Origin of the sequence: Paenibacillus sp. AN1007, assembly GCF_040702995.1 — a bacterium.
Taxonomy (GTDB): domain Bacteria; phylum Bacillota; class Bacilli; order Paenibacillales; family Paenibacillaceae; genus Paenibacillus.
On the sequence record NZ_CP159992.1, the window covers coordinates 2899015 to 3014357 of the forward strand.

Below are 115343 nucleotides of genomic sequence, written 5' to 3' on the forward strand. Positions count from 1 at the left end.
GATCTATTTGATGAATGCCGCAAATACGGTATTGAGCCGCTGGTCACGTTATCCCATTATGAAACACCGCTGCATCTTGCCAAAGAATACGACGGCTGGGTGAACCGGAAAATGATCGGCTTCTATGAACGCTATGCGACAACCGTCTTTAATCGGTACAAAAACAAAGTTAAATACTGGCTCACATTCAACGAGATCAACTCGATTCTTGAATTCCCGTTCATGAGCGGAGGTATCTTCACTCCTAAAGAGAAACTGAGCAAACAGGATCTGTACCAAGCCATCCATCATGAACTGGTGGCAAGTGCATCAGCCGTGAAATTGTGTCATGAGATCATCCCTGATGCTCAGATCGGATGTATGATTTTAAGCATGCCGACGTACCCGTTAACTCCAAACCCGGATGATGTCATCAAAGTGATGGAGTATGAACACAGCAACTACTTCTTCGGTGATATGCATGTACGCGGTCGTTACCCTGGATATATGAAACGTTACTTCCGCGAGAACGGAATTGAGATTCATATGGAAGACGGCGATCAGGAAATGCTGCTTAATACCGTAGATTTCATCTCCTTCAGTTATTACATGAGCACATGTCAGACGGCTGATCCAGCCAAACAAGTCGCTGGTGAAGGAAATCTGATCGGGGGTGTGCCTAACCCGTATTTGGCCGCAAGTGAGTGGGGCTGGCAGATTGACCCGCAAGGACTGCGTTATGTGCTGAATATGTTCTACGACCGCTACCAAAAACCGCTCTTTATCGTTGAGAATGGACTTGGGGCAGTAGACGAGTTAATTACAGGTCCTGACGGCGAGAAAACCGTTGAAGATGACTATCGCATCCAGTATTTGAATGACCATCTGGTTCAGGTTGGTGAAGCGTTGGAAGATGGAGTAGACATTATGGGATACACGTCTTGGGGCTGTATCGATGTCGTAAGTGCCTCCTCTGCGCAGCTGAAAAAACGGTACGGATTCATCTATGTAGACCGTCATGACGATGGTTCAGGAACGTTAGAGCGTTACCGCAAAAAATCGTTCCACTGGTACAAGGAGATTATTAGTACCAACGGCAGAAGCCTGAAACGCTAAGTTTCAACGCATGAAATTGAGATCTTCCTTACGGCAGAAGCGTCAAAAAAGCTGCGACAGTGCAGCTTTTTTGACGCTTCTGCCGAGGAAGGTCTTTTTTCAGTCCATACACGACTTTAATCTTCTATCTTCCTGATTATTTTTGCGGGATTCCCGCCTACGATCATGTTATCCGGCACATCCTTCGTCACCACCGCCCCGGATGCAATCACAACATTATCCCCAATCGTAACGCCCGGATTGATGACTGCCCTGCCGCCGATCCAAACATTGTTACCGATCGTTACAGCTTTGCCGTATTCCGCCCCGGTATTGCGTTCATGTGGTTTGAGTGGATGCGATGCTGTATAGATATGTACATCAGGTCCTAACAAGCAGTTTTCACCGATTCGAACTTCGCATACGTCGAGGATTGTACAGTTGAAATTAGCATAAAAATGATTGCCTACGTGGATGTTATACCCATAATCGACATGGATATTCGGTTCCATGCTCAGATGTTCTCCTGTCGTTCCAAATAATTCCTTAAGCAGTGTGACGCGTGTTTCATGTTCAGTCTCCGTTGTTTGATTATACAACCGTGTCATCTTCCTAGCATGTTCCCTGTCCTGAGACAGTTCCCCATCATTAGCCATATAGAGTTCGCCAAGCAGCATCTTCTGTTTCTCTGATTTCATTGTTATGCAATTCTCCTTTGTGCTGTAAAGAACATATTATTATACTTTTTAAAACTATTTTAATTATATAGACTGACTTCGAAAAATCAATACTCCAAGCGGGAATGCTCACCGATGCTGCTTATCAAAATGCAAAAATGCATCAAAAAACCTCTGCATTTCCCCAATAGCGGGAGCTGCAGAGGTTTATTCAGAATCTCATGCTGCCGCATGAACATGCTTTTCTTTGAGATTAACGGCAAGAACCGCGAAACCAAGTCCCCCAAACACTAGAATCGAGCCAACCCAGCCCGTATTCATAATCGATGAATGGTCAATGACAACCCCGCCGATATAAGTTCCCAGTGCGATACCCGCGTGGGTCACACCTGAGTTGGTACTAATCAGAATCTCGGATGTCTCAGGTGAGGTCCTGATAATCAGACTGTTCTGCACCGGTGTAACGGTCCAGCTAAGTGCTCCCCATAAACTGAGCAGCAGGAGAAACGCGATTAAAGGCAGTCCCGTGCTGAAAGGAATAACAGCCATACTGATCATGAACGGAACCAGCACGATCATAATGGCTTTGGCAGGATGAAGACGATCAGATAACATTCCGCCAATGCCCCCGCCGGCAACTGCCGCAAGCCCGAACATCATATATATCAAAGTGACTGCTGCCGCACTAGCGCCAATCGTCTCCTGCAGAAAAGGCGTAAAATAGGCATACAAGGTTAAATGCCCTGCAAGGACAAGCAGTGTTGTTGTATGAATCGCCAGCATCTTCGGATTCCAAAGTGCCTTCAACTGGTTTTTCAGACTCACGGCTGGAGAAGGCTGTACACGATCCATCGCCAAACCGATAGCCACCATTACCAGTACCGTCAGGATCGCGATCAGCATAAACACCTCACGCCATCCCAGCGCATTACCTATAAAGATACCGATGGGCACTCCGAGAATAAGTGAAGCACTTCCTCCCATCGTAATGATACCCACAGCACGCCCTTTGTACTCCGAAGATACGATGCGGGATGCCAGTGTCAGAGACAGCACAAAAATAAGTGAACCTGCTGCAGCTCCCAGCATGCGTCCTGCCATTAACATGTAAAAGTTCACACTAAAAGCAGAGATCAGATTACTGATAAAAAATACAAACAGCGTAACCATATATACTTTTTTACGCTCGAATCGGGCCGTTACATTTAACAGTATCGGCGCAGACACCGCATATACCAGCGAAAAGATGGAGATGAGATACCCGGCTTTCGCCAAAGACAAATGAAGATCGGCTGCTATAAGGTCCAGAATGCCGCCCAGAATCAGTTCAACGGTTCCCACAACAAAGGCCGCAATCGCCAAAACATATACTTTTTTATTCATGATTTCAAATCCCCCTTACAAGTTACAACTACGATAGTAACCCATAAGTGATAAAAGTTCAATGCATAGTTTAACTCTTATTTCCGTCCTATTTTCAAATTATATAAAAACAAAAAAACTATTCTCTGAAAGAATAGTTTTTAATAAATCAACCGAGTGAGCAGTCGTGCGACTTCTTCATCCTGCAGCAGCTGCTCTCCATATTTTTTGGTAATCTGTGTCAAAGCTACATCATGATAAAAATAGTCTGTCATCGCTTTCACAACCGGTTTGGACATCGTCTTGATCGCTTTCCACGATTCATTCTCCACGCCAGCGAACAGCAAATAGGCATGGTCTACAATCAGCAGCTGCGAAGGTTCGGGAGCATCCAGCAGTGGAATAAGTGAATATTTGCGAGTCAGCGAACTTTCCAGACCCCCAACTGCCAGCACTTCAACATACACACCCTGCTTCTCCTTCTGCTCCAGCAGCTCACGGTATCTTTCCATCCTTTCGTTCCAGGCGAGAAAAAGAATCGACGAATCCGCCTCCTCAATCAGCTGTTCAATATTAGAAGCGATTGAAGACTCATCCTTTAGGGTCCAGATGTGCTCATCGGTAAAGGTGCGTTTCATTTTGTATTGTTTCAAAGCCTCAAGATCGTTCTCGAAATCAAGCTTGATTTTGTGAATCACGGTCTGGAGATCAACGGCCATATACAGTTTTTTCTTGCCCTCCATCGTGGTTAGCACGATTCCTTTATCAATTAATCGATTGAGCACTTCATAAATTTTGGCCTTGGGTACATTGGAGGCACCTACAATCGTCGTCGCATCCAGCGGCTCATCCTGCGCAAGTACAGCCTCGTAAACCTGACTTTCATATTGGGTAAAACCGAATTTTTGCAGCATGTTTCGTCCAAAACACCCTTCTCTCTTATTGTATTGAACTTTAGGTGCAAAAATAGTTCAACTTGTATCCAGTTTAAATATATGTGCTGTGCCTGTCCAGCGAGCCTGTGATTCTAATAAAAACGCATGCTGGCGGGTATATTAAGCTTGATTTACAATAACCTATTCCCCGTTTGGAAAGGAGCATGGCCCAAGTGGAAAGCACAAAGGATTTTGTGAAAAAAGTTAACGAAAATGCCGAAAAGACACGTCATAACAAGAACAACGGTAAAGGTACGCCCGGTGACAAGCTTCCGAATAAGCAGCATTCCACAAACAAGTGAATTGAGGAGAACTTGTAAAAATGGTGCCTTCTCTTGAAGAGCACCGTTTTTACAATATCGTTTTATTTTGCTTTGAAACAGTCCTTGTTATGGAGGGCTTTCCATTTTAATTATTTTTTAGATAGATTTTTATGATCAAACCTATTTACTTCCCAGTTCTGCTGTTCTTCATCTGAAACTTATTATACAATGAAACGTAATATTTACCTGGTCATTTATGTAAATAATTCTATTAATCCTGATAACAAATGAGGGAAATCATGAAAAAACAGTTTATGGTTCTTGGACTCGGACGTTTCGGTTCAAGTTTAACACGCACACTAATCGAAAACGGACACGAGGTGCTTGCGGTAGACAAGAATGAGACTCTTGTGCAAGAAATATCATCGATTGCTACCCATGTGGTACAGGCGGATTGTACTGATAAATCAGTCCTCCAAGAACTTGGAGCCAGCAATTTTTCACATGCCATAGTAGCCATTGGTGAAGACCTTCAAGCCAGTATATTAGCAACACTCTTACTTAAGGAACTTAACGTTCCCAAAGTTACAGCAAAAGCTAAAAACGAAAACCACGGCAGTGTACTCGCCAAGATCGGGGCAGATCAGGTTGTGTACCCGGAACGGGATATGGCAACCAGATTGGGGAATCAGCTCAGTTCTGACAATATGATCGATTCCATTGAATTATCACCTGATTACAATTTAGTAGAGTTTAAAGCCCCGTTGAGTATGCACCAGCAAACGCTGCTCGAACTCAACATTAGAGCAAACTTCGGTTGTACAATCATTGCAATCAAAACGGGAAACGCGATCAATATCTCACCGCTGGCTGAGGATCGAGTGCACTCAGGAGACACACTTTTGTTGATTGGCAGTAACGAAAACATTCGAAATCTGGAGAGTGATTATGAACGGAATACATAAAAGAAACGCACAATCTACACTTTTATCCAAACTTGAATGGGTTGTAAATATTCTGAAAAATAAGACAAGTCCTCCTCAGCTTATTATGATGATTTTTTTCGCTTTAATCTGGGTGGGTGCTGTACTGCTTGCTTTACCGATCTCCTCGAAGAGCGGACACTCCATTGGAATGCTAGATGCCTTATTCACTGCAACTTCGGCGATATGTGTTAATGGATTGGTTGTGCTTGATACAGGAAGTGTATTTTCTACGTTTGGGCAGGTCATTATTATGATTTTAATACAAGTGGGCGGGTTGGGCTTTATGACTTTGGGTGTTATGGTCGCCATCATACTCGGTAAACGAATTGGCTTAAAGCAGCGGCTCCTTATACAACAAGCAGCGAACGCTTCATCTGCTCAAGGTTTGGTCAAACTCTCATTGTATATCGTTCTGATTGCCTTTGCTTTTGAAGCTCTTGCCACCATAATATTAACACTGCGCTGGCATAGTGAACTGGGATTCGGGCAGGGTCTTTATTATGCCCTGTTTCATTCAGTATCTGCATTCAACAATGCAGGGTTCTCCTTGTGGTCAGATAGTCTTTCACCGTTTGTAGGTGATCCGGTCGTCAATCTAACGGTTATCCTCCTCTTCATTATTGGAGGATTGGGTTACATGGTGGTTGTGGACATCTTCCGAAAACGATCATGGCGTAAGCTGTCCCTACACTCCAAAATTGTGTTGGTTGGCAGCTCCTTGTTATATATTATCGGGTTCATCATTATTTTTTTGCTGGAGAACTGGAATCCCGCTACGTTTGCGGACTTGTCGTGGGGTGAACGCGTCTGGGCTGCGTTGTTTCAAGGCACCGCACCACGCAGCTCCGGATTTAATACCATAGAGATCGGAAGCATGCTTGCAACTTCGCAGTTCTTTATCATTATCCTGATGTTTATCGGCGCTTCCTCTGGCGGAACAGGTGGCGGAATTAAAATCAACACCTTCGTCGTGCTTGTTCTGGCAACGATCCAAACCTTTCGGGGTGGTGGGCAAGTCCATGCATTTGAGCGGAAAATCGCAGAAGAAACCGTTATGCGGGCTCTCGCAGTTGTTATGAGTTCATTGGCGTTTGTATTAGGCATATCGATCATACTATCGATAACGGAAGGCATATTAGAGAATCATTTTCTTGATGTTCTGTTTGAAGCCACCTCAGCGTTTAGTACAACTGGACTTTCAATGGGCTTAACAAGCGAACTGAGCGCGCCAGGCAAATTGATTGTTATTTTCACAATGTTTGCTGGCCGATTAGGACCGTTAACGCTGGCATTCGCGTTAGCACAGAAAAAACATAAGTCCAAAATTGGTTATGCTGAAGATCATGTACTTATTGGTTAAAACTTCAAAAAAATCAGCTGCCGCCAGCATGGCTGCTATTTATGCAGACCAATGCTGGCGTTTGAATAATATACACATGTGAGTCAAGCTACACGTGTGAATAATATATCACCAAGCTGAATTTGTTACTGCCTGCTCCCGAATGATAATAAGCATGCGGTTGATCCGCCTTAAAACGAATTGAATCTCCCTGCCTCAACGTATATGAGGCTCCCCCTACCTTAATGGCAAGTTCACCTTCAACAACCGTTATAAATTCCTCAGACCCTTCAATATGGGGTTCAGCATGCAGGGATGACTGCTCATCCATCTCCATCATGTACATCTCGAAGTGACGCCCCTCTTCAAAAGAAAAATGTGGATAAATACGAATGCGTCCCCCATCCTCCAGCAGCACTTTGGTGTTCTCCCTCAGATGAATAGTCGTGTCTGACTTCGGTTCATGAATCAATGCGGTGAACGATATTTTTAAACCGTTCGCAATTTTCCATACGGTTGCAATAGACGGATTGGATTCTCCGCGTTCAATCTGGCCCAGCATCGTTTTACTAATCCCCGACATGTCCGCAACCTTGTCCAAACTAAGTTTTTTTTGTTCCCTTAACTGCTTCAGGTTCCGGGCCAGAATCAAATTAATATTTTCCATCCAAAATACACCTCGCTCCTTTACACCCCTATTGTGCGTTATACAGTACATGTTGTACAATCATAACAACCATACGTTATAGCGATCATTTTGTTCATTATAACACACATCATGCACATATATGGAGGACACATGAACATTCTTTCTTTAGTGGCTTATGCAGTGATTGCTTCTTTCACACCTGGACCCAACAATATTATCTCCATGACGCATGCAGGCAAGCAGGGATTCAGAAGCACGTTCCCTTTTATCAGCGGTGTTGCGGCCGGCTGTCTTCTAATCATGATGATGTCCGGTTACTTCAATCTTGTTCTCCACGAGTACATTCCGGTCATCACTCCAGCCTTAAACGTATTGGGATGTATTTATATGCTGTACCTGGCTTTTAAAATCATGAGAAGCACGTCTCACGCGAGCGAGGCTGAGGAAAATCCGAAGCATACCTATTCCTTTTGGTTCGGATTCACGCTGCAGCTGATTAATCCCAAGGTCATCCTGTATGGTCTTACTGCCATGTCGGTGTTCGTCCTGCCTCACACGCAGTCCCATCAACTGCTTCTGCTGTACTCGCTGCTGCTCACCTTGATCGGGATCAGTGCGAATCTGACCTGGGCATTTGGCGGAAGTCTATTTCAACCGTTCCTGCTGAAGTACGAACGCCCGTTTAATATCATCATGGGTATTTTGTTAATCTGCACCGCTATTTCTATGATCAAATAAAACAAAAGCGTCCACACTCCGCCGAGTCGAACGCTTGGATCTCAGCAGCATTACGGTTTTCACAAGTTATTCCTTCTCGCTTCTCCACCATGGCCGGAATGTATATTCCTCGTCTTTCAGCTTAACTGTCTCGCCTATCATGGGAGTAATGACCGGGACGTTCATAGTACGCGCGGCCCGGGTTACTCGCTCTGCCGGTTCGTTCCAGGCATGATAAGCGAGCGTAAATGCCCCCCAATGAATGGGGATTAATGCATATCCGCCTACATCCAGATGGGCCTGTACTGTCTCCTCAGGCATCATATGAATGTTGGACCAACGTTCGTCATATTGGCCGCATTCCATCAAAGTCAGATCAAAGGGACCATACCTGCTTCCTATCTCCTTGAAATGCGGACCATATCCGCTGTCACCGCTAAAAAACACTTTCGTTTCCCGGCCTGCAATAACCCATGAGCACCATAACGTGGAATTTCGATCCAATAGACCTCTGCCTGAAAAATGACGTGCAGGCGTACAGGCGAGTGTTAATCCCGCGAAAGAAAATTCATCGCCCCACCGATGCTCCGTGATCTGAGCGGCAGGTATCCCCCATTGGATTAATCGTTTACGTACACCTAGGGGCACGATGAAACGATTGGTTTTATGTTTTAATTTACGAATGGATGAAACATCAAGGTGATCATAATGGTCATGGGATATCACGATGGCATGCAGATCAGGGAGTTCTTCGGGCTGTACAGGCAGCTCTTTGCTGAACCGTTTCGTTCCAGCCCAGGATACAGGTGAAGGTCGATCGCCAAACATCGGATCAAAGAGCAGCCTGTGACCTTCAATTTCAAGCAAAAAAGCGGAGTGCCCGAACCACGTCACCTGTGGTTGATCAGACGCCTCCAACACTGAAGCCGTCTGATATCGCTTCATTGGTATGTTCTCTGACGGTCTTCGCTCCGCATGTCTGCGCATGGAATCCCTCAATATACTTGTCAAAGACTTTATGCCCATTCCGGCGGACGTTGGAATCTGATTTTCGTATTTCGTCATCGTTCACCCTTCTATTCTTCGCGTGCTATCTTTCTCAAGGCGAAGTTAATCTTTCTATTTTCATATTAATTCATCGTTTATCGATATTCAATTTTGCTGTAAATCAGAGGGCCTGCCGAGTCGTTAAGCTGGAATTAAGATCTCGTTTACACTCATATAAGACTGGGCATTTATGATATAGAAAAACAAATAGAGAGTGTGTGAGCATCCATGAGCAAAAAATGGCGCAAAAGACTTGTTAAATTTCTGATATTCGATCTGTCACTGATTATTATTCTGTTAAGTTCCGGTCTGATCTATCAGCAGATCAGTTCTTCACAAGATGAAAAAACATTTACACCTCCGGGCAAACTGTATGAAGTACATGGAGATAAAATGCACCTGTATACAGGGGGAGAAGGCGATGTGACAGTCGTTCTTGCCTCAGGCTGGGGAACAGCTGATCCTTATGTAGACTATTATCCTTTATATGAAAAGCTTGCCCCTTATACGAAATTCGCTGTATACGACCGCTTCGGCTATGGATACAGTGACAGAACCGATAAAAAACGGGATGTGGACACGGTCGCTGACGAACTGCATGAACTGCTTCAGGTATCTGGGCAAAAACCGCCTTACGTGCTCGTCGCTCACTCCCTTGGCTCATTAGAGACACTGCGGTTCGCACAGAAATATCCTGATCTGGTCAAAGGGATTGTGATGATTGATGGTGGAAGTCCTGAGTACTACGAGAAGGACGAGGATAACCTGGCGGACACCATTGCTGGTTTCGGGAATCAATTCCGCATCAAAACCGGACTTTTCCGGCTCAGTATGCAGGTCCCGGCAGTTGTTGATGCTTCTAATGCCAATCGCAATGCGTTAAAGCTGGTACCAGAGGATTTGAGAAAAGTAGATAAAACAGCCCTGCTTCTGAACTATGGCAATGCTAATACGATTGATGAGTTGCGTGAAATGCAAGCCAATGCCAAGGTAGTTGTTGATCACAAACAGCCTTTACCATTCCCGCTTACGATTCTGACCGCCGATTACTTTGGTAAGGCCGAGCCGGATTGGACAAAAACACAGAGTGAATTCCAATCCTGGTCAACTTTATCCAAACAAGTTACCGTCAAAGATACGGAGCATTACATTCATCAATACCACCCGGATATTGCAGCAGATGAAATCTTGAAGATCGTTAAGAAATAACCGATCTGCCGACACAACGGCATTGACTCGAAACGAGATGATTTATGAAACGAAGCAAAAGAGCGATGTACCCTTCAACAAAGGGTCATCGCTCTTCTTCCATTCTTCGTTTTAGTGCATCGAGCTTTTCTGTTTCTCGGCCGATCCAACCTTCACTCTTTTCACAAATAATGCAATGACGAAACCAACGAGGGCCAGAACAAGTGCAAAGACAAACGCATTCTGTACACCTGATGTGAATCCCGCGAGGATATTCTCAGGGTTTTGCGGATTATCTACGCTTTTCAGGAATCGAGTCTGTCCGGCACTCAGAATACTAACAGCAACAGCTGTACCAATGGCACCCGACACCTGCTGAAGTGTATTCATAATTGCCGTACCATGAGGGTAGTACTCACGCGGCAGTTGATTCAATCCGTTCGTCTGTGCAGGCATCATCACCATTGAAATTCCGATCATCATGAAGACATGAAGCATAATAATCTGGATCAGAGGTGTCGTCGCTTCGATGCCTGTGTATAGGAACAGCACAACTGCTACGACCGCCATTCCGATGATCACGAGCCACTTCGGTCCAAACTTGTCGAATAATCGGCCCATGACTGGAGACAAAAATCCATTGAGCAGGCTTCCTGGCAGCAGAACCAGTCCTGCGGTAAGTGCCGTAACCGCCATCCCCTGCTGCAGATACATAGGCAGAATGAGCATGGAGGATAGAATCATCATCATACAAATAAAGACGAGCAGCAGACCAATCGTAAACATCGGATATTTGAACGCTCTAAGATCCATTACAGGTTGTTTCATCCTTAACTGACGGATACTGAACAATAGCAGTGCGACGATACCGATGACAAGCGTGGCAATCACGATCGGGCTCGTCCAGCCTCCGCCAGACTCACCATGCCCACCTGCGCTGCTGAAGCCATACACGATCCCGCCAAAGCCGAGTGTAGACAAAACTATCGACAGCACATCGATTTTAGGCTTGGTCAGCTTGGAGATGTTCGGCAGGAACAGCAGTCCGCACACCAGGGAGATCAGGAAAAAGGGCAGCGAAATCCAGAAAATCCAGTGCCAGCTTAAGTTTGCCAGAATCAGACCGGAAATACTCGGACCGCTCGCTGGTGCAAACATAATGACAAGACCAATCAAACCCATTGCCGCTCCCCGCTTTTCAATGGGGAAGATGACCAAAATGGTGTTAAACATCAGCGGCAGCAGCAGTGCTGTGCCGACTGCTTGCAGCACACGCGCTGTCAACAAAATTTCAAAGCCCGGTGCAAGTGCAGCAACCAATGTTCCTGCAATAGAAAATATTAATGATGTGGTAAATAACTGTCTGGTCGTAAACCACTGCAGCAGCAGGCCTGAAACAGGCACCAGAACACCAAGTACAAGCAGATATCCTGTAGTTAACCATTGAATGGCTGTTGGTCCGACCTCAAGCAGACCCATTAGCGGTGTCAGAGCGACATTTAGCGCCGTTTCACCAAATAAACCTATAAACCCGCTCAGCAGCATGGCGAACAAAATCGGGAAAACCTTGTACTGCTGTGTTTCTTGCTGATCTTTTGCTGTATCAGCCTTCATGGAAGCCTCCACGATCCCATCCTCCTCAAACGTATCCTGCGATTTCTTTTTTCTCTCTCTCTTGGTACAACCTATTGATTCTGCTGGACATTCTTCGCTACAACTGACAAATAATCGGCAGCCGTCAGCAGGGGCTGTTTATCCTGATTGGTCAGAGTAATGATCAATGCGCCTTCCATCAGAGAAATAACCAGCAGCGCTGTCTCCCGAGCCTTCTCTTCACTCATACCATCCAGCATAAGATGCCTGGCTATGATTTCCTGCCATCCTGCAAACACGTTCTGTGATGCCGTACGCAGCTGTTGACTGATACAGGAAGTCTCCACCGCAGCCCAGAAACTGAATGGCAGAAATCCCGTGTAATCTGAGGCTTCGGCTTCATATGCCATATCATAAATGAATTGCCGGATTCCTTCTGCAGTCGTCTCATGGGCCGTGAAGGTTTCCTCAAACTTTTGCATAATGTGTGCATTAGCTGATTGAATGCATTCGAGAGCCAGTTCTTCTTTTCCCTGTGGAAAATAATGATATAACGAACCTTTCGGCGTGTTACTCTCCTTAATGATCTGATTCAGACCGGTCGCATGATACCCTTGTGAAAAAAACAGTCTCGCCGCTGTGCCAACGATAAGATCTCTGGCATTGGACTTTTCACTCAAAGAAAGCCACTTCCTTCAATAAATTATAACAATCGGTCTATATAATTAAAATCGCTCACAGGCATCATGTCAATGCTTTTATTTTAAATTTTACGAAAAAATGACACTTCCGAACAAAGTACGGCCAAAAGTAAAACCGCCTGCTCGTCGATATTTCCCTCCAACTTAAGCTGACGGTTTTGCTTTGTATGTTTACTTCATATGCTTACGTCCTATCTCCATCCCACGCTTCAAAATTCAACTCATTGTTAATACTTACGGCAGTTAATGCTCCTAATGAGGCTGCCGTGATCGCTTGATACAGTTCAGATGCCGCATCACCGGCACTAAACACACCAGGCACAGATGTTTTTCCTTGCGGATCTACAACGATGGTCCCCGTCTCCGTCACATCGCATCCAAGCATTTTGGGCAAATCGGAGCCTGTCTGGAGTTTGGGCTGAAAGAAGATTCCCGTACAAGGAATTCGGGTTCCATCCGTAAGTTCAACTGCGCTGACCATCCCCTCTTCAGATATAATGGTTTGTATCGGGCCTTCATATACTTGGATACCATGACGTGTCAGCTCCTGCAGTTGTTCTTCTTGTAACGAATCGTTTCCATTAAGACAAAGCGTATACTGACTTGTCCAACCGGAGATTACTTTGGCCATATGTAATGCATGGGCTGCACTGATAATGATAACAAGCTGCTGATCCCGTAGTTCCCAGCCATCACAATAAGGACATACAAAAGCACTTTTCCCATAAACTTCGGATAAACCCGTAATATCCAATGGCAGGTCTCTTTTACCTACGGCAAATAAAATCTTTTTGGCCTCATACTGCCTTCCCTCGGCTGTTACAATAACAAACTCACCGTCATGTCCTGTTATGTCCGTCACTGTATCTGATGCAAATTGCACCGTAGGATACGCAGAGATTTCTTCTTTCGCAATCCTGCGGAATTCGCGAGGGCTCACTCCATCCATGGTTAGAAAACCATGTGTTTCCTGCGTAACCCAGTTCCGGGGTTTCTGATTATCGATGACCATCACATGTTTTCTGGCTCTGCCAAGCACCAGAGAAGCATTAAGCCCCGCTGGCCCTCCCCCTATAATAACGACATCCAATTGATGCTGCTCTTTATGCATACATAACACCCTTTCCAGATATTTAATATCTCTAAATGTAAAAAAATTTTTCTCTTCCATATAGTAAGGAACATTAGAGAAGTGAACCTGTGAGATATCTAATAGCATCCGATTTAACATTTAATGAAGTACATTTATGATGCCGAATCATAATATCTATTAAGGATATCTTATATCTACAATACAGTTAAAGAATGAAATTTGCAATATTTTTATTTCATTTCTACAATGAAAGCATGACAATCTCATGAAAAATAACCTTGTAGCACAGAAGTGTCGTTTTAACAATTAAAAAAGTTCTTGTTTTTAAATTGTTCACAATCAAATGACATTATTATAAATACTCGAATGTTATCTAAATCACAGCGTGAATTGAATGATATAATAGGCTCATATTATATTAAGTATATATATAGGAAGTGAGCACTTGAAAACATTGAATAATGAATCACAACCCAATATCAGCCTGGAGTACAGCTCGATTCCAAAAGTATTTTTCGATACGATCAAAATTGGAATCATCAAGTCCAACTTGATCGCCATGTTCGCAGGTTTAAGTCTAGCTTTATATGTGTTTGATGCATCGGTTACCGCTAATATCATTCCGATTTTGCTTTCGTTCCTCGGCTCTTCTTTTATTATTGGAGCTGCCGGCGTGTTCAACAATCTGTATGATCGGGACATTGATGCGATTATGGAACGTACGAAGAAACGCCCTACAGTTACAGGTCGTGTGGACACCAAGGCAGGTCTGATTCTCGGGATCACGATTACGTTGATTGGTGCTGTCATGCTATACATTGCATCGCCGTCAGCTGCTGTTTTTGGCCTGCTTGGCCTGCTGCTCTATGTGTTCCCTTACACTATGTGGACCAAACGCACAACGATCTATAACACCGAGGTAGGCAGCCTGTCGGGTGCTGTTCCACCGCTGATTGGATGGGCAGCCATCTCACCGGAACTGGGCCATTTCGAAATCTGGGCATTGGTTGTAACGATGCTCTTATGGCAGATGCCCCACTTCTACGGTATCGCCATTCGTCGCTTTGACGAATACAAGGCGGCGGGTGTGCCTATGCTGCCTGTTGTTAAAGGGATTGGGCGCACATATGTACAGACCAACGTTTATCTGGTACTGCTGCTGCTTTCCAGCTTCCTCTTCTGGCCGATGAGTCCATTTATCGCTATTGTTGCCTTTTTGGTAAGTCTGGCTTGGCTCATTCTTAGTGTGGCTACTTTTGATAAAAAAGAAACAAAAAAATGGTCACAGCGCATGTTCATTTTTTCCATTAACCACATCACCATCATCTTCCTGGTCATCATTGCGTATTCATTGATTGCCCAAATGATGAGATAATCGTCTTTAAACTCAGTATGGAACAAAGCCCTGAAGAAAACTCGTCACGAGTTTTCTTCAGGGCTTTTTGGTCCGCTGAAATCCTTATTTTCTTTCTTGTCTTTATCCCATACAAATCATGTTATCCTACTTTCACAGGCATCTGCTCACCCTGCCATAACAGCTGCATCTCTTCATTCGTTTCCAGCAGATCCGCGAGTCTGCCTTCAGCTTCAATGCGCCCATCTTTCATGACAATAATGTGGTCTGCTTTGGTGAGCGCAGCCTTGCGGTGAGATACGGCAATACAGGTGACATCCTGCTCCTGAAACAGTCCGTCCCACACCTGCTGCTCTGTCTCCACATCGAGTGCGCTGGACAGATCATCAAAGATAAACAAATCAGCCTCGGTCATCAGCATTCGCGCGGTAGCCGACCGCTGGATCTGGCCGCCGGATAACATCACGCCTCTTGGGCCTACAGGCGTCTCAAGTCCTTGATCCAGCTGCTTGATGTCCTGATCCAGAACAGCAAGTCGAATTGCTTTTTCCAGCGCCTGATCTGCACGTATTTTCCTGCCCTGAACGATATTCTCTCGCAGCGTATCACTGAACAACCTTGGAACCTGCGGAGTATATGCGGCTCTAGGCGGCATAAGAAATGCTGCCGGATTCACCTTCTCTCCGTTCCAGAGAATTTCCCCCTGCTGCTTCGGCAGCAGTCCCAGAAGTGTACGAACAAGCGTTGATTTACCAGAGCCAATCCTGCCTGTAATGACAAGAAATTGGCCTCGCTTCAGTTTGAAACTTACATCATGTATGCCGTTAGAAGATTGCCCATACTGATAGCTGAGCCCTTTTACTTCCAGCTCATGCAGTTTCTCCTTCGAATCTCTATCCTCATGAGTCGGTTCTGGTGGATCTTCATATAGATAGATTTCCCTTTTCTCCATAATCTGATCCTCTTCACCGGGACGGAACAGCGTACGCATCCGGTCATAGGATACCTTGAGCCTTTTATGCTGAAACACCATATATCCGAATAGTGAAATGCTGAACCCGATATTGACGAGATAACTGGTAAACAAGGCGAAATCGCCAACAGTAAAGTGACCCGCCTTCATTTCGGCGGCGCACATCAACAGAATAAGTCCGGTGCATATACTCAATACATTCTGATTGAGTGACTTCATCCATTGTTTGAACATATTATCCCGCAGCGCTGCCTGCCTGCGTTCCTCATTCAGCCGATTAAAACGCGCAGAGACATGTTCCACCGCCTGCCCAAGCTTCAGTGCCTGCACAGCCCCGAATGTCTCTGCAATAAAACTGGTAATTCTTCCTGTCGCTTCACGATTAACCTGTGCATACTTTCGTGCACGATTACCCGACAAGTTATTCAGCAGTGTCACGATCAACAGCGGTAAAACGGCAACCAGCGTAATCTGCCAGTTAATGTTCGCCATAATAACAATCGATACCACCGCGAAAACCAGACGCCCCCAAAAATCAACCCAGGATTCTATATATTCGACCACTTCATCCACGTCATCCCGAAAACGGCTCATCGCTTCACCGGGTGAAGCGGGTAGATTACGCCCCGGCCAGCGCATGATACCAGCCAGCATATTGGTTCGCAAAATCGTTTGAATATGATACATGTACGTGACCCAGGCATGAAAAGCAGCAAAGAATGTACCGACCCGCGTCAGACGAAACAGCGCAATCACAATCAGCGGCACGGCAAGCCACATATAATCAGCATTTCCAGTCGCTGTCCGGTCAAAAAACCACTGCATCCCAAGCCCCATTGCCAGAGGGAGCGAATGAAATACACACCATAACACGCCGTTAATCAGAAACAGGTAGGGCTTAAAGCGAAATAACCGCCCTATAAATCCGGTTATATTCATGCCAATTCCTCCTCTCGTCCGGTAATCAGAAGTCGTGCATAATGGGAGGACGGATCACGTGCGAGTTCTTCTCTTGCTCCAAATTCCAGCAGTTTGCCCCCGCCCAAAACCATAATTTTATCTACCTTCTCCAGTGTGGCCAGCCGGTGTGCGATAATAATGCCTGTGGATCGCTTCATTAATTCATCAATGGCAGATTGAAGCATGCTTTCGGTTGCGGCATCAAGCCGCGAAGAAGGCTCATCCAGAATCACCAGACTGGGCTCTGTCAGAAACACACGGGTTAGTGCAAACAGCTGGGCTTCCCCCGCAGATAACGAAGCACCGCCGGCAGTCAGATGTGTATCCAGCCCTTCAGGCTGTGTTTCGATCCACTGATGCAGGCCCAGCCGTTCTGTCGTTTGATGGATCATCGCATCCGACACCTCCGGATTGAACAAGGTTAGATTATCACGCAGTGTACCATCAAACAGCTGCACATCCTGCGTAACCATACCCACTCTGCGATAGAGAGCCTGCATCGAAAGCTTCGTGATATCTGTGCCGCCTATGCGGATGGTACCGCGATCCAGATTGTACAGACGCAGGAGCACACGGCTAAGACTGGATTTACCGCTCCCCGTACGTCCGATGATCCCGAGACGTTCCCCCGGTTTCACCGCAAACGTGATGTCCTGCAGCACAGGTTTATCCTGATTGTAACTGAAGTGCACCTGATTAAACTCAAGTCCGAGCGGACCATCAGGCAGTTCCTCCTCTGTACCGTCCTGAATCTCGCTTTGTAAAGACAGCAGTTCACGGGAACGAAGCATACCGGATTTAGCCTTTTGAAATTCCTGCACCTGATCGCCAAGCAGTTCAATCGGTTCATTCAGCATCTGGCTGTATTGATAGATCAAAAACAAGGTTCCGATGCTGATCATGCCCTCAATATAGTAGTGCACACCAAGCAGCAGAACAACCGTCACGGAAATAATAAACATGACAACCGTGGTGTTCCAAGGAATCACTCGAAGCATCCACGCCTTCCGCCCTTTTTGAAAAACCTTACGCATCGTGCGATAGAAGCGGTTCATCACATAAGGTACATGTCCATTCGCCTGCACATCCTCAATTCCCGCAATTCGCTCCTCAATCAAGCTGAACAAAGATGCGCTGGCGGCTCGCTCATTTTTGGAAGACTCGACCCCAAGGTTGCGTATAATCACCATAAACAGAATGGATAACAGCGTAAATACCGTCATGACTAGAGCAATCGGGACATTAATCGAAAACATAAATCCCAGAATACCCGCCAGCAGGACAAAACTCCCGATCACCTGCACGATAAACATGGCGAAAAAATTGGAGATGCTGGTCACATCGCCATCTACCCGTTCGATCATCTCTCCCGGGGTTTTAACATTATGAAAACGCATATCCAGCCGCAGACAATGCTTCAGCAGATCTCCGCGCATCCGGTTCGTCGCGCGCCAGGCCACATCATTGCCAAGGTAACTGACAGCTATCGTAATAAGCTGATTGGTTACAGCCACCAGCAGGAAAAGCCCCGCCAGCCGCATCAAATCCATAAGTACACCGCCGCCTGCTGCTGTATCTATGAATCGTTGAATGATCTGTGGATTGAGAAGCTGCAGTCCTGTTGATGTCAGCAGCATAATCAGCAGCACAGCCAGCTTTCCTTTCACCGGCTTTAAATATCGCAGAAGCCAAGACATGGAGTGTTTCTCTATTTTGGACATCAGCCCCGCTCCTTTAACTTTTCGTTGGTTTTCTTTTTAAAGCAGCCCGGAAACCAGGTTACTGTATGTGTGAATGACTTGTCATCCGAGTTTATATGTTCGCTATGATGAATCGTGCAGCAGTTTGATGTAATTAAAAAAACCTCCAGATGAAACGTTTGCATTACGATGGTTAATCATGGTTCATTCTCCTTTTCTGTTTAAAATCATGTCATCAACACCAGCTAATCATTCCAACAGATTCGACTTCCCTTGCTCCTTTCCATGTGAACAGATGAACGGAATGAAAAAAAGCCATAGATGAATGAAGTTCATCTACAGCTTGATCGGATTGAAAAGCCAGCCAGAGAAAAATAATCCAGCTTCTTCTCTGATTCGCAGTATGAATGAGCGTCCAGACGGGGTTGCAGTAAGCTGGACTGTTCAAACGTGGTCAACACGCTACCAGAATAATGTCACTATGCTCATGCATATTCAATTATTGTTTTCGGTACCTGCATTGGCTGACCAATCATTTTTATCCCACCCGTTTCACATATTTGTTGTTTATTGTATTCGCTCATTCTTTATACGTCAACATAATTATTAACTGAATTGTTATTTACTTCATCCATCAGGCCCCAACATGAAGCGGATCGGCGGACTGTTTTTCCCGAAGGACGAGGCGTTTGTGTGCAGTATACAAGAAGGGAACGCCGAGTGCCGTTGTCAATGCAATCGGGATAAACACAGACGGTCCATTCGCTGCGCCAAACTGACTTAACAGAAGCCCACCAATCACCGGAGCTGCTACATTCCCGATATTATTAAAGCCGATGGTACCAAAGTACGTGCCTTTCCATTCGGGTTTTGCGATCCGGTCAATCAGCATATCCATCATGGTAAACAGCAGTACTTCGCCTACGGTAAACACAATGACACTGACCATCATCAGCAGGATGCCTTGGGCCAAACCAAAAAGCAGCAGACTCGCAGCAACGAGCAGATTTCCCAGAATAAGCGGCACCAGGGGCGGTGCGTTGCGGAAGGCACGAACCAGCGGATATTGAATCACAAGTACCGTAACCGCATTAAGCGAAAGCATATACGAGAACATCTGACTTCCATTTTCAAAAATGGGACTTCTCGCCAAATACTGCGCCAATGTAGAGCTAAAGTGTCCGTAACCCAGCACACAAAAGGTGGTACCAATCAATACGGGCAGGAATACCGGGTCTCGTCCGGTTGTCATGAACGCTTCTCGCAGCCGAGGTGCAGCCGTTTCAACACGTCCCGGCAGATTCGCGTGCTGCAGTCTGAACTGCACATACAAAATCAGGCCGTAAGCGATATAAACAAGCCCTGAAATGACAAAAGGGAATGTCGATTCGGATGATCCCAGCTGAAAACCGATGATCGGTCCGAACACAACCCCGAGATTAATAGCAGCATATCTCAGATTAAAAACCAGCAGCTTGTTCTGTGGTGAAGTAATATCCGACAAAAGAGCCCTTGAGGTTGGCTCGAATACAGCTCGGCATAAACCATTTAACGTATTCGCGACAAAGAAAACCCACAGATGCTCTGCTGCTGCGAAAATAAAAAATACGGCAGCCCAGCTGAACACCGAAACCATCATCACGATTTTCCGGCCAATCCGGTCCGATATATACCCCCCGTAAAAGCTGACCAGCACTCCTGCGAGCGAGCTTACAGCAACGGTGATCCCGGTTTGAGTCGGAGTCGCTTCAAGCACACGCGTCAGATAGATCGACAGAAACGGGATGCTCATCGAGGTCACGAGGCGTCCGAACATCGTTCCGATAATAATAGTCCATGCCAACGGGTGAATCTGTTTTAGATAATGGTTCATCTTTCATTTCTCCTATCATGCTGCTTTTCTCTATCTATCGCGCTGTATCAAAAATGGATGAATTCCGTCATCCTGATATGTATAATTGTATGGATAAAAGGGGGAAGTAAAAGTGTAATAATTCATTGTCCCTTTTCACCTTTTTAGAGGAGAGCCGCATATGGATACAATACACACCCATTTTCTAAGACTGGCAGACACGCCGCATCTCTCGCTTAAGTTGAATGAACCTGCGCGCGTCACGATCGACCACCTTTCTTCTATTCTCTGCTGCACCCCGCGGAATGTGAAATTCATTCTGCGCAAGCTGGAGGAACAGCACTTTATCCATTGGAAAGCTGGGCGGGGACGCGGACATCACTCGGAGCTGACGCTGCTGCGAAGTCTGAACGATGCCATGGAATTTCACTTCACGGACCTATTATCCAAAGGCAAAGTAAAAGAAGCCATCGAACTGATCGGAAGCGTCAGAATCGATGACGTGCTGCGGGAAAAACTCATGCTCTCTCTTCATCAGCAGATGGGATTCCGCAGTTACAACGAAACAGCTTCGGGCCAAGATACCCTCCGCATGCTGCGCTCTCGTCAGCTTGGTAATCTGGACCCGGCTTCCGTGTATACCGCCTTTGAAACGTATTTGCTGGGACAAGTATGCAGTACGCTGATTACCTATGATGCGCACGCGAATACCTTCCTGCCCTCACTCGCACATACATGGGAATGCAGCAGCGATCATCGGGAATGGATATTTTATTTACGTAAAGGAGTTCGGTTCCATGACGGCCGCATCATGACCTCGCACGATGTCCAGGCTTCTTTGAACCGGCTGTTTGCCACGAACTGTCCATCTCTTTGGCTGTACCGGGATATCGAGCGCACAGAAGTGAGTAGTGATTACTGCATCAAGTTTGTCCTGTATCGCGCCAACCGTTTCTTTCTGCATTTATTCAGCTGTATTCGGATGACGATCCTGCCCGCAGATCATGACTCCCATTCGATGTTAGTCGGCACAGGACCATTTCAGATCACGGAGATGAGCGAAGACGTCATTAAACTCGCCGCGTTTGATGCCTACTACGGCATCCGTCCTCATCTGGATCAGGTTCATATCTGGTTTCTGCCCGAGACAGCTTCGAATGACGGTTATTATCATCTGCCCGGCACGGATCGACTCAGCCTCTCTGGAAGCAGCCATGAACTTTCGCATTATATTGATTATCCTGCACTTGGATGTCAGTATATGCTTTTTAATTTTCATGTCCCCGGCTGTCATCATACACCGTCTTTTCGTGAGGCTGTGCGCATCATTTATGATCCGGTCACACTGGTGCATGATCTGGGTGAGAACCGGATTACACCTGCCAGCAGTTTTCTGCCATGGAAAAGCGCCGTTCAGAACTGGAAGGCGCTGCGCTGGATGAGGCTCGCACACTGCTTGAACAATCCGGTTATCAAGGGGAACCGTTCCGGCTGTCTTACAAAAAGAACAAAGACTCCGATGTGGCGGAATGGCTGCAGCAGCGTGCACGTAAGATCGGGCTGCAGATTGAACTGGAACCTTTTGATGACTATCTGGATGTGGTGAAGACCTCAGATGCACCTTTGATTTTGAGAGAAGAAATTCTGGAAGACGACTGGCAGTATGGCATGATTCATTTTTTTAAAAACGAAACCAACTGTCTGCATGATTACCTGACACCCGAACTTCAATCTGTATTAGACGACTTGCTGGACCCTTTCCCGCAGCTTGCTCATAACGGGCGTACTGAACTTCTGGAACAGGCCGAGAGTGTCCTTCGCCAAAATCGCTGGCTGCTGCATGGATGTCATATGAACAAAAAGGCCGAGCTGCATCAGAGCATCTACGGCATGCAGACTTCAGAGTTTGGCTTTCTGGATATCTCGAAGCTGTGGATCAAAAATACATCATTTTAGTGCAGCCTCGAACATCACATCATGATGTACAAACCGAAACGCGAAAGAACCCTCGCTCGTCTTCAAGCGGAGCGGAGGGTTCTTCATATTTATAAGTTCGGCTTTATAAGTTCAGCAGCAAACGGAAGTATTAACGCTCACGGCCAACCAGATAATCCAGCAGATGTTTCAAAAAAGGAATCGGTCTCGGCATCTGACGTAATGCATCTGAAGCAAGGCAGTAATGCTCCCACATCGCTTTGGCTGCATCTTTCTCCCCCAGAACGGATACAAAAGTCGAATTGTTATTTCGTTCGTCCTGACCGGCAGGTTTGCCAAGGGTACGGTCATCTCCTGCATAATCCAGCAGGTCATCCCTGATTTGAAAAGCAATGCCTGCATGATAAGCGAATGTCTTCAGCGTACCGATCTCCTCTTCCTTCACTTCTGCCAAAATAGCCGGCATGACCAGTGCTGCCTCGAAGGCAATGCCCGTTTTGTAAAAACATATCTCATTCAGTTCCTCCAGCGACAGCTTTTTTCCTTTGGAACCAAGATCCAAAGCCTGCCCCATGCACATGTCCTCTGCTTTTACAGCCGAATACTGCATCAGCTTCAGCACCGTCTGCGCATCAAAGCGATGCAGTGAAGACTGCTCCCGGATCGCTCGCTGAATCAGGAACAGTCCGGTTAACTCTGCTGTCGCGCTGTTGTGCAGCTGATGAAGCGTAGAACGTCCTCGCCTTGTTGAAGCATTATCCTGTGTAGGCAGGTCATCAAAAATAAGCGAGGCTGTATGCATATACTCCATGGATCGCAGCAGCGGCATAATGGCTGACTCCGCGAGACCATACTCTTGTACGCCCATTACCCAAGTCAGGATTGGACGCAGACGTTTGCCATCCCCCTGCAGGCTGTAATTCGCAGCGTCTGTAAGCGTGCCCTTCATCTTGGGTCCTTCGCCAGGTTTGCTGATCTGCAGCTCGACATTAATCTGTTCGCGAACAGTCCGAATCGTCTGCTGGAAAGATTCCTTTTCCTTTTTATCATTGCCGAGCTGCACGACAACCTGATCCCGCAGCAGTTTGTCTAGAAAATCTACGTCATCCGCTTTCCGCACCATCTGCTGCACGATACGATTAAGTTCAGGCTGCCCTGATGCAAATATGCTCATGACTTCGTCATACTTCGCTTGTCCAAGCCGTTCTCTACAGCGCTTCAGTCCGTTAATAGCACGATCCAGGATAACCTCCCGCGCCTTGGAGTTTGAACCGTAAACGTCATGGATCAGATACGAGATGACCGCCCAATATAACTCGTAAGGGTTAATCAGGTCAGGACGCAAGTCTCGATATTTCAGATAATAGGTGTAGGGTGTCACAGCCTCGTCCTGCATATCGTCAAACATATCTGCAAAATCATCTGCCAGCTGATTATAGATGCCGTAATAAAACGTGCGCAGATCAAACCCTTCATCTTCCGGAGCACTGAGAACGGAACGAACGATTAACCGGGATGATGCCGACTTGATAATGATCGGAATGTACAGCTGCTCATTCGTGTAATGAGCATTCGAACATTTTTTGTCACGATCCATCTCCTGGGAATGAAAGAACACATAGGATTGTTCAAAAAAAGTGCGCTGCATCTCTTCACGCTGATAATCCCGAATATACTCAAAGGCTTCTCGAAGCTCGGAATGAACATACCGGATGACTTCAAGCTGCGGCCCCTTCCACTCTCCAAGATCAGGCACGATGCCTGTAAGAAGTGCTTTTCGGATCATAGCTGCATATTGTTCCTTCTCTTGAGCGGTCAGCGCTTGAGAGTCCAGAAGATCGTCGACAAAAGGATAAGTCAAGCCGTAGGAATAGCCAAGCCGGATCGCAGCATCCAGTCTCTCTATTCGTTCTTGACGCGGGGTCTCATCCGTCAATTCGTCATATACGTGCAGCACGACACCCAAAATGATTTTGATCAGTTTTCGCTGAGCCTGCGCGGCATCGAGTTCTTCAGGAAGGTTTGCTGCCGTTTGCTTTAATTTGTGCATCACCCAGATGACAGCCTCTTCGATCTGTTCTCGCTGCCCCCAGCGGTATAACGCGGCCGGACTGATGTAATCGGGCTGACGCTGGTCTTCACCCGCAGCACGTGTAAAGTACTTTTTGGTGTCCTCGACTATACGCCGAACGCTGTCTATGGTTTTCGGGGTATCCAGAGCCTGCCCCAGATCCCGCATGTAAATATATGAGATGCTTCGGTCCAGATAATCATCCAGCTTGCCCGTCATATTCATCCAGTGCATATACTGCTGCATATCCTTGGAATCCGGTTTTCTTTTGCCAGCGAGCCATGACAGCCAGCCAAACCGATGAATGTGGTTTTTCCGCCATATGCTGAAATCTTCTTGAAGTGCATCTATATGTGTGTTGTTTATCAGCTGCTTAGATAGAGTTGTAAAATACTGAGATGCTTTTTGCTCGGCGAGACGGTATGCCAAGTCAGCATTAACTTCAGATGCAGTCTGGTCCATAAGTATGTTGTTCATCGGTTGGATCCCTCAACTTCGGTTAAAAGTTAAACATGTTCCGGTCATGTTCATATCCTATATACGGAGGTTCAGCCTTTTGGTTACGTTAATTGTTTCCCGAATCGGATTGATTGACAAGATGAATAACCTAAAACATCGAGCTCCAGACTTTCACGGCTGTTACAGCAACCAGGAGAAGCAGTGCGTATCGAAGAAACCGGACATTGATCATGGAACTTACTCTGGAGCCAAGGGACGCACCGATCAAACTTCCGAGCACCGTATAAATAATCGGCTCGACAGGAATGTGTCCAACAAAAATTTTACCGATAACACCACCAATCGCAGAGATGAACACAATCGCAAGCGAGGAGGCAATGGTTGTCCGGACAGGAATCTTCAGAATGGTAAGCATCACAGGAATGAGTACAAAAGCGCCTCCAGCCCCGACGATGCCCGACACAATGCCAACGGCAAGCGAGGTGCTTGAAGCAATTATTTTATTAAACGTTAGCGGTTCGGTTGTATCCAGCCGCCCCCTGCTTGGAATAAGCATGAGTACAATAGCAAGCACAGCAAGAATGCCGTATACCAGATGAATCATCCGTTCATCCAGCAGGCCCGAGATCAAACCGCCAATCAAACTGCCCACTAAAATGCTGCTTCCCATATACAGCACCAGTCCGGGGTCAATGACAGCACCTCCCGCCTTCCCGGCTTTCGCCCTGCTGCGGAATGCAAGAACCCCTGCAAGGGACGCAAAAAATACCTGAAACATACTGATAGCAGACACTTGATGAGCTGTAAAAGGCTGCAGCCCGGCCATTTCCGGGACATACAGCAGGAGCGGGAAATTAATAATAGCCCCGCCAATGCCGAGCAGCCCGGAGAAGAACGAACCGATTAGACCCAGTATAAACATGATGAAAAACAGGAGTAGATCCATCGGTTATACGCTTCCTTTCAGAGAATAATGAGACGAATAAAAATGTACTAATTGCTTCATGAAATGATCATAAAACCACATAAAAAGCGTATACAGAGGACATGATTTCGGTTATAATACTTTAAAACCAAGTAAATTAATCAGAAATGAGTGATTAAGCATGTTCAACGTGTTGAAGACGCTTTTTGTGAATACATGTCCTCGCTGTAACGAAAAATTACAAGCACATCACGATGCATTATGCTCCATCAAAACCTGCACTCATTGTCAATATAAAGAAGAAAGCTATGGTTCCCTTGGGGTTCGCATTGTGTACGACACCACAAATGGATAAAAAGAGACACATAGTGACATTGTATCACGAACCGGGAAATTTCGGGACGATTCGACATTTTCAGAGGCTTGTGATGTATTTCTTTTCTTGTATGTAATTAAGATTCAATACCGTTATATGGTCCACGCCGGGCACTCCTCCGTTCTGTACCACTCACTTGCAGACGTTTCTGAGGTTATCTCCTCTGGGCATTCGTTCTAGCAAGCGCTTCATCCTAGAGATGACACCCATGCTGGGGTACTAGAAAAAACGCCATCACAAGACGTGATGACGTTTTTCTTCATGGAGCCCAGGGGGATCGAACCCCCGACCTCATCGCTGTGAGCGATGCGCTCTGGCGAGATGGTCAGGGGTACTGCCCTAAGAATTCATTAACATTTTCAAGATCAAATCAACTGCATTCACTCATTTATTCACGAAAGGCATATTTTCAATAGAATAAGTAAGAACTACATCTCAAGGGAAGTATATTAGGTATAGCCCGAATTTTTTTCTTCATCTTAACTGCACCTAAAAGGATCTAAAGCCATGCCTCATGGATTAGCATATCCTCAAGAGGTCCTCCCGAAGCGGTGTAAAGGTATCGAGCAACGCTCCTTCTTCAAGAGCAATGGTACCGTGGACCACCCCACCCGGTATGTTGAGAGCTTCGCCCTGGCGGAGCCAATGCTTCTCTCCATTAATCCGAAACTCAAAGCTCCCTTTCAGACAATACGTCATTTGCTCGTGGGGATGGGAATGCTCATAACCCTGCGAGCCTTTTTCAAAATGTACTTCCATCATCATTAGCGATTGACCTGGTTTGAAAATACGACGCTTCACTCCAGGCTCGGCCTGTTCCCAAACCGTGTCATCCTTCGCCATATATTATACCTCCCCTTCTATTCATACGTTTCGTTTAACTGCTTTTCTTAAGACTTGGTCAGTTCTATGCCTTTTGACGCGTTCTACTTATTGTATGATTGCCAAAACGGGACAGGCAGAAGCCAACATCTGTTCCTTGGAGCCATAAACCACGTCTCCGTTGTTTCCTGTACTGGAAGGATTGTATACCGTGAGCGACAGCGAGTCGCCGGCTGTGATCGCAGCATTTACCTGCGCAGTCACATTAATCTCCACCGGAACACCCACAGCCATTCCGGTCCAATCGCCAATTACCGTGCCTGTAGAAGGCTTGTTATTCCAGACAATATCCGTCTCTGTCCAATTCCCGGTGGCTACAGCTATAGCATTTACATTACTGGCCGCCCCAACGTAGGTCGGCACCAGCCTGATCTTGGCCTCCGAGACTGGGGAGCTGAAAGCGGACACATCAAACTGTAAATACGATGTGCGCGTATATCCGCTGGAGCTGTTCTTGACCACCAGGGAATTCACTGTACCGTAATTGGTAGCAGCATACGTACCGTCGCGTACGTAAGCATCCGCAGCCGGCAGAGCACTTAACAGATGGACAGCTGCCGAAGGCTCGCCCTCTCCCACTGTATTATACGCGGCAACCACATAATAATAGGTTGTGCCATTCAACAGTTCTGTAACTGTACCTGTTGTGGCTGTTCCTACATCCAGCGTGGAGGAATAGACTCCCGGTGTAGTGCCATATTTAATGTGATATCCGCTCGCTCCGCTGACAGGTGCCCAGCTCAGAGTCGCCTGACCCTTCCCGCCAGACAGGGCGCTAATCACTGGCGCCGCCAGATCCCCGGCATTTCCGGGCGTAAGGCCAAACCTCACATGCAGAGAACCTCCCTTTTGGCCATTCACATTAACCGAGAGCTTAATCGTTGGGCTTAATTGAGTGACGGTAATCCCCGGATCGGCCGAGAGTACACCCGAAGCGCTGCTGTTGATCTCCAGCTGAATGCTTCCGGTATTGGCCTGGGTAGGATCGGATACCGTCACCTCCGCCTCTGCCTCAGACAGCTTTAACATCACAGAAGCTTTGCTGTCACTGGTAATACCGCCGACGGTTTTGCTAACCGAATTCCAGAAGTTCACCGCTGTCAGATTCAGATGGTTCTCTTTCACTGCTTGTGCCTCTGTTGAATTCTCAAGCACTGTGTAATCCGGATTGGCCGCGTAATCCGCCGTCTGCGATGTGCTTAGATTAGGAAGCAGGGCGTACTGATAGCCCGTGTCCCCGGATGCTGTCCCGTGGTCGAACCATATCGTCTGGAACCGGTTCGTCAGCGTATCAGTAGCCAGAGAGCTGGAGTGGATATCCGTCCACTTGCCGGTGCGCGTCTCGCGCAGCGTCTTCACCGTCGGTGCTTCGGGGAAATAGTACCCCATATCCGATCCGCTGGCCGTATTGCCTGTAAGGTGCATCCAATTCACACTGGTATTCGTCTGTGTTCCTTGCGTAAGGGAGGTGGATTGCGCCGTTCCATTCACCTCGAAGGCATTGCTTCCTGTCCCATTCAGCTTGCGGTTATCGACAATCGTCTCGATCTTTCTGCCCGAAGTGCTTGTAATTCCTGCTCCAAGGGCGACAATCTCATCGTCGAACATGAACCAGGACTTCTTGCCGGTCAGCGTTCCACCGTATGGATCGAGCTGCATGCCAGCAATGCCATACGTTCCATCACTTGCGCCGCCTACCCAATTCACCCTGGTCGTAGCACTCTGTCCGACCGCATTGGCGAGTGTTCCCGTATCCACCGTCGTGCCTGCCAGCCTGTACGGATTGACCGTTGGCCAGTAGTTATCATCGTACTGACTGAGATCCTGATTGTAGATATAGGTCATGCCGTCGCCCATATGCCAGCCATGCAGATTATCCCCGTTGATCGATTCGTACCGGGCAATCCGGCTGGAGGACATCGCAAGCCCAAAGCCAATACCCGGACGAAGGTGTATGAACCGATCGGACTCAGGGAAAGCAATATTTCCGATGAGTTCTCCCCGGGCGGCAGTCGAAGTATCACTCATCAGTTCCTTGGCCAGCTTGATGTAGAAAATCGAGTTACCTCCGCTGATAAAGCTTCGGTACGTATCCTTCTCAATCCATTCCTTAACCATACTCCGATAATCGTTAGCATTGGATGCAGGCACGAAGGAGCTTAAGAGTAGGATCGATTGCATTGCAGCAAAACCATAGTAGTGATCATCTGCGGTGGAATAGGCGATGGTTCGCCCACGCAGCATGGACATCAGCGAGCCGTTGTAGATCCCCGGTTCATAGGTGTCATATACCCACTCATACAGATTGTCGCTTTCCGGGTCTGTTATTTCCCAAATGGAGCCATTCAGCAGGTAGACGAAATTGACAATGTACTGTAAGTATGTCGTCCCATAATTGCCGAAGTAAGGATGCTTGGTATGCTGAATGAACGAGCCGTCAGTATGCATGCCGTCTCCTGTACTCACATAGGAAAATACGTTATTCACTCCACTTGTGGAGGTTGAGAGTGTGGTAGCGTCGCTGAGTCCATCTCTGCCAAGCGCGACCGCCGCGCTATCTTTGATCAGAATGCCACGAAGTGTAACCACCCAGCTTTTCTCCACACGATTTGCCCCGGTAGCGGTAGCGCTGTTTTGGGGAGCCCGGTTTGGATCAGGGGTGAATTTGTTGATTGCATTCATATAGTTGGTAATTCGCGCTTCGGTTAAGTCGTCATACATCAGCACGACAGCATCCAGCAGTCCCCTTGGACCGGACAGCTCCCAGTGATACCAGTTATTGTAGATGGTTAGATCGGGGTTGTAACGGTTCGCGTACATCCAGTCCAAGGCTCCAATGATATCGTCGCGCAGCGCGGTGTTCTCATAGAGCGGATTGTAGGCCGGTGAATCGGGATCACTGCTTCCGACTGTCGCATAGGCCAGCGCCATTGACCGGATCCGGTTATATTGATAGACGATTTCCGCAGAGACTGTTGTGCTGGTCAGATCCGTCCATAGACAACCGCAGCTCGTCTGGTTCGAGCCCGTTTGGAGCGTATCCCAGAAGCCGGTCCCTTCGTCATTTTGTACCACGCTAACAGTGAGTCCAATTTGGTTGGCAATGTCGGGATCCTCAATGTCTGCAAACGAATCGCCTGTGAGCACAGTCTTCCACTTTTCTCTGAGCGTATCGAATTCATCAGCGGCCATCACTCGGGGTAAAGCGCTTCCTATGGTACCGAACAGCGAAAAAATAAGAACAAACAAGCTTATATATGAAATCGTTCTTCTCACCTCACATCAGCCTCCCGGTTTCGAATTCTAACTAGCTGTACGTTTAGACTGCCATGGCCTGGCATAGCTTGCTTCCAGATTACAGAACCGCAGCATTGTCCGCCTGTGGACGCTCATACCAGTAACCCGGTATACCATTCCAGATCCGCATCAACGCTTCCAGATAATAATAGTCGCCCCATATCATATAGCCGTCGAGTCCCAGATCACCTCTTACATAATAGGAGCCGTGGTCGATCAGTCCTTCCGCCTCCGGATGTCCAATGGTCGAAAATGCTCCCGTCAGAGCTTCCATCGTCCGGTATAAAGCGGCTTGCAACTGTGGCCGCAGCTCGTCATCCGGTTCCAGTAGGGACAGCAGCTCCAGCAAGCCGCATGCCGCAATGGCCGAGGCGGAGCTGTCCCGGATGGTATCCTTGTCAACGGGGACGTCGAAATCCCAATAGACCACTCCATCTTCGGGGATGCGCTCGATAAAATAGCGGGCCATTCGCTTCGACGTTTCCAGATAATCCGGATCGCCGGTATAGCGATAGGAAAGAGCGAAACCATAGATACCCCATGCCTGACCCCGCGTCCATGTCGAGCCGTCCCGGAAGCCCTGATGGGTCCCCCCACGAATGGCCCCTCCGTCGTGTGGGTCAAAATAGAACGTATGATACGACGAATCATCCCCTCTTACGAGAAAACGGCGAGCCTTTTCCGCATGTGCCTTTGCAATAACCGCATATCTGTCATTCCCCGTCATGGACCCCGCCCAATACAGCAAGGGTAGGTTCATCAGACAATCGATGATGATCCGTCCTCCATTCTCCGGATCACCCTCCGGTCCCCAGGCCTGAATGACTCCCGCAGTCTCTCTCCATCTGCCAAGCAGATGATCGGCCGCACGCAGCGTGAGTGACTTGAAAGCCTCATTACCTGTAACTACCCAACCGGCAAAGGCGGAAGGACCATACAGGAATCCAATATCATGATGATCCAGCAGCACCTTCGCCTCAAGCCGTGCTGCAAAGTCGTTCACCTGCAGCTCGGCTTGCTGCCTGAAGTAAGGATCACCGTCATACTCATAACAGAGCCATACAAGTCCGGTGTAGAAACCTTCGATCCAGTCCTCATTCGAACCCCAGTCATACTCTTTATTCCTTCCCATTCCGATATGGGGAAAATCTCCGCCGTGCCGCTGCAAATTCGCCTTCACTTTGGCTACGGCGTCTTCGATAGCGCTTTTGATTCGCCGCTTGTCCGGCAGCGCCGGAATTGGTTCTGTGACCATGTAAAATCCATCCTTTCACGACATCGTCTTATAAGTCTGGAAATCAAGTAATGCATATCCTATTATCCTAATTCGTTAGCTCAACAACCGCTGCCTGGTCAGACCACAGCAGTCTCCATACCTGTTTCTTGCCCCTCGTGCCTAATCGAATCAGAAATTCTCCTGCGCCGCAGTCAGTTACCTCAAAGGACAACCTTTTCATCGTCCTTAAGCCCTCGTTTTCGGAAGATAGATTTAATTCGTCCTCCGTATGATATCTGAAAGCGCTCACAAATACGACCTCTCGAGCACCTCCGCTCTGCACCCGCTGGCAGAGCGTCTGGCGGCTGCCGCTCATTGGAATATCGGGCGTCCGGGCCAGAAATGGTTCGATCACCTCTGAGCACCAACTCGCCTGGAGCAGCTCTCCGTCTCCCACCTTCCAGCGATACGACGCTTCCGAATAGCGATCCCCGTGCTGCATATCATCCATCCATTCGGTTGACAATGCACAGAGCCTGCCAGGCCAGGATCGCCACTGCGCTCCGGACTCCTCCAGAGTCCCGCTGATATGGTACAGCAGGTCTATGTCCCGGCTTGCGGAAACGCTGACTTTCACAATATCCAGCAAGGTCTCTTCCGTGAGGATATTGATCCGCCGAATACAGGTGCCACGGTATGCGCCGGCATCCCATGTGCACATTTCTTTGGGAAGCAAGATGAAGTCCTTCATTCGGTAAGATACGGGTTCACCGATCCAACTAACCCGGCTCTCGATGAGGCTCCCCCAGGATTCCCGGAGGTATTGAACCCATTCTCCGTCAGCCGGAGGCTGATCCTGACCGTTCAACGCAACCGTATTATGCGCGTAAGTGTGTTTGAACCAGCCGTAGTGGGCAGGCACCCCGTAAGCCGTCGTTCCCGGATCAACAAACATCGGCACCCGGCCTGTGCCGAACGAGAGGCCAAGACGGTCCATATGGTCATGTTCCCCGCCGAACGTGCTGTGCTTGACCAGTACATGCCATCCTCTGCGGTTGACCAGTTTCGTCAACCCACTGGCTGCCGATGACCTGTCGGATACAAGCATTTGCGTCAGATCTCTCCCTCCCTTCGTTCTTATCAGCGACTGGCCGAACGCCAGTGCTTCGAACGAATCACGCCGGGTTTGGGCAAATGAAAGCCCAAGTGTCGTTTCATAACCATAGGCAAGCCGCAGTAGTTCGGCGTAACGCTCTGATCCATACCAGGCATATGCCACCTCGTAATAAGGAGCGAGATCCGCCAATTTTTTGTCAAAGCTGGCATCGTTGATATTGGGCAGTGTGCCGTCTGGGAGCAGATACCCCAGCGGAAAATCGAACAAACGCTTCATTGCAGGGTGCTTACACAGATCCCACTGGGTGCCTTCGACCAGAATGGCGTATTTCAGCAGCGAGTCGAAGGCGTAATAATGGTAGTGGAAATTCCCCTCATACCAAAGGCCGTCCTCCAGCACGCCGTAAGCCAATTGATCATATAAGCCAAAAGGATCGTACAAACTGCTGTTCAGAAGCACTTCATCTCCAAGCAGAAATCCCACAATGCCTATGGCCGAGGTAATCAGAATAGCATGATTGTGAATTTGCCGCTCCCTGTACATGGTGAGAAATTCGACGCATGGCCGCAGCAGTCTCTCCCGGATGGACTCACGATCTTCAGGCTCTAGCCTGTTATGAACGAAAGCATAGGCGTAGCTCAGATCGATGATCCAATGGGCCTCATCCAGTGTCTGTGCGAACAGCTTGCCCGGACCATTATAGGGGATGTTTCCGTGAATCTCGTAGCCCGTATAGTACCGGGCATACCGCAGCAGAACCTCCCTGACCTGGCTGAATGCGTCATCCTCTCCATGAATCAGACTGTGTAGTGCCACATCCCGCATCATCCTCCCGATCTTGGCATTCGCCAGCGTGACCCATGCACCATCATAAGGTTCGCCCTGCCATACTGTGCCGCAGGCCAGGCACTTATGGGCATCGGGAAGAGACCAATCAAAGCCAAGCTTCGTCCCGTCAAGGGGACAGTAGTAATAATGAGACCATTGCCCCCGTTCCCCAGCACTTATTTCATAACCGATCAGCCCTGCCTCCTTGACTCGTGCTCCAAGCTGTTCCATCGCGTCCCGGAAGGCGGGGTCCGCTGCGCTCTTGAGAAGCTGATTCAGCCGAATATGGTTCATCGTATTCTCCATCGGCCTCTAGCCCTTAATCGAGCCGGCCGTCATCTGCATGAACGACTTGTTTGCCACCACGTAAGCAACCAGCATAGGCAGCATAGACAGGACGGCCCCCGCCATCATGTAGTGGGTCTGGGAAGCTGCGGATATTCCGTAACGCAGGCTGGCCAGGCCGACAGTGAGCACTTGAAGATTCGGCTGGCTCATCGTGAAGACGAGCGGTAGGATATACTCGTTCCAGGCATGCCGGAAGGTGAACAACCCGGCTACCCCAAGACCCGGAGCCAGCAGAGGTAGGACAATCCGCGAATAGATCCACAGCCGGGAACAGCCGTCAATCATGGCCGCTTCATCCAATTCTCTCGGGATACCCCGCATGAAGCTGACCAGTATAAAGTAGGTTGAAGCGTGCCCGCTGACAAGGATGATGATTACTGCCCACAGCGACGTTTGTAAATTCAGGCCCACCATGAGCTCAAATTGCGGACGCAGTACCACGGCGCCGATGGAAATGAACATCGTGGAGGCTTGCAGGCCCACGTAGAACTTTTTGCCGATAAAATCCATTCGGTCAACCGCATAGGCCGAAAGCGATGCGACAAGAAGTGTGCCAATTGTTGCGAAGACCGAAACGAACACACTGTTCCAGGTATATCTGGAGAAGTTCGCCAGCTTCCAAACATCCGCATAGTTTGAGGGATGCCACGCCTTCGGCAGAAATGTCGCGCCAGCGGTTAATTCGGCATTCGATTTAAACGATCCAAGAAAGGCAATCACAATCGGAAACAGAATCAATACCGCCATGATTACCAGGAACCCCCATAATGCGACTTGGGCCAGTATCGAGACCAGGGAACGGGAAGTTACGGCAGACGTTTCCGATTGTCGAAGCTTTATGGTTTTAGTAGTCATTTGTATACCTCCAATTACACCGCGCACTGTTATAGTAGCTAGCAGCCAAATACATTAATGGACTCGATTCAAGCTTTTCGATAACCTGAAGTAAAACAGAGTTACTGCACCGACGATTAGAGCCGTTGTGAATCCTACCGCACTTCCGTAACCAAGCTGTTGCTCCACAGAATTGCTCGACGTAGAGATCGGGAAAAAGAGCTTGTAGACATACATGAACATAACCTCAGTTTTTCCGATCGGGCCACCTTCAGTAAGTACCATAATACTCTCATAGCCCTTCAAGGAGTTGATAATGGCAAGCATAATGACCATCTGAAGCACTGGACCCAGCATCGGAATCGTCATATAGATGAACTTCTGCCAAGCATTTGCACCATCCAGCGAAGCACTCTCATATATGTCATCCGGGATGCTCTGCAATCCGGCGATTAACAGCAGCATATAGTTGCCTATCGCGCCCCAGGCCGCAATCAGGATCACGGTCAGCATGGCTTTATCGACGCCGAGCCAATCGATATTCCGTTCCACAATTCCGAAACGTACGAGTAATTGATTAAGCACACCGTTGTACGAGTTGAAAACAGTAAAAAATACGACTGACATAACCGAAGCACTTATGATGGTTGGCAGAAAATAAACCGACCTCAAAAAGCCTTTACCTCGAATCCCCCGGTTCAAAATAACCGCCAGGATTAGCGCAAGCGGCAGCGTAATTACCAGTTTGCCGCCCGCATAGACGAATGTATTGACAACTGAGTTCCAATACGCTTCGTCCGACAACAGCCGGACGAAGTTATCGAGCCCGACGAAACGCTCCGTACCGTAACCTTTGTAATCGTAAAACATATATCGCATAGCCCAGACGATCGGATACACGCTAAATATCAACGTAAGCACCAGACTGGGCAGCGAGAACCAGAAACCCGGGAGCTTCTGCTGCAGCTTTCTCACAGGCTTTGCCTCCTAACACGATTCATTTTCGCCATGGCGTTAGCTTTGAACAAATTGGAGCCGCCTGCTTTCCCCCGACCGGCCCCGCATCAATTATTGAGCGAAAGCGCCACCAAGTTTCGCCGGATCAAAGTCCGGATCAGCTTCAATCTTCACGTCCCCAGTCTCGATCGCTTTATCTAGCGCCGCATTGTAGCGCTTATTCAAAGATTCGACGTCCTTGTCCAGATCGCCGCCCTGGAGCATGTACTTAAAGAATGTTTCCTGATAGCCAGATCCCTCTACATTTACCGTTGGCTTGATGGGCCATACGCCGTCATTCTTGTTAGGCAAGAAGCCTTCAATACCTTTGAGATCCGGCTGCTTCGCCTTGTCGATAATGCTGGACACCATCGAGATGCCATAGCCCTGTTCATGATAGTCCTGCAGGATCTGATCTCCGTACATATAATTGATAAATTTCCAGGCAGCGTCTTTTTTGTCGGAAGCCGCGCTAATCGCCAGCCACTGTCCGCCCAGGAAGCCCGAGGCCCCTTTCACTGTGCCGTCGATCGTCGGAGCAGGTGCCGCAGCCCAATCGATCTTGGCAGGGAATTGTGTCTTGTAAACGCCCGGTTCGGAAGAGTAGGATAGATACATGCCGATCTTGCCTTCCGCGAATTGTGCACGCAGCGGGTCAATATCCAGTGCTTCCATTCCCGGGATAGTGCTTCCGTCGTCGTACATCTGCTTGAAAGCCTTGGCGATTTCCTTAAAGCCGGCGAAATCGTAGCGGGCTGTCTTGAAGTCGAAACCGAAGCCGCCGAAGCCGCTCATTTCTGCGATCACTCTCGCCGAACGATCCCAGGCACTGTTTGGACTCTTAAAAGGCAGCGCAAAACCATATGCACCAATATCCTTCCCGGCTTCCGTCAGCAGCTTTGCGTCTTCTACCATCTCCGCGAGCGATGTCGGCGGGTTCTGAATACCCGCCTTTTCAAAGAGATCCTTGTTATAGATAAGGCGCATCGTATTTCCGTAGTTTGGAAGACTGTACATTTTGCCGTCAAATTGATTCAAGTCGGCCATGGCCATAAACTCCTGTTTCTGTTCTTCCGTCAAATACTTGTCGATCGGGGCCATGTAGCCTTTTTTGTAGTACATCTGAATCGTGCCTTCTTTGACCCGGAATACATCGGGAGCCTGATTAGCCGTAAAGGATAAATCGAGCGCTTGCGCGTAATCATCCGCTTTCACCACATACTCAACTTCGATATTGTCCTTATTGGTGGCATTGAATTCATCGATCTTTTGCTTGATATAATCCGAGTCATGACGATCAACTGTCCAATACGAAATCTTCGTCTTCTCCTCGGACCCAGCTCCCGCACTCTGAGATGGCTGATCTGAACTCGCCCCATTGGAAGCGCTGCTGCTGCAGGCGGTAAGGCCAACCAATAATACCAACCCCAGGAACATTGCCATACTTTTCTTCATATGAGATAACCTCCTCTTATTCTTGCGCCCCTATGTGATTTCTAGGTGTCTGCTATTATTGTAAATAAATAAAGGGACGCTCAACATGGGGCAAAACAAAGATAAAGGGCAGAAATTCGCCCTTTATCTCTGTCCCATGTAAACATCCCTAAATTCGGAGGGGGTCTGCCCCGTCACTCGTTTGAACACGTCGCTGAAGTAACGCCTATGCTCATAGCCAAGCGACAGCGCAATTTCCTGCACTTGATAATTCTCGATCAGCAGCAGCTTGGCCCGCTCAATCCGCTCATTCGTCACAAATTGGTTGAAGGTTAGACCTGTATGCTTTTTGAACTGACTGGCAAAGTAGCCCCCGCTCAGACTCACCTGTCTGGCGCAATACTCGACCGTAAGGTCCAGATGCAGATGGGCCCGGATATACTCCGTCGACCGATAGATCAGCCTCTCGGTATCGCTCGTCCGCTCCCGTTCGATCCAGTCGCAGCCTGCGCTGCACATGTCCTTAAGCAGCTGTTGAAAATACTTAATGGTTAACTCTCCCTGGCCGTCCCGGCCTCGAATCGCCTGATGGAATGGCTGCATGACTGTTTGCGGTACCCACTCGTACAGGGCACGCAGAACAACAAACGCCAGTTCAAAATACAAGCTTCTGAGGTACATGGGACCCGGCAGCGGGTGGATCCGGTGCATATCGTTAAAGATGTGCTCCAGCACACTCAAAGACTGCTCTATGTTTCCCGAGCGCAATGCAAGGAGCAGCTTCTGCTCCAGTTCTACCGCGTATCGCGGATAAACCTCCCCCTGCTGTGGGGTATTCAGATCATCAAAGACCGTGTTTCCCTCCTCATGAATATGACTAGCAAGCGCTCTCATCGCCGACTTGTATGACTCAGGAAGCTCATGAAGCTCGCTAACAGCCTTCCCGATACCAATCGAAATTGAGAACTTGGTGCCGGACGCGATGTTGGCACAGCATTCCTCGGCAAGCTGCCTTAGCTCCATCAGCTCCGCACAGCGTATAATACCTGCATAGCAGTTCGGGCCATCTCGGCAGACAAGTCCTTGATTTCCCTGGCCGATGGTATCCATGAGAATCTGCTGCAACGTATATCGGGAAACTTCGATATCATGGTGAGGCTGCGACAGGTACTGGAAGCTATCGCTCTCGATGAGGAAAACGGTGAGCAGTTCCGGCTTGTCTCCCGCCTGCATTTCCTCCCAATACCGCTTGGCATCCTCCGGCTTAGTCTCATGTCTGAGCAGTCTGCCCATATATTCCTGACGGAGCAGCGGTAGGCTCTCATCCACCTTGCGTTCCATACACTGAATCTGCAGCTTCCGTTCAATTTCTCGCTCAAGCAACGCCTTGGCGTCGAGCACAGCCTTCGTAATATCCTGAATGGAGAAAGGCTTCTTCACGAAGTCGAACGCCCCAAGCCGAATAGCCTGTTTGGCATATTCAAAGTCCGTATAAGCGCTCAGAATGATAATCTTGCAATGCGGGTGAATCTCCAGAATCCTGCGCGTCATCTCCAAGCCATCCATTTTGGGCATCCGGATATCGGTAATGATAATATCCGGACGTGTCTGTTCGATGAGCCTGATGCCTTCGTCCCCATTTTTCGCAGTACCTGTGACCTTAATGCTGTAACGATCCCATGGAATCTTTGCGGCGATCACCTCTACGGTACTTGGGATGTCATCAATCACACACAGCTCATACAGCGCGGGTACCGTCCGGTCCAATGTAGCCATCAGTCATCTCCTCCTTGTGCATCGAGATCATTAATTCCACTCTGCAGCCCTGGCCCTGCTTGCTGACGAATTGAACGGATGCAACCTGTCCATAATACAGCCGAAGCCTGTCCTTGATGTTGCGTAATGCGTACCCTTTATGAGACATCGGCGGCTCCGGCAGCAATGGCCTCTGTCTCTCCGAATCCATACCGACCCCATTGTCCTCTACCGCGATGCGCAGCATATCTCTATCACTAGAATGACCTAACTCGATCAGAATGAATCCACCCTCCTCGATATCCCGGAAGCCGTGCAGAATCGTGTTCTCCACTAACGGCTGCAGCGTCAGCTTCGGGATGGAGTACGACAGGATTGTCTCATCCTCCACATCAATCCGGAATTCAAAGCGTCCCTCGTAGCATTGTTGCTGCAGCATCAGATAGTAGCGGACATGAGACAATTCATCCTCTATCCGTACAATATCCCGGCCCTGGCTGAGTCCAAGCTGGAACATCGAGGACAACGCCAGAATCATCTCATTCACATCATCGTTATTTCCAAGAATCGACTTGCAGTAGATCGTATTTAGCGTATTGTACAGGAAATGCGGCTCCATCTGGGCTGACAAGGCCTTGATCTCTGCCCTACGCTTCTCCTCTTCGCGATCCTTGACTTCCTTGATCAGCTTTTTAATCTCGTCCAGCATGAAATTGAACCGCATGCCGACCTGCGACACCTCATCCTTGTATTTACTGTGAAACCTTACATTCAGATCGTTGTTCTCTACCCGTGCCATCAGCTTCTGCAGACGGCCGAGCGGACGCAACAGGAGCTTGGTGATTACATTTGAAGTTAAAAGAACGAGAAACATAGAACCAAGGATGAGGAAAAGCGTCGTCCACTTGATCCATTCAACCTGTTTTAGCACCTCCCGCTTCGATTGCATATCGTACAACAGCCAATTCTTGCCCATCTCAAGCCGGGCGTAATTGACCAAATATTCATCACGGTTCAACTCGCTGACGAAGTTCCCCTTCTTGTCAGCAGTGAATTGGGTAAGAAAATCCGAGGAATTCCCTGTAGAACCCGAGGTATATGAAGCGCTTCCAAATACCGAATTGCCCCTGTCATCAATTAAGGAGAATCCTGTAGGGCGGCTAATCTCGCTGACAATTAAATTCAGCAAATCCTTCACCTTGATATTGACCACGATGTACACGTTATCCAGCGGTGAAGAGCCGGAACCATCCAGCACCAAAGAAATGACCTGATCATTACCGTAAAATAAACGATCTTCATGTCCTGTAACCCAGATATCGCGATTGCTCGCCTGGATCTGCCTGTATATATCAGATTCATAAAAAGAGTATTCGCTATGCCGCATGTAATTAGTGGGATAAAAATCGCCGATTGGCGTAACCAGGAGGATCGACTGAATAAAGTTGTCATTGAACTTGAGTTGTGCCAAAATCGGCTGGAGGGCAGTAAGACGGGCATAGTAGCGTCTTGAATCATTGGAAGATACATCTCGAAGGATGGCTTGATAGGCATCGCTCATCTTTAGCGACAAGATCGACAGGACGATCTTCTTCAGTTTCTCGTCAAGAACCTGAGCCGACTTGTTGATCGTATCCTGGCGCAGCTGAAGCGCATTCTGTTCAACAACCCGGGAGGAAATAGTATACGAAATCCATCCGGTCGCGGCAATAGCCATAGTCATAAGTGTTACGAAAGAGTACCATATCCGTTGCTTGAAGGATAACCGATGAAGCAACCTGTTCATATCCCATTCCCCCGTATTTGATTTCTGATGTCGCTATGAACGAGCCAGCTTGTTACGAATTATAGCATTATTATAGTTGACATAAAAAAACCTGTATAGAACGAAATATTCAAGCGTCAGACCCGTGAAGTATATTAAAGAGACCGGTCAGTCGGTGGGGGTAGGTTGAGTTAAAACTTACCCTATTAAATCCATTAATCCCCCCCATTCATCGCCCCGCAAATCGGGCTGCAGGCCCGGTCTTCAATTGATACATCTTTGAATGCTGACTTGGCATGCACTCCCTCAGCTCGTCCTGTAACATTAAAACCGAAAAAACAATTAACACACCAGCATCAACTAAGTTCTGACGATATAATTATCTATAAGAGTGAGGGGTTGAGTTGTTGAATTATAGATGTGCGACGACTACTGAATACATAATCACCGTCTACAACTTTTTCATATGACGGATCGTCAAACGAAAGCGGAAGTTCCTCTACTCACTAACAGATAAAAAAGTTGACGAAAAAAGTTCTTCCGTCCAACTTGCAGCCAGTGCCCACTGAAAGCCACATGCACCAAGGCAAAAGGCGACCGGGAGATTGCGATCAGCCTGACCTGCATGCGGCAAAAAAAGGAGATGAGGGAACACCAGTGCAGTGAGGAAGGATATATGCTTTCCGTTCGGCGCATGATCGAGCCTGAAATCGTGTTTGGACAGATCAAAAAAATCGGGGATTTCGAAGATTCCTGATTCGTGGCTTGCAAAAAGTAAGCCTGGAGGTCGGGTGGCTTTGTCTTGCCCACAATCCGCTCAAAAAAGCAACAATGGCAGAAAAACGTAAACGGGACCAAGCAGGATAAACCTCTGCTTGGTCCCGTTTGGACGGATCGGTGTTAATTCTCTGCACCTATGTTCGTTTTTAAAGGCTTTTGAGACAGCCCCTTTTTATATTTTGACGCATTTATTTTGTTTTGAAGCTGAGAAAACCATCATCAACCGCCACCGTTGTGCCATTCATTGCGCTCGCAGCATCACTGAACAAAAACGTAACTACACTTGCCACTTTTTCCGGCTGGATCAACTCTCCGCGCATATGTTGAGTGGCCAATGCATCCTTCATGGCTTTGTCATTCCCCAGAATCGGAGTTTCAATGAAGCCAGGCGCAACCCCGAGAACACGAATGCCGTGCTCAGCCAATTCGAGTGCACCCGATTTGGACATCATCACTACTGCTGCTTTCGCCGCATTGTAGTTGAAGCTGCCGACAGCTGCCACGCTTCCATAGATCGAAGCTGTATTAACAATCGTGCCTTGCACGTTTAATTCAACCATTTTCTTCGCACCGTAATACATGCCGTAGTATACGCTATGTTGATCCACATCAATAACCTTGTGATAGGATTCCGGGTCCATTTCCAGAAACGGCTTTACAAGACCGATACCGGCATTGTTGAAAATACCGCTGAATGTTCCATATTTTTCGACAGTCCAGTCAATCAAAGCTTTAATCTCATCCCCTTTGGACACATCGACTTTATAAGCTCCGGCTTTGCCACCCGCTGCTTCAATCTCAGTCGCAACCTGGTTGGCTCCCTCTTCGTTAAAATCCGCGACAACGATCGCTGCTCCCTGTGCGGACAGCTGCAGTGCTGTTTCTTTTCCGATTCCGCTTGCTCCACCTGTGATAACAATGACTTTTCCCGCATGCTCGGACATAACGCAGATCTCCTTCGCTGAATATATTTGGTGCTAGGTAAATAAAAGTTAGTTACTATAATTTAAATACAACATAATCATACTAATCTGGTACTCTTTTGTCAAACCGGTGGGATTAGCAGATGTCTGCATGAAATGTTATTGAATCGTTACAGCAGCCTGCCATCCATTTGAGGAGTAAACTATTGAATGAATGAACGTAACAATTCAATTAAATGCGTGTAACGCACGATATGTAGTTTTTCTTATTTAGGATTAAATATGCAAAAAGACGAGCAGTCTTGTCAAAGAGTACCCGTCTTATGAATCCCTTGCTTTTTAATTCTTCAATTCTTCTCAAGGAAACGGAAGGCTGCACTTATTATATAAATTAAACGATTATTCCTGCTGCAAACCACTCAGCGGGTCCTTCAAACTGTTGATGTTGTTGATCAATTCAGGAATTCCGGTTTGCTCCCAATTCTCTGCAGTAATGCCCTGCTCAGCAATCGTTGTCTCGAATTGATTAACGACCTCTGTCAGCTGGTTGTTATAACCAACCAGATTCTCATGGATATTTTCTCCGATCGCAGGTGCACTCATCTCGGAAAACGCTGCAGCTTCCGCCTGAATCTGATCGATTTTCTCTTGAATCTGACCCGTCAGATCCGGGTTATTGACTGCGTCCGCTGCGAGCTGCTGCAGCTCGTTTCCAGCACTCGATACTTGTTCGATATAATCCGTCGCACCGCTTACGTAATTCAAACTTTGATTCGCCTGCTCTACAATAGAACAAGCCGACAACAGCAGCAGACTGGATGCCATCATTACTGGCAGCATAATCTTGTGAGTTCTTTTTCGCCTGGGCATGATCATCTCCCTTTCTTCATTCAGAATAATGATTCATTATTTTATGATACTTGTTCATAAAGCGAGATTGCAAATCAGCCTGCATGCCCGCGCATTACGATGTATAATAGGAGAATCACACAATAAGGGGATGTCACCATTATGCTTCAGGCCTTAAATCAACGCTTGAACCGCATTATGCCACTGATCACCCCCGTCAGTATTATCATTGGTGTTTTATGCGGCAGTTTTTTATCATCTTACACGTACTTGTCGCCTTGGCTATTTGCCTTCATGACTTTTGCGGGCAGTATTAGTCTGAGCGTACGAGACTTTGTTAATGTCTTAAAAAAGCCTTTTCCGCTGTTTGTTTGCCTTCTGATCTTACATTTGGCAATGCCTCTTATTGCGCTGGGCATGGGTCATCTCGTGTTTCCAACCGATTCTTATACCATCACAGGACTTGTTCTCGCTGCGGTGATTCCAACAGGCATTAGCAGTTTTATATGGGTAAGTATCTACCGGGGGAATATTGCGCTTACGCTTTCCATTATTTTAATCGATACCTTGCTGGCTCCTTTTGTTGTGCCAGGCGTGTTATCCCTGCTTGTTGGCACAAGCGTCACACTCGATACGGTAGCTATGATGAGCAGTCTGTTCTGGATGATTGTTTTCCCTTCTCTGCTGGGTATGCTCCTTAATGAATGGACTAAAGGCGGCATCGTGCCTGTATGGGGGCCTCGGCTTAATCCCTTGTCCAAACTGTTTATGGCTTCGGTTGTTGCCATTAATGGTTCAGTTGTCGCCCCTTATCTAGCCGATTTCAATTGGCGACTGGCTGGGCTGGCGGTCATTATTGTATTTCTGGCCTCCTTCGGCTACGCACTCAGTTATTTCATTGCAAAATGGCTAGGCTGGAATGAAGCCGATCAGGTGGCTCTTGTCTTTAACGGGGGCATGCGTAACATTAGCGCAGGTGCCGTTCTTGCGGTTACCTATTTTCCACCGCCTGTTGCGGTTCCGGTTGTCCTAGGTATGGTATTTCAGCAAATGCTCGCGTCCCTCTCAGGGTACTTGCTCGGCAAGCGTTCACAGCTCCTGCGTAATTCAGATAAAACATCGGCAGCATGACAACTGGGTGCAGATTTCCGAGCAGCTTGGCCACTTCCTGATCATCCAAGTTCATAAACAAACTCCCGCCCGTATCCAGTGCAGCCAACCCACTAACAGGCAAAAAACGCCGACAAAATGTCGGCGTTTCTCATGCTGATGCTTCACTGCAGCTGTAATATACGTTTAAATTTATTTCGGTTATTTCGGTTGAATGTACCCTTCGGCTTTGAGCAGTTCGGCAATCAGGACAGCTCCACCTGCTGCTCCGCGCAGTGTATTGTGGGACAGTCCCACGAATTTGTAGTCATACAGGGTGTCTTCACGCAAACGACCAGTGGATACGCCCATGCCGCGCTCGATATCACGATCCAGCTTCGTCTGTGGTCTGTTCTCTTCTTCAAAGTACGTAATAAACTGTTTCGGAGCACTAGGCAGCGCCAGCTCCTGCGGACGGCCTTTGAACTGCAGCCAGCGTTCAAGAATTTCATCTTTGCTCGGTTTTTTCTCAAAATTCACAAATACCGTTGCCAGATGTCCATCCGTAACCGGTACACGGATACATTGCGTCGTAATGAGTGGTGCGGATGCTTTAACGATCTGGTTGTTCTCTACACTCCCCCAGATGCGAAGCGGTTCCTGCTCACTTTTTTCTTCCTCTCCGCCAATGTACGGGATAACGTTATCGAGCATCTCTGGCCAGTCCGTGAAGTTTTTACCTGCTCCAGAGATCGCTTGATATGTTGAGGCAACAACCTGTGTCGGGTTAAACTCACGCAGAGCATGCAGTGCTGGCACATAACTCTGAATGGAGCAGTTTGGTTTGACAGCGATGAATCCTGTCGCTGTACCCAGACGTTTTCTCTGAGCTTCGATGACAGCCAAGTGACCCGGATTAATCTCAGGCACTACCATCGGCACGTCAGCGGTCCAGCGGTGAGCGGAGTTGTTCGATACGACAGGTGTACCCGTTTTGGCGTAAGCCTCTTCAAGTGCCTGAATTTCATTCTTTTTCATATCTACAGCACAGAAAATAAAATCAACCTGACTCGCAAAAGCTTCAACCTGAGATGCATCCTGCACTACAATGTTTTTCACCGGCTCAGGAATCGGAACTGCCAGCTTCCATCGTCCCTGCACGGATTCTTCGTACGTTTTGCCTGCCGAATTGGCACTTGCTGAAATTGCTGTTACTTCAAACCAAGGATGCTGATCCAGCAGGTCTACAAAGCGCTGACCCACCATTCCTGTTCCTCCGACAATACCGACTTTTAATTTTGCTGACATGGAATCATCATTTCCTTTCGATTTAAGTTAGATCATCTGTTTTGTGTCTTGGTTCTGTCTTTGTTTTGTCATCGTACATGGGATTCTGGAAGCTTACATTCCCCTTATCATTCACACTATTCAAGCTGTTTCAAAGCGTGTAAGTCACAGCTCTGAAAAAACCAAAAAATCCCATCCCCAAGACATTGTCTCAGGGACGAGATTGAACACTCGTGGTACCACCCAGATTCGCAAATATGTCACCATATTCACCTCTTCGAGTATGTGAAGGATGACCAAGCTGTCTTGTATAAGTTGAGATCATTATCATTTACACGAGTACTCCGTGGTTGTGTAAAATAAAAGTTCAACTAATCGAGATGCTGTCTTCATCCGTTTTATACTCCAGCTCTATAACAGGAGCTCCTGTCACAACATCCTCCAGCGTAGCCGGATTCCGATGTGCTGCTCAGAGTCTTTCTTCGATAAAAGTTTCTCTGCCCTTTTTCAGCTACCGGGGCTCTCTGATGAAAGAATGATTTTTATCTACTCGTCTCGTCAATGCATTTGATATTGCGACTATAATATCAAAATTTCGGTACGGAAGTAAACAACTTTTTTCAAAATTGCTGTGCCAGCGAACGCATTCATCCATTATTTGTCCATCCAATGATAACCAATACGCTTCAAAACTAAACAGCCCCTGTCCGAGAGGATCTCGTCAGAGGCTTTATTAAGGCGGAAGTAAAGAAACTTCATTACATTTTGCCAGGGTACTGGGGCTCGTGCACGTCATCGGGTATCGTTTCATCAAAGACATCCTGTCCAGGGTAGTCCCGAACCTCACCCTCATGCAGCTCATGATTTTCATAATCAAAACGGTGCGCAGTCCTCTGATCCACCCGCCACGGGGAGCTTTTCCCAAGTGACTCGGACAGCAAAGACGAACCGTAAGGGCCTTCCGGAAACTCTTCAAGCGTAATGTCATTTCGCTGCGACTCTACGGTGGACACGTCGGTATACTCCCGTCTGTCTTCCTGCAAAAACTTTTCCTCCATCACTCGTCCCTCCTGATCGTCATGAGATGATCAATGCATCATTAAGGTGAGCGTTTCAGGATGATTTTATGCATTTTCCTTGGAAAACACTGCGTTTCATCTGCCGATTCTTCCTTGAATCTGCACCTTTATCAGCGCGATCCCCACCAGCGCACCGATACAAGCAGAGCAAAAACAAATAGGCCCATGATGCCAATCCGGGTATCCCGCCTGCTCCATGCCAGAAGAGAGGAACGAACACCAAATGCGGCGTTCTCTCTTACTTTTCGCATCTCCATCGCAATCGTCATATCTTCCGCACGCTGGAACAGAGCCATGAGCAGCGGAATAACCATCGGTCCCAGATCGCGTATACGTACTGAATTAGGTTTCAAAGCCGCTTTTCCCCGAGCCCGGACGATCAGTGAGAATCGCTGCCATTCGCTCCAGAGCAGCGGGATAAACCGGAAAATGAGTGATACAGCAAGGGCAAACGAGGTGATCGGCAGCCTGATTTTCTGACCATAAGACAGCACCCAGTTCAGCCCTTCGACCATACGCCCGTATGGGGTCGTGAGCGAGAACCACAAACTTGCAAGAGTTACAATGAACAAGCGATAAAGGTTCAGTATAGTTCCCTCAGCCTGAGTCAGGGAAAATCCCAATTGGAAACCTGCTTCCCCCGTAGTTAAAGTACTGCCCGATAACAAGGTAGACAGAACAAAAAACAGGAGAAGTGGTTTCATCAGTTTGATACACCCCATCAGCTTCTGACGGGGAAGTACACCCAAAGCAATGGTCACCGGGATCAAAGTTAATGTTAAGCCGCCCCAATGCTGCTGCAGCATCGCCGCTGTAACGAGAAGCATATACAGAACCCATTTTAGACGAGGGTCCATTACACTTTCATTCGAACTTTTGTGTTTGCTGTCTTTACGTGCTTGCAGAGCAGGGTCTGATACTAATGGTAACGGGACATCTCCAAATGATGTTGTTGAAGCAGCGTTGGCGGGTCCTGATAATAATGACCTGTCTATTTCTGTAGTAATTGTATCTTTATCTTTATTTTTATTTTTTTCTGAATCATGATCTGCATCTGGCTTATTAACATCCTCCACTTCGGCGGGAACAAACGTCCGTTCCTCTCCGCAGCTTTGACTGCTTATAATAGCTTCTGCCATATCTTCCGGTGTCATTGCTGTAGAAATGAAGTTTATTCCCGCTCCCCGGAGCTGTTCGGCAAGCTGCATCGATGGAGGCAGACCAATCCCGGCCTGCATCAGCAGCTTCGGCTGGTTATGCAGCTGCTGCGGAGTAAGGTCGGCGGCGACACGACCCAGTCGTAACAGGAGTACCCGGTCTGCGTGCGGCAGAAATGTATCCAGATCATGCGCGGCAATAACCGCCCCGCCGCCCGCCTCACGATGGTCAAGCAGCGCATCCAGCAGCAGCCTGCCGCTCTGAGCCTCAAGACCTGCGCTGGGCTCATCCAGCAGCAGCCAGTTTGGCTGGGTGACAGTGCCAAGCGCAAGCCCCAGCCTGCGCTTTTCTCCGCCGCTGAGAGCAAAAGGTGAGCTGTCCAGTTGAAAACGCCGCTCTTTCCCCTCTCCCCGATCCGGGTCCCAATGTGCCAGGGTTTCTGCGATCTGCTGCTGCTGCTCAGCCTCATTCAAACGATAAGGACGAAGGGAATACAGCAGTTCCCTCCTGATATTACGTGCAAACAGCTGCTGCTCAGGAAACTGAAATACAAGTCCCGCCTGGAGCAGCATGGATTTAGGTACCCTGCCATTACGCCACATCGACTCGCCTGCAAGCCGGATATCACCGGAATCTGGCGGCCTGAGCCCGGCAATCGTCTGGAGCAGTGTCGTTTTGCCAGAACCGGTACAGCCCAGAAGCAGCGTAATCTCGCCGCGGTTCAGCGTTAGAGAAATGTCGTCAAGTAAAATCCGCTTGCTCTCATCTGAAGCCCGGATGCAGATGTTATTCAATTCAATCACCAGCGCGCAGCCTCCTTTGCAAGCTGTTCAGGCCGAAGCGGCATAACATGCTGCAGCTTCCCCCGCTGCTTCAGGATCCGGCTGGTCTGCACTGTAAAAGGAGGTTCCAGACCCAACTGCTCGCAAGAAGATTGAAGATGCTGTTCTTCTTCTGCATTTGAAGCTGCCTTTGTTCCAGCTGTCGACGGATAATAAAAAGACTGCGGTATTCCATCATATACACATCGTCCATGATTCATCGCCATAATACGATCACATAATGTGGCTTCCTCAAGATGATGGGTGATCCAGACCACTGCCGTACCCTTCCTTGTAACAGACTGAACAATATCTTCTATGCGCCCTCTCGCATCAGGGTCGAGCATCGCTGTAGGTTCGTCCATAATCAGAACATCCGGCTTCGCTGCAAGAGCTGTCGCAATGTTAAGCAGCTGCTTCTGTCCCCCGGATAACTGCGCAATCACAGTACCCGGAGAGTGATGAAGTCCCACAAGCTGCAGCGCCTCCTGAGTGCGCTTCTTTTTTTCAAGATTTGATATATGTAAATGCGACAGCGCAAAATGAAATTCTTCTTCAATGGTATCGCCCAGCACCTGAGCATCTGGCTGCTGCAGCACACCTCGAATGGTCAGATTCGCAGGGATATTCCGTTCTCCGCCGGATATAGGAATGAAGCCCAGCAGGACTCCGGCAAGAGTACTTTTACCGCTGCCGTTGGGACCTGCAACGCTTAACCACTCACCTGCCTGGAGTGTAAGTGACACGCCATTGACTGCTTTTTTCACTACGCTTCCTTCTCCAGCGTAGTGTACATGAATATCTGTTAAAGAAATGATAGGCAGCTTGTTTCGCATGATAAAAATAAGTCCTTTCACATTTTGCGATTATATGATAACATGCTAATCGTTAACCTAAATAATAAATATGGTTAACAATAATTCTACCAAAATCGAAAGGATTGTACAAACATGAAATTATCTCTACGCGGCATCGTGTTCAGTGCACTGATGGCTGCCATTCTCGTACTTTTTGGATACATAAGCATTCCTATTGGTTTCTCACCTGTGCCCATTACTTTGCAAACGTTAGCCGTGATGTTAGCTGGCGGATTGCTGGGTCCCCTCTACGGTTTCTTAAGTATTGCCCTTGTCGTTGTACTTACTGCGCTTGGTTTCCCACTGCTGCATGGTACTGGCGGCCTCGCCGTACTGCTTGGGCCTACCGGGGGGTACGTTATCATGTGGCCATTCGCCGCACTGCTCATGGGCCTGCTGCTCTCCAAAGTTAAAATTCGGGGCGTTAAAGGTTATGTTCTGGCTTTTATTGTTCTCGAAATATTCGGGTCTCTGTTAATCTATGTCACAGGGGTGCCCTGGCTCGCTTACCAATACAGCATGACTTTATCCAATGCGATGATTCAGGGATTCTATCCTTATATTATCGGAGATCTGATCAAAGCTGTGTTTGCCGCAATCATCATTGCCCCGGTCCGCGCAGTGTACCCGCCTCAGCGCCTGACGAGCAGTACGCATTCCAACGTAGTGAAGGCAGACATATAACAATGCATCTCAAAGAATCATCTAATGATGGTTCCTCTCAACAACAAACAACCGCCAAATCTTTCTTCGCGGTTGTTTGTTTTATTATGAAATGAATAATACCATGAATCCTATAACCTTAAGCTTTGCCTGCTTCAGTTCCTACAATTTTCAGCAGCATATCCTTACTGCTTACCTGACCTGCAGCTTGCGGAATGACATCCGTGTAGTCTGCTGAATTGGTTACGATAATTGGTGTTACCGTGTGATAACCCGCAGCTTTAATCTGCTCAATATCAAATTCCAGAAGCAGATCGCCTGCCTTCACTCTGTCCCCTTCCTCAATGTAAGAGATAAAATGCTGCCCATCCAGTTTGACTGTATCCACACCTACATGTACCAGAATCTCAGCACCTGAATCCGATACAACAGCAAGTGCATGCTTCTTTTTGAAGGCTACCGTTACTGTACCATCAAAAGGAGCCACTACCCGTCCTGTCGTTGGTTCAATCGCGATCCCTTTACCCATAGCACCGGAAGCAAATGCCGGATCGGGAACTTCAGCTAAATCGACAATTTTACCTTCGATCGGACTGTATACCTCTTGGCTGGCAGCAGCTGTAACATGAGCAGAAGGGTTAGATGAAGCATCTTTGCCTTTTGCATTAGCATTAGCAGCAGCTCCAGCAGACTGTTCTGCTTCCGTCTTGATCTGTTCATCTTCAACAGGATCTTTAAAGCCCATAATGTACGTTAATACTGCGGAAACAACAAACGATGCGGCAATACCCATGATCAATCCCGGGAAACCTTGACCACCTGGTCCATAGAAAATCGGCAGTGTCAGCAGGCCTGGTGCACCCGAAGCGAACGCCTGAGTTCCCGCTTGACCAATGATCGCTCCGCCAACTGCGCCGCCGATAACACCGGCGATAAATGGACGTTTGAGCGGGAGTGTTACGCCGTAAATGGCGGGTTCAGTAATCCCGAACAGCGCTGTAAGTGTAGATGATCCAGCAAGTGTTTTTAATTTTCTGTTTTTGGTTTTGAGCATGACACCGAATGCCGCACCCGTTTGAGCAAATACAGAAGCCGTTGCTGCCGGTTTCACACCGTCTTTGCCGTATACAGCAATGTTATTGATGAATACAGGCACCAAGCCCCAGTGTACACCGAATATAACGAGCAGCTGCCAGCTTGCGCCCATGACCGCTCCGGCAAGCAGCGGGCTGAATCCAAAGGCAGCAACCATCGCCGACGCAATACCATTACCAACGTATACACCGAATGGTCCAAAGACAAGCAGCGTAAGCGGAACCATAATAACAAGCAGAAATAGAGGTGTGACAAAGTTTTTGATACTTTCGTGAAGAAGCTTGTTGAACAATTTCTCCAGTTTGCTCATCACAATGACGGCTAGAATAATCGGAATTACAGTAGAGGAATAGTTCATCAGAACAACGGGAATACCGAAGAAATCTGCTTGAACGCCATCTGTTTTCAACTGAATAATGGTTGGATAGATTAGCGCTCCAGCAACCGTTAATGCAACAAACATATTTGCTTGGAATTTACGTGCTGTTGTAACCGCTAACAGCAGTGGCAGGAAATAGAACAGACTGTCGGCAGCTGCATACAGAATGATATATGTGGATTCTGTCTTTTCCAGCCAGCCCACATTGTTTGCAATGAGCAGCAAACCTTTTAAAATACCAGCCCCCGCCATAACGCCCAGTAGTGGTGCGAAAATACTGGAGATGACGTCAATGATACCGCCCAACCCTTTTATTTTTTTGCCGCTTTTTTCTTTGCTGGATGAATCGTCCAGAATACTGCTGATCTGACCGATGGCTTGATAGACCTCGGGAACCTTATTGCCCACAACAACCTGGAATTGGCCGCCGTTTTCCTTAACGGCAATAACACCTTCTGTTTTCTCCAGGGCCGTTTTGTCAGCCTTGGAATCATCCTTCAATACAAATCGTAACCGTGTTGCACAGTGAACCAGGGATTCTACGTTTTTCTCACCGCCGACCCGTTCTACGATCTCTCTGGCCAGTTTCTCTTGACTCATGATATGCCCTCCTACGTTTTGTCAATAAAATTGAATTAATAATCGTGTACACGGACACTCCGATGATAATTCAATTTATATAACAGGCTCTCTACCGATTTTTTTGCACACAAAAAACCTAAGCCTTGCGTAAGTGGACATAAATTCCGAAATACACATGACTTAGGTTTTGCCTGCATAACCAGTAACAATCCCAGTTAAATCGTATTTAATTCCTGTTACAAACATAATATTATAATATAACCATTTATGTCAATAATTAAATTTTAGCGATTAACGACACGTTCAATGTGAACGGTAAGATATAACTTTTCCTCATTGGTCAGCTCATGATCGTATTCCTTCTTCACAAACAAGGCGATCTTCTCAACGCACGCTGCCGCTTCGGGATGCTTCTCCTTAATCATGTCGTAGAAATGATCATAATTGTTATCATAGTGCGTCCCGCTCAGCACGCGCTGCGAGAAGAATTTCAGATGTGTAATGAAGCGGAAGTAACTGAGTGACTCCTCGTCAAACTCCATTTTAAAATGGTACTTGGCGATATTAATAATCTGCTGGATAAACTTCGTAATATTCATCGTTGTAATGACTTCTTCGTTCATTTCGGCATTCACAATATGCAGCGCAATAAACGCGGCTTCATCCGGTGGAAGCTCAATATTCATTCGGCTGTTAATCTGCTCCAGCGTGCGCAGTCCCAGCCCGAATTCAACTTTGTATAACTGCTTGATCTCCCACATTAAGGCGTTTTTGATCTCAATCCCCTCATGATAACGCTCGATGGCAAAATGAATATGATCTGTAAGCGAAACATAAATGTTCTCGTTCAGTTTACGTCCCAGATTGTCACGTGCATGAGCAATCATCTCCTCCACAATTTCAACAAGTTCCATCGGAACTTCACGCAGCAGTGTTTTGAAATTATCGGATGTCTGTTTGTTTTTCAAGGCAAATACTTTCTGGATGCGGGTCTCGTCTACTTTATCTCCCGGCTTTTTCTTAAAGGCAATCCCACGTCCCATCACCACAAGCTCTTCTCCGTCGGCCTGATAGATGCTGATCACGTTATTGTTGATAACCTTTGCTATTTTCACTTCAATCCCCCCGTCACGTTCCACTCTCTAGTCGCAGTGATATATCCAATTATGGGCATACAAAAAAAAACCTGGAGCATCACAAAATAAACGAGACGTGGCAGTCTGCTTTTTTGGTGCTCAGGTTTTGCCTACGTGTGATGTAGTAACAATCCCAGAAATGATATATTTGCGTCAAGTATAGCGTGAACTGCGTTATATGTCAACGCTTTCAAGGCGAAGACATTCGGAAGTTACATGAATTCATGCAGCTTCCGATGTTTGGAGGTGATTCGTTTTCAGCTTATCACGAAACTACTTGTCTCCCAGATCCGTTCCGCCGGATGCAATAACATTTTTATACCATTCGAAGCTTTTCTTTTTGATACGAGTCAATTCGCCTCTGCCTTCATTGTCCCGATCCACATAGATGTAACCGTAACGTTTTCTCATTTCGCCCGAGGATGCACTAACGATGTCGATCGGCCCCCAGCTGGTATAACCGATGATATTGCAGCCATCCTGGATGGCTTCACCCATCTCCGCCACATGGCGTTTCAAATAATCGATTCGGTACGAATCATCGATTTCACCCTCAGCGTTAACCTCATCGTGCGCACCAAAGCCGTTTTCCACCACAAACAGCGGTTTCTGATACCGGTCATGCAGCTGGTTGGCGGTAATGCGGAAACCTTTGGGATCAACGGTCCATCCCCATTCCGACTTCGCCAGATATGGATTGGCAATGGAGCCAAACACGTTACCACTCGTCATATTTTTGTTCACTTCAGGGTCTGTACTGGTTGTCCGACTGGAATAGTAGCTGAAGCCAATATAATCCACCGTGTGGTTACGCAAAATGTCTGCATCCTGCGGCTCCATTACAATGTTCAGGTTGTGATCCCTGAAGAAACGTTTGGCGTAACCCGGGTATTCCCCGCGTGACTGTACATCGATAAAGAAGTAGGATTCTCTGTCCTTCTCCATTCCCTGAAACACATCTTCCGGATTGCATGTGTACGGGTAGAAACTGCCCGCTGCCAGCATACAGCCAATCATGGCGTCAGGGATGATCTCATGGCAGGCTTTAACGGCAAGCGCACTTGCAACGAGTTGGTGATGTGCCGCTTGATATTGAATTTCTTTGACGTTGTCACCTTCGTTAAACGCCAGTCCTGCTCCGAGGAAAGGAAGATGAAGCAGCATGTTGATCTCGTTGAACGTCATCCAGTATTTCACTTTATCTTTGTAACGAGTAAATACCGTTTTGGCATAAGTCTCAAACAAATCAACAAGTTTGCGGCTTCTCCAGCTGCCATATTTCTCAATCAGATGTACAGGCACATCGAAGTGAGCCAGCGTAACCACCGGCTGGATGCCATGTTTCAAGAGTTCATCAAACAGATCATCATAAAACTGCAGCCCAGCTTCATTCGGCTCCGCGTCCTCTCCTGTTGGGAAGATGCGTGCCCAGGCAATCGAAACTCGCAGCGCTTTGAAACCCATTTCCGCAAAAAGGGCAATATCCTGCGGGTATCTATGATAGAAATCAATGGCTTCATGGGAAGGGTAAAACTCACTCGCGAGTGGTGTATATGCCGGGACATTTCCTTTCATAATGCTTCTCCGATTTTCTCCGGTTGGAAGTAAATCCACAATACTTAATCCTTTGCCATCTTCCAGATAAGCTCCCTCTGCCTGATTGGCAGCAATCGCTCCACCCCATAGAAAGTTTTCAGGAAATTTAAATGCTGTCATTCGTATTCTCCTTTCAAATATGCAGTTCAATGATCCGCCCCGTTTCTGCTTCCAGGCTTGCCGCGAGGCAAATAGAAAAAACCCGAACCAGCCTGTATACACAATAACGTGTATCCCAAGCCAGCTCAGGTTATGCCCTTATTCGGTAACATTCCCAGAAAACATTATGCGGATTAGATAAAAGATTACCAAGAAACAGGAAATATGTCAACGAGCGCGAGTCGTTGATATGCACCTCATGCAGATTTACAGGCCTTTGTTGTCCAGCGAAGCGCTAATTTACCAATGATCACAAGTTGTAAAATGCGGCACAGTTATCGCCAAAAATCAGCTGCTGTTCTGCTTCTGGTAAGCGCTTTACATGCGTTTGCAGCAAATTAATCACCTCGGCATATGTACCCGCTACGGTGCATACAGGCCAGTCCGAACCATACATCACCCGCTCTGATCCAAACGCTTGAAGCACCGTATCCAGATAAAAGGTGAAATCTTCCTGTTTCCAATGGTTCCAGTCTGCTTCGGTGACCATCCCAGACAATTTGCAATAAACATTGGGATATGCCGCAATCGCTTCCATTGTTTCCTTCCAGGGAGAACCGACTCCTGCCTTAATATCCGGTTTGGCCAGATGGTCAATGACAAAACGCTGCTTAGGAAACTTCTGAACCAACTCCACGGCATGAGGCAGCTGCTCCTTGGATACAAGCAAATCATAGGCCAGATTATACTGCTCCAGCAAAGCAATACCTCGTTGGAAGTCCTCCCGCAGCACAAACTTTACATCCGGTTCATCCTGTATGACATGACGGACACCTTTCAGCCATGGGTTAGCGGCATATCCCGCCAGTTGTGAGGCAGCTTCCTCAGAGCACAGATCTACCCAGCCAACAACGCCTTTGATGAATTCGTGCTTGTCCGCAAGTTCGAGCAGCCACTCGGTTTCTTCAAGGCTTTGCCGGGCCTGTACAGCTACACAGCCTGATATGCCGGAATCCGTGAGGATTGGCTGCAGGTCTTCCGGTAGAAAGGAACGCCGAATCACGCTCATCTCTTCACCGATCCATCCGTAATCACGGGTGTTATAATTCCAGAAATGTTGATGTGCATCGAGTTTCATAATAAGTGTCCCCCTGTGTTGTCCATGTTAAATCAATGTACTACGATTCATTTAAATATAAATCAAATCGATCAGATAAGCACTAGGCACTGACCACCAGTTTCACGCAAATGATTGAATAACGTACAAGTCAGCGTTCATACCTTTATTGTAATGAGAATCGAGGAGGAATTGACATGTTTAAACGTGTAGATCGTCTTGCCATTGAACTGCCCATGTCCAAAAATCCGGACCCCAATGGAGCCAGTGCGGTGCAGGAGCTGCTGGGCGGAAAATATGGCGAGATGTCCACGCTGAACAATTACATGTATCAGTCATTTAACTTTAGAGGCAAATCCAAGTTGCGTCCCTTCTATGATATTGTCGCCAGTATTACGGCTGAAGAATTTGGCCATGTGGAACTCGTCGCCAATACGATTAACCTGATGCTTGAAGGCACGACATCCCCGGGCGCACCTGACTCCACACCGCTTCGTGCAGGCAAGGATGCACGCATGACTTCACATTTTATTGAATCCGCGCAAACGGCACTGCCTTATGACTCCATGGGCAGGCCTTGGAACGGCTCGTATGTCTTCAGCAGCGGTAATCTGATATTGGATTTGCTGCATAACTTTTTTCTCGAATGCGGAGCAAGAACCCACAAGATGCGGGTTTACGAGATGACCGACAACAATACAGCTCGTGAGATGACAGGTTATCTGCTTGTACGGGGTGGTGTGCATATTCTCGCTTATGCCAAAGCGTTGGAGATTGCAACAGGCGTGGATGTGACCAAGCTGATTCCGATCCCTTCTCTGGATAACAAAGCGTTTGAAACCACACGCAAATGGGAAGCCATGGGTGAGCAGCGCCGCTTGTACACGTTCAGTGACAAGGATTATCAGCAGATTGCCCAGATCTGGAAAGGCGTACACCCGGACGGCGGCAAACTGGAAGCCTTTGCGGGTTTGCCGGGATACGGAGGGCCGATCCCCGAACTTCCCGACCTGCCGGAGGAATTCGCTCCAGGAATATCCCCGGAAGACTTTTTACAGATTGCTGAACGGCTGAAACGCAATGCCGGATTATAACAGAAGAAAATGATGACAAAAAAATCATGACAAAGAAAAAGGAAAGCGGATGGGCAGTATTCCCGTCCGTTTTCCTATATTTTTTGATGATGTTTTATTTATATTGGTTTTATTTCGATGCATTCCTGTGTTCTTATTGTTTGATTGAATTTCTCGTGATGATCGTGATGATCTGAATCGCTCCGATATTGCTGGCGTATGCTCTTATGCATGGGTTACTGAGGCTGCGTAAACTCTATTCTCAGCACCTTTTCCGCATTCGCCTGCACATGTCCGCGTTCTATCGTTTTTACAGAAGCAATTGTTTCGTTACCGCTTGGGATCAGTACAGGTGTAATTACCGGTAAACCAGCGGCCTCAATTGTATTCCTATCAAATTCAATGAGCAGCTGTCCGGCACGCACGGTATCTCCGCTTTTGACATGAGTGACAAAACCACTGCCTTTCAAGCCGACCGTATTAATACCGATATGAACGAGCAGTTGAAGCCCTGTTTCATGCTCCAAAATGACAGCATGTTTACTCTTATCCATCACATGAGCAGCGACACCGTCAAATGGAGCATACACTTTACCCTCGGAAGGCTCAATCGCGATGCCCTCACCCATATGTTTTCCCGAAAACGCCGGGTCAGGCACCTGGTCCAGTTCAACAACTGTACCCTGGATCGGAGATGCGATCTCAAGCAGCTTCACTTGTGGACGAGCCGCTGCGCTGCCCGATGCCGAAACCGAAACGGCTGTTTTCGAACCGGATGTCGTATTCGCTGTATCCACAGACGAATCGCTGCCGGATACGACTTCAAAAGGCTGATCTTTATAACCAAAGAACCAGGTCAGCGCAAAGGCAATGGCCATGGCCGTTACGTTGGACAGGATATACAATGGCAGCTGACTATTCAGATACAGAAGCGTTCCCGGGATAACCGTAACTGCCATTCCAGTACCCTGCAGGTGGAAGAGCGATGCGATGAAACCTCCAACTGCACCCCCGATCAGCCCCATAACAAACGGCTTCATGTAACGCAGGTTCACACCAAAGATCGCTGGTTCAGTAATACCCAGGAATGCGGACAGAGATGAAGGAAGCGCGAGTGCTTTGAGCTTCATATTTTTGGTTTTCAATCCAACGGCAAGACAGGCCGCACCCTGTGCAGCCATTGCACATGTAATGATAGCGTTAAACGGATTAAATCCGGTTTTCTCCAGCAGTTGAATCTCCAGAAAGTTGAAGATGTGATGCACACCCGTAACCACAATAATCTGATGAAAGAACCCGATAATCATACCTGCGATACCAAAAGGCAGATCCAGCACAGCTGTAGTTCCGTGCAGTACCCACTCTTCAAGCGAGTGAAATACCGGACCGATGGCGAATAGTCCAAGCGTGATCATAACCGTTAGCGTAATAAATGGAGTGAGAATCAAATCCAGCGCTTCTGGCACACGTCTGCGCAGCACTTTTTCAAATTTGGCACCGATTAAACCTACAAAAAACGCGGGTAACACCGAGCCCTGATAACCCACAACCGGAATAAAACCAAACATATGCAGAGGCTGCGCCGATCCATCCGCTACAGCGTAAGCATTCGGCAGTGCTGGATTCACCAGCATCAGCCCGAGCACAATCCCGAGAACCGGACTGCCGCCAAATACGCGGAATGCCGACCAGGCTACAAGAGCAGGCAGGAATGCAAAAGCCGTATCCGTTAGAATTTGTGTGAACAGCAAGAAGTTTGGCGATATGTCGTCAGGCGCCGCACCGAACCATGCCAGAATTTCATTTTGTGTAAGCAGTCCGCGCAGCCCCATGAACAGCCCTGTTGCCACAAGCACAGGAATAATGGGAACAAAGACGTCACCAAACGTGCGAACAGCCCGCTGGAATGCATTGCCTTCCTTTTTTCCCTGATTTTTCACATCTTCCTTCGATGATCCTTCAATGCCAAGCTTCTCGACCTCTTCAAAAATTCGATTAACCGTACCTGTGCCGAAAATGATCTGATACTGACCTGAGTTAAAAAAGGCACCTTTGACTTTGTCGATACTCTCGACCTGCTTCTGATCAATCTGCTCCTTATCCTTGACCATAATGCGAAGTCGTGTTGCACAGTGTGCAAAAGAGGTGATATTGTCTTTTCCCCCAATGGCCCGAATAACCTCTTGAGCGATACGCTGATTGTCGGACATGCTGTCTCATTCCTCTCTCATTCAATCTAATAGTTCCACAGCACTGCTTGGAAATCTGCCCTGCCTCCATGTGCAAAAAAACGGATATCTATACTGTCACGGCTTGGGAATATACGGCTGGTGAACACTTCCAGCCCCTCATTGACAAAAATCTCAACAGACGACGAATCCACAAACATCCGTAATTGGATTACATCCGTATCCAGACTGCACTGACGGATTGTGCCATTGATTTCTGGTAATGCCGCACCCGATTGGCTGCGATCCAGTATCAGTTTGCGCTGCAGCCGATCATACTGAATGACCGTTTTCTCTGTATCATTCGCACGGAATTCAATGCCTGCAAAGTGTGCATCATCCAGGCTGATTTCACATTCCAATTCGTAAGCAGTGCCTTGGAAACCGGCAAAAGATCGGCATTCGCTGCTCAGCGTACCCTGAGCCCGGAGTCCTTTTTCTACCCGGCGCAGCTGTGCCATTTCCGAAACTGGCTGCTGTATAACTCTGCTGCCTTGAATCGATAATTGCCTTGGAATCGTTAAACAATGAGCCCAGCCGCTGTCATCTGTGGGATACGCCAAGTCAGGAAGTCCCATCCACGCAACCAGTATTCTTCTTCCGTCCGGTGAATCCATCGTCTGCGGCGCATAGAAATCAAAGCCCCGATCCAGTTCATGAAAGCCGCCATGGTCGAACTGCCTCGTTTCCAGATCCAGAAGCTTACCCAAGAGATAACCACATTGAAAGATGTTTTGATACCGATCTTCCTCAGCCTGAATTCCTTGCGGTGAGAACATCAGCACACCCTGACCATCCAGTTCGAAATAGTCCGGGCATTCCCACATATAACCAAACGTGGGCAAGCCAGTCCCGATCTCACCTAGAAACTGCCAGTGCAGGAGGTCGCTCGACTGGTACAGCACTGCACATCCGGTCTCATCCGTGCGTTGGGCTCCAATGACACAATAATACAGTTCCTGATGCTTCCACACCTTGGGGTCCCGAAAATGCTCGGTATATCCTGGGGGTACATCCGAAATAACAGGATGTTCGTACTTCGTTACTTTATGATGCTTATCCATAACCGCCAGGCACTGATAAGGATGTCTGATCCAGTTCTCGTCCCGCGTATTTCCCGTGTAGATCAGGTATAACTGCCCTTCCTTCTCCAGCGCACTTCCTGAATAAGCTCCATGCGAGTCATACGGGCTTCCGGGTTCAATCGCTATGCCAACATTCTCCCAATCCACGAGATTGTCCGAGCGAGTGTGGTACCAGTACTTCATACCATGCTCTGTCCCCAGAGGAAACCATTGATAAAACAGATGATAATAGCCTTGATAAAAGGAAAAACCGTTCGGATCATTAAGCAGTCCGGTTACGGGTTGAATATGATAAGTTTGTCTCCATGGACACACCGTAATTTTTGCTTCCAGCTTGGCCATCTCGCCAGGTTCAGCCTGCTGAATCCGCCGATAGAGCTGTTCTCTTGTCATTTTCATAGCTGTCTCCATCTCCATTCTGCTGCAGCAATCAGAAACTCCCTCTAAGAGGAACCGGTTCCATTCCAAGCAAAAAAATAATTCCATACAGCCATACGCTGCCTGACTGCCTTCCCATTTCCAAAAAAGACCTCGGAATGGAACCGGTTCGATGGAATTATCATAAAGGAACAGTTTATATTTTGTCAACGCTTTCTCGGGGAATTAATTCGACATCAAGGATCGTCTGCTGCTTCACTTTTTGTCCTTCGACCAGTCGGCTAATGTGATTTGCCGCAAGCCTTCCTGCCTGCAGATAATGATATTTCACTGTCGTCAGCGTGGGGTGAATCATCTCTGTAATATCGTAACCGCCGAATCCCGATACCGATAAATCCTGTGGAATCTGAATCTTTTGAGAAAAAGCCGTTTTCATCACTCCCATCGCAATATTATCTGTTGCTGCTACAATAAGCGATGGGCTGTGTTCTTCCAGAATTGCTTTGGCGGTAACCACTGCCTCAGACATCTTGAAGCTGGTCTCATAATACTTGACATGACAATCGCTGCATTCGGCAGCCGCGCGTCTAAATCCTTGTTTGCGCTGTATCCCTACAGCCCGGTCCTTCTCGTTAACTCCCAAGTAAACGATGTTTCGATGTCCCTGTTCCACAACGTATTTACCCATGATATATCCAGCCTGATCGTCGTTGTGAATCAGACTGTGAAGCTGCTCATGCTGCTGTCCCACCAGCAGCACAGGAATCCGAATTTCTTCAATGGCTTTCAGATGGGCATCCGTAACCTCAGCAGCCAGCAGAATGATCCCCGACACCTTTTGTCTCGCGAAGTCGTATATCGCATCGATCTCGCGCTGCAGATCCTGACTCGTATTGGCAATCAGCATCTGATAGTGAAGCCCTCTTAACTCTTCGTCGATACCGATTAGCGTCTGTGATGACGCATAGGAATCCAGCCGTGGAACAACCGTGCCGATAATACTCGTTTTTTTCGCTTTCAAACTCTGTGCAAAGGTATTCGGAACATAATTATATTGTTTAATAATACGCTCAATTTTCTGACGCGTATCCTCACTGACCGAACCGCCGTTCAGGTAACGGGACACGGTGCTCTTCGCTACACCTGCCATTTGAGCAATATCTGCAATGGTTTTATTCATAAAGAAACTCCTTCTGGTCTGTATGTAACGGATTAGTCCAACATATCTGTAAAATTGTCATTATATTATTATAACGCGATTTGCTGGGCTCAGCGAATACAAACCAGAATGACATATCAAAAAGCCCGATGCACGCAGCGACTCACACCGAAGTGTGTGTCCTATCAGCACCGAGCCGGTTTGATTATTTCAGGAAAGGATATGTCCATTAAGGACTCAGACATAGTTGGTCATGAGCGCATTATGCTTTCATACCATGTGTTTACACCTCAATTATGATTGGCAAAATCATCGGTCTGCGCTTGGTCTGGGCATAGATATAGTGACCGATCTCGTCTTTCAGCTTACGTTTGATTACATTCCACTGATTCACACCGGCCCCTGTCAGTTCATCCATCCGGCTGACAACCCGTTCATGAAGTTCCTTCATAAATTGTTCTGAATCCTTCACAAAGACAAAACCTCTCGAAATAATTTCCGGGGAAGCCGCCAATTGTTTCTCGGTTTTACTTAGTGTTGTCACAATGACCAGCATACCATCAGAAGACAGCTGCCTGCGATCACGCAGTACAATGTTACCCACATCTCCGACAATCAATCCATCCACAAGGCTGTTGCCCGAAGCAATTTTAGGCCCTAATGATGCAGCTCCGTCCTTATATTCCACCATATCGCCGTTATTTACGATGAACACATGACTCTGTTCAATGCCAACCGATTCGGCAAGCAGCCTGTGCTGATACAGCATACGAAATTCCCCGTGAATCGGGATCAAGTAATCGGGTTTCATCAGCGTGAGCATCAGTTTCAGTTCTTCCTGACTGCCGTGCCCGGATACATGCATACCCGCTGCCCCGCTGGAACCGTAAATCACACGCGCACCCAGAACATACAGATTATCAATCACATGGGCCAGATTTCTTTCGTTCCCAGGTATCGCACCGGCTGCGATGATCACGGTATCACCGGATTCTATGCTGACTTGAGGATGTTTACCCGAAGCAAGGCGGGATAACGCGGCCATCGCTTCCCCTTGGCTTCCTGTACATAACACCACGATCTGCTCGCGCGGGAACTGTCCTGAATCCGCTGCCTCGATCAGCAGCCCGTCTGGGATATCAAGATATCCAAGTTCGCTTGCAACGTTCACCACGTTGATCATGCTTCGGCCAAGCAGGGCCAGTTTACGTCCGGTCTGAAACGCAGCATTCACAATCTGCTGTACTCTGCTGATATTGGATGCAAAGGTCGAGATGAACACTTTTTGTTTAGCCCGAATAAAAGCATCAAGAATGTGATCCCCAACCACACGTTCCGAAGGAGTGAATCCGGGTCTTTCGGCATTGGTACTCTCGGAGAGAAGTACGTGAACCCCCTGCTTGCCGATCTCTGCCATACGATGTAAGTCAGGGAACGGACCATTCACAGGAGACATGTCAAATTTGAAATCTCCCGTATGTACAACATTGCCGGCTGGTGTTTGAAAAAAAATCCCCAGACAGTCTGGAATACTGTGACTCGTTGCAAAAAAAGAGACTTCAATACTTCCCAGCGTGATTCGGGAATTTGCATCAATCGTGTGGAGATCGGATTGGCGCAGCAGTTGGTGCTCTCTCAGTTTCAATTCAATCAGTCCGCGTGTCAGACGGGAAGCGTAGACAGGAATGTTCATCTGTTTAAGAAGATAAGGTATGCCGCCAATATGATCTTCATGTCCGTGCGTGACAACCAAAGCTTTAACAAGATCGAGATTGTCGAGCAGATACGTTACATCCGGAACAATAAGATCGATACCCGGCATAGTCTCATCCGGGAACTTGGAACCACAATCAATGACAACGATATCCTGATCATATTGAATAAAATACATGTTCTTCCCGATTTCGTTCACGCCGCCAAGTGCAGCAATGTACAGTTTGTTATGGGCCAGCTTCAAAATGCATCCATCCTCCTCGGCACTTTCATCCTTTGTGCTTCTTCTAGTCCTAGTATGGAATGAATCGCCTTGGTTATGCATACATGAGGTTGTACGCCAAAAAACCACATACGGAACTTTCATTCCGCAGTGGTTTACCGACACTCCAATATAACAGAATAACCTTCCAATCGGCTGTTATCCTTAGATTTTTTGGATTTACCTTTTCCAAAGGGGAAGATCCCGTGATAAAGGCGAAGCCTATGCTTCCGATGCAGCTTTCTTTCAGAAAGCTTTTAGCTCCGCTTTTTCAGGTTTTTTCAACCTATAACAATATCTATGATCGCTGCAGAAGAACGTCTTGTTCATAGGACTTGACTTCCTTAATCCACTGTTCACGGACAGGCACACCCTGCTGGGCACAATAGTAATCCCAGACCGCACCAAACGGATAGGATTTGAACTCCTCCGTCAGCGCAAGGCGTGTCGTATAATCGCCTTCCAGTTCTGCCTGCTTTAATGCATCCACCGGCTCAAGCATCGCTCGCAGAAGGGCTTTAATCGTGTTACGTGTCCCAACAACCCATGCTGCAACCCGATTAATGCTGGCATCGAAGAAATCCAGTCCGATATGTGTTGTGCCGAGCAGCTCATGACGCACCAATTCGCGGGCAATCTCAAGCAGTTCATCGTCCATAATCACGACGTGATCACTGTCCCAGCGCATTGGACGGCTGACATGAAGCAGAATACCGCTTGTGAACAAGGCCAGGGAGGACAGCTTGCCCGAAATCACTTCCGTAGGATGAAAATGCCCTGCATCCAGGCAGATGAGCGTATCGTTTTGCAAACCATACCCCATATAGAATTCATGTGAACCTACGACGTATGCCTCCGAACCCAGACCAAACAGCTTGCTCTCTACTGCATCAAGGTTATGCAGGGGATTCAGCGGTTCCGCAAATACTTCATCCAGCGACTCCTTCAGACGTTTGCGCGGGGACATCCGGTCCACCGGGTTATCCTTGAATCCGTCCGGGATCCATACATTGGTTACGCAGGTTTGCCCGAGCTGTTCACCGAAGTAAGCACCAATTCGCCGTGAGGCTTTGCAGTGATCGATCCAGAACTTGCGTATCTCCGGGTCTGGATGACTGAGAGTGAAGCCATCGCTTGATTTTTCATGGGAAAAACAAGTCGGATTGAAGTCCAGTCCAAGTCCCTGCTCTCTGGCCCACTTCACCCAATTTTCGTAATGCCTTGGTTCTAGCTGATCCAGTTCTACCTGTTCGTCTGTATCGGTGTAAATCGCGTGCAGATTGACTTTGTGTTTGCCCGGAATCAGCGCAAAAGCCTGTTCCAGATCCGCTCGAAGCTCCGCAGGTGTTGAGGCTGCTCCAGGATATTGACCTGTAACGGATATACCGCCTGTCAGCTCGCCTTCTTGGTTCAGGAAACCTCTCACATCGTCTCCCTGCCAGCAGTGCACGGAGACTTTAATATCAGCCAGCTTGGTCAGTACTTCATCTGTATCCAGACCATGCTGCGCGTATAAAACCTTCGCTGCCTCATATGCTTGTTTTACCTGATTCTCCATTCGCTAAACCTCCCTTAACGTGTGAATGCGGCAGGTACACCACCATCAATGGTCATCATGCAGCCCGTCGTTTTTTCTGATTTCGATGAAGCGAAAAAAGCGATCCCTTCCGCAATATCTTTGGGATAGATATTGACAAGCAGCGTTGTACGTTTGCGATAATGTTCTTCCAGCTGATCCGGCTCAATACCATATGCCGCGGCACGTTCATTTCTCCACGAACCGTTCCAGATCGCAGAACCCTGCAGAATCGCATCCGGCAGAATCGTATTGACACGAATACCGAATTCTCCACCTTCTGCTGCAATGCAACGGGCCAGATGTGCTTCGAGCGCCTTGGCGGAACTGTACGCAGAAGCACTTTTACCGGCATACACCGAATTTTTGGAACCGATGAAGACCATGCTTCCACCGATGCCCTGTTCTTTCATTAATTTGAATGCTTCACGTGCAACGAGGAAATAACCTGTGCCAAGCACGCTGATGTTCAGATTCCATTCTTTCAATGATGTTTCGTCAAACGGACTGGAAGTTGCCAGCCCCGCATTGTTCACGATGATGTCCACGCCGCCGTATTGCAAAGCTGACTCTGCATAGGCTGCCTGTACCGCTTCTTCATCTGTTACGTCCATCTTAAGTGCATACGCACGATTAGCACCATATTGATCGTTAATCTCCTGTGCGACCTTCTGCGCACCCTCCAGATTAAGATCTGCAAGCACGACATGTGCACCTTCCGATACCAGTCTGCGTGCCGTTTCACTGCCGATCCCGCCTGCGCCGCCTGTAATAAACGCCACTTTGCGGGAAAATTCGGTTTCCGCAGGCGCCAGCGACAATTTGTACAGCTCCAGCGGCCAGTATTCAACATTGTAAGATTCATTCGCACTAAGCGAAACAAATTGACCAAGGCTCGTCGCTCCGCGCATGACAGCAATGGCCCGGTGATACAAAGCACCGCTTACTTGGGACAGCGCCCAGCTTTTTCCGGTATTGATCATCCCTACGCCTGGAATAAGAATAACGCGAGGAGCCGCTTCGAACATGACATCGCCTTCGTTTTTATTGTCCTCAAAATACTGTTTATACTGGTCTTTATACGCAGCAATGCCTTCCGTCAGCTTTGCCTTTAGTCCATCCAAATCATCCGCATTTGGCGTCCAGTCAATAAACAGCGGCACTACTTTGGTATGCACCAGATGGTCTGGGCAAGCCGCTCCAACCTGGGACAGCTGCTTGGAATCTGCTCCGCCTGCAAAAGTAAGTACATCGTCCTGATCGTCAAAGGACAAAATCATTTTTTTGCTGTCCGACACCGCCCCGCGAATGACAGGCATCACGCGAGATGCGATCTGACGACGAACTTCAGGAGGAAGTGCAGCATGTTTAACACCACCGAACAGCTCGGCTTCATTTACCCGTGCTTCAATGAAGGCTTCGGCTTCATTAATAATTTTGATTGTCTGTGCGTAACATTCCTCGGAGGTTTCACCCCAAGTAACCAGACCATGCTTCTCCATAAGCACGAGTTCGGCGTTCGGATTCGCGAATACGCTTTCAGCAATCATTTTGGAGAGTGTAAAACCCGGACGCACATAAGGAACCCATACGAAACGATCGCCATATATTTCACGAGCGAGCTCTTTCCCATTATCCGCGCAGCAGAGGCTGATGATGGCATCCGGATGAGTGTGATCCACGTGTTTGTACGGAAGGAAAGCGTGCAGCAGCGTTTCAATGGAAGCACGCGGATGTCTGGCATCAATCATACAGTGTCCCAAGTATTCCACCATTTCTTCATCGGACATGGTGTCACGTTCCATAAGAGGTCCAATCGGCTCAAGTGCCAAACCCGTAAAATGTTTTGCTTCCATCGATCCTAGATCCGAACCGCTTCCCTTCACATACATCACTTCGATATCACGCCCGCGAAAATCCTTTACAATAGTTTTGGCTGACGTATTGCCGCCGTAAATATTGCATACCCGGCGATCGGTTCCGATCAGATTGGAGCGGTAAACCAACTGCTCAAGTCCTGTTGTTTTCTCTGATGCCTGCGCTGCATTCCATAAACTCTGTACCATTCGTTTCCCTCCGATAATGTTTGTTTTCTTCCTTATTCGAGTTTAACATCTTTGTTTTGTTTTGAAAACAAAAATTTTTAAAAACAAACAAATAAATTCAAAAGAAGAATATACCCGTTAAACAACATGACAAAAAGAGCACCTGATCACTTCTGAATTCAGTGACCTGATACTCTTTTGGTTGGCCCGCTTCATTTCAATATTTCACTTATTTACGTCTTGCAAAATCCACAAATATAAACTTGTCCGGTCGATGGCGAGATTCCGTATACTGGAACTGGCTGGTGTCCTCCAGATATACCTGGCTTCTTACAACCACGACATTGTGAAAACCTTCAAGGTCCAGCAGCTCGCGATCCTCTGCCGTAGGCTCTTCCACCAAAATTTCTTTTCTCGCATAGGAAATGGACAGCCCCAATGACTGTTCAACATACTCATAGATGGAGTCGTTACAAATTTCCTTGGTTAGCCCCGGAATCAACCGCCGACTGATATAGTCTTTATCGAGAATGACATGCTCCTCATCCACTTTACGGACACGATTGATCTGCCAGACTTCTTCATTCAACGCAAAGCTGGTTTTTTGGCTTAATGCCTGATCCACCACACGTTCCTCAAACCGTTTAACTACGGTTTGTGCACGATGTCCCATTTTTTGTGCCAATTCTTTAAAGCTGACCAATCCCGAGACAGGGAAGTCAATTTTGCGTATATCCAGCACAATGGAACCTTTGCCTTGAATTTTCTGGATATAACCTTCTTCATACAGCATCTTCAGTGCTTTTCGTATCGTTTCTCTGGATGTTTGATACCGTTCCGACAGATCCAGTTCAGATTGAAGCATCGTGCCTGCCTCAATGTTCCCATTCCGAATACGCCCAGCAATATCTTCATATATTCGGATAAACTTATTGTTCATTTTTCATCACCATAGCTCATTACCCTTTTTGTCATATTGGCAACCTGTTATTATCTAACTCATAATACCATCAAAGCAATTCAGAGGGAATCTCACAGATGGACCTGTCTTTTTTCCAGCAAAAAAAGAGGCCCCGAACCAAGGCAAGCTGTCCTAGGTTGGAACCTTCAGATGAAAATTTAAATTCTTCGTCATGCCTTACTTTTCATCTCTGACTTTGACTAACGCTTCGTCCAAAACACGTATAACTTTGTCACACCACTGATCAAATTCGGGGTCTTCGATCTGTAATTCGGGATGCTTCAGGATGTGCTCAATGGTGATGCGAATTCCCTGATCCGCCCGGGTCACCGCTGTAAATTCAGGCACCAGCCGCTTTACCTTGCTGTTATCAAAGACAACCGTATTGGCTTTATCTCCAAGCAGACCTCCCCGCAAATCCAGATCACTGCTGGCTGCCAGAAAATCCGAAGGTACATGAACCGCTTTAAGCTGAACCCCAAGCACACCTGCAATAATCTCATGAATCTGGTTCCATGTGACAGATTCATCCGAGGTGATATGTACGGCTTCACCAATCGCATGAATATTGCCCATTAATCCAATAAAACCTTTGGCAAAATCACTATTGTGCGTGATTGTCCATAACGAAGTTCCGTCACCGTGAATGATTACCGGTTTATTTTCTATCATACGCTTCAGAACCTGCCAGCTTCCTTTCGCACCGTGCACACCAAGGGGTACCGATTTATGACCATAGGTATGACTTGGCCTAACGATCGTTACAGGGAAACCTTCGTCCCGATATAATTTCATCAGATAGTCTTCACATGCAATTTTGTTACGGGAATACTCCCAAAATGGATTGGATAAAGGCGTTCCTTCCGTAATTCTGTAGTCGGACAGTGGTGTCTGATATGCGGATGCAGAACTGATGAAGATGAACTGCTTGGTTTTCCCTTTAAATAAACGATAATCTCTCTCCAGCTGGGATGGGACAAAAGCAATAAAGTCTGCCACAACATCAAATTCCAGATCGGCAATCAGCTCAGCAACCCGCTTCTCATCATTAATGTCAGCTTGAAGCACCTGTACTTCTGCAGGCAGTTCATCGTTATGGTTCCCTCGATTAATCAAGTAGAGTTCACAGCCCTGTTTCGCAAGCATCTCGGTAATCGCCGTACTAATCGTGCCTGTCCCTCCAATAAATAGCGCTTTCATGACTACACCTCCAGATCGATTTGCTTCCCCGTTCATGATATCATGCAGCTGAAAAAGGAGCAAAGTTCGAATAATCGAACCCTGCCCCTTCCACGTATGTCTCCAAGTTAAAATTGTATATTAACGCTTCGCGGAACGATCAGACCACCTTGATGGTACCGTAGATCATGTACATACCGCAGTGAATTTCGTATTCACCCGGTGCCAGGTCTTGATCAACCGTGTAATAGTTGTCTCCCTTTTGCATATACAGATCCATGCCGAGCTGCTGAGAACCGACCGATTTAACGTGTGTCACGCTCCGGGTCAAGATAAAATTAATTTTCGTTGGAACCCCCGCTTTCACTTCAATGACATTAGGCTCGAATCCGTCATTGCTCACGTTGACATCAACGACCTCATATCCTTTCAAATCCTCCGGTGTCTGGGCTTGAGCAGTTGCTGCACTTTCTGATCCCGGGGATACGTCTTTGCCCATGAAATATACATAAAATCCTCCAAGCAGTGCAATCACGGCCACACCAAGCGTTAAGAAAGGCCATGCTTTTTTAAACCAGCTATTCATGTGAACACTCCTTATTCCGTTGTCCCATCATCATATTGTTGTGGATGGATGTACTTTACAAGCATACCCGATTCTAAGTCCTATGAAAATGACCCCTCTGGGCTATTCCTGACTAACCTGTGAACGCTATGAAAAAAAGCCTGATTTCTCAGGCTTAATATGATTCCAATTAGAATACATCACGGGTAATACATAAGTTCAAAATCATTCAGGAATATAAAGGTCCGCTCTGACTTCGCCGCACCCGCATTTTATACAGTTCCGGCAGGGCGACACCAATCAATACGATGATTACGCCTATCCACTGTAAACCGCTAACATGCTCATGCAGTACGATGGAGGATAGCAGTACGGCAACCGGCAGCTCCACCGCACCCAGAATACCTGCCATATCTCCACCGATATGAGGCACTCCGATTGCAAACAGCACCGGAGGGATAAATGCACCGAAGAATCCAAGCAGCAGTCCAAACACAAGCAGCTGACTCCAGATCAGTCCGTTAAACAGGAATGTCGGCGGAAACAGAATGCAGAGCAGAATCAGTCCGCCTGTAACCATCCATGCACTGCGAAAGGCCGGATGCGCGGAAGGAACCGCTTTGCCGCTGAATAGTACAAACAAGGAATAACTGACCGCTGCCATCAAACCAAAAGCAATGCCCAGACCGCTGATTTCACTAAGCCCCTGTTCCAGGAAACCCGCTGCAAGCAGTGTGCCGCCAAAAAGAATAATAAGCGTCAGGAACGTAACTTTATTCGGACGCTGGCGTTTGCTGATCGCCTGAATCAGCACACTGATCCACGTGAATTGAAAGAGCAGAATAATGGCAAGTGATGCCGGAATGTAGCGCAGCGATTGATAATAAACAAGCCCCGTAATGACAGTTGGCGTTCCAGCCGCCATCAGCAGCAGACGTTGTTTCCAGCTTAAACGTGAGAACACCTTGGAAGCCGCTGCGGTTACCTGTTTTCCATTAGGCTGCATTCTCCGTTTAGATCTGAAACGAGTGTATAATGCCAGCATCCAGGTCAGGATAAAGCCGGTAATCAGCTGTGTTCCTACAACCTCGCCAAGCTGATATCCCTGACCATATGCCAATACAACAATGGTGGATAGAATACCGTAACTCATCGCTCCTGCAAGGACAGATAGATAATATTTCATGTAATAAACCTCCTGTTGATCCATATGCGCCCCTGATTCGGGTCCGTGTAAGGTCACAACCGCGTATTTAAATGCAAAAAATCCTAACTCCGAGCAGAGAATACGTTGATTCCCTGGCATCGTAGTTAGGAAGTATAGGCTTCCCGTAGAGACCCTCGCCCTGTGTACACTTTCGGCCTGCGAGGTTATACGAATTAAAGTATGCATTTTAAAATATCGCTCATGTGTGACGACTTTTCATATATTACATCGGGGGTGAGGTGGTGTCAACCCATTTTATTTTTTAAGTTAAATTTTAAGTTTTTCACTTCGTTACGTTGTCCCACTCCAGCGTTTGCTCGCAACCCGGATTTCAACCCTTCCAGATCCAGTCCGTCCATGGCAAAGGCTTCCCGAATTAAAGGCGGCGCCACGAATTCATCGTATTTACCGAGATAGGGCGCTTCATCTTCTGCAAGCAGTGCAGATGCATCCTGTGCCATCCGACATTCACTCATCATCTCGGCTAACAGTGTCCGTTCATCGACTTTGCCTGAAACTACAAAATAATACGGCTCCATCGGCACGACAGAACGTAAAGCCAGCCTTTTGGACAGATTGTGTTTCATCAACCGCTCCAGCGTACGAAAAGCTTTGCTTCCCACCCAGGGCAGTACGTACATGGAATCCCCTCCAGCAGGAATAACAACCTGCTTCAGCAGCCCACTCTCACGGGCCAGCCGGCGTGCACGCTCCAGACGGTTAACGGCTTGGGGTGACAAATACGGGTAGATGACCGATTCGGACAGAACCTCGCGCATCTTCTGCACTACAGCGGTATGGATATCCCCGCCTGCTCCAAGCCATAATGTATCGACTTTGCCTTTTGCCGACTTCACGTATACGGCCTTGTGTTTGTGATCGACCTCTTCCACTTTCCACAGCTTGCCTGCGAGCGAGAAACAATAACCCGGCGGCGGCACGGTTGTTATAGATCCGATCTCTTCCGAGCCATGCAGCACTTTATGCTCTTCATCGTCCTTGAACACAGCATAGAAGCGATAGTTATTCACAATTTTCTCACCCGTAAGTCCGATCAGCAGCGTCTGCTCTTCGGTCCACTGCAGATGATCCGTCTCGATCAGATAATTGAGAAAGGTTTGATACTGATCTGGTGTAATCTCTGAAAAAGGCGCCAGTGAGAGAATTGCGGCGGCAAGCTCTCTCGGCTCCGCCTCCCCCATACTTTTCAGCATGCTCATCGTCTGATGATAAAGTACACCGATAGGCATTTTACGGGCCTCCAGCGGTTCCACCCATTTGGTTCTGACATACAGCTCAATAACGGCTATAGCGCGCATTAACGTCCACGGCATTCGGGCTGGCAGTTGAGCTTCTTCATCCTCTTCCTCTGGACATACAAAAAGCATCTCTGATGCCATGTCATCCCGGCGCCCTGAGCGGCCGAGCCGCTGCACAAAGCTTGAAGCGCTGTATGGCGCTCCAAGCTGAACGACCCTCTCCAACTCTCCCAGGTCAATGCCAAGTTCAAGAGTAACCGTGGCCGCCGCCACAGCAGGTCCTGTACCTGTTCGGAGGGCAGCTTCTGTCTCCTCTCTAAGCATGGCCGAGATGCTTCCATGATGCACATGGAACACATCGCGCTCCTCTCTGCGCGCCGCGACACGGCGCATCTCCAGAATCGTAACTTCCGCATCCGTGCGGCTGTTGGTGAAGATGAGCGCTTTTTTGCGATGTGTGCTTTCGTAAATAAAGTCGTAATAGGCTTTACGCGCATGATGGAGCTGCTCGGCCTGCTCTTCGTTCTGTGCATCTGGAAACGAAAAATGCTCCACTCGAAGCCGCAGCTTGCGCCCGCCCGGGGAAGATACCACATCTACTCCTTGCCGTGTTCCCGCAGCAAGCCAGGCTGTAGCTGCATCATAATCACTGAGTGTAGCTGATAACCCGACTCTTCGAGGAATACAGCCTGCCATCCGTTCAATACGAGCCAGCTGACTCAGTACTTGAATCCCCCGGTCTGCACCCATAAATGCATGCACCTCATCAATAATGATGTAACGCAGATCGTGGAACAGAGCAGGGATGGCATTCGGTCGATTCATCAGCAGACCTTCCAGCGACTCTGGTGTAATCTGCAGCACGCCTGAAGGGTTTTTCATCAGCTTGGTTTTCTCCGCCTGCGGTACATCTCCGTGCCAATGCCAAACGGGAATATGACCTTCGGACAGCAGGTCTTTGAGGCGTTCAAACTGGTCGTTAATCAGTGCTTTTAAAGGTCCTATATAGAGAATGCCTACCGATTTGGAAGGCTGGTCGTACAGCTCGGTCAGTGCAGGGAAAAGGCAGCCTCCGTCTTGCCAGAGGCTGTCCCTGCCGCAATCAGCATGTGATGTGACGTGTTAAAACAGATACTGCATGCTTCAATCTGCGCTGGTCGTAGCGATTCCCATCTTTTTTTGTAGATAAATTCCTGTACAAACGGAGCCAGCTTGTAGAAAGGATTGTCACTCATAGCTCTAACTCCGCCAGGAAATCATCCAGCTCATCGGCCTCCGTTGATCCAGCCGTACCCTGGACCGCTGCTTTCGCTTGTGCAGCACGGTCACCAAGCAGCTGCTCAAAAGTCACTTCGGGATTCTGATGCAGCGTATGCAGCACATCCATAAAATCGCGCACTACCTCCCGTGTGGTCAGCAGCTCATCAGCACCAAGCCGGTTCACCGCCATTTGCATAAAATCAACTAATTGTTCATCCGTTAACTTCACTGTATATGCGAAATGAAGGGCATGAATCTGACGCAGCTTCTGCAGTAAGATTAGAATTTCTTCATGTGACAGCATCGCCAGCTTCAGAATAGGCCCCGTGTAATTCGCATACGCTCTTGCAGCGTATCGACCGTCAATTAGCCTGGAGCGCAGCGCTTCATAGCTGTATAGTCCACGACGTTCATCCTCCAGAAACTGCGGGGTTCCTCCCACAAAAATACCCAGGTGCTCTGCCTTGCCCTGCATCGTATCATTGAACATGGTCAGCAGCTTTTCGTAATTGCTTTGGCGAGAGATGCTGTTTGTAATTTTATACAGATTCACCGCCTCATCAATAAAAAGCAGCAGCCCTTTGTAACCGATACGAGCCATAAATTCAGACCACAATTTGAAATAATCATACCAGTTATCATCGTCAATAATTACGCCAACGGACAGCTCCTTCTTCGCCTCCGTTTTGGTGGCATATTCTCCTCGAAGCCATCGTAATGCGGCCTGCTTCCGGTCATCATCCGCATGTTTATATCCATTCCAGTAGGCTGCCAGTACTTTCGCAAAATCAAACCCGTGAACCAGATTCTGCATCTCTCCTGTCACCATGTAGATCTGATTCTCTACTTCCAGCGGCAGTGCAGGATCATCCGGGCGAATATTCAGATTATTCATCGCCGTTTGCTGCAGCCCTGCGATCCATTTTTGCAAAATAGGTTCCAATGCACCGCCATCCGGGCGTGTACGTGTAGACAGTCGTGTCATGAGTTCACGATATGCCGCCAGCCCTTGTCCTTTCGTACCGACAAGTCTGCGCTCGGGGGATAAATCCGCATCGGCAGTAACAAAGTCACGATCCATCGCATAATTACGAATCATCTGCAGGAGAAAGCTTTTACCACTGCCATACCGGCCCGTAATCAGCTTGAATGCGGCCCCCCCTTCAGCAATGTTGTCCAGATCTCGCAGGATGGCCTCTACTTCCGGCTTCCGTCCTACGGCAATCTGCTCCAGACCAATGCGCGGAACAACTCCTGCCGTTAAAGAATTCACAAGTGCGGTCGTTAAACGTTTTGGAATTTTAAGCTCATTTCTTTTAGATTCACTTGGTTTCTGTTCCGTCATGCTATCACCTCTTCACATGTTCAAATATATCGATATAATCTGGAGAGATTCGGTCCCCGTCAATCAGCAGGTCTCCGATAGTCTCCACAGCAGCATCATTAATCTCATCCAGCAAAAGTGCAGGCATCGTGCCCGTCTCTTCCGCCAGACGCATGAGTTCATCATCCGGATGATCTCCAAGCAGGGCATAAATGGCACTTACGTGCCTGGATTCCAGACGCTCGGCGAACTCGTACCATTCCTCCTGCACATCGGCTGCCGCAGCCTCGTCCCACTGTAATTTCACTTCAGCTGGGACACATTCTTCCCGTATCGAATCAACCAGCGCCGGTTCTTCATGCTCGTCCTTTTCTTCAACATTATGTCCGCATGTCACATTGCTCTGAGAGCGTTCCAGCGGACTAAAAACAGCCGTATCAGCTGGAGATTGTCCATTCTCATCAATAGTCAGTGCTTGGCGCACATACTCGCTGTCCTTCTGCAGGGAAGCCAGTTTGGACGCATCAATATGAATGACTGGCGCAGTTACGGCCTCCTCTTGTTCAAGAGCATAAGCTTTGTCTACATACCGCTCAATCACACGGGCAAGCTCAGGCTCCAGCATTTTGCCGCGCAGACGGCCTCGGAAACCTAATCGTTCTCGAAGCTTATTTTCCGTACAGCGATATATTCGGGTTAACCTCTGTACAAACTCCGCCTGCATGCCAATAGGAAAATACGTAAAGGAAACGGACCGCCCATAGATGGATTCGTCGTAAACCGCTTTGTGAAACAGCGTGCGTTCCACGGTCTGCTCAGCGTCCGGTCCGAGCTCTGGCAGCAGACCCGTTCCATGGGTCCGCTTGAGATATGAATCTGCCACAGCCATCACTTTAGGAATGTACCGTTCCAGCATTTCTTTGCCGCCATCCCGGTAAAAAGTATTCAGCGTAACATCATAGTCATAATATCTTCGCAGCATATCCAAGGTAAGTTCAGCAGGATTTTCCTGCAGTATCCGCTTTAGTTCCCTGTCCATCAAAGGCGCAGGCAGATAACCACCAGACAGCATCATGACTTCAGGCAGACATGAATGCAGTTCATGAACAAGGGTGTAATCAACCATCCACTCCTGCATATATACATGAAGTTGAGGCAGCCTCTCCCCGTAGTTCAACCATAATTGTTTTAATTGATTGTACCCTTCCTCGGCACTCTTCCAGCCAATGCCATTAATCAATTCATAGATATGGACGAACAGATACGAGAGATCGACATCCAGGTATCTCCCCTGCCGCGCCTCCGTTCTCCAGTACAGATACCACTTCAGCTGCGCGTCATTCATCACGCCATACGTTGGCCAGTAGCTCATAAATGGAACAGGGGATACTTCTTCCCCGGTCATTGCTGTAAGCCTTTCGGCCTCCTCCACAAATCGCTTCTCTGAAGACAATACTGCTCCCTGCTGCATATGCCGGTGCCGATTCTGGTTCATCACAGATGAACGATCGGGTATTTCAATTGAAGCCGTCTCTGTATCTTCACTCATATCAATCTCCATAAATTCCAGCTGTTCGGAATGATCCCTCATCGTAATGGACCCCCTCTTCCCAAACAAAATACGAACACGTGTATCCATACGCACCATTATAACACTTGTACAGCCTCTGTGGGCGGCAAAATAACACTTTCTTTGAACACAAAAAAGAAGGCATGATTGCCCTCTTTTCCGTTGTATATTCGATCTCTGATTATACAGTCCATCAATCTGCTTTTCTTGATATTCCGTGCGGACCTGCCTTCCCATTAAATGACCCGCGTGCGGTTTCTGCCTTCCTCCTTAGCCTGGAACAGAGCTTGAGTGGCCAGTTCAATCAAATCACCGGCAGCCGATTGTTCATCAGGCGTCAGAACCGCGCCACCGACGCTTACCGTAACGACACCGCTCTGACCCGTGAGCTCACGCTGAATCTGGAGAGCCAGCACATGCTGCCTGATCTCTTCAGCCAATGCCGATAAATATGCCGACGTCGTTCCTTTTAATTTCAGCATGAACGTACCGCCCCGCAGACGGGAAATAACAGCATCATGCTGTCCGCTGACCACTGTCAGCACCTCGCCAATCCACTGCAGACACAAGTCGCCACCCTGCAGTCCATAAGCTGTGTTGTAAGAACGAAAATCATCAATATCGATGATGAGAAGCCCCAGGCTGCATTTTTCCTCTAGGCAATCATTCCAGTTCCCTTCCAGCTGCTGCTTAAACACCGTTTGAATCGGCATATCTGTCAACGGATCAGTGGTCAGGTAATTGTGAAGCTGGGTTGTTGTCTCACTGTAGTCATCCTGCTCCTGATGGGATGTTCTGCTGCGAAGCAGCAGCATGACCGAAGGTTTGCCTGCATGGATGACAGAAGCCATCGTAATTTCAAGCAGCAGAGACATGCCCGAAGCAGTTGTAAAGTATAACTGATTGTTCATCAAACTTGTCGTATCCAGCCGCAGTTTTTCGAATTCCAGCTGCAGCACATCCCTTGTATTGTCGGGCATGAATTCTCTAAAATTTTTCCCGATGAGACTGCCCGCGTTCTCGTACCCAAGCAGTGCTGCAGCCATCGTATTACAATAGATGATTCGACCTTCAGTGAGTGTAAAGAAGGCAACGGGTGAGAAATCCATCAACTGTAAATAACGCTGCTCGTTCCGCTTCAAAATGCGAGCGTTCTGGAAAGCATGCTCCTCCGCCTGAGCGAGTTGATTTTCAGTCTGACTGCGTACAATAGACTTTAGCAAAGGCAGAATGCTCAGCTCTCTCGTTGTCCAAGGATACGAAGTGGACTGTACAACTTCTCTCCATTTTTCGAATGATTTTCGCGGAGACAGCCGCATACCATCATCCGTCTTCAGCACAGCTTTCGCCGGATCCCCAGCCCAATCCACAACCTGAATCACCTCCGGACGAAACCACAGCATATAGTTATGATGACCCGGTGAGATCGCAACATAAATTACTCCGGAAGCGGTGTCCTTATAACGTTTGGCTGTTTCATATTCGAGACTCAGCCTGGACGTATGATAACTGTGATCCTCCGCTTGACCGGCGAGCCACCCCGCCAGTTCACGAATCTGCCCATTCGTTGGAGTATCCCCGAACAGCAGCAGCTTGTCCTGATAACAAACAGCCGCGCCGGATGCATTCATCAGCCGGAGAACAGTCTCCTGCTCCCCCTGCAGCTCTTCCATCACCCGTGCCGGACTTGTATTCCCGATAAAAATGTTAACAATGCGGGCAGCAGCCTCGCGCGACTTAATCTCGGCCTGATATTCATCAAGCTGCTGACGCTGGAACAATTCATTGGAGAAAAAGGCACCCAAAAAATTGCACAGATTACGCACACGATGAGGAACATATCTCGCAGCATAATGATGGCATGTGATTAGTCCCCATAACTGATTATCGTGGATCAGTGAGATCGTAACCGTCGCTCCAACCCCCATGTTTTGCAGATATTCAATATGAAGTGGAGACACACTCCGAAGCACAGACAGACTTAGATTCAGCGGTTTGCCTGTCAGAGGCTGCAGGAGAGGTACAATTTCAACAGGAGTATAATCAACGTTTACAATGGTTCGCAGCCAGTTGCGAAGATAAAGCTCTCTGGCCTGCTTGGGAATGTCCGAGGCCGGGTAGTGGTGCCCGAGAAAAGGTTCAAGCCCGGGTTCACACGCTTCTGCGATTACCTTTCCGTTCCACTGCTCGTCAAATTCATAGATCATGACTCTGTCATATCCAAGCATCTCTTTCACCTGTTCAGCGGCGATCTGGCTTGCCTCCACGCGGCTGTCCGTGCTCTTGATTCTTCCGAAGAAACGGGATATCCATTCAAAATCGTTGGATTCGATGTTCTCTTTTTCATAATAAGGCTCCATTTCGAGAATAAGCAGACCTTCACTCTCGTGCAGGACTGACGAAAATACTTTCTCTTGCCCTCCGACAGATAGAATCAAATCCATGTAATGTAAATCGGATGTCACCGCTGCGTTCGAACGGTGGTTCAGGAGCTTGTCTGCATCTTGTTCTGTTATCAGCTCATGCAAAGGCATACCTAAAATATCTGAACAGTGGATGCCCAGATGATCATACGTATTCTGACTGCACTGTACGATCGTTGGTGCACCTGCCGGATCAATGGCCAGAAGCACACCATGCGGCTGGATAAAACCCGGAATATGAATGGGCTCCTTATCACAGTTATTCAGGTCGACAGGATCATTCGTGTAACTACCTTGCGGGAGCAAAGTACGGTTAAGCATACTCAATTCTTGCCTCGACCTAGGTTCAGCCATGGACCTTAATATCCCCTTCCAGCGGGTATCGTTTTTCTTAGCAGCATTTACGTCGGGAAACGAATCGTGCTTATATTATTCGACTGTATTTATTAGCAATAGCGTCTTATGATTGTATTTATCAGATCGTTTAACAGGCACCCTTTTTACGCATTGATCCATTGATCCAGCAGCCTGAAGGTCTCCGAGGCCGTATACACGATGATATCATGATCTTCCGATGTATGGATGGACTCCTGCAGCAGCTGCATAAACTCGCTCCATCTTGTTCGCGTCTCCGTGCCATAGGCATTGAAATACTGCAGTCCATGGTCCGCATCAATGGGCAAAAATTGTGACAAACGTTTAGTGATCATCTGCCCGCCATTAGTCGAGCCCTCAATAACATAGAGATATCCGAACAACCGCGCCGGTGTAGAAATATCCGGAAGCGCCGTGCAGCGGGGAATTTGTTTCATCTGTTCTTGGGTCATACCCAGATTTTTCAAATCCTGCTCCAGCAAGTCGGCCTTGCCTCTTACACCCATATCCAGTCCTGTAGTTTCCCAGAAAGGCAGTTCTACAGCTTGATCTTCCAGCGGCTTCAGGAATCCATAAAATTTCTCCAAGTACGCTCTGTATTGGTCCATCGTAACGGTCTTATCCATGATTGCTTTGGCGTAGGGATTCTGTTCTACTTGTCTGTGGTAATGTGCTGTCTCACTCTTCAGGCGTTCCATAATATTTACTGCCGTCATGTAGATAACCCCTTTCATCTGATGATGTTTATATTTGTTCCTCTATCGTGTCTGTCCATGAAATATACCTCAAGGGAACGTGAACCGAAGTTCGGAAGCAGCATCCGAATCTATATTGAATATAGAAAATGTTCCTAACTCAGAAAAGACCCTATGTAAGTATACTTTTTCTTGTACCAGAAAACTACTTGATTTCAATGAGCCTGATCATGGGTTATCGAGTTTCGTTGTTAAGATAACTAGAGGGCCTCCCGTACTCGTCATCTTAGGTAGGTTCATAACTTCTGTCTTTCAGTTGATACCCATATCGTGTATTTATTTAGGACAAGCCGTGTGATGAACTTTGTCCAGGTTTGCTGCATTCTTATATAGAACCAGCGGTGATAGAGTATAGGGTGCATGGCTGGTTTTTAAACTTAAAGATGGTACACTAACACTATATCCTTATACTGGGGGAATGAATCCGATGGAACTTACAGACTTGACGAAACTAAAAGAACTGAAGGTACAAGATATCGTGCACCATCTTAGCCATGGTATAGAACTGCCGGACAACACTGTGGATCAGCTGATTACCGGATCAATGGACCAGACCGTCACGGGCATTGTCGTTTCTTTCATGCCTACACAGCAGGTCATTGAACAGGCTGTCCAGCTGGGAGCGAGCATGATCATTGCCCATGAATCTCCTTTTTACAACCATCATAGTACCACCGATTGGCTTAAAAACGACTCCGTCTATACATACAAAAGAAACTTGATTGATCAATCTGGCATTGCCTTATTTCGCTGCCATGATATTATTCATCGCTTTGAGCCGGATGGTATAACCGACGGACTCATCCAGGATCTCGCATGGGACACATACGTCAGTCACCAAACAGCTGAATTCGATATCATTACATTTCCGGAGGGTGTTACGGTTCGTTCCATTACCCAGCAGTTGAAAGAGCGCCTTGGTATGGAATATGTCCGTATTGCGGGAGACACAGAAACTCTTTGCAGACGCGCTGCCATTCTGGTTGGATTCCGTGGTAACGGTCATACGACGATTCCTCTTGTGCAGAACGAGCAGGTTGATCTGATTATCGCCGGGGAAGGATTTGAATGGGAGACACCTGAATACATCCGTGACGCGGTGCAGCAGGGTAAATCCAAAGCGCTCATTATGATTGGACATGCCGAGAGTGAGGCTCCAGGCATGAAACTTTTGACGCACAAGCTGGCCGAGTCCTTTCCACAGATTCAAGTTACTTATGTGAAGGAGCAGCCCGTGTTTAAAATATTCTGAGGCTTCATATGATGGCTGTCTTCAAACTTCAGGAGTATATAAGTATACGTGTGTGATGTATGGTTTAGTTTGGATAGTGAGTCAGAGTTACGGGGCGAGATTGCTGGAATTAAAGAGATAATCAAATAGAAAAACTAAATTGATCATAAGTGTATTGTATGTTTGGCAATCTCGGTCTCCGCAACTAAAACACGCACTCTTTCGGCTAACGATCTCCAGAGACGCTATTTTACAAGTTTTGAAGCCTTCAAAACTGTAACGATCCCCACAAAGCTTATTTTGGTAAAAACACAAGCTTAACGCCCATTTTCACATCGATTACCCTGAATAAGGTTTCCTGAGATCGTTAGGAATTAAAAACATGAAATCTGGGCCAAATAGCGTTTCTGGGGATCGTTTGAGAAATATCCAGTCAAATTAGGATGCTTTGCAGTTAAAACTACTGCACTGCTGTCTCTTTCAGTCCACTCCCCTCACTTTTTCTCATATGTATCCTCTCTTCACTCCGTTCTACACTCGCCTACTGCCTAATTGCCACTTGCTCACATACATACATTCCTGATCCCTTGTTCACTTACTTACTTACTTACTTACTTACTTACACACATAGCCGCCTGCTTACCTCCTCACTTACTTACTGATTCACACACACTTACGTCCGTACTTTACATGCCTATCGACTTCCCTACTTAGCTGCCTGCTTAATCACTACTCACTTACTATTTCCACATTCACTCACTAATTCCATACTTACTCACGACTTACTTGCCCACTACTCGCTCGCTTGCTTCAATTCTATTTACAGTTCCCCCTCCTCTCTCTTGCAATCTGTTCATCACTTTCCCACATCTTTTTTGCTTATTCAAATTCCTTTTCCTGCCCTCGTTCTGGCTCTTACTATGCCGCCCCTGCCATGTTTTACCTTCTTATCTCGCCATTCTCTACCTATCAATGTGAAAAGCGGTCATCTTGTGCTTATATATGAAGCTGATTAACTTCTCTCGATGCAGGATACTGTGTGCTGAAATCCACCTGCAGGAACTGCATGTGGTACAATACCACGCTCCATATCTGGATTTAGCCGAGCCTGTGTTATACACTAAATGCTGTGAATTTCAGGCTCAGGACATTTGTCCTTGGCGAAAATGATCCATTTATCATTTAATAGAAGTCGAAGTCATGCAGTAAAGGAGCTATGAAGAAAGATGAGAGGAATTATTTTTGCTCTGCTGGGCGGAGCCTGCATTACCCTGCAGGGGGTTGCCAATGCCCGAATCAGTACGGATATGGGCACATGGCAGGCCGCTGCGATCACGCAATTGACGGGATTTATACTCGCGGCGCTTATTCTCGCGTTTGTACGGGATGCGAATCTTCAGGGGATTAAACAAGTAAAACCGATGTATCTTGCTGGAGGGGCATTTGGTGCAGTTATTATTTTCAGCGAAGTTACAGCGATTCAACAGATCGGTATAACTTTTACGATCTCGGCTCTTCTGATTGCACAATTGTTTTTAACCTTTTTGATCGACAGCAATGGTTGGTTTGGCGTGCTGAAACAAAAAATGAAACTACCGCAGTTTTTAGGCATTGCCATAATGATCAGCGGCGTTATCATTATGAAGCTGTAACTTCGTTATCTACTACAGCAGCAATATCCAGCTGATTAATATCTGAAATGATTAGATTTTCCGAAATCCGAATGAACGCAGGGGTGGGAACCATATGGAAGAAATTCATAATGCACAGCAAATGATGAACTATTTGGAGCAGTATCAATTGGAAACGATCTTTCACGAGCACCTGCGTCCACATATGACCCTATGTCAATTCGAAAAATGTGAGCTGATCTGCCGCGAAGGCGAGGCTTCTGAATACTTATACGTACTGGTTGAGGGAAAGATCAAAATCTTTACCACCTCCCCGCAGGACAAAACACTGGTGCTGTGCTTCAAAACTCCGCTCGAAGTGGTTGGAGACATCGAATATGTTCGTGAGAGTAAAACCGTAAATACCGTTCAAGCGGTATCTTCGGTTGTGATGATTCGTGTCCATTACCGCTGGCTTAAGGAGCTTGCCAGTGATTACGCACCTTTACTGAAGTTTTTGCTGAAAATTATCTCACACAAATTCTACATTGATTCGAACTTTTCCAATTTTAATCTGATGTATCCCGTAGAGGTCCGTTTAGCCAGTTATCTGCTCTCCATCTCTACGGATGAAGGCGGTACCGTTATGCATGAGGAACTCGACGCATTTAATCTCACCGACATAGCTAACCTGATCGGTACAAGTTATCGCCATTTGAATCGGGTTATTCAGAAGCTTTGTGCCGACGGTTTCATTGAACGACATCAAGGATTAATCCGAATTACGAATCGTGTCGGCCTGCGAAATATTGCCGGTCATAACATTTATGAATAAGGAGTCAGGATACGCATGATAATTACAGGTGTTTTGCTTGCGCTGCTGGCCGGTTCACTGGTGAGCCTGCAGACGATTTTTAACAGTAAAGTGAATGAACGCACCGGTTCATGGTCTACAACAACGATGGTGCTTTTTACCGGATTTATCGCTTCATTTCTAATCTCCCTGCTTGTTGAAGGTCAAAATACATTCAGCTTCCAGCATATGCAGCCGTGGTATTGGCTGAGCGGTGCGATTGGCGTTGGTGTGGTCTTCTGTCTTGTCCAGGGGATGAAGCTGCTTGGCCCCACCTATGCGATTTCGATCGTGCTGACCTCTCAGCTGAGCTTTGCTTTATTATTCGATTCCATGGGCTGGCTTGGTCTGGAGCAGATTCCGTTCTCATGGAACCAGCTGATTGGTGTGCTGGTCATTGTAGGCGGAATTGTGGTGTTTAAGTTTGGCGGATTGAATAAAGAGACGTCCGACTCATCGGATAAATCGCCTAGCACCGCGCCGAACAATTCTTAACGATAACAAAAAGAGTGTCCATTCCATCCTTTCGGATGGGATCGACACTCTTTTTCTATTCAAACTCTTTCAAACATACATACGTAAGTTAATGAAACTGCTTGAAATACGTTCTGATATTCAAAGTACAGCTTGAATTCATATCTGCTCGCTTACACAAACTCCACGTTATGATATACCTGCTGCACATCTTCCAAGTCTTCGAGCGCGTCGATCAGCTTCTCGAACTGAACTTGGGCATCCGCAGGCAGTTCAATGTGGTTTTGCGCCAGCATCGTCAGCTCGGCTACCGTGAACTCGGTAACACCAGCGGCTTTGAATGCTTCCTGTACCGCGTGGAATTGATCCGGTTCTGCGTATACGATAACAGCTTCGTCTTCATCCACGATATCCCGTACGTCTACATCTGCTTCCAGCATAATCTCCAGCACTTCTTCCGCATTTTTGCCTTCTACGCCAATGACTGCTGTTGGATCAAACATATACGCAACGGAACCGCTGACACCCATATTGCCGCCGTTTTTGTTAAACGCCGAACGCACTTCAGGTGCTGTACGGTTTACGTTATTCGTGAGCGCGTCTACAATCACCATTGCACCGTTCGGCCCGAAGCCTTCGTAACGCAGCTCTTCGTAGTTCTCGTCCCCGCTGCCTTTGGCTTTTTCCATCGCACGGTCAATAATGGCTTTGGGTACGTTATACGTTTTAGCACGTTCCAAAACAACCTTCAACGCACGGTTCGCTTCCGGGTCCGGTTCGCCCTTCTTCGCTGCTACATAGATCTCAACGCCGAATTTGGCATAGACCCGGCTTGTATTTGCGTCTTTTGAAGCTTTCTTTTCCTTAATATTATTCCATTTACGACCCATATCGTTTCCGCTCACTTTCAACATGTAATCTGCATTCTACTAAGTCATTATATCGTGTTGCGTCTGGTTCAACAAGTTTATAACCACGAAATAATAGGCGCCGTCACTATAATTCCCTCGTCCTTTACGCGTTCTGTCGAGACAAAAAGCACTCCTTAAAGGAATGCTTTTAGAAAATTTCGAATTATGCGTGGAATTGTCTTCCGTCCAGCACTTCAGGTACGTAACCCGCACGGATTACGAAGTCTCCGAAATGCTCGCCTTCATTACGTTCTTTTGCATATTGGTTAATCATCGGTGTCAGTGTATTCAAAATCTCATCTTCCCCGATATTTTCACGGTACAGCTTGTTCAGACGATGTCCTGTGAAGCTGCCGCCGAGGTAGAAATTGTACTTGCCTGGAGCTTTCCCGATAAAAGCAATCTCTGCCAGCATCGGTCTGGCACATCCATTTGGACAGCCCGTCATGCGAATGACGATCTCTTCATCCCTCAACCCGGCTTCATCCAATACAGGCTCCAGTTTGTCAATCAAGGATGGCAGGTAGCGTTCAGACTCGGCCATAGCCAGACCACAGGTTGGGAGTGCAACACAAGCCATGGAGCTTCTGCGGAGAGCAGAATAATGAGCCCCATCCGTCAGATTATACTGCTGCATCAATGCTTCAATCTTTTTCTTTTTCTGACTGCTGATATTACCAATAATCAGGTTTTGGTTCGCCGTCAGGCGGAAATCTCCGGTATGAACTTTGGCAATTTCACGAAGCCCTGTCATCAGCGGATAACCGTCTACATCCTTTACCCGTCCGTTCTGAATAAACAGCGTGTAATGCCATTTCCCGTTACTGCCTTTCACCCAGCCATAACGATCTCCGTTATGATCGAAATGATAAGAACGCGCTGCTTCCAGGCTCCAGCCAAGACGCTGGGTCAGCTCATTTACGAACCATTCCAGACCGTGATCATCGATCGTGTATTTAAAACGCGCATGTTTACGAACCGCACGATCTCCATAGTCACGCTGAATCATGACCGTTTTTTCTGCCACATCAATCATCTGCTCCGGCGTACAGAAACCAATCACTTTGGACACTTGAGGATACGTCTTCGAATCTCCGTGAGACATCCCCATACCTCCGCCGACAGATACGTTAAAACCCTGCAGTTTGCCATTCTCAACGATTGCGATAAAGCCCAAATCCTGTGAAAATACATCTACATCATTGGATGGAGGCACCGCAATACCGATTTTGAACTTACGCGGCAAGTAAACCTTGCCATAGATTGGTTCAACCTCTTCATCCGATTCCTGGGAGTCAATCACTTTCTCCCCATCCAGCCACAGCTCATGGTAAGCACGAGTGCGCGGGTCCAGATGATTACTCACCTGACAAGCCCACTCATATACTTCTGCATGTACTTCAGACTGATTCGGATTCGGGTTGCACATCACGTTGCGGTTAACGTCCCCACATGCAGCCAAGGTGCTGAGCAAAGAGTCATTGACTTCACGGATCGTATTTTTGAGATCCCATTTCAATACTCCGTGCAGCTGAAACGATTGGCGAGTCGTCAGACGGATCGTCTGATTCGCATATTTATGAGCAACACGGTCCATCATCAGCCACTGCTCCGGCGTTACAATCCCCCCGGAGGCACGTACGCGCAGCATGAACTGATATGCAGGCTCCAACTTGGATTTGTTACGCTCGTTGCGCAGGTCACGGTCATCCTGCATGTAGCTGCCGTGATGTTTCATTAGACGGTTGTCGTCTTCAGGAATAGCACCAGTAATCCGATCTGCCAGTGTCTCGGTGAGACTTCCGCGTAAATAATTGCTCTTGATCTTGATATCTTCCACATCACTGTTGGTGCGCTGCGGATTAAGTAAATTGTTATAAGCCATGCCGCTTTCTCCTCTCGTCTCTGCGGAATATAACCCTTCGGCTCAGCCTTGGATTAATACACATCCCGCTGATAACGTTTCTCCTGCTGCAGCCGTGTCATATATTCTGCAGCCTGTTCAGGCGACAAGCCGCCTTCCTGCTGTAGAATGGTAATCAGCGCAGCATGCACATCATGAGCCATTTTTTTCTCATCGCCGCAGATATATACGCTTGCTCCCTCCTGGAGCCATTGGTACAATTCCTTACTGTGTTCCAGCATACGATGCTGCACGTAAACTTTCTGTTCCGTATCCCGGGAGAAGGCAACATCCATCTTCGTAAGGACTCCGTCTTTGAGCCAACGCTGCCACTCGGTCTGGTATAAAAAGTCTGTAGAGAAGTGCTGATCTCCGTAGAAAAGCCATGTTTTGCCTTCCGCACCCGTTTCTTCCCGTTCGCCAAGGAATGAGCGGAATGGGGCCACCCCCGTTCCAGGTCCAACCATAATGATCGGTGTATCCGGATTTTCGGGTAATTTGAAATTGGGATTATGCTGAATATATATTGGCAAAGCGTCACCCGGCTCGATTCGTTCGGCGAGATGTACAGAACATACACCGTAACGCTGTCTGCCGCGTGCTTCATAACGCACCGTTCGAACCGTCAGATGAACCTCGTCCGGGTAAGACTTGGAACTGCTCGCAATGGAATACAGACGTGCCGGTATTTTACGAAGAACCGTCAGAAATTGCGCTGCCGGAATACCTTTCAGTCCATAGTCCTGAACCAGATCCAGCAGATCGCAGCTGTTCATAACGTTCCGAAATTCAGAGCCGTCTGCCAGCAGTGCCGCTAACCCGCTCCCTTCATTTAGCTTCGCAAGCTGTTCCACCACGGGTTTCGTTACCGCTGTAATTTCGTAATGACGCAGCAGTGCTTCATAAACGGATACCTGATCTCCATTCTTGTTCACCGTAACTTGTTCGTCCGCATTCCAACCCATCGCAGCAATCAGCTCATCGACAAGACGCGGGTGATTCTCTGGAAAAACACCCAGGCTGTCACCCGGCTCATAATCTAGATTGGAACCTTCCAAAGACAGCTCAATATGACGTGTCTCACGGTCTGATCCGCGACCATTCAGATTGAGATTTTCGAGGACCTCTGCCTTGAAAGGATTGGTGCGGTTGAATTCGGATTCTCCGCTGCTAACTGCAGCCGTGATCGCTTCACTAGTTACTGTACCCGCATGAGCGGTACTGCTGCTGAGCGAAGTCAGAACATCGTTCATCCACGCTGCGGCCGGTTCATCAAAATCAACATCACAGTCTACGCGTGGAACCAGCACTGTGCCGCCTAATTCCTGAAGCCTTTTGTCAAAATCTTTACCGGTCTGACAGAAGAACTCATAAGAGGTATCGCCCAGAGCCAATACGGAATAACGAAGTCCGTCCAGCTTAGGAGCTCGTTTACTGTTCAGAAACTCATGGAACGGAATGGCATTATCCGGCGGTTCACCTTCTCCATGTGTGCTGACCACGATCAGGAGATTTTCAATTTTTTTCAGCCCGTTCGGTTTAAAATCTCCCATGGATGACAAGGTTACCTGCAGTCCCTGCTCTTCCAGCTTTTTAGCAAGTTTTTTGGACAATCCAATCGAATTGCCTGTCTGTGAACCGTACAGTACCGTGACCTCACGAGACACAGGAGCAGCACTTACGGGTAACGCAGCCGCATTTTGTCCATTCTGTTGGGTCACCCCCGGCTGAACTGCCTGCGCAGTCCCCGCCTGAAACGCTGTAATATATCCGCTGAGCCAAAGTCTCTGTCCGTCTGTTAATGTAGGAATAAGACGATTGAGCAAATCTACCTGCTCTTGATTAAAAGGACTATTTGTCACTTGAAGTTCCACCATCTGCCACCTCACGCATTGCTTCGATTTTAATTCCTACTAAAGTGATCATATTAATTTCTTCTCTCTAGAACCTAACACACCGCGGGTTGAGGGTCAATTTCAATGATTTTATACCATTTATCAGTTTCTCTAATAAAGGAATAAAACGTCCCAATATGTAGATTTTCAAGCATCGCTATTTTCTGATAATTGAAGCATCACAGAACACAGCAAAAAAGCCTGCTTAACCTGAAGTTCAGGTCAAACAAGCCTTTTTTTAGAAATGGATCAGCGTTCTTGTTATGCAAAAGAGAGGCAAGATGTATCACTTTTCCCAGACAGTCTAACTCGTCACAGCCTAGGTCACGATAGCAGATTCAGCACGATTGGCCTAAACCGCAGGTTTCACTTTAGCATTACAGCGGCTGTACAAGCTTAGCTTACAAACTGTAACGGGTTACTTGTCACGGAGCAATCTCCCATTGCCGTGCACAGGAGACGTTTCACTTGATTTTACAATCATAATCCAGCTGATTAACGGGTCCTGAGATGCCGTATTACGTACCGTAAGATCCAGCTTACCACTCGAAACCTCTACGCCTTTATGGGCCCTGATACTTGCTGGTGTATACGTAACCGCCCCCGTATTCGTGCCGTTAATTAGAAAATCGGCACGGCGTGAAGTATTTGTCCACGGATCATGGAATCCAGCATACACATCGTACTCACCGTTTGGCACATCAAAGCTGTACGTCAGATCCCTGCCTTTGGGTGAGCCGCTGATATTTCCGGCATTCAGATATCGCACGGTTGAGAATATATCTCCGCCGTCCGTACCGGAAGGCAGTGCATCCGCGCTGACATATCCCCATGAACGCCCTGCAGCCGGAGCGTACATCTGATCCACGACTCCCGGATGCAGCAGCGAATCCTGCATATAATTACTCATCAGCTCGTAATCCGCCGTCTGGTATCCACCGCTGTTCACAAAATATAATGTATTCTCGGGAATGACAAACACACGTACTGCTTGTGTTTTATTGTGATACTCCGGTGTCGTGACCTGCAGCGTGAGCGGCCCGGGTTTGGCAAAATCAGCTGCGGTCAGCGCCCGATGATCAATCGTCCACACCGCTGTCGTAGATACCAGCTGATCACCATCACGCACGCTCACTGTCGAAGGCAGCGCTGGCACTTCTCCCAGCTTCACCGCTTCCGGCAGCTGATCCGCTATATCTACCCTGCCCATCGAATCCAGCAGATCAGGTGTCCAGCTGTTATACCACTTGATCGCAATATCTGATCCTATGCCAAATTCGATCGGCAAAAACACGTACTTGGCCCCATCGTTAGCAAAGTTTCCTCCGTTCCAGGTATCGCCCACGTATATAAACTTGCCCTTTTCCGGATCAACCGGAATAACTGCAGTCGTCTGTGTACCAAAAGCTTTGCCAGGATCAGGATCACTCGGCAGCGTGCGCACAAACGGATTCGTCATGGTCGACCAAGGCCCAAAAATATGGTCCGCAACCGTAACTTTATTCTCGTTGGGAGCCCAGCCAGAAGCCCCTGAAGTTAAGATGTAGTATTTACCCTGGTATTTGAACATGGCCGGTGCTTCACGCTGTCCACCTGGAAATACCCGAACATAGTCTACACCGTATTCTGCCTGATACACCGTATCACGAACCGGGTTTCCTTTATCGTCCGTACGCCCTTCCTTGTGCCAGCCTGTAACGTCACTGTAATCCTCGGTGAGCCTCGAAATGTACAGCGTCAGATTTTCCTCGCTGGAGTAGATCAGATAAGCGGTTCCGTCTTCGTCCTTGAATAGTGTCATGTCACGGGCCATACCCCGGTCATTCGGGAAATAATCCTTCTCCCCTTCGGGGGCCAGGTCCATCCGATAACTTTTCTGATACACAAATGGTCCTGTTGGTGAGTCACTGATGGCATAACCTGCCTTGGCTTTACCATAGTTGGCATTATTGTTATAAGGGTCTTTATCTCCGTCCATATGGGCCCACATGACATACTTTTTTGTTATGTCGTTGTAGATGACCTTCGGGCGCTCGATGATCCGTCCTTTGCGAATATCTGCCCAGATGTCCACACGATCCTCACGTCCAGCATACAGCTCTTGAATGAGCGGATCATGATCAAAATCGTCCATCGACTGCAGCATCGTCAGTGCCATGCCTTCGTCCGTCCAGTTGAGCAGGTCTTTGGAAGAATACACGCGTATGCCGACCGCAGGCCAGCCGCCTGTATGATGCTCCCCGTACCAGTAGTACTTTTCTGTCTGTTCATCGTAAAAGAAACCTGCGCCATGAGCATCAATCGGTTTGCCGTTCTGATCCGGCCACAACTGTCCAGGCGTAAAGCTTGTGCGCACCGTGGATACCCCCAGCGGTGCGGAGACAGGGGTATCCTTTCCGTCTACGCTGGCCTGAATGGTATAAAAATATCCCGTGCCCATCGTCAGCCCCGTGTCGTCTAAGGCAGCTGCACTTCCTGTGTAGATCTGCTGATAAGTACCTGAGGTACCTGCTGCCCTTGACACCTTATAGGTGACATCCGATCCGGGCAGCGCATCCCATTTCAAGGAAATCGTGGTATCCATCACAGCGGCAGCTGTAAATCCGGAGGGGGCGTCTGCGTCATACGTCTGTACTTCCGCCGTACGATATGGGGATTCCCCGGCGGCATTGTACGCGGTCACTCGATAGCTGTAGCTCTTCCCAGGTTCAAGTGACTGATCCGTGAAAGATACATCGCTGCCGTCGTAAACTAATTCATAGTCTTCTGTGCCTTGTTCGGCACGAACAATACGATAACCGCTCGCCTTATCTACTGCTTTCCAGGACAATTGAACACTTTTCGATGTTAGTGCCGCTGCCTGAACATCACCCGGAGCTTCCGGAGCTTGTGCTGTCGTTCTTGCTTCCAGCGGTATAGACCACTGGGACTCGGTTAATCCTCCATAGGCATAGGCAAGTCTGTAATAATAAACGGTGTCCGAGCTTAATCCTTCGTCCACATAATGGGCTGATGTCGGTTGACTAACAAGAGAGTAACCTCCTTCAAGCGTACTTGATCGATACAGATGATACCCCGCTGCCCCTTCGATATCAGGCCACTGCAGTGATATTGAAGATGACGTCTCCCCGTCAGCTGTAAGCAAAACTTCATTCGTCCGCGGTGGTTCCGCAATCACGACATCATCAATATGTACGGTCTGCCATTTGTTCCGAATGCCGACTTTACCTGTGGGAATCGAAGAATCGCTCAGATCAAAAACCAGCCGATTCATTCCATTCTCCACAATGTAACCGCGAATTGAAGTGCCAGAAAGCACCACTTTAAGCGTATACCACGTATTTTCGCTAAACGAATAGTCCACCGTTTTCAGTGCTGTATCTACGCCATTGACCTTTTTGCTGAAAACCAGTTTGTTATTGGGCACATGCATTTGAAAATAGTAGTAGTTATTTCGGTCCTGGAATCGCGGTAAAATGCCTGGAAACCCCTCACCCGCTCCTGTGTAAAAACGCATGGATACTGTCTTGTCTGCGGCAGGTTCTCCCGTCGTTATGAAACCCTCATCTGTATTGCTTTGGAAAAGAACCTGATTGCCTCCATCCGCAGGATCGGGTACTACCTCCCAAGTCCCTGAGATGACCTGCCATCCAGGTGAGGACGTATAATCGCCATCGGAAAAGTCATCTTGTATCCACGAGCCGGGCACAAGAGCTTCATCTGCGTGAACCTTGTCTTGATACATGAGTGGTCCTGAAGAGAATACAAGCACAGCGGATAACAGAATTGCAATCGGTTTTCTCAGTTTATCCAATATCGATTCGCTCCTTTACACTAAGAAATACATCATACCAATGAACCTTAAAAATACGATTCCAATGAAATCGGTTTCATTTTTGGATAAAAAAGAACCTGTCTTCTCTGCCAAGTGCAAACATCAACGTCACGAAGTACCGTTCTTAGCTGCCCATGTCATATAACAGGTTTTCTGGATAAAATATGTAACCGCTTTCTAAAATAGAATATCGTTTGTCTATCAGACTGTCAACCATCCTTTTGTCCTATTTCCCGCTTTCGCAATTTTGTGGCAAAAAACGCGTATCCAACCGCTAATGCAGGTCAAATACGCGTCATATCAACATTCGAACGGTCTCTCGAGTTTATACAAACAATCTGTTTTGCGGGCGTGTCTTGAAACACGCTGAAGTGCATCTTTTACCCCTTTTTCGCCCCCTGCAGCGTTACTTTCCCTTGACGTGCCCCTGCACGCCTGCGGTAACTTCCTGGCGTGGAACAAAAATTCGGTAAAATTGGCTTCCTTCAGCGTTTAAGGCATACATTAGAATACTTTGGTTGTCCAGGATTCACAGTTCCATGTCTCCGTCACAACATCACGGTAGAATTCCGGTTCGTGCGAGATCAGCAGAATGCTGCCTTTGTACGCTTGAAGCGCACGTTTCAGTTCGTCCTTTGCATCCACATCCAAGTGGTTCGTCGGCTCGTCGAGTACAAGCAGATTGGTTTCGTTGTTAATCAGCTTGCAAAGACGCACTTTTGCTTTTTCCCCACCGCTGAGGACAGCGACTTTACTCTCAATGTGTTTGGTCGTAAGTCCGCACTTCGCAAGGGCTGCGCGTACTTCAAACTGGGTGTAGGAAGGGAACTCCTGCCAAATTTCTTCGATACATGTATTGTAATTGGCATCCTTCATTTCCTGCTGGAAATAACCGATTTCCAGATGTTCTCCGCGCTGAACGTTTCCTTCCAAAGGCTGAATCTCTCCCAGAATACTGCGCATCAGCGTCGTTTTACCGATACCGTTAGCACCGACAAGCGCAATTTTCTGGCCGCGCTCCATACGAAGGTCAAGGGGTCTCGACAACGGTTCGTTGTACCCGATCACAAGCCCTTTTGTTTCAAAAATAAGCTTGCCGGACGTTCTTGCATCACGGAAATTGAACTGCGGCTTCGGTTTTTCCTTGGCCAGTTCGATCACGTCCATTTTGTCGAGCTTTTTCTGTCTGGACATCGCCATGTTCCGTGTAGCTACACTGGCTTTGTTACGCGCTACGAAGTCTTTCAGGTCCGCGATCTCCTGCTGCTGACGCTTGTACGCCGACTCCAGCTGCTGTTTCTTCATCTCGTAAACTTCCTGGAAGTGATCGTAGTCACCCACATAACGAGTCAGGTCCTGATTTTCCATATGGTAAATGAGGTTAATTACGCTGTTTAAGAACGGAATATCGTGTGAGATCAGAATGAAGGCATTCTCGTATTCCTGCAAATAACGCTTCAACCATTCAATATGCTGCTCATCCAGATAGTTTGTCGGCTCGTCAAGGAGCAGAATGTCCGGTTTTTCAAGCAAAAGCTTGGCAAGCAGCACTTTTGTCCGCTGTCCTCCGCTCAAGTCGTTAACGTCTTTGTCCAGACCGATATCGGTCAAACCCAAACCACGCGCGGTTTCATCTACCTTGGCATCAATCATGTAAAAATCCTGGTTCGTGAGCGTATCCTGAATTGTACCTACATCCTCAAGCAGCTGCTCGAGTTCTTCAGGTGTAACGTCACCCATCTTGCCATACATTTCGTTCATTTCCTGCTCCATGTCGAACAGGTACTGGAATGCGCTCGCAGCACGTCGCGGATCGATTGTCCCTTGCTCAGCACCGCATGCTGGTCGAGGTAACCTACACGCATCCGTTTGGACCATTCAACTTTACCTTCGTCCGGCTGCAGCTTGCCTGTAATAATGTTCATGAAGGTTGATTTACCTTCCCCATTCGCCCCGATCAGACCAATGTGCTCGCCCTTAAGCAGGCGGAATGAAACGTCGTTAAAGATAGCACGGTCACCAAAACCGTGACTTAATTTTTCTACATTTAATATACTCATTCATGGCACCTTTTCTATATAGACTTAATTCTTTGTATATTATAAGCGTTATCTTCCCTACAACTCAACGTCCTATTTTAAAATTAATGCATATTCACCTGTGTGTCTTCAAACTCATGCTCTAATATGCTGCAGCTGCATACGGCAGGCGAATGAAAGTGATGTTATAGTTGCCTTATCGCTGCGTATGAGTTAAAATTTTGCCTTAAACGAAATATAACCATTATATAGAACGGAGCTCTCCGAGAGAGCATCAGGTGAATGTCATGATTGAAGTAAAACAGTCCAAACTGGGTGATGGCGGCGAGTTTAATCGCGGAGTATTTGCATCAGTGGATATTGCCAAAGGTCAACTGATCCATCAGGCGCCCGTTGTGCCTTATCCGAATGAGGACCACGAACACATTGAAAAAACGATTCTGGAAGATTACGTCTTCGAATACGGAGCTAATCATACCGCCATCCTGCTGGGATACGGCAGTCTGATTAATCATTCTTATGAACCCAACGCCACATACGATATTAACTTTGAGAATCACACCTTTGATTTCTACGCATACAAAGACATCAAAGCTGGCGAGGAAATCCTCATTAACTATAATGGCGAGGAAGACAACATGGACCCGCTGTGGTTCCTCGATGATTATGAAGAGCGGATGCGCGAGATGCAGGAGAATGAAGAGAACCGGACCGAAGAGACAACCGATAAAGAAGATACCAAGACTAAATGACAGGCTGCAGTGAAAATGGTATTCGAAGGTTCATTCATTTAGATGCTGAACAGAAGCCAAACTAATAACATCTTCATAGTTAGTTACCCCGATCACGCTGCAGGTTGGAATTACACATAATACTTTCACGCGTTAGATAGTGAATATCCATGGAAACGCACGTAAATATCTATGGTCTCGCAAGCAAATATCTATGAAAATGAACTTGTGAGCTTAAAAGATTGTTTCTGATGTTGATACTTACGAGCAGCTTATACGAAGAAGAAAAAAACAGAAGAAGCAGATTCCTCTTAGGAAGTCTGCTTCTTCTGTTATACATACCGTTAAGTTTTCAAACATGGTGTATACCTATCTGCTGATATTCTTCAAAATCAAGAATGCTCGTCCAGTCTTTAATCGTTAATGGGTGGATCGGTATGCAGGTCCACATCCGGAGCGGTATAGGCCCATTTTGTAAAAGCAACCTCAAACCCTGACCGCTTGGGAGCACACAGGAACGGGCCTGCGTGTTTGTCGGAAGGATAAGCGAATCTGGCTACCCGGATGGTCCGCCATGGATGCTCGTCAGTACGCGCACGAATGACAACGGACTCTTCATGGTATGACGCACGAATTGTAACCATTCGTCCTCCCCACTCCGGCACAGGTGAAAGCGACCAATCCGAGTACTGATCGGTTACAACAGCACCGACATGTACAACGCCATCATTGACTTCAACCCCGGCTTTGATCCACTGATTCTCTCCATGCCACAGCATTAACCCTGCTTGATCGTACAATTCCGTAAATGAACTCAGATCAAACGACACTTCAACCGCTTCCCTACCGTCCCAAGGAGCAAGCATGGCATGTCCATTTCGATGGCAGAAGCCATAGAACGTTTCCTCCCAGAAATCGCTGCCCTCCTGCGCTTGTACAATGAATCGTTCCCCGTCAAGCTTGGTATGAACAGGCTCAGTTGTCCATTTTCCTTCGTGAAGCTGCACGAAATTCGATGACATGGTGTTCTTCAACCCTTTCTTCTATAGCATAATTACCTATTCGACATCTGCTGTATATTTACCTCGTGTCTTTTAACTGCGGCTCCTTACCGGAATCATCCCTTGTTCAAGCATCCTGATAAGCATCAATCGAGAATCGTGAAGCCTATGTATATGTACATTCATAAGTATAAGACATGATTTAATTTTCGACAAAGTGGTATAATGGCATAAGAAGCACAGTACATTTTTTTCATTCGCCAAGAGTTTATTTAATAGAGGAGTGTAGCCCTATGCATATTCAAATTACTGATCTGGCAGCACAACGTTTGACGAAAAGTCTGAACGATCAGCCCGGTTATTTCAAAGTATTTTATGATATGGAAGGCTGCGGCTGTAACGGTGTTGTCGTGTTACTCATTGCAGACGAACCTGCCGCGCTCGATGAACAGATTGAAACCAACCTTGTTCCATTCTATGTAGATCCCAAACACCAGCTCAATCTGGAACCCAACATGAAGCTCGACGCACAAGAAAACTACCCTGCTTTCGTGCTGAGCAGTGATTCCGGTGTAATCAGCAGCAACCTCCGCCTCCGTGATGCACGCAAGGCAGCCGTCGGGACCCCGAGTGCATCCAACGCTTGTAACTTGTAAGCCCTTTGTAAGTCCACTCTTGTCATGAAACAGGCACCGCGTGCCGGGAGCTGCACGCGGTGAGAAATTACACTGCGACTTTACTCTTTGTGCTTCACTCCCACTTTCTTTTTGGCTTCTACTCCGGCCCAGTTGAACAGCGCCGCTATATGAGAAAAAGAGATTCTCGCTAACTTTGTTTACAAGTCGGAAACATTTGGAGAACCTATGGATATATTCCTCAAGTATACTTGGTTTATAGATTCATATATTCCAAGGAGGAACTTCCATAATGCCATCCTTTACTCGCAAATCGATTATATCAACACTTCTTCTCAGTTCGGTGCTTGCAGGCACAGCCTTTACTGGGCTGCCTATTAGCCAAGTGCTCAACCCACCCGCTTCTGCGGCAAGCTCAAGTTTCTCCCGTTTCCTGCAGGATAATGCACCAAGCCGTACCATAACGACCCCGAGCAAAGGCTTAGCGACGGTGACAAATCTCTTCAGCACGGTTGTGCTCGTCAATAAAAAGCGGAACCTGCCATCCACATATGAACCGAAAGATCTGGTTGTTCCTAACATCCCGTTCAGCTTCTCCGGCTCCAGCCCGAAAAAGCAAATTCGCAAAGTGGCAGCATCCGCCATTGAGAAATTGTTTGCTGCAGCCAAAAAAGACGGTATCGATATCAAAGCCGTCTCCGGCTATCGTTCGTACGCAACCCAAAAATCGATCTTTGACCGGAATGCGAGCATCAAAGGCGAAGCAGCTGCTAACAAAACGAGTGCCCGCCCGGGACAGAGCGAACATCAGACCGGACTTGCTATGGATATTTCCAGCGCTTCGGCTGGTTATGATCTGCAGCAAAGCTTTGGAAACACCAAGGAAGGCAAATGGCTGAAAGCCAATGCCCACAAATACGGTTTTATTATCCGTTACGGCAAAGACCAGGAGAAACTAACCGGCTATTCTTATGAACCGTGGCATGTTCGTTACGTGGGTGTATATATTGCTGGTGAGATCACCAACCAGAAGCTCACCTTAGAACAATATCTGGAGCGTGCTAAATAAACATTTAACGGTATTGATGCTTTGTTCAAATCTATGTTTTTTCTGTAAGCCATTTGGGCTGCACTTGAAGCTGATGCACTTTGTATCGGTAAAAGGAACCACGAGAAGGGGCATGTTTTGCTCCTTCTCATATCAAGTGCTTCAATGACTCCGCGAGTCTACTCGATATAAAGTCTGTTTGCACTCTTACGCTGCAAATGTATTCCAGACATGTCTTTCCTGGATCGCAGTTGAAAGCTTATACACCGTTACTCTACTCAAACTCCCACAATACGCCGAAACAAAAGCGGCAGCCGTTTCACACCTTCAGTACCTGCCCAAGAGCTTGCTCCTGCCAATAAATCATTGTGACACAGATAAAGGGCTATTTCGTATACAAGATACCCCAGTATGATTTCCACCACTACAAACCGTTTGAGCGAAGAGGATTCAAAGACATATACTCGAAATTCATGATGGTGGCGTGCTGATTTTAATCTGCGGATGAATGATATCATAGCTCACCTCTGCTGTTTTCTACTAGCGTATGGCGAGCATATCTTGTCTTATTCAAAAATAATACTTACATAAAGTAACCAAGTATGCTATATTCACTTTATAAGCAGGCAAACTATACATAAGTGAGGTACACATCCATGAGCGAATTAGACCATTTGATTAAGAACCGCAGATCGGCTGTTATTTTTGAAGAAGGAATTGAAATTTCGGAATCAGAACTGGAAGAGATGTTTGCCTTAAACAAATTTGCCCCGTCCGCATTTAATCTGCAGCATACCCATTATCTTGTTTTAACCGATGACACGCAAAAAGAGAAGATATATGAAGCTTCGCAGCAGTATAAAGTGAAAACAGCATCCGCAGTCATCGTAGTGCTGGGTGATGTTCACGCACACCATCATATTCGGACCATTAACGAGGGACTGCTTAACCTGGGAGCACTGACGCCTTTTCAATATGAGCAGGAATCACAGAGTGTTGCTGAATTTTACGAAACTCGCGGCCGCTTTTTCCAACGCGAGGATGCGATTCGTAACGCCAGCCTGTCAGCGATGCAGTTCATGCTGATTGCACAGGACCGCGGCTGGGATACGTGCCCGATGATCGGATTTGATGCGGAAGAGCTGGAGCAGAGCCTCAACATTCCAGACCACTACGTACCTGCCATGCTGATTACAATCGGCAAAAAGTCTGAATCCAAACAGCGCCCTCGCGGATATCGCAAGCCTATTCACGAATATGTCAGCTTTAATAAAATGAACGCCGAATAATTTATTATCGCATCATCTTCAATAAGACAGCTCTTAAAAAGCCACGAATCCGTGGCTTTTTGTCATTAACAGCAGCAGGTTGCCCACGGAATGGTCCCGAATGCTCTTCATGAATAAACCGTCTGCATAATTCGGTTTATTTATCATGAATTCTCTCTGCGCATTCTCAGCTGCTTAATCACGTCTTCTCAATCATGCATCACTGCATGCACTTCAATACATTTCATAGATCAATTCATCCGAAATGTGAAGATTGTTATCAAATGCAGCGTAGATATAGAGCTGTCCGGCTGGCGTGTCCCCTGCATCAAACCCGAGCTTTAGGCTGCCATCGGCTTCAAATGCCGCATCAGCCAAGAGCAATTCACTTACATCCTCCTCAGGATTAGCCTCGGCAATAACATGAAGTGCACGTTCACATAAATGGTCCCACTGTGTCCAGGCAGCTTCAAGGTAAGGAGATACAGCCTGCATGCCTGACTTCGTTGAGATCTGAACGTTGATCCGCAGCTCTCTCTTCTCATGCTGCAGGTTCATGTTCATGTAATAAAGTGTCGTTTCACTGTCATATTCAAACGTTCCCATACCCGGAACTTCATGAGCGGGTTCAACGATTAGATTATCTCCATACTGGATGTGCTTCAGCTTGGCATTCCGGCTTACATCCAGCGACTTCAGTTTATTTTCGGAACAATACAGCTCCACCAGCTCCGTAAGGGGATGAAGATGCAGTTCACGGATATGATTATGGAAACAGCGCACACTCTCCAGCCTAATATTGGACTGAAGGTCCAAGCTTTTGAGATGGTTGTGATGACAGCGAAGTTCGATCAGAGCCGGGCAGCCTGTCACATCCAGCTGGATAAGGTCATTGTTGGCACAGTCCAGATGAAACAGCTGGTTATGATCAGCCGTATCCAGCGAGAAAAGCGTATTGTAACTGCAGGCAAGTTTCTCTAAATAGGTTAGATGACCGACTTTCAGTTCGGATAACAGATTCCACTGGCATTCAATCGATACAAGCCTGTGATTATGGGATACGTCAAGTTTGCGCAGGCGATTGAAGCTGCAATCAAGTGTCTCCAGCTCCGTATTCGCATGAAGCTGCAGCTCAAGAAGCTGATTTTCTCTGCATAATAACGTTCTCAACTTCAGATTATGTTCAATCTGCAGGTTGGTCAGCGCGTTATATGCACAATCCAGCAGCCGAAGCTCCCTGAAATATTCAATCCCTTGAAGGCTCTTTATGCCGATTTTTGGGAGCTGCAGTGTCTCTACTCCACCTACATCCTGTTCCAGAATATATCCTCGTTGATCACAAAAATGCTCTACTATGTATTGTCTGAAAAGTTCGTCCGTAAAAGCATTCGTTATATCTATACTCATGTCCGAATCTCCTCTCTTAATGCTTACTTGTGAGTTTCCAGCATATGCAATCTATCCATATTATTCTATGAGTTCCAGCGAAGCTTTTCAATGAGACCGCGCTATCATTTCGGTGCTGCGACTGCATAATGCAGCGGGGTTACCACCTTTTCAAGAAAAAGATTATGCAATTTTTTTTATAACATGTTAGCATGCTTGAGGTAGGCATTATACTTGAAAAGGATGATGATCATGGATAAGAAAAATGTATATCTGGAGCAGATTCAACCCGCTAGAATGGCTTATGTTCGCCAAACTGGACCTTATGGACCCTCCAACATTCAGACCATGGAAAAGCTGAAACAATGGGCGGACCAGAACAAGCTGCTGAATGAAGATGCTGTTTTGTTCGGTATTCCTCAGGATCATCCAGCAGCAGTCCTGCCCCAGCTCTGCAGATACGATGCGTGTATCGTGATTGAGGATCATTTTCATCTAGATAAGGATAACAGCAAGGATACTGGCTTTGAGATTAACGTCGGCAGGTTTCCGGGAGGAAGCTATCTCATTTTCACAGTTCCGCATACGGCCGAGGGCATACAAAATGCCTGGAACGATATGATTCCGCGATTACAGGCAGAAGGCTATCGCATGGATGATAAACCGGTTATTGAAAGATATCGTCCGCGGCTCCTGAATCAGCATTTATGCGAGCTTTGTGTTCCTGTAACAACCAAATAAAGCGATTTTTCAAACTCTGAAAATGGCCTTTATCCCCAAAAACAGAATGATCTCATCCAATGCCCCTGCTTCTGGATTGAGAAAAAAAGTGACTTCGAGATCGAAGTCACTTTTCGTCGGTTCAAATCATAGGTTCATATCATACCTTTTTAACAGGTACCATTCAACTTTATAATTTATCGTTCGTGTCTTTCTTACCAACTTCAATTTCTTCATAAACTCAATTAAAATGCCCAGTTTCCTTTACGGAATACAGGTTCAATCGTACCGTCCTGCAACTCTCCGTCGATGTCCAATTCAGCGGAACCGATCATAAAATCAACATGTGTAAGACTGACATTGCATTCATGTTTCAACAGCTCTTCATTCGACATCGTTGTGCCATTTTTCATATTGAACGGATATGCACTTCCAACCGCCAGATGGCAGGATGCATTTTCATCAATGCCGGTATTGTAGAAAATACGGTTCAGATTCGAGATTGGGGAATTATGGGGTACAAGCGCCACTTCTCCCAGATAACGAGCACCTTCATCTGTCGCAAAAAGATTTTTCAAGTGCTCCTCGCCAGAAGCCGCTGTATACGCAACAACCTGACCCTCTTTAAATGTGATACGCATCTGGTCTACCAACTGTCCATTCAGGTTCAGCGGCATCGTACTGCTCACATACCCGTTCACACCGCTGCGCTTAGGCATCGTGAACACTTCTTCTGTCGGCATATTGGCTACGGTGTAGACCCCTTGTTTGTTTTCGCTGCCACCGCCGCCCCAGATATGATCATTAACCAGTTCAATCTTCAGATCGGTACCAGGTGCACGATAGTGCAGGCTCTTGTAATTTTTCTCATTCAGCACTTCACTCATCTTATTCAGCGTCTCAAGATGATCTCTCCAGTTCTGTACGGCATCGCCGCCATCCACACGATTCATCTTGAAGATCGTATCCCACATAACGTTAATACGATCCTTCTCAGGAATATCGGCAAATACTTTATTTGCCCATGCTTTCGTTGGGGCCTTGATCAGACACCAGCTAATTTCATGGTTACGGGTGTACTTGGAATATCCTTTACGCGCTTCCGCCGCTGCTTTCGTTGCACGCGATACCTTAGCCGCTTCAATCCCGTTATACAGATCCGGGTCTGGTACTTTAATGGTCAGTGTCGCTCCCCCGGCTTCAGCGAACCGTTCCATCATGTCCCCTTTCCATGCCGGATAATAGTCAAAACTATCGTCCGATCCATGCTCAAACCGGCTGCGTGTAATGTGATCGTCCTCGAAATCCACTTGTACATAATGGGCCCCGGCTGCATAAGCTTTTTCAACGATCAGACGGGTAAACTCCAGCGTTTCGATTGGGGCTGTCACCAGCAGGTCTTGTCCCTTTTGAATGTTTACTCCGACTTTAACTACCAGTTCAGCATATTGTTCCAACGATTTTGCAAAAGACTGCTCAAATGAACTCATGTGAATATCAACTCCTGCTTCGATTAGATTTAGTTTGGCTGTACTCCAGAGATCCACACGATGTGAACTACCTGCTGCGTTTTTCCTGCTCACGCAGTTCGATCCGGCGAATTTTGCCCGAATTCGTTTTTGGCAGATCCGTCACAAATTCAATTTTGCGCGGGTATTTATAAGGGGCTGTCCATTCCTTTACATGTCTCTGCAGCTCATGCGCCAGTTCGGTGGAAGCCTGCGATGCATCTCGCAGCACCACAAACGCTTTGACCACATTACCCCGAATTTCATCCGGGCTTGCAACGACAGCACATTCCTTCACACTGGCATGTTTCATGAGTGCTTCCTCTACCTCAAACGGACCAATTGTATATCCCGAGCTGATGATGATATCGTCACTCCGCCCTTCAAACCAGAAGTAACCTTCCTCATCTTTGCTCGCCCGGTCACCTGTGACAAAATATTCTCCACGCTGATTCGCTTCCTTACGTCCTTCATCTTCATAATACGCACGGAACAAGGCCGGCATATCCTGATGCACAGCAATGTCACCCACTTCGCCGGCAGGCAGCGGTTGTCCATTTTCACCGATGATCTCGATGAGTCCCGGAGTAATGGACTGTCCCATGGAACCAATGCGTACAGGTGCATCCTTCAAACTGCCGATCAGCAGTGTGCTTTCCGTCTGACCGTATCCATCCCGGATGGTCAGATCGAAATGGCGCTGGAAGATCTCGATGACTTCCTGATTCAGCGGTTCGCCGGCAGATACTGCGCTGCGCAGACGGGATAAATCATAGCGGCCAAGATCATCCGTTTTGGCCATCAGGCGGTATTCGGTTGGCGTGCAGCAGAGCACGTTAATGTGATGCTCCTGCATCAACTCCAGATAACGTCTAGGCTGGAATGAGCCGTTGTATACGAGGCCTGTTGCGCCTCTTCCGAGTACGGACAGGAACGGACTCCAGATCCATTTTTGCCACCCAGGCGCTGCGGTTGCCCAAACCGTATCCGAAGGCTGAATATCCAGCCATAACGACGATGCAATGCGCAGATGAGCATAGCCCCAGCCGTGGCTGTGTACGACTCCTTTGGGATTTCCCGTTGTTCCGGAGGTATAAGCCAAAATCGCCATATCATCGCGATGCGTCTGTACGGCGGCCATTTCTTCCGGCTGATTCTGCATCAATTGATGTACGTTAACCCAGCCTTCACCCGGCACGGTATGGTCACCGTCAGGTGATGCCACGATACGATAAGCAAGCGCTGGTAAGTCGGCATTCATTTTTTCCACTTCGGATGTTGTCTCGGACCATACGATTACAGCCTTTGCTGAGGAATGCCGCAGACGATACTCCAAATCTTTTGCACGCAGCATCTCCGAAGATGGGATCACCGAGATGCCAAGTTTCAGACAAGCAATGTATATGACATAGGCAATAATTCGGCGTGGTACCATGACCAGCACCCGATCACCTTTCACCAGTCCAAGCTCACGCAGGCCTCCGGCCAGACGGTTGGCCTGCTTCAATAAATCACCATACGTAATCTCTTCCACTTCCTGTTGATCGCTGAGCCATCTAAGTGCAATCCGATCTGACGGGTGATTCTCCATCTCGGATGTCAAGTTATAGGTTTCAGGCGCAATCCACTGTTCAAAATTCACATGGAGCCTCTCCTTTATCATTCAAATATATACAAATTGAACCAAAGATGGTTTACACGGACACTTCGCTTTTTTTAGAAAGCTTTCAGGCGAACGCTTTGCTTTTTCAGCTTTTTTCTGTCCTCGTCGTTTCTTTGTCTAAAAATAGTTCAACTTATACAGCGTCATTATATTATACATCAAATCCTAGGACCAGGTACTATGAACAGCGCACTTTTTTGTAAAGAATATAAGAGAACGCTTTATTCACACACCGCTTCTCCGTTTTGGTCATTCACGTCTTTTTAGAAGTATCCTCCAAAATCGAACACCAAAACCCTCCGCTCATTCAGAAATTGGTTCTCTCACAGGCATGTGTACCGCAGGCGTTAATTCATCGCTCTCTATCACAATCGCCGTCAAGCCAGCTGCCGTTTTGGTTTCATGCCATTCTTCTTTTGCCCAGAAAACAGCCTCTCCCGCTTTCACACGAACCTCATTTCCGTTCCCGCTTCTGACTTGACCCTCCCCTGACATAATGATCATGAGCTGCGGTGAAACTGCCTGATGATACCCGACAACACCATTAGCCGGTAAATGCATGCAGCCTATATGTGCATCTTTGCTGGTTTGAATGAGGCGGGACATCACAAAGTTGGAGTCAAATTTCGTAATCTGCATGCCAACCTCTTGATCAAATCGATAAAATTCCATAAGACATTCCCCTTTCTTTTCCTGCTGCTCCCATAACGAATTATTCCAGTATAAACGTTAGACTGACGCTTATGCCAGTTTCCTCCCCCCGCACCATACAAAAAGCACCTCTTCTCCATAGAGAAAAGGTACTCGTTATACTTGTTATGACATTCACCAAGGATAATTTCCAATTCCATCCAAGATGGAATCGATCTCACTCAGCTCTGCCGCTGTGAGTTCAGGAGCTTTAAGCGCAGCAGCATTCTCTTCGATCTGGGATACCCTGCTGGCTCCGATTAATGCAGACGTAACCCGGTTACCGCGTAATACCCAGTTGAGTGCAAGCTGGGAAAGGGTCTGGTTTCTCCGCTCCGCTATCGCTTGCAGCGCTTCAAATTTAGCAATGCGTTCATCGGTATAAGACTCTTTTTTCAGCGTTCCGGTTGGATTGCTGCGTTCCGCTTTAATTTTGTCCACATATTTATTGGTTAATTGACCGCGACCGAGTGGGCAAAAGGCGATGGAGCCTACACCCTGCTCATCCAGTACATCCTGCAGCCCATCCTCAATCCAGCGGTTTAACATCGAGTAGTTTGGCTGATGAACCAGACAAGGTGTTCCGAGTCGACGCAAAATAGTCACTGCTTCCTGGGTCTGTTGTGCATTATAGTTGGACAAGCCCACATAGAGCGCTTTTCCTTGACGTACGATGTGATCAAGCGCCATCATCGTCTCTTCCAGCGGTGTATCGGGGTCTGGGCGGTGATGATAGAAAATGTCCACATAGTCCAGTCCCATTCGGCGCAGGCTTTGATCAAGACTGGCGATCAGGTTTTTGCGGGAACCCCACTCCCCGTATGGACCGTTCCACATATGATATCCCGCCTTGGAGGAGATCAGCAGCTCATCCCGGTAGGGACGCAGATGTTTGTGATAGATCACACCAAAGTTCTCTTCTGCCGATCCCGGGGGTGGTCCGTAATTATTGGCAAGATCAAAATGGGTGATTCCAAGATCGAACGCACGTAAAATCATCTCTTCCTGTACATCCTGCGTCCGGTTGCCGCCAAAATTCTGCCATAACCCGAGTGCAATCTGCGGCAGTTTAATGCCGGATTTACCGGAACGTACATAGTTCATGTCATCATATCGTTGTTCATTCGCAATATAAGGCATTCTTATTCACTCTTTTCTGTAAGGTTGGTCAAGCCATAACTCCCTTTCATCTTAGTCATTATCCTGTAAGAACGGTATGGTTTATCACTATAATGATATGGAACAATGATTGTTATGATCTCATTCACATTTGAAATAAAGTACCATTTCAAACCTTAGATATGTTAAAATGCAAGAATTGACCAACTCACACAGAGGTGAACGCCGTGATTACGTATATGTTCAAAAACAATCATTCTCAGGAGCTGCAGCTCCTTCATTATGGCACAGAGGCCTGTACACCTGGACACCATTTTGGCCCGGCGATGAGAGACTACTATAAAATTCATTATGTGCTGCAGGGCAAGGGTACTTTTGAAGTTTCGGGCAGGACGTATCATCTGCACAAAGGTCAAGGCTTCCTCATCGTTCCTCACTCCGTTGTACATTACAAAGCAGATCTGCATGATCCCTGGGAATACAGCTGGGTTGCATTTCAGGGTACCCACAGTGCTTCCTTTTTACAGCAGGCCGGTATGTCTGAGCTGCATCCTGTCTTTGATCTCGGTGATGAAGACGATGAGATGCGCTCATGTCTGCACCGGATTGTTCATTCCCGAACTGCACACAAAGGCTGGGAGATCAGTATGACGGGGTGGCTGTATCAATTTTTCGCGATTCTGATTGATCATGCTCATGCCGAGAACCTGCAGCCTGCCGTAGATTATGGTAAAGAAACGTATGTTACGCAGGTCATTGATTTTATCGAAATGAATTATGCTAACGCCGTTACCGTTCAGTCCATTGCTTCCCATGTCGGGCTGCAGACGCAGCTATCTGTGCTCACTCTTCAAAGAGCAGATCGGAAGCAGCATCCAATCTTATCTCGTCCATTACCGTATGCGCAGGGCAGCCGAACTGACGATGGATCTTAACCTGAGCATCGGCGATATCGCGCGTTCCGTCGGTTATTCAGACCAGCTTCTTTTCTCCAAAATGTTCAAAAAAGTAATGGGTGAGGCTCCAACCTATTATCGTAAAAACAAAACAGCACCTTCTCCGTAAACGCTATACAGGAAGATGCTGTCTATCATGATATGAAATTGGATAGAATCTCGGTAAAAATTACACGTTTTCAGGCATGGCAATGCCTACAACCTGCACTTTAACTTCTTTTACGATTACGCCTGCCATCTGCTCCACCGCCTGCTGTACATTATGCTGCAGTTCCTGGCAGACCTCGTGCATTTTGCGTCCGTACTGCACATTAATGCGCAGCTGAATCGACGCTTCATCATTTTGAATATGAACGTCGATTCCTTTTTGCAGACTTTTGCCGCTAATGCTCTTGGCAAGCCCTTCCGTCAATCCGACCGACATGGACGACACACCTGGAGTCGTTTGTGCTGCCATACCTACAAGTTTAGACACGACGTCATTGGAAATATGGATTGTCCCTAACTGAACCGCTGGAGGTGCAATATATTCTGCTTCCGGTACTTTTTTCTCAATCATTTCAGACATAAGTTCCTCTCCTTATGATCTTTTTTTGGGGATGTTCTAAGTATGGATGTTATCCCTTCTATTCTACCACGGTTTACGCACAGTTACATTTCTGCACTCTAAGTGCGTTAGCGAAGGGTGTTAGGCGTTCTGCCACTTCTCTTTGAAGAACATCTGATAGATTCGAACCAGCAATATTTTTACAATCATATACACTGGAATAATAACGAGAATACCGATAATTCCGCCCAGATCCCCGGCACCGAGGACAAGTATAATGGTCGTCAGCGGGTGGATATCCAGCTTTTTTCCGAATACGTACGGCGCAACGAGATTATCTTGAATCTGCTGGGATACGAGAATGATAACCAGTGACCAGATGGCAACCGATGGTGATACGACCAGCCCCATAATCACGATAGGAATGGAAGACACAATGGCTCCGATGAAAGGTACAAAGTTCATGATCACCGCCACCACGGTCAACAGCAGCGCATACGGAAGGCCAATGAGCAGAAAACCAATATACATCAGCACTCCAAGAGCAAGATTGACTAATACTCTACCTACAATAAATCCACTTAAAGCCTGATCGATCTCAAGCACCACTTCACGGCTGTCCTTCTGGAAACGTTTAGGGGCAATGTTCACCAGTTTACGTCCAAACAGCTTGTCCTGTTTCAGCATATAAAAGAGAATGATCGGAAATGTAAACAGGATGATTGCAAAACCGGAAATGAGCGAGATCAGTCCGCTCACATAATTGGTTACAAACGTAAAACCTTTATTGATGTACTCTGTAACCTGTGATAATGGTGTCGTATCGTTCGGGAACAGCGCCTGAATCGCTCCGTTCTGCTCCAGTTCTCTTAGCTGCAGACTGAGTGAGTTCAGCAGATTGGGGGCATTCTCTACCAGATTAACCAGCTGCTCACGCAGCGATGGCCACAACCCTACAATAAACAGGACGCCCAGTGCAAGAGCCACGACGTAAATCAGCAAAATGCTCAGTGTGCGATTCAAATATTTTAACTGCTCCATCGTTTTCACGAGCGGCCGCAGCAGGTAATAAAAGAATACGGACAGCATCATCGGCACGGTAATCACCGTAACCATTGTGACAAGCGGCTGAAAGATAAAGCTCACACGTGATAATAAATAGATATTAACCAAAATTAGGGCCAGTGCAATACTAAACCGGACAAACGAGCTGCCTTTAAACAATAATTTCCCCTCCACATCGCCATTCTTTATTCTGCTTCTATCTTGTGTCTATTTATTATTACTATATAACAACTCCCTTCATTCCTACTATTCCTTCTATCTTATGTGCTGCTTATATCTTCCTTATTTCGATCTTACCTAAAAAAGAAAAAGCCCTGACCTCCCGGCCAAGGCTGATAAAAGCGGTGAAGTATATTATGTGCACTGCTCATTTACACCAGCTTTGAATACATATGACGCAGATAACGCCAACGTACCAGTGCAAAGAATACAATCTGCATCGAGACAAACACCATGAAGATACGAAGGCTGTGCTCCAGAACGGAGAACTGAACCAACTGATAGAGCGCCGTAAATGCCACCGTGCTGTGAATTAATGCTACCAGAAGCGGCAGGAAAAACATAAGCAGCAGCTGTCTTGTTACGATTTTGCGAAGTTCCGGGCGGCTGAGTCCCATTTTCCCAATCATGCGATACTGTGCCTCATCTCGCTCCAAATCTGCATACAGCCTGAAATAGGTGAAACTCGCCGCGAAGGTGAAGAATACGATACCGATCAATCCACTTACGATGAGAATAATGCCATTGGTTTGTTTATTATTCAGCCAGTCCACGACAAGAGAATTGAACTGAACATATCCCTTCTCCGGGCGGTCTTTCTCAATCGTCTCCAGCAATTCCGGAGCAAAACTGCGCGTCGACATCCAGTCTTTTACCACAAAAAACGTCGTCTGATCGGAGTAAAAATCAATATCCATCTTAATCTCTGCAATGTATGCTTCTCGAATCTTGGAATACAGGTCATCAGAAACAACGTAGACGCCCGCCTCACCATCCATCGGAAACACGATATCGGCTGCCGGTGGCAGCATCTGCACTTGTATATGCTGCTGTTCACCAACATACAAGTCAGCGGAGTATGGGTAACTGTCCTCTTTCGTATCTAACAGTTTATTGCGTGCTGTAATATTGGGTGCTGTATTAAACGCCAGATCATTGCGATCCAGTACCCGTTCTTCATAACCAAGTGCTTTGGCGAGTCGGTTATATTCACTGAGTTTTACGATATAGTTGTTATTGTTCTCATAGAGTGGCTGATAACTACCTTTCACATATGGAACTTCGCGATTAACCAGGGTCTCTTCAATTTTTCGGATCTGACGATCAATGACCGCTGAATCCGTAAAGCCTGAGTTCGTATAAGTAAAAGCATATGGATTCGTCATGGAAGACAGCCTTGGATCACCTATAGTCAGCATGCTGCCAATGCCTGTAAACGCGGAAGCAGAGATAACACTGACCATAAAAAACATCACGGCATTATCTTTCATGCGATAGGTAAGCTCGGACAGGAAGAGCAGATTGGTTTTACGTAAAAATAACCCTTCATTCTTTTTCAGTGCCCGAATGACATACACGCTAAGCTGCGTAAACAGTAGATACGTACCTGCAATAACACTAAGCACACTGCCAAAAAGCAAAGGGAAAATATACGAACCCCAAGCAAAAATAAATACGCCGGTATATCCTCCACCAATCAACACAATTGAGAGCAGCGCAAGCAAGCTTGATGCTTTAGGTTCAGGCTTTGGTTTTTCCTCCGACTTCACCAGATCAATCAGCGTTCCCTTACGGATCAACAATGACGATGATAGAGCAATGACCACAAAGAGCAGCAGAAACGCTCCAGCTGTTAAGAGGATTCCTTTGAGAGGAAAATAAAATTTCAGACTATTCTCCACCGCAAGCATGGAACCGCAAATGAGCAAAACTAATTTACCAAATATGAGTCCAAGTCCGATACCTGCCACGATGGAGGCTAAGCCAATACACATATTTTCCATAAACAAAAGCCGGTTCATCTGTTTCCGAGTCATGCCGAGGATCAGGAAGATACCAAATTCCTTCTTCCGAGTCTTCAGAAATGAACCGACCGAATACAGCAGAAACAGGAAAGAGAATATGAAAATAATGATTTCGGCAATCATCAGTCCCTGGTTGGCAAGCACCGTCACCGTCTGTGACGAACCTTTCAAACCATCTTTTAAGTCTGGATGAAACAGCAGCAGGGCATAGATAAAAAAGATCATGACCGAGAATGTGCTGCTTAGAAAATGAGCCAGATAAATCCGTTTGTTTCGAACAACGTTATTAATGGCGAACTGGCGAAAATTCATGTCCGGAGCCTCCCATCAGGGATAATACATTAATAATTTTCTGATAGAAGGCCGCCCGATTATCACCGTAATGAATTTCGTTATATAACTGACCATCCTTAATGAAGACCACTCGGCTGCAGAAACTGGCTGCCACAGCATCATGGGTTACGAGCAGCATCGTCGCTTGATCCTCTCGATTGCGCTTTTCGAGAATCTCCATCACATCCTTGGCTGCCTTGGAATCCAGATTGCCTGTCGGCTCATCCGCTAGAATCAGCTTGGGAGAATGGATCAAAGCCCGGGCAATCGCTGTTCGCTGCGCCTGACCTCCCGAAATTTCATACGTGCGTTTGTTCAGAATACTTTCAATGCCCAGCTTGCCTGCCAGATCTGCTGCTCGTTCGTTCATCTCTTGAACTGAAACGCCATCCAGAGTCAAAGGCAGCACAATATTTTCCTTTACCGTCAATGTATTGAGCAGGTTGAACGATTGAAAGACAAAGCCCAGCTCTCTGCGACGGAACAAAGCCAGCTGATCCGAATCCAGCTCAAACGGGTTCTGACCTGCGATTTGCAGTTCCCCTGAAGTGGGATGATCAATCGTTGAAATCATGTTCAGCAGCGTTGTTTTGCCGCTGCCGGATGGCCCCATGATACCGACAAATTCTCCTTTTTGAATACTGAGGTCAATGCCTGATAAGGCTTCATAGGATACAATCCCTTTATAAATTTTGCTGATCTGTTTGACGGAACATATCTCCATACGTACAACTCCTTTAACGATTAACGTCTCATTTTAACTACTTCGTATTTATCTTCTAGCTAACCTTCTGACTTCAGTCTACCTGAAACCCCACTCATTCTCCTATGGGTTAACCTTTCACCAACGTGACAATATTGTAAGGTTCCGCACCTCTCAGAAATCACGAGAAAAAGACGCCTTCCTCGCATCTAGGCAAAAGGCGTCGTGATCATTCACATGCAGCTCATATTCAACTCATTTATAATTCTTCAGGATGACATTCATGATTTCTTCCGTTCATGTCGGAAATGTGATTCGCACGGTTGTTCCTTCCCCATACACCGATTCAAGCTCAATCTGATGATTCATACGTGTCAGCACTTCTTTCGCGATGTACAGCCCCATGCCTGTAGATTCCTTAAAATGCCTTCCGTTCTCCCCGGTGAAAAAAGGTCTGAACACCCGATTGAGGTCCGATTTGGGGATGCCAATCCCATGATCCTGAACTTCCAGTACAATGTTGTACTCCGCTCTGTAGGCGCGAAGATGCACTTTCTGTTCACTGCCTGCTGCATATTTAATAGCATTGGATAACACTTGTACCAGCACAAATCGAAGCCATTTTGCATCAGACTGCACCGCCAGCGAAGCATCAATCTGCATCTCGGGATACACATGGTTGCGAATGAAAAATCGTTTCAACTCATGGATCGCTTCTTCACCTACCGCCCGGAGTTCAACCGGCTCAACGCTGAAGTCCTGCTCGAAGGTATCCAGCCTTGCGACATATAGAACCGTTTCCAATCCCCGGCGCATCTGATCTGCTTCCTCACGAATACTGCGAAAACGAGCATCATCGTCCTCCTGCTCTTCCACCGTCAGCTCAATGACCGATAACGGTGTTTTCATCTGGTGTACCCACTGGTTCATAAACGTAAGATATTCCTGCTGCTTCTGTTCCAGACGGCTCAAATGTGCGTGATACTGCCCATACTGGGAATCCAGCAGTTTCTCCAAGGAGGCTGATAGCGGCGCTGTTTCATGTAACGCTACCAATTCATTTAGCGAATTCACCGGCTGTGTCATCCGGCTGTAAAAAGCTCGGTGTGACATGTAGCGATACACCAGATACCCGGCATACAGAAACAATCCTAGTCCCACAGCGTACAGGGCCGTCTTCCAATGATCGTATCCATCGTACCAGAAGACCGCTACCACAGTCAGCATCATCGCTACCACCCAGCACGTCAAAGCGAGATGTTCTCGGATAAACAGCTTCATAACGATGATGCTGCTTTCCAGTTATTAATCAGCCTGTATCCGGAGCCTCTCACCGTTTCCAGCGCATCGGTAATACCCAGTTCGGCAAGACGTTTGCGTACCCGAGTAATATTGACGCTAAGTGTATTATCATCCACAAACGAGTCATCCCAGAGCTTCTCCAGGATCGTTTCCCGACTGACCAGCTTTGGACTGCGGCGCATCAGCGTCTCTAGTAAAATCGTTTCCTTCTTGGTTAGCTGCACTTTCTGATCGCCGAGTTCAATTTCGAGCCTCTCCAAATACACCACAAGTCCGTTCAGTTCGACCTTACGCTCTTCATCATGGACAGCATAATCTCCATACACCCGGCGCAGCTGACTGCGAATTTTAGCCATAACAATCTCATGTTCGAACGGCTTGGTAATATAATCATCGGCCCCGTTCTCCAGTGCCATAACCTGATCCATCTTGCCGCTCCTTGCAGAAATAAACAAAATGGGACATGTCGATATCGTGCGGATCTGTCTGCACCAGTAAAACCCGTCATAGCTCGGTAAGTTGATATCCAGTAAAACGACATGAGGCTGGATCTGCTTGAATTGTTCCGCCACCTGCTCAAAGTCCTCAACTAATACAGCTCGGTCACCGTAACGTTCAATATGTGATTTTAGTAGTCCCGCGATCTTGGGATCATCCTCGATAATCATAATGGTATACATGAAAAACTCTCTCCTCTAACCTGTTATGATAGCACATTCCCCTCTACTCATAGCCAAATCATAACACAGGATAGATCAGCGGGCATCGACCTGCTTGCGCCAGCTTCGAATATCTGCGTTTAACTGTTTCACATCTCCGGCGGCCTGTTGATCGTCCGATAACTTGTAATGCTGCTTCAATGCCAAAATACGATATACACTCTGATCAATACGGGATTCCTTAATTTCGCCTGACTTCACGGCACTGATTAATGTGTCGAAAATCGTTCTGGCACTTTCATAACTGTGAGCCACCAGCAAAATATCACTTCCCGCTTGAACGGTTGCAACTGCAGCCTTGTTCAATGGGTAGTTTTTGGAGATCGCTCCCATGCTTAAGTCGTCTGTGATCACTACACCATCATACTTAAGCTTTTCGCGCAGATGATCCCCAATAATTATTTTAGATAAGGAAGCCGGATATTCCGAATCCAGCTTGGGAAATAAAATATGGGCAACCATTACCGCCTCGGCATTCTCTTTCACCGCCGCCTGAAATGGAATCCACTCCAGTTCCGCAAGCTGCTTTTCCGATTTATTCACCACGGGCAGGTCCAGATGGGAGT

At 47.3% G+C, this 115343-nt stretch carries 88 protein-coding genes, 2 pseudogenes and 1 other annotated feature (2 of these 91 only partly in view); of the genes and pseudogenes, 24 read left to right on the plus strand and 66 right to left on the minus strand.

Translation table 11 applies throughout. From position 1 onward, the window contains the following. Positions 1 to 1095, plus strand: partial view of a glycoside hydrolase family 1 protein gene (locus ABXS70_RS12770; protein ID WP_366296172.1) — the 3' portion only. It extends 339 nt beyond the left edge of the window; the window shows 1095 of its 1434 coding nt (coding positions 340–1434); its start codon lies off the left edge, out of view; the stop codon is at positions 1093 to 1095. Between the two features lie 116 nt (positions 1096 to 1211). Here ABXS70_RS12770 and ABXS70_RS12775 read toward each other — a convergent pair whose 3' ends face one another. The 3 genes from ABXS70_RS12775 to ABXS70_RS12785 form a co-directional block, all read right to left on the minus strand. Next, positions 1212 to 1772 (minus strand): sugar O-acetyltransferase, encoded by a 561-nt coding sequence (locus ABXS70_RS12775; protein ID WP_342555884.1) that lies wholly within the window; start codon positions 1770 to 1772, stop codon positions 1212 to 1214. A gap of 198 nt (positions 1773 to 1970) precedes the next feature. Continuing rightward, positions 1971 to 3134 carry an MFS transporter gene (locus ABXS70_RS12780; protein WP_342555883.1) on the minus strand — a complete coding sequence of 388 codons (1164 nt, stop codon included), beginning with the start codon at positions 3132 to 3134 and terminating at the stop codon, positions 1971 to 1973. 140 nt (positions 3135 to 3274) lie between these two features. Then, entirely contained in the window at positions 3275 to 4027 is a 753-nt protein-coding gene (locus ABXS70_RS12785; RefSeq protein WP_342555882.1) for a helix-turn-helix domain-containing protein, read from the minus strand. Between the two features lie 194 nt (positions 4028 to 4221). On the opposite strand from ABXS70_RS12785, the gene ABXS70_RS12790 reads away from it, so the two are divergent. The 3 genes from ABXS70_RS12790 to ABXS70_RS12800 all read left to right on the plus strand — a co-directional run bounded on the left by ABXS70_RS12790 (position 4222) and on the right by ABXS70_RS12800 (position 6657). Then, positions 4222 to 4350 carry a DUF4023 family protein gene (locus tag ABXS70_RS12790; RefSeq protein ID WP_342555881.1) on the plus strand — a complete coding sequence of 43 codons (129 nt, stop codon included), beginning with the start codon at positions 4222 to 4224 and terminating at the stop codon, positions 4348 to 4350. A gap of 260 nt (positions 4351 to 4610) precedes the next feature. Next, the gene (locus ABXS70_RS12795; RefSeq protein WP_366296176.1) at positions 4611 to 5276 is read left to right on the plus strand and encodes a TrkA family potassium uptake protein; all 666 of its coding nucleotides are present in this window, start codon (positions 4611 to 4613) and stop codon (positions 5274 to 5276) included. After that, positions 5260 to 6657 (plus strand): TrkH family potassium uptake protein, encoded by a 1398-nt coding sequence (locus tag ABXS70_RS12800; RefSeq protein WP_366296178.1) that lies wholly within the window; start codon positions 5260 to 5262, stop codon positions 6655 to 6657. The genes ABXS70_RS12795 and ABXS70_RS12800 overlap by 17 nt, the downstream gene beginning before the upstream one ends. Positions 6658 to 6745: 88 nt before the next feature. Here ABXS70_RS12800 and ABXS70_RS12805 read toward each other — a convergent pair whose 3' ends face one another. Continuing rightward, positions 6746 to 7303 carry an XRE family transcriptional regulator gene (locus tag ABXS70_RS12805; RefSeq protein WP_366296180.1) on the minus strand — a complete coding sequence of 186 codons (558 nt, stop codon included), beginning with the start codon at positions 7301 to 7303 and terminating at the stop codon, positions 6746 to 6748. A gap of 132 nt (positions 7304 to 7435) precedes the next feature. On the opposite strand from ABXS70_RS12805, the gene ABXS70_RS12810 reads away from it, so the two are divergent. Next, positions 7436 to 8023: a LysE family transporter gene (locus ABXS70_RS12810; RefSeq protein ID WP_366296182.1), complete on the plus strand. Its 588-nt coding sequence runs from the start codon at positions 7436 to 7438 to the stop codon at positions 8021 to 8023. A 66-nt stretch (positions 8024 to 8089) separates the two neighbouring features. Here ABXS70_RS12810 and ABXS70_RS12815 read toward each other — a convergent pair whose 3' ends face one another. Then, positions 8090 to 9067 carry an MBL fold metallo-hydrolase gene (locus tag ABXS70_RS12815; protein ID WP_366296184.1) on the minus strand — a complete coding sequence of 326 codons (978 nt, stop codon included), beginning with the start codon at positions 9065 to 9067 and terminating at the stop codon, positions 8090 to 8092. A gap of 210 nt (positions 9068 to 9277) precedes the next feature. Here ABXS70_RS12815 and ABXS70_RS12820 point away from each other — a divergent pair, with 210 nt between their 5' ends. Next, positions 9278 to 10258: an alpha/beta hydrolase gene (locus ABXS70_RS12820; RefSeq protein WP_366296186.1), complete on the plus strand. Its 981-nt coding sequence runs from the start codon at positions 9278 to 9280 to the stop codon at positions 10256 to 10258. Between the two features lie 111 nt (positions 10259 to 10369). Here the strand turns inward: ABXS70_RS12820 and ABXS70_RS12825 are convergent, their stop codons facing one another. From ABXS70_RS12825 to ABXS70_RS12835, 3 genes are all read right to left on the minus strand, one after another. After that, positions 10370 to 11851, minus strand: coding sequence for a DHA2 family efflux MFS transporter permease subunit (locus tag ABXS70_RS12825; protein ID WP_366296636.1), 1482 nt, complete (start codon positions 11849 to 11851; stop codon positions 10370 to 10372). Positions 11852 to 11922: 71 nt separating this feature from the next. Beyond that, positions 11923 to 12510, minus strand: coding sequence for a TetR/AcrR family transcriptional regulator (locus ABXS70_RS12830; RefSeq protein WP_342555874.1), 588 nt, complete (start codon positions 12508 to 12510; stop codon positions 11923 to 11925). A 205-nt stretch (positions 12511 to 12715) separates the two neighbouring features. Next, positions 12716 to 13642, minus strand: a complete 927-nt coding sequence (locus ABXS70_RS12835) for an NAD(P)/FAD-dependent oxidoreductase (RefSeq protein WP_366296188.1) — start codon at positions 13640 to 13642, stop codon at positions 12716 to 12718. Between the two features lie 427 nt (positions 13643 to 14069). Between ABXS70_RS12835 and cyoE the strand changes: the two genes are divergently transcribed. Further along, entirely contained in the window at positions 14070 to 14999 is a 930-nt protein-coding gene (gene cyoE / locus ABXS70_RS12840; protein ID WP_366296190.1) for a heme o synthase, read from the plus strand. 121 nt (positions 15000 to 15120) lie between these two features. Here the strand turns inward: cyoE and ABXS70_RS12845 are convergent, their stop codons facing one another. The 3 genes from ABXS70_RS12845 to ABXS70_RS12855 all read right to left on the minus strand — a co-directional run bounded on the left by ABXS70_RS12845 (position 15121) and on the right by ABXS70_RS12855 (position 20484). Continuing rightward, entirely contained in the window at positions 15121 to 16890 is a 1770-nt protein-coding gene (locus ABXS70_RS12845) for an ABC transporter ATP-binding protein (RefSeq protein WP_342555871.1), read from the minus strand. Then, a complete protein-coding gene (locus ABXS70_RS12850) occupies positions 16887 to 18632 on the minus strand; it encodes an ABC transporter ATP-binding protein (RefSeq protein ID WP_342555870.1) in 1746 nt (581 codons plus the stop codon). The genes ABXS70_RS12845 and ABXS70_RS12850 overlap by 4 nt, the downstream gene beginning before the upstream one ends. Before the next feature lie 613 nt (positions 18633 to 19245). Further along, positions 19246 to 20484, minus strand: coding sequence for an MFS transporter (locus tag ABXS70_RS12855; protein WP_366296193.1), 1239 nt, complete (start codon positions 20482 to 20484; stop codon positions 19246 to 19248). A gap of 160 nt (positions 20485 to 20644) precedes the next feature. On the opposite strand from ABXS70_RS12855, the gene ABXS70_RS12860 reads away from it, so the two are divergent. Both ABXS70_RS12860 and ABXS70_RS12865 read left to right on the plus strand, forming a co-directional pair. Then, a complete protein-coding gene (locus tag ABXS70_RS12860) occupies positions 20645 to 22069 on the plus strand; it encodes an ABC transporter substrate-binding protein (RefSeq protein WP_366296195.1) in 1425 nt (474 codons plus the stop codon). Next, positions 21985 to 22419, plus strand: coding sequence for a hypothetical protein (locus ABXS70_RS12865; RefSeq protein WP_366296197.1), 435 nt, complete (start codon positions 21985 to 21987; stop codon positions 22417 to 22419). The genes ABXS70_RS12860 and ABXS70_RS12865 overlap by 85 nt, the downstream gene beginning before the upstream one ends. A 130-nt stretch (positions 22420 to 22549) precedes the next feature. Here ABXS70_RS12865 and ABXS70_RS12870 read toward each other — a convergent pair whose 3' ends face one another. From ABXS70_RS12870 to ABXS70_RS12920, 11 genes are all read right to left on the minus strand, one after another. Then, positions 22550 to 24946: a polyprenyl synthetase family protein gene (locus ABXS70_RS12870; protein WP_366296199.1), complete on the minus strand. Its 2397-nt coding sequence runs from the start codon at positions 24944 to 24946 to the stop codon at positions 22550 to 22552. A gap of 130 nt (positions 24947 to 25076) precedes the next feature. After that, the gene (locus ABXS70_RS12875; RefSeq protein WP_342555866.1) at positions 25077 to 25874 is read right to left on the minus strand and encodes a sulfite exporter TauE/SafE family protein; all 798 of its coding nucleotides are present in this window, start codon (positions 25872 to 25874) and stop codon (positions 25077 to 25079) included. Between the two features lie 874 nt (positions 25875 to 26748). Further along, complete coding sequence (locus tag ABXS70_RS12880) at positions 26749 to 27072, minus strand: cupin domain-containing protein (RefSeq protein WP_342555865.1); 324 nt, start codon at positions 27070 to 27072, stop codon at positions 26749 to 26751. 87 nt (positions 27073 to 27159) lie between these two features. Continuing rightward, on the minus strand, positions 27160 to 30387 hold the full coding sequence (locus ABXS70_RS12885) for a polysaccharide lyase family 8 super-sandwich domain-containing protein (protein ID WP_342555864.1): 3228 nt from the start codon (positions 30385 to 30387) through the stop codon (positions 27160 to 27162). 79 nt (positions 30388 to 30466) lie between these two features. Continuing rightward, positions 30467 to 31663 carry a glycoside hydrolase family 88 protein gene (locus tag ABXS70_RS12890; protein WP_342555863.1) on the minus strand — a complete coding sequence of 399 codons (1197 nt, stop codon included), beginning with the start codon at positions 31661 to 31663 and terminating at the stop codon, positions 30467 to 30469. Positions 31664 to 31730: 67 nt separating this feature from the next. Beyond that, complete coding sequence (locus tag ABXS70_RS12895) at positions 31731 to 33863, minus strand: heparinase II/III family protein (RefSeq protein ID WP_366296202.1); 2133 nt, start codon at positions 33861 to 33863, stop codon at positions 31731 to 31733. An 18-nt stretch (positions 33864 to 33881) separates the two neighbouring features. Further along, positions 33882 to 34664, minus strand: a complete 783-nt coding sequence (locus ABXS70_RS12900) for a carbohydrate ABC transporter permease (RefSeq protein WP_342555861.1) — start codon at positions 34662 to 34664, stop codon at positions 33882 to 33884. Between the two features lie 162 nt (positions 34665 to 34826). Next, positions 34827 to 35726, minus strand: a complete 900-nt coding sequence (locus ABXS70_RS12905; RefSeq protein WP_342555860.1) for a sugar ABC transporter permease — start codon at positions 35724 to 35726, stop codon at positions 34827 to 34829. 93 nt (positions 35727 to 35819) lie between these two features. Then, on the minus strand, positions 35820 to 37202 hold the full coding sequence (locus ABXS70_RS12910; protein WP_342555859.1) for an extracellular solute-binding protein: 1383 nt from the start codon (positions 37200 to 37202) through the stop codon (positions 35820 to 35822). A gap of 123 nt (positions 37203 to 37325) precedes the next feature. Continuing rightward, positions 37326 to 38957, minus strand: a complete 1632-nt coding sequence (locus ABXS70_RS12915; protein ID WP_342555858.1) for a response regulator — start codon at positions 38955 to 38957, stop codon at positions 37326 to 37328. Further along, the gene (locus ABXS70_RS12920; RefSeq protein ID WP_366296205.1) at positions 38920 to 40722 is read right to left on the minus strand and encodes a sensor histidine kinase; all 1803 of its coding nucleotides are present in this window, start codon (positions 40720 to 40722) and stop codon (positions 38920 to 38922) included. The genes ABXS70_RS12915 and ABXS70_RS12920 overlap by 38 nt, the downstream gene beginning before the upstream one ends. A 544-nt stretch (positions 40723 to 41266) precedes the next feature. On the opposite strand from ABXS70_RS12920, the gene ABXS70_RS12925 reads away from it, so the two are divergent. After that, positions 41267 to 41458: a transposase gene (locus ABXS70_RS12925; RefSeq protein ID WP_342556321.1), complete on the plus strand. Its 192-nt coding sequence runs from the start codon at positions 41267 to 41269 to the stop codon at positions 41456 to 41458. Between the two features lie 211 nt (positions 41459 to 41669). Here ABXS70_RS12925 and ABXS70_RS12930 read toward each other — a convergent pair whose 3' ends face one another. Then, the gene (locus tag ABXS70_RS12930) at positions 41670 to 42425 is read right to left on the minus strand and encodes an SDR family NAD(P)-dependent oxidoreductase (RefSeq protein WP_342555856.1); all 756 of its coding nucleotides are present in this window, start codon (positions 42423 to 42425) and stop codon (positions 41670 to 41672) included. Positions 42426 to 42803: 378 nt separating this feature from the next. Further along, positions 42804 to 43274 carry a DUF6376 family protein gene (locus ABXS70_RS12935; RefSeq protein ID WP_342555855.1) on the minus strand — a complete coding sequence of 157 codons (471 nt, stop codon included), beginning with the start codon at positions 43272 to 43274 and terminating at the stop codon, positions 42804 to 42806. 141 nt (positions 43275 to 43415) lie between these two features. On the opposite strand from ABXS70_RS12935, the gene ABXS70_RS12940 reads away from it, so the two are divergent. Further along, positions 43416 to 44384, plus strand: coding sequence for a bile acid:sodium symporter family protein (locus ABXS70_RS12940; RefSeq protein WP_366296208.1), 969 nt, complete (start codon positions 43416 to 43418; stop codon positions 44382 to 44384). Between the two features lie 180 nt (positions 44385 to 44564). Here the strand turns inward: ABXS70_RS12940 and asd are convergent, their stop codons facing one another. From asd to ABXS70_RS12960, 4 genes are all read right to left on the minus strand, one after another. Then, entirely contained in the window at positions 44565 to 45650 is a 1086-nt protein-coding gene (gene asd / locus ABXS70_RS12945) for an aspartate-semialdehyde dehydrogenase (RefSeq protein WP_342555853.1), read from the minus strand. A gap of 189 nt (positions 45651 to 45839) precedes the next feature. Beyond that, positions 45840 to 46200, minus strand: a binding site (T-box leader). Between the two features lie 187 nt (positions 46201 to 46387). Then, complete coding sequence (locus tag ABXS70_RS12950; protein WP_342555852.1) at positions 46388 to 46687, minus strand: hypothetical protein; 300 nt, start codon at positions 46685 to 46687, stop codon at positions 46388 to 46390. Between the two features lie 131 nt (positions 46688 to 46818). Further along, the gene (locus ABXS70_RS12955; protein ID WP_366296210.1) at positions 46819 to 48669 is read right to left on the minus strand and encodes an ATP-binding cassette domain-containing protein; all 1851 of its coding nucleotides are present in this window, start codon (positions 48667 to 48669) and stop codon (positions 46819 to 46821) included. After that, positions 48666 to 49454 (minus strand): ATP-binding cassette domain-containing protein, encoded by a 789-nt coding sequence (locus ABXS70_RS12960; protein WP_366296212.1) that lies wholly within the window; start codon positions 49452 to 49454, stop codon positions 48666 to 48668. Before ABXS70_RS12960 ends, ABXS70_RS12955 begins: the two co-directional genes overlap by 4 nt. 183 nt (positions 49455 to 49637) lie before the next feature. Between ABXS70_RS12960 and ABXS70_RS12965 the strand changes: the two genes are divergently transcribed. After that, on the plus strand, positions 49638 to 50228 hold the full coding sequence (locus ABXS70_RS12965; protein ID WP_342555849.1) for a biotin transporter BioY: 591 nt from the start codon (positions 49638 to 49640) through the stop codon (positions 50226 to 50228). A 118-nt stretch (positions 50229 to 50346) separates the two neighbouring features. Here the strand turns inward: ABXS70_RS12965 and ABXS70_RS12970 are convergent, their stop codons facing one another. The 4 genes from ABXS70_RS12970 to ABXS70_RS12985 form a co-directional block, all read right to left on the minus strand. Then, complete coding sequence (locus ABXS70_RS12970; protein WP_342555848.1) at positions 50347 to 52281, minus strand: beta-glucoside-specific PTS transporter subunit IIABC; 1935 nt, start codon at positions 52279 to 52281, stop codon at positions 50347 to 50349. Between the two features lie 266 nt (positions 52282 to 52547). Further along, positions 52548 to 53378, minus strand: coding sequence for a BglG family transcription antiterminator LicT (licT, locus tag ABXS70_RS12975; protein ID WP_342555847.1), 831 nt, complete (start codon positions 53376 to 53378; stop codon positions 52548 to 52550). A gap of 294 nt (positions 53379 to 53672) precedes the next feature. After that, complete coding sequence (locus tag ABXS70_RS12980) at positions 53673 to 55115, minus strand: 6-phospho-beta-glucosidase (protein WP_342555846.1); 1443 nt, start codon at positions 55113 to 55115, stop codon at positions 53673 to 53675. A gap of 289 nt (positions 55116 to 55404) precedes the next feature. After that, on the minus strand, positions 55405 to 56232 hold the full coding sequence (locus tag ABXS70_RS12985) for an amidohydrolase family protein (RefSeq protein WP_342555845.1): 828 nt from the start codon (positions 56230 to 56232) through the stop codon (positions 55405 to 55407). Between the two features lie 176 nt (positions 56233 to 56408). Here ABXS70_RS12985 and ABXS70_RS12990 point away from each other — a divergent pair, with 176 nt between their 5' ends. Continuing rightward, entirely contained in the window at positions 56409 to 57305 is an 897-nt protein-coding gene (locus ABXS70_RS12990; RefSeq protein WP_342555844.1) for a manganese catalase family protein, read from the plus strand. A gap of 215 nt (positions 57306 to 57520) precedes the next feature. On the opposite strand, the gene ABXS70_RS12995 is transcribed toward ABXS70_RS12990, so the two are convergent. The 15 genes and pseudogenes from ABXS70_RS12995 to ABXS70_RS13065 all read right to left on the minus strand — a co-directional run bounded on the left by ABXS70_RS12995 (position 57521) and on the right by ABXS70_RS13065 (position 80569). After that, complete coding sequence (locus tag ABXS70_RS12995) at positions 57521 to 59494, minus strand: sucrose-specific PTS transporter subunit IIBC (RefSeq protein ID WP_342555843.1); 1974 nt, start codon at positions 59492 to 59494, stop codon at positions 57521 to 57523. Positions 59495 to 59520: 26 nt separating this feature from the next. Beyond that, positions 59521 to 60996, minus strand: coding sequence for a sucrose-6-phosphate hydrolase (locus tag ABXS70_RS13000; protein ID WP_342555842.1), 1476 nt, complete (start codon positions 60994 to 60996; stop codon positions 59521 to 59523). A gap of 175 nt (positions 60997 to 61171) precedes the next feature. Continuing rightward, the gene (locus tag ABXS70_RS13005) at positions 61172 to 62155 is read right to left on the minus strand and encodes a LacI family DNA-binding transcriptional regulator (protein ID WP_342555841.1); all 984 of its coding nucleotides are present in this window, start codon (positions 62153 to 62155) and stop codon (positions 61172 to 61174) included. Positions 62156 to 62417: 262 nt separating this feature from the next. Then, on the minus strand, positions 62418 to 64091 hold the full coding sequence (locus tag ABXS70_RS13010; protein ID WP_342555840.1) for a ribonuclease J: 1674 nt from the start codon (positions 64089 to 64091) through the stop codon (positions 62418 to 62420). Between the two features lie 316 nt (positions 64092 to 64407). Then, positions 64408 to 65667: an L-rhamnose isomerase gene (rhaA, locus tag ABXS70_RS13015; protein ID WP_342555839.1), complete on the minus strand. Its 1260-nt coding sequence runs from the start codon at positions 65665 to 65667 to the stop codon at positions 64408 to 64410. A 14-nt stretch (positions 65668 to 65681) separates the two neighbouring features. Next, entirely contained in the window at positions 65682 to 67751 is a 2070-nt protein-coding gene (locus ABXS70_RS13020) for a bifunctional aldolase/short-chain dehydrogenase (protein WP_342555838.1), read from the minus strand. A gap of 208 nt (positions 67752 to 67959) precedes the next feature. Next, positions 67960 to 68670 carry a trehalose operon repressor gene (gene treR, locus ABXS70_RS13025; protein WP_342555837.1) on the minus strand — a complete coding sequence of 237 codons (711 nt, stop codon included), beginning with the start codon at positions 68668 to 68670 and terminating at the stop codon, positions 67960 to 67962. 198 nt (positions 68671 to 68868) lie between these two features. After that, the gene (locus tag ABXS70_RS13030) at positions 68869 to 69891 is read right to left on the minus strand and encodes an SDR family oxidoreductase (RefSeq protein WP_366296216.1); all 1023 of its coding nucleotides are present in this window, start codon (positions 69889 to 69891) and stop codon (positions 68869 to 68871) included. 139 nt (positions 69892 to 70030) lie between these two features. Next, the gene (locus ABXS70_RS13035; RefSeq protein WP_342555835.1) at positions 70031 to 70456 is read right to left on the minus strand and encodes a cupredoxin domain-containing protein; all 426 of its coding nucleotides are present in this window, start codon (positions 70454 to 70456) and stop codon (positions 70031 to 70033) included. A 208-nt stretch (positions 70457 to 70664) separates the two neighbouring features. Further along, positions 70665 to 71621, minus strand: a complete 957-nt coding sequence (locus tag ABXS70_RS13040; protein ID WP_342555834.1) for a DMT family transporter — start codon at positions 71619 to 71621, stop codon at positions 70665 to 70667. Positions 71622 to 71887: 266 nt separating this feature from the next. Further along, a pseudogene (locus ABXS70_RS13045) lies at positions 71888 to 74136 on the minus strand (DEAD/DEAH box helicase). Continuing rightward, a complete protein-coding gene (locus ABXS70_RS13050; protein ID WP_366296218.1) occupies positions 74133 to 75506 on the minus strand; it encodes an ATP-binding protein in 1374 nt (457 codons plus the stop codon). The pseudogene ABXS70_RS13045 and the gene ABXS70_RS13050 overlap by 4 nt, the downstream one beginning before the upstream one ends. A 4-nt stretch (positions 75507 to 75510) precedes the next feature. Then, positions 75511 to 77076: a TerB N-terminal domain-containing protein gene (locus ABXS70_RS13055; protein WP_366296220.1), complete on the minus strand. Its 1566-nt coding sequence runs from the start codon at positions 77074 to 77076 to the stop codon at positions 75511 to 75513. A 215-nt stretch (positions 77077 to 77291) separates the two neighbouring features. Further along, positions 77292 to 79832, minus strand: coding sequence for a diguanylate cyclase (locus ABXS70_RS13060; RefSeq protein WP_366296222.1), 2541 nt, complete (start codon positions 79830 to 79832; stop codon positions 77292 to 77294). A gap of 146 nt (positions 79833 to 79978) precedes the next feature. After that, positions 79979 to 80569, minus strand: coding sequence for a biliverdin-producing heme oxygenase (locus ABXS70_RS13065; protein WP_342555829.1), 591 nt, complete (start codon positions 80567 to 80569; stop codon positions 79979 to 79981). Between the two features lie 466 nt (positions 80570 to 81035). On the opposite strand from ABXS70_RS13065, the gene ABXS70_RS13070 reads away from it, so the two are divergent. The 4 genes from ABXS70_RS13070 to ABXS70_RS13085 all read left to right on the plus strand — a co-directional run bounded on the left by ABXS70_RS13070 (position 81036) and on the right by ABXS70_RS13085 (position 84797). Then, a complete protein-coding gene (locus tag ABXS70_RS13070; RefSeq protein ID WP_366296225.1) occupies positions 81036 to 81860 on the plus strand; it encodes a Nif3-like dinuclear metal center hexameric protein in 825 nt (274 codons plus the stop codon). 1205 nt (positions 81861 to 83065) lie between these two features. After that, entirely contained in the window at positions 83066 to 83491 is a 426-nt protein-coding gene (locus tag ABXS70_RS13075; RefSeq protein ID WP_342555827.1) for a DMT family transporter, read from the plus strand. A gap of 94 nt (positions 83492 to 83585) precedes the next feature. Continuing rightward, on the plus strand, positions 83586 to 84284 hold the full coding sequence (locus ABXS70_RS13080) for a cyclic nucleotide-binding domain-containing protein (protein ID WP_342555826.1): 699 nt from the start codon (positions 83586 to 83588) through the stop codon (positions 84282 to 84284). A gap of 18 nt (positions 84285 to 84302) precedes the next feature. Next, a complete protein-coding gene (locus ABXS70_RS13085) occupies positions 84303 to 84797 on the plus strand; it encodes a DMT family transporter (protein ID WP_366296638.1) in 495 nt (164 codons plus the stop codon). Positions 84798 to 84949: 152 nt separating this feature from the next. Here ABXS70_RS13085 and ABXS70_RS13090 read toward each other — a convergent pair whose 3' ends face one another. The 5 genes and pseudogenes from ABXS70_RS13090 to ABXS70_RS13110 all read right to left on the minus strand — a co-directional run bounded on the left by ABXS70_RS13090 (position 84950) and on the right by ABXS70_RS13110 (position 95380). Next, entirely contained in the window at positions 84950 to 85666 is a 717-nt protein-coding gene (locus ABXS70_RS13090) for a YebC/PmpR family DNA-binding transcriptional regulator (RefSeq protein WP_145403727.1), read from the minus strand. Between the two features lie 184 nt (positions 85667 to 85850). After that, positions 85851 to 87572 carry an assimilatory sulfite reductase (NADPH) hemoprotein subunit gene (gene cysI / locus ABXS70_RS13095; protein ID WP_342555825.1) on the minus strand — a complete coding sequence of 574 codons (1722 nt, stop codon included), beginning with the start codon at positions 87570 to 87572 and terminating at the stop codon, positions 85851 to 85853. A gap of 53 nt (positions 87573 to 87625) precedes the next feature. Further along, positions 87626 to 89464, minus strand: coding sequence for an assimilatory sulfite reductase (NADPH) flavoprotein subunit (locus ABXS70_RS13100; RefSeq protein WP_366296640.1), 1839 nt, complete (start codon positions 89462 to 89464; stop codon positions 87626 to 87628). A 439-nt stretch (positions 89465 to 89903) separates the two neighbouring features. Further along, positions 89904 to 93299: a fibronectin type III domain-containing protein gene (locus ABXS70_RS13105; RefSeq protein ID WP_366296228.1), complete on the minus strand. Its 3396-nt coding sequence runs from the start codon at positions 93297 to 93299 to the stop codon at positions 89904 to 89906. Positions 93300 to 93824: 525 nt separating this feature from the next. After that, a pseudogene (locus ABXS70_RS13110) lies at positions 93825 to 95380 on the minus strand (ABC-F family ATP-binding cassette domain-containing protein). A gap of 266 nt (positions 95381 to 95646) precedes the next feature. Here ABXS70_RS13110 and ABXS70_RS13115 point away from each other — a divergent pair. Continuing rightward, positions 95647 to 96111, plus strand: a complete 465-nt coding sequence (locus tag ABXS70_RS13115) for an SET domain-containing protein (RefSeq protein WP_366296230.1) — start codon at positions 95647 to 95649, stop codon at positions 96109 to 96111. Between the two features lie 392 nt (positions 96112 to 96503). Here the strand turns inward: ABXS70_RS13115 and ABXS70_RS13120 are convergent, their stop codons facing one another. Next, positions 96504 to 97112, minus strand: coding sequence for a DUF1349 domain-containing protein (locus tag ABXS70_RS13120; RefSeq protein WP_342555821.1), 609 nt, complete (start codon positions 97110 to 97112; stop codon positions 96504 to 96506). Between the two features lie 272 nt (positions 97113 to 97384). On the opposite strand from ABXS70_RS13120, the gene ABXS70_RS13125 reads away from it, so the two are divergent. Together ABXS70_RS13125 and ABXS70_RS13130 are read left to right on the plus strand one after the other, a co-directional pair. Beyond that, positions 97385 to 97747: an iron-sulfur cluster biosynthesis family protein gene (locus ABXS70_RS13125; RefSeq protein ID WP_342555820.1), complete on the plus strand. Its 363-nt coding sequence runs from the start codon at positions 97385 to 97387 to the stop codon at positions 97745 to 97747. Between the two features lie 271 nt (positions 97748 to 98018). Then, complete coding sequence (locus ABXS70_RS13130; RefSeq protein WP_366296232.1) at positions 98019 to 98795, plus strand: M15 family metallopeptidase; 777 nt, start codon at positions 98019 to 98021, stop codon at positions 98793 to 98795. A gap of 257 nt (positions 98796 to 99052) precedes the next feature. On the opposite strand, the gene ABXS70_RS13135 is transcribed toward ABXS70_RS13130, so the two are convergent. Further along, positions 99053 to 99292, minus strand: coding sequence for a hypothetical protein (locus ABXS70_RS13135; protein WP_342555818.1), 240 nt, complete (start codon positions 99290 to 99292; stop codon positions 99053 to 99055). Between the two features lie 138 nt (positions 99293 to 99430). On the opposite strand from ABXS70_RS13135, the gene ABXS70_RS13140 reads away from it, so the two are divergent. Continuing rightward, positions 99431 to 100063, plus strand: a complete 633-nt coding sequence (locus ABXS70_RS13140; protein ID WP_366296234.1) for a nitroreductase family protein — start codon at positions 99431 to 99433, stop codon at positions 100061 to 100063. 213 nt (positions 100064 to 100276) lie between these two features. Here the strand turns inward: ABXS70_RS13140 and ABXS70_RS13145 are convergent, their stop codons facing one another. Further along, entirely contained in the window at positions 100277 to 101449 is a 1173-nt protein-coding gene (locus tag ABXS70_RS13145; protein ID WP_342555816.1) for a leucine-rich repeat domain-containing protein, read from the minus strand. Positions 101450 to 101680: 231 nt separating this feature from the next. Here ABXS70_RS13145 and ABXS70_RS13150 point away from each other — a divergent pair, with 231 nt between their 5' ends. Beyond that, positions 101681 to 102169 carry a GyrI-like domain-containing protein gene (locus ABXS70_RS13150; protein ID WP_366296237.1) on the plus strand — a complete coding sequence of 163 codons (489 nt, stop codon included), beginning with the start codon at positions 101681 to 101683 and terminating at the stop codon, positions 102167 to 102169. A 224-nt stretch (positions 102170 to 102393) separates the two neighbouring features. Here ABXS70_RS13150 and ABXS70_RS13155 read toward each other — a convergent pair whose 3' ends face one another. From ABXS70_RS13155 to ABXS70_RS13170, 4 genes are all read right to left on the minus strand, one after another. Next, entirely contained in the window at positions 102394 to 103638 is a 1245-nt protein-coding gene (locus ABXS70_RS13155; protein ID WP_342555814.1) for an aminopeptidase, read from the minus strand. A gap of 67 nt (positions 103639 to 103705) precedes the next feature. Continuing rightward, positions 103706 to 105247: an AMP-binding protein gene (locus tag ABXS70_RS13160; protein WP_366296642.1), complete on the minus strand. Its 1542-nt coding sequence runs from the start codon at positions 105245 to 105247 to the stop codon at positions 103706 to 103708. Between the two features lie 375 nt (positions 105248 to 105622). Continuing rightward, positions 105623 to 105991 carry a cupin domain-containing protein gene (locus ABXS70_RS13165; RefSeq protein ID WP_366296239.1) on the minus strand — a complete coding sequence of 123 codons (369 nt, stop codon included), beginning with the start codon at positions 105989 to 105991 and terminating at the stop codon, positions 105623 to 105625. Positions 105992 to 106144: 153 nt separating this feature from the next. Further along, entirely contained in the window at positions 106145 to 107149 is a 1005-nt protein-coding gene (locus ABXS70_RS13170) for an aldo/keto reductase (RefSeq protein WP_342555812.1), read from the minus strand. Positions 107150 to 107355: 206 nt separating this feature from the next. On the opposite strand from ABXS70_RS13170, the gene ABXS70_RS13175 reads away from it, so the two are divergent. Next, positions 107356 to 108063 (plus strand): AraC family ligand binding domain-containing protein, encoded by a 708-nt coding sequence (locus ABXS70_RS13175; RefSeq protein ID WP_366296241.1) that lies wholly within the window; start codon positions 107356 to 107358, stop codon positions 108061 to 108063. Further along, positions 108002 to 108193, plus strand: coding sequence for a helix-turn-helix domain-containing protein (locus tag ABXS70_RS13180; RefSeq protein WP_366296644.1), 192 nt, complete (start codon positions 108002 to 108004; stop codon positions 108191 to 108193). The genes ABXS70_RS13175 and ABXS70_RS13180 overlap by 62 nt, the downstream gene beginning before the upstream one ends. A gap of 60 nt (positions 108194 to 108253) precedes the next feature. Here ABXS70_RS13180 and ABXS70_RS13185 read toward each other — a convergent pair whose 3' ends face one another. The 7 genes from ABXS70_RS13185 to nagZ form a co-directional block, all read right to left on the minus strand. Then, the gene (locus tag ABXS70_RS13185; protein ID WP_366296243.1) at positions 108254 to 108652 is read right to left on the minus strand and encodes an Asp23/Gls24 family envelope stress response protein; all 399 of its coding nucleotides are present in this window, start codon (positions 108650 to 108652) and stop codon (positions 108254 to 108256) included. A 120-nt stretch (positions 108653 to 108772) separates the two neighbouring features. Continuing rightward, positions 108773 to 109855: an AI-2E family transporter gene (locus tag ABXS70_RS13190; RefSeq protein WP_366296245.1), complete on the minus strand. Its 1083-nt coding sequence runs from the start codon at positions 109853 to 109855 to the stop codon at positions 108773 to 108775. Positions 109856 to 110067: 212 nt separating this feature from the next. Continuing rightward, positions 110068 to 112032 (minus strand): ABC transporter permease, encoded by a 1965-nt coding sequence (locus tag ABXS70_RS13195; protein ID WP_366296247.1) that lies wholly within the window; start codon positions 112030 to 112032, stop codon positions 110068 to 110070. Beyond that, a complete protein-coding gene (locus tag ABXS70_RS13200) occupies positions 112007 to 112777 on the minus strand; it encodes an ABC transporter ATP-binding protein (RefSeq protein WP_342555807.1) in 771 nt (256 codons plus the stop codon). The genes ABXS70_RS13195 and ABXS70_RS13200 overlap by 26 nt, the downstream gene beginning before the upstream one ends. Before the next feature lie 276 nt (positions 112778 to 113053). After that, entirely contained in the window at positions 113054 to 114037 is a 984-nt protein-coding gene (locus ABXS70_RS13205; RefSeq protein WP_342555806.1) for a sensor histidine kinase, read from the minus strand. Continuing rightward, on the minus strand, positions 114034 to 114738 hold the full coding sequence (locus ABXS70_RS13210; protein ID WP_342555805.1) for a response regulator transcription factor: 705 nt from the start codon (positions 114736 to 114738) through the stop codon (positions 114034 to 114036). Before ABXS70_RS13210 ends, ABXS70_RS13205 begins: the two co-directional genes overlap by 4 nt. A 75-nt stretch (positions 114739 to 114813) precedes the next feature. Continuing rightward, positions 114814 to 115343, minus strand: partial view of a beta-N-acetylhexosaminidase gene (gene nagZ / locus ABXS70_RS13215; RefSeq protein ID WP_342555804.1) — the 3' end only. 820 nt of this gene lie beyond the right edge of the window; only the last 530 of its 1350 coding nucleotides appear in the window; the start codon falls outside the window, past its right edge; the stop codon is at positions 114814 to 114816.

Coding starts and splice junctions, on each gene's coding strand:
- ABXS70_RS12775 (WP_342555884.1), bottom strand. CDS start 1,772: ATGAAATCAGAGAAACAGAAGATGCTGCTTGGCGAACTCTATATGGCT.
- ABXS70_RS12780 (WP_342555883.1), bottom strand. CDS start 3,134: ATGAATAAAAAAGTATATGTTTTGGCGATTGCGGCCTTTGTTGTGGGA.
- ABXS70_RS12785 (WP_342555882.1), bottom strand. CDS start 4,027: ATGCTGCAAAAATTCGGTTTTACCCAATATGAAAGTCAGGTTTACGAG.
- ABXS70_RS12795 (WP_366296176.1), top strand. CDS start 4,611: ATGAAAAAACAGTTTATGGTTCTTGGACTCGGACGTTTCGGTTCAAGT.
- ABXS70_RS12800 (WP_366296178.1), top strand. CDS start 5,260: ATGAACGGAATACATAAAAGAAACGCACAATCTACACTTTTATCCAAA.
- ABXS70_RS12805 (WP_366296180.1), bottom strand. CDS start 7,303: ATGGAAAATATTAATTTGATTCTGGCCCGGAACCTGAAGCAGTTAAGG.
- ABXS70_RS12810 (WP_366296182.1), top strand. CDS start 7,436: ATGAACATTCTTTCTTTAGTGGCTTATGCAGTGATTGCTTCTTTCACA.
- ABXS70_RS12815 (WP_366296184.1), bottom strand. CDS start 9,067: ATGACGAAATACGAAAATCAGATTCCAACGTCCGCCGGAATGGGCATA.
- ABXS70_RS12820 (WP_366296186.1), top strand. CDS start 9,278: ATGAGCAAAAAATGGCGCAAAAGACTTGTTAAATTTCTGATATTCGAT.
- ABXS70_RS12825 (WP_366296636.1), bottom strand. CDS start 11,851: ATGAAGGCTGATACAGCAAAAGATCAGCAAGAAACACAGCAGTACAAG.
- ABXS70_RS12835 (WP_366296188.1), bottom strand. CDS start 13,642: ATGCATAAAGAGCAGCATCAATTGGATGTCGTTATTATAGGGGGAGGG.
- ABXS70_RS12845 (WP_342555871.1), bottom strand. CDS start 16,890: ATGAATATAACCGGATTTATAGGGCGGTTATTTCGCTTTAAGCCCTAC.
- ABXS70_RS12850 (WP_342555870.1), bottom strand. CDS start 18,632: ATGTCCAAAATAGAGAAACACTCCATGTCTTGGCTTCTGCGATATTTA.
- ABXS70_RS12855 (WP_366296193.1), bottom strand. CDS start 20,484: ATGAACCATTATCTAAAACAGATTCACCCGTTGGCATGGACTATTATT.
- ABXS70_RS12860 (WP_366296195.1), top strand. CDS start 20,645: ATGGATACAATACACACCCATTTTCTAAGACTGGCAGACACGCCGCAT.
- ABXS70_RS12870 (WP_366296199.1), bottom strand. CDS start 24,946: ATGAACAACATACTTATGGACCAGACTGCATCTGAAGTTAATGCTGAC.
- ABXS70_RS12875 (WP_342555866.1), bottom strand. CDS start 25,874: ATGGATCTACTCCTGTTTTTCATCATGTTTATACTGGGTCTAATCGGT.
- ABXS70_RS12880 (WP_342555865.1), bottom strand. CDS start 27,072: ATGGCGAAGGATGACACGGTTTGGGAACAGGCCGAGCCTGGAGTGAAG.
- ABXS70_RS12890 (WP_342555863.1), bottom strand. CDS start 31,663: ATGGTCACAGAACCAATTCCGGCGCTGCCGGACAAGCGGCGAATCAAA.
- ABXS70_RS12895 (WP_366296202.1), bottom strand. CDS start 33,863: ATGAACCATATTCGGCTGAATCAGCTTCTCAAGAGCGCAGCGGACCCC.
- ABXS70_RS12900 (WP_342555861.1), bottom strand. CDS start 34,664: ATGGCGGTATTGATTCTGTTTCCGATTGTGATTGCCTTTCTTGGATCG.
- ABXS70_RS12910 (WP_342555859.1), bottom strand. CDS start 37,202: ATGAAGAAAAGTATGGCAATGTTCCTGGGGTTGGTATTATTGGTTGGC.
- ABXS70_RS12915 (WP_342555858.1), bottom strand. CDS start 38,957: ATGGCTACATTGGACCGGACGGTACCCGCGCTGTATGAGCTGTGTGTG.
- ABXS70_RS12920 (WP_366296205.1), bottom strand. CDS start 40,722: ATGAACAGGTTGCTTCATCGGTTATCCTTCAAGCAACGGATATGGTAC.
- ABXS70_RS12930 (WP_342555856.1), bottom strand. CDS start 42,425: ATGTCCGAGCATGCGGGAAAAGTCATTGTTATCACAGGTGGAGCAAGC.
- ABXS70_RS12935 (WP_342555855.1), bottom strand. CDS start 43,274: ATGCCCAGGCGAAAAAGAACTCACAAGATTATGCTGCCAGTAATGATG.
- ABXS70_RS12940 (WP_366296208.1), top strand. CDS start 43,416: ATGCTTCAGGCCTTAAATCAACGCTTGAACCGCATTATGCCACTGATC.
- asd (WP_342555853.1), bottom strand. CDS start 45,650: ATGTCAGCAAAATTAAAAGTCGGTATTGTCGGAGGAACAGGAATGGTG.
- ABXS70_RS12950 (WP_342555852.1), bottom strand. CDS start 46,687: ATGGAGGAAAAGTTTTTGCAGGAAGACAGACGGGAGTATACCGACGTG.
- ABXS70_RS12965 (WP_342555849.1), top strand. CDS start 49,638: ATGAAATTATCTCTACGCGGCATCGTGTTCAGTGCACTGATGGCTGCC.
- ABXS70_RS12970 (WP_342555848.1), bottom strand. CDS start 52,281: ATGAGTCAAGAGAAACTGGCCAGAGAGATCGTAGAACGGGTCGGCGGT.
- ABXS70_RS12980 (WP_342555846.1), bottom strand. CDS start 55,115: ATGACAGCATTTAAATTTCCTGAAAACTTTCTATGGGGTGGAGCGATT.
- ABXS70_RS12985 (WP_342555845.1), bottom strand. CDS start 56,232: ATGAAACTCGATGCACATCAACATTTCTGGAATTATAACACCCGTGAT.
- ABXS70_RS12990 (WP_342555844.1), top strand. CDS start 56,409: ATGTTTAAACGTGTAGATCGTCTTGCCATTGAACTGCCCATGTCCAAA.
- ABXS70_RS12995 (WP_342555843.1), bottom strand. CDS start 59,494: ATGTCCGACAATCAGCGTATCGCTCAAGAGGTTATTCGGGCCATTGGG.
- ABXS70_RS13000 (WP_342555842.1), bottom strand. CDS start 60,996: ATGAAAATGACAAGAGAACAGCTCTATCGGCGGATTCAGCAGGCTGAA.
- ABXS70_RS13005 (WP_342555841.1), bottom strand. CDS start 62,155: ATGAATAAAACCATTGCAGATATTGCTCAAATGGCAGGTGTAGCGAAG.
- rhaA (WP_342555839.1), bottom strand. CDS start 65,667: ATGGAGAATCAGGTAAAACAAGCATATGAGGCAGCGAAGGTTTTATAC.
- ABXS70_RS13020 (WP_342555838.1), bottom strand. CDS start 67,751: ATGGTACAGAGTTTATGGAATGCAGCGCAGGCATCAGAGAAAACAACA.
- treR (WP_342555837.1), bottom strand. CDS start 68,670: ATGAACAATAAGTTTATCCGAATATATGAAGATATTGCTGGGCGTATT.
- ABXS70_RS13030 (WP_366296216.1), bottom strand. CDS start 69,891: ATGAAAGCGCTATTTATTGGAGGGACAGGCACGATTAGTACGGCGATT.
- ABXS70_RS13035 (WP_342555835.1), bottom strand. CDS start 70,456: ATGAATAGCTGGTTTAAAAAAGCATGGCCTTTCTTAACGCTTGGTGTG.
- ABXS70_RS13040 (WP_342555834.1), bottom strand. CDS start 71,621: ATGAAATATTATCTATCTGTCCTTGCAGGAGCGATGAGTTACGGTATT.
- ABXS70_RS13050 (WP_366296218.1), bottom strand. CDS start 75,506: ATGACGGAACAGAAACCAAGTGAATCTAAAAGAAATGAGCTTAAAATT.
- ABXS70_RS13055 (WP_366296220.1), bottom strand. CDS start 77,076: ATGAGGGATCATTCCGAACAGCTGGAATTTATGGAGATTGATATGAGT.
- ABXS70_RS13060 (WP_366296222.1), bottom strand. CDS start 79,832: ATGGCTGAACCTAGGTCGAGGCAAGAATTGAGTATGCTTAACCGTACT.
- ABXS70_RS13065 (WP_342555829.1), bottom strand. CDS start 80,569: ATGACGGCAGTAAATATTATGGAACGCCTGAAGAGTGAGACAGCACAT.
- ABXS70_RS13070 (WP_366296225.1), top strand. CDS start 81,036: ATGGAACTTACAGACTTGACGAAACTAAAAGAACTGAAGGTACAAGAT.
- ABXS70_RS13075 (WP_342555827.1), top strand. CDS start 83,066: ATGAGAGGAATTATTTTTGCTCTGCTGGGCGGAGCCTGCATTACCCTG.
- ABXS70_RS13080 (WP_342555826.1), top strand. CDS start 83,586: ATGGAAGAAATTCATAATGCACAGCAAATGATGAACTATTTGGAGCAG.
- ABXS70_RS13090 (WP_145403727.1), bottom strand. CDS start 85,666: ATGGGTCGTAAATGGAATAATATTAAGGAAAAGAAAGCTTCAAAAGAC.
- cysI (WP_342555825.1), bottom strand. CDS start 87,572: ATGGCTTATAACAATTTACTTAATCCGCAGCGCACCAACAGTGATGTG.
- ABXS70_RS13115 (WP_366296230.1), top strand. CDS start 95,647: ATGATTGAAGTAAAACAGTCCAAACTGGGTGATGGCGGCGAGTTTAAT.
- ABXS70_RS13120 (WP_342555821.1), bottom strand. CDS start 97,112: ATGTCATCGAATTTCGTGCAGCTTCACGAAGGAAAATGGACAACTGAG.
- ABXS70_RS13125 (WP_342555820.1), top strand. CDS start 97,385: ATGCATATTCAAATTACTGATCTGGCAGCACAACGTTTGACGAAAAGT.
- ABXS70_RS13130 (WP_366296232.1), top strand. CDS start 98,019: ATGCCATCCTTTACTCGCAAATCGATTATATCAACACTTCTTCTCAGT.
- ABXS70_RS13135 (WP_342555818.1), bottom strand. CDS start 99,292: ATGATATCATTCATCCGCAGATTAAAATCAGCACGCCACCATCATGAA.
- ABXS70_RS13140 (WP_366296234.1), top strand. CDS start 99,431: ATGAGCGAATTAGACCATTTGATTAAGAACCGCAGATCGGCTGTTATT.
- ABXS70_RS13145 (WP_342555816.1), bottom strand. CDS start 101,449: ATGAGTATAGATATAACGAATGCTTTTACGGACGAACTTTTCAGACAA.
- ABXS70_RS13150 (WP_366296237.1), top strand. CDS start 101,681: ATGGATAAGAAAAATGTATATCTGGAGCAGATTCAACCCGCTAGAATG.
- ABXS70_RS13155 (WP_342555814.1), bottom strand. CDS start 103,638: ATGAGTTCATTTGAGCAGTCTTTTGCAAAATCGTTGGAACAATATGCT.
- ABXS70_RS13160 (WP_366296642.1), bottom strand. CDS start 105,247: ATGGAGAATCACCCGTCAGATCGGATTGCACTTAGATGGCTCAGCGAT.
- ABXS70_RS13165 (WP_366296239.1), bottom strand. CDS start 105,991: ATGGAATTTTATCGATTTGATCAAGAGGTTGGCATGCAGATTACGAAA.
- ABXS70_RS13170 (WP_342555812.1), bottom strand. CDS start 107,149: ATGCCTTATATTGCGAATGAACAACGATATGATGACATGAACTATGTA.
- ABXS70_RS13185 (WP_366296243.1), bottom strand. CDS start 108,652: ATGTCTGAAATGATTGAGAAAAAAGTACCGGAAGCAGAATATATTGCA.
- ABXS70_RS13195 (WP_366296247.1), bottom strand. CDS start 112,032: ATGAATTTTCGCCAGTTCGCCATTAATAACGTTGTTCGAAACAAACGG.
- ABXS70_RS13200 (WP_342555807.1), bottom strand. CDS start 112,777: ATGGAGATATGTTCCGTCAAACAGATCAGCAAAATTTATAAAGGGATT.
- ABXS70_RS13205 (WP_342555806.1), bottom strand. CDS start 114,037: ATGAAGCTGTTTATCCGAGAACATCTCGCTTTGACGTGCTGGGTGGTA.
- ABXS70_RS13210 (WP_342555805.1), bottom strand. CDS start 114,738: ATGTATACCATTATGATTATCGAGGATGATCCCAAGATCGCGGGACTA.